The organism is Kitasatospora sp. NPDC001132 (assembly GCF_053598415.1).
The window spans coordinates 140,070-251,912 of record NZ_JBSFKF010000004.1 but is presented as its reverse complement, the minus strand read 5'-3'; the positions used below and the strand labels follow the sequence as shown (position 1 = coordinate 251,912).

The window sequence follows — 111,843 nt, the reverse complement described above, 5'->3', positions numbered from 1 at the left end:
GGGCCGGGACGACACCAGACGAGGAAGCGCTACCGCCATGTCATCGACCACCGCCGAGCGGACGGTGCTGACCACGTCCCGCGAGGCCGCCCGGCTCGCCGAGCGACAGATGTCGTGGAAGCCCCGGGTGACGCCGTTCTACGTCTCCTTCGCGATCATCTTCACGTTCTCGCTGTGGGCGTACGTGCCCAACCCCACCGCGCTGGGCTGGGCGATCACCATCCTGTGGGGCATGCCGGTCTTCGGTGTGCTGATCGGCTTCCAGGGCGTGCTGATGGTCCGCCGCCGGCTGCGCCAGGTCAGCCGGATGACCCCGGCCGCGCCCGTCGAGGACGACTTCCTGATCGTGCTGGTGCCGACCATCGGCCGCCACGACACCTACCCCGCGCTGGAGCGCTCGGTGCTCTCGTACGTGGAGCACCTCCCGCCGTACTTCCCGTGGATGCGGGTGGACATCCTCACCGAGGAGGGCTGCGCCGCCGCGGAGAAGATCGACGAGCTGGCCGAGCGCCACCCGCTGATCCGCGTGGTGACCGTGCCGAGGGCGTACGAGACGCCCAACGGCACCAAGTTCAAGGCCCGCGCCAACCACTACTCGCACGAGCTGCGGATCGAGGAGGGCGAGGCCGAGGACGACGTCTGGGTGCTGCACATGGACGACGACACCGGCGTCGGCCCGGACACCGCCGCCGCCGTCGCGCAGTTCGTCAACCGGCAGCGCCGGGCCGGGGACGACGCCAAGCACATGGCGCAGGGCATCCTGACGTACCCGCGCGAGAACGCCGTCTCCACCTTCACCTGGCTCGCCGACGCGATCCGCCCCGCCGACGACATCGCCCGCTTCCGCGCGATGACCGGCACCGGCACCCCGATCGCGGGCGTGCACGGCGAACTGCTGATCGTGCGCTCCTCGGTGGAGGCCACCATCGGCTGGGACTTCGGCCCGAAGACCATCGTCGAGGACGCCCAGATGGCGCTCAACTTCTGCCAGCGCTACCCCGGCCGCAGCGACTGGTTCAACGGCCGCTGCTACGGCGCCTCGCCGGCCGGCGTCAAGGACTTCCTCAAGCAGCGCGAGCGCTGGGCCTGGGGCCTGGTCGCGCTCTGCTTCAACAAGACCATCCCGCTGCGGTACCGGCTGTTCATCGGGATGGGCATGGTCAGCTGGGTGCTCGGCCCGCTGCAGCACGTCGGCCTGGTGCTGCTGGTGGCGTGGTTCACCGGCACCTGGAACACCTCGCCGGTCACCCAGTCCGTGGTGCTGGTCTGGTCGATCAACTTCGCGTACGTCATCTGGACGTACTGGGAGGGCCTGCGGCTCAACGTGGTGGCCTCGGCCAACCACCGGCGCAAGTGGTGGGAGCCGATCGTGGTGGTGGCGGCCATTCCGCTGTTCTCCTTCCTGGAGGGCTGGGGCGGGCTGCGGGGACTGATCAAGTTCCTGAAGCGCGAGGAGAACAAGTTCGTCGTCATCGCCAAGCCGGCCTGATCGGAGAGCACGACCGTGAAGCGCCCCGTCATCTTCATCCTCCCGACCGTGGTGGTCGCCCTCACCGTGGGCATCCCGGTGGTCTGGGGGGACCATCCGATCAAGTTCGACCACCGCCGCCCCACCACGGTGCACTGGGCCGGCGCCCCGACCGAGCAGGGCCGGGTCTGGGGCTTCGGCAAGGACACGCCGCAGGTGGAGGACGACGGCCCCAAGGTGGCCCGTCCGTGGACCAAGGGCAGCCCCGAGTGGGGCGTGCAGGTGTACTGGTTGGACGACCCGGCGGACCCGGAGAGCTTCGTCCAGGGCAAGGTCGACCGCATCGTCAAGTACGTGGTCGGGCTGAACGCCAACTCCCTGTCGGTGACCTTCCCGTACTACACGACGGGCCCCAAGTCGAACGCCGTCGCCGCCCGGGCGACCACCCCGAGCCCGGAGCGACTGGCCCTGCTGCTGGACTCCGCCCACCGGGCCGGCCTGCGCACCACGGTGCGGCCGATCATGGACGAGGAGGTGTTCGACTACTCCGCCACCGGCGTGTGGCGCGGCAACATCGCGCCCGCCGACAAGGACGCCTGGTTCGCCAGCTACACCGCCTTCCTGACGCCGTACCTGAAGACCGCCCAGGAGCACTCCGCGACCGAGTTCACCGTCGGCACCGAGTTCAACTCGCTGGAGAACGACCCGCACTGGGCCGGCCTGATCGAGCAGGCCAGGAAGACCTTCCGCGGCCAGATCGTCTACGACGCCAACTGGGACAACTGGTCCAAGGGGCCGCTCACGCTGCCGGCCGACGGGACCGGCGTGGACGCCTACTTCCCCGCCAAGTCGGCGGGCGACGACGCCCCGGTGGCCGACCTGGTGGCCAGCTGGAACGGCTGGCTCGACAAGCGGGGCGCGGGGCCGCAGCCCGCCACCAAGCTCACCGAGGTGGGCATCCCGGCGCAGAAGGGCGCCTACAAGACGCCCGGGGACTTCTACACCAAGCGGGAGCTGAACGAGCCCGTCCAGGCCGCCTGGTTCACCGCGGTCTGCCAGGTGGCGCAGGAGCGCAAGCTGGGCGGGGTGTACTTCTGGTCGCTCTACTTCGGCATCGACCCGACCCTGCCGACCAACCAGGACACCCCGCGGATGGACTTCGCCGGGCGCCCCGCGTCCGAGCAGGCGATCCGCACCTGCTTCGCGCAGACCTACGAACTGCCGCCCTCCTGAGGGATGTTGTCCGCCGGGCCTCCGGCGGGCAACGCCCTAGCCCTGGGGCGCGGTCGTCTTGGTGCTCGGGGTCCGGGTGGGCTTCGCCGAGGTGTGGCCGGCCGTCGGCTTGGTGGACGAGGTCGGGGTCGCCGTCGGCGCGGGGGTCGGGGCGGTCGAGGCCGTCGGCGTCGGGGTGGGGGTCGGGGTCGGCGCCGCGGCGGGCTGACCCGGTGCGGCGCCGGCCAGTGCGCCCGCGATCTCCTTCTCCAGCCACGGGGTGACGAACCGCATGCCGGCCCGGGTGAGGTGCACCCCGTCGTTGGCCGGGGAGACCAGGTGGCCCTCCTTGTCCTTCCAGGCGCAGGTCTCGTACGGGCAGTAGAAGGCGTTGAGGTCGAGCAGCCGGACGGCGCCGCCGGAGGCCTTCACGAAGTCGCCGATCTGCTGGTTGTAGCAGGTGCCCCAGGTCTTGTTGATGGCGCCGTTCTCGACCCGCTCGTTCATCAGCAGCACCTGGGCGCCCTGGGCGCGGCGGCGGATCTGGTCCACGGCCTGGGAGAGCCGGACGCCGTAGCGGGTCCGGTAGTCCTCGTCGCACGGGTTGAGCCAGCTGCCGTCGAGGTACTGCTCGGCGGCGTCCCAGCCGAGGTGGACCACCACGGCCTGCGGCCCGGCGCCGAGCTGCCGGTCCCAGGCGGCGTTCCGGTCGCGGCACTCCTGGCTGGTTTCGAACTCCTCCCGGGAGGTGGTGCGCACCTTCTCCGGGCCGAACACCCCGCACCCGCTGATCCCGCCGTCGACGACGCGGTAGCGGTCCCCCTGCCGGTACAGGCCGGTGGAGAGGTCCTGGGAGAAGGAGTCGCCGAGCAGCAGGACCATCGGCTTGCCGTCCGGCCCGGACTTCATGTCGTGCGTGACCCAGGCGGGCAGGTACCAGGCGCCGGTGGTGGCCACCGCGGCGGTGACGGCCACCAGCGGGACGGCCGGGAAGGCCCGCCAGCGCAGCACCCGCAGCTTCTCGGTGCCGGTGTGCAGCAGCCAGGCCAGGACCCAGGAGACGGGTGCGCCGATGGCCAGCAGCTTCTTCGGCGAGATGTCGTCGACGTAGTGCTGGAGCAGCCAGTACACCGGCAGGTGGAGCAGGTAGAGGCTGTAGGAGATGGTGCCGGTGAGCCGCAGCGGGGGCAGCGACATCAGCCACACCAGCGGTCCCCGCTCCTGGCACAGCGAGACGGTGAGGACGGCGGCGAGGGCCGCGACCACGGCCAGCCCGCCCTGGTAGAGCCACGGTTCGTGGTAGGTGCCGACGGCGAGGCTGGCCCACACCAGGCCGCCGAGCGCCGCGGTGCCGACCAGGGTGGGCAGCACGGGGCCGGCCGGCAGGCGCAGGCGGGGGCGCGGCCCGCCGGTGCCGTCGGGGGCCCCGGCGCGCACCTTGCGGCGCAGCCACAGGTACACCCCGAAGGCGGCGGTGGCGCCGGCCGCGAAGCCGACCGCGCGGGTCTCGGTGCCGAGGTAGAGGCGGTCGCTGTTGTGGCCGTTCCACAGCAGCGGGGCGACCAGCGCGGCGGCGACGAACAGTCCGGCGGTGGCGAAGCCGGCCGCGCGCACGGAGCGGCGGCAGATCCCGTAGACGGCGAGCAGCAGCAGCGGCCAGAGGGCGTAGAACTGCTCGGTGATGCTGAGCGACCACATGGCCGCGAGCGGGTCGATCGACTCGAAGTGCTGCCAGTAGGCGTCACCGCGCGACAGCTGGGCCCAGTTGGCGATCTGGGCGAGCGCGGCCAGGGCCTGCGGGCGGAGGTCCCTGACGTCCCGTAGCGGACTGACCAGGGCGGACAGCCCCACCACCAGGATGATGGTGGCGAACAGGCCGGGCAGCAGCCGCTTGGCCCGGCGGCGGTAGAAGACGCCGAGCCGGATGCCGTCGGTGCGGTCCAGCTCGCGGACCAGCACCAGGGTGACCAGGAAGCCGGAGAGGACGAAGAAGACGTCCACGCCGAACAGGCCGTTCTGGAACCAGTTGGTGTGGTACAGCAGCACCGAGGCGATGGCCAGGCCGCGCAGGCCGTCCACCGCCTTGAAGCGGACGGACGGCGGCAGCGGTCCGCGGGGCTCCGGGACCGGTGCGGGGATCGCGTAGCGGCTGGTGGCGGGGGCTTCGACGCCCCTGCTCCTGCGCATGTCCTGGAGCGTGGGCCCGCTCGCGGGCGCGCCGATGCCGGGCCCGTCGTCCATGTGGTCTGTTCCCCCGGGGTCGATCGACTGTCGCGACGTGTCCATGGGCACGTCTTGATCTGTGGTTTATATCAAAAGACGTCTGCTGATCGTCCGTCGGTCACCGGCCGGGAACACGGCCGGTGACCCCGGAAGGCGCCCCGGGGCCGGGTCAGAACGCCATGGTGTAGACCATCAGGTCCATTCCCGGGTACGGGGCCCAGTCCCGCTCGGGCGTGCGGCGGAAGCCCGTCCGCTCGTAGACGCGGTGGGCGGTGGTCATCTCCGGGCGGGTGGAGAAGGCCATGCCGGCCAGGCCGAGTTCGTGGCTGCGGGCGACGGCGGCGCGGACCAGGGCCTCGCCGACGCCGCGGCCGCGGGCGGCGGGGGCGGTGGCGAGCATCCGGATCTCGCCCTCCCGCGGGGTGGCGATGTCCGCCCACTCGGTGCCGCCGACGGCGAAGGTCACGCAGCCGAGGACCCCGGCTCCGGCCGCGTCGACGGCGACCAGCAGCTCGGCCTCCCGGGCCCGGCGCTCCGAGTCGCGCAGCAGCTCGACGTAGCTGCCCGTGGGGTTGGTGAAACCGTCGCCGACGAAGGCCTCGACGGTGATCCGGCCGGCGTCGGCGAGGTCCTCGGGGAGGGCCTGGCGGATGAGGAAGTCCATCGGGCCAGTGTGCCGGAGCCCGGTGCGGGGCGGCTCTGCGGGGTCGAACGGGCCCGGCGGGCGGCAGGGCGGGCGGCAGGGCGGACGGCCCGACGGCCCGCTGGACGGCCGGCCGGGAGGCCCGCCGGGGAGGGCGGCCGTCAGTCCTCCCCGAACGCCAGGTGCCCGACCCCGTTCCAGCCGTCCGGCCGCAGCCGCCCGTCCTGGGCCCGCCAGAGGCTGGTGGAGCAGTTGTGCACCGGCCCGAGCGCGGTGAGCTGGTCCTCGGTGAGCCGGTCCAGCGCGTAGCGGAGCATCAGCACCGTGCAGTCGTGGGCGACCAGCAGGACGGGCCGTCCGGCCTCCTCCTCGCAGAGGTCCCGCAGCAGGCTGCGCACCCGCAGCGCGACGTCGGCCCAGGACTCGCCGCCCGGCGGGCGGTAGTACAGCTCGCCCATCTTGCGCCGCCGGGCCGCCTCCTCCGGGTGCTTGGCCTCGATCGCGGCCTTGGGCAGCATCTCCAGGACGCCGAGCTCGCGGTCGCGCAGCCGCTCGTCGTAGCGGACGGCCAGGGTGACCGGGACGGCGCCGAGCCCGGCGGCCTGGGCGAGCGCGATCCGGGCGGTCTCGGCGGTGCGCACGTACGGCGAGCACCAGACGCTGCGCGGGCGGTCGGCGCTGGGCAGAGCGGCCCACCAGTGGCCGAGCGCCTGGGCCTGCCGCCGGCCGTTCAGCGACAGCGGGATGTCGGCGTCGCGGCAGCTGATCGGGACGCTGAGGGCGCCGACGGCCTCGGCGAGCTGGAACTCGACGTTGGCGGTGGACTCCCCGTGCCGGGTGGCGATCAGCACGGACGGCAGCCGGCCGGCCGTCGGCGGGCGGTGGGCGGCGGCGTGCTGCCCGTGAACGCCGGTGTGCTGGCCGTGGCCGGCGCCGTGCTGGCCCGGGGCGGTGCCGTGCTGGCCCTGCGTGGTGGCGTGGTGGTGCTGGCTCTGGGTGGACTGGTGCTGGCCGTTGAGGGTGGTGCCGAGTTCTGCCATGGCCGCGAGCTCCCCGTGGTCGATCAGGTCCCGGCCGGATGCCGGTCCGGTCTGGTGGTGCCCGGCGTGCACGCCTGTTCATACATATGATCGCGCCGCCTTCTCCAGTGTTCACGGAGAAGGCGGCGCGATCACAGGGCGCGTACCGCGCCAATCAGTGCGCCGCTACGGGCTCCGGCGCGTTCTTCAGCTCGTCGTCGCCGGCTTCGGCGCTGTAGTCGGACGGCTTGGTCTCGTCCGGGAGCTCCGGCGCCTTGGCCGCCCGCAGCACCAGGGTGAGCACCACGGAGACGATCAGGTTGAGCGCGAAGGCGGTCAGGCCGATGTAGCCGATCTCGCCGATGCCGGGGATCTCGGCCGAGTTGCCGCCGAAGTGCTTGGTGGCGGGGCTGGCGATCCCGTACGCCTTCCAGGTGCCGTACACCATGCCGGCCGCCCAGCCGGCGAACAGCGCCCAGTGGTGGAACCAGCGGGTGAACAGGCCGCCGACGATCGACACGAAGGTCTGCAGGATCCACAGGCCGCCCAGCAGCTGGAGGTTGATCGCGGCCTGCTTGTCCATGCCGAGCACGAAGACCAGCGCGCCGACCTTCACCAGCAGCGAGACCAGCTTGGCGACCCGGGTCTCGTCGGCGGGGGTGGCGGCGGGCTTGAGCCACTCCTTGTAGACGTTGCGGGTGAACAGGTTGGCCGCCGCGATGGACATGATGGCGGCCGGCACCAGCGCGCCGATGCCGATCGCGGCGAAGGCCACGCCGGTGAACCAGTCCGGGAACATGTTCGCGAACAGCTGGGGCACCGACAGCTGGGAGTTGTAGCCCTTGACGCCCTTGCCGACGCCCGCCGCGACCGCCATGAAGCCGAGCAGCGCCAGCAGGCCCAGCATCAGCGAGTAGGCGGGCATGATCGCCATGTTGCGGCGCACGGTGTTGCGGGACTTGGAGGCCAGCACGCCGGTCACCGAGTGCGGGTACATGAACAGCGCCATCGCCGAGCCGAGGGCGAGCGTGGCGTACGTCCACTGCTTGTTCTCGGGGATGGTCAGCGAGCCGGCCTTGGCCTCCTTGAAGTGCTGGGCGGTGGCTTCGAAGATGTGCCCGTAGCCGCCGAGCCGGATCGGGATGTAGATCACCGCGACGATGATCACGATGTAGACCAGGGCGTCCTTGACGAAGGCGATCAGCGCCGGGGCGCGCAGGCCGGAGGAGTAGGTGTAGGCGGCCAGCACGCCGAAGGCGATGAACAGCGGCAGGTCCTTGACGAACCAGTTGGCGTTCTCCCCACCGCCGACCCCCAGCACGTCCAACACGGCCTGGATGCCCACGAGTTGCAGGGCGATGTACGGCATGGTGGCCAGGATGCCGGTGAGCGCGACCACCAGCGACAGCGGCCGCGAGCCGTACCGGCCGCGCACGAAGTCGGCCGGGGTCACGTAGCCGTGCACCCGGGAGACCGACCAGAGCCGGGGCAGGAAGAGGAAGACCAGCGGGTAGGCGATGATCGTGTACGGCACCGCGAAGAAGCCGGCCGCGCCGGTCGCGTACACCGCCGCCGGGACGGCGACGAAGGTGTACGCGGTGTAGAGGTCGCCGCCGAGCAGGAACCAGGTCACCCAGGTGCCGAAGCTGCGCCCGCCCAGGCCCCACTCGTCCAGGTGCGCCGCGTTGTCCGCGCGGCGCCAGCGCGAGGCGAGGAAGCCCATCACCGTGACCAGGGCGAAGAACAGCACGAAGACCACGAGGGCCGGCACGTTGACGTCCTTCATCGCGCACCGCCCTTCCGGGCCGCCTTGCGGGCCTTCTCGTCCCGGTTGATCAGCAGGTAGGCGGCGACGGTGAACACGGCCGACACCGGCACCCAGAGCAGCTGGTACCAGTAGAAGAACGGCATGCCGGCCGCCGCCGGGTCGCTCTTGTCGTACGAGGACACCCAGAGCATCGCGACGATCGGCACGAGCAGGGCCAGGCCGGCCAGCACCCGTTCGGGCGTCACCGCCGGGACGGGCCTCCCGGCTGGCTCGGGCATGACATCTTCGACGGTGAGGGGATCAGACGGCATCTTCGGCTCCGCTCCGGAGGGTTCCCCGTCGGCGCCGCAGCCCGGTCGGCGCCGAGCGCCGTACGGGCCCGCCGAGCAGCACCATCGGTGATCGGCAGTCAGGTCTGTACGGCTGCGCAATCTAGAGCATGGGGTGATCCATGTCACCGGAATTGACGCAACTTCCCACCAGTCGGACGCGAGCGGCCGATGTCCGCCGTCGGGGCGGCGGAAATGCGGCGGAAATGCGGCGGAAGCGCGGCGGAGGCACGGCGGGAGCGCGGCGGAGGTACGGCGGAGAGGCGCAGCCGGCGCGGGACCCGGAGAGGCCGTCACGGAACGCGAAGGGCACCGGCGCGCGGGTCGCGCGCGCCGGTGCCCGAAGTGCGGTGGGGGGGGTGCGGCTACTCCGGACGCTTCAGCCGGGTGATGAACTTGTAGCGGTCCCCGCGGTAGATCGAGCGGACCCACTCGACCGGCTCGCCCTCGGCGTCGAAGGAGTGCCGGGAGAGCTGGAGCATCGGCAGGCCGAGGTCGGAGCCGAGCAGGCCGGCCTCGCGCGGGTTGGCCAGGGTGGTCTCGATGGTCTCCTCGGCCTCGGCCACGGTGACCCCGTACACCTCGCGCAGCGCCGCGTAGAGCGAGTTGTGCTTGGCCAGGTTGCGGCGCAGGGCCGGGAAGCGCTTGGCGGACAGGTGGGCGACCTCGATGGCCATCGGGTCGCCGTTGGCCAGCCGCAGGCGCTCGATCCGCAGCACCCGGCCGCCCGGCTTGATGTCGAGCAGCGGAGCGAGCCGGTCGTCGGCGGTGATGTAGCCGATCTCGATCAGCCGGGACGCGGGCTCCAGGCCCTGGGCGCGCATGTCCTCGGTGTAGGAGGTCAGCTGGAGGGCCTGGGCGACCTTGGGCTTGGCGACGAAGGTGCCCTTGCCCTGGATGCGCTCCAGACGGCCCTCGACGACCAGCTCCTGGAGGGCCTGGCGCACGGTGGTGCGCGAGGTGTCGAACTGGGCGGCCAGCGCCCGCTCGGGCGGCACCGGGGTGCCGGCGGGCTGGGTCTCGGTGAGCTGCAGCAGGTGCCGCTTCAGGCCGTAGTACTTGGGGACGCGCGCGGTCGGATCGGTTCCGGCCTGCGTCGGGAGGTTGTTCACCTCGGGGTCGTTGACCTGGGCGGTGGATCCCCCGTCGCTGCTCATCGGACCTGTTCTCCCGCTTCTCGCGAGGTCCTCGCTGACCCCGCCTCATCGTTAACGGCTCACATCGTTGCATGTATGGCTACGGAACGAATACCTCATCACGCGATGAACGATGTGCGGTGTCGGCTTGATAACGGGTGGTCGAGAACGGTCGAACAGCCGTTGACAGGCCCATTGGTCTAGGCCAAGCTCCAGGCAGCTGGTCTACACCACTAGGCCGGTAACTATGAATCCCCCACCCGTTCGAAGGGTCCGCGGCACCATTCCCCCCGCTTTGTGTGGGTCTGCCGCTGCCGCCCGACGGGGGCAACCCAGGCATCCCTCAGGAGGATGGCGTGAAGCGTCAGCTCATCGCGGCGGTCGGCGTCGCAGCAATGGTCGTCGGTGTGGCGGCTTGCGGCTCGGACGACAAGAAGGAGGGCGGTTCCTCCTCGGCGGCCAAGAACTACGACGGCAAGACCCTCACCGTGTGGCTGATGGACGGCTCGGCCCCCAAGGGCTGGGAGGACAGCGTCAAGGCGGACTTCGCCGCCGCCTACCCGGGTGCCAAGCTGGAGATCCAGACCCAGAAGTGGAACGGCATCGGCCAGAAGGTCACCGCCGCCCTCTCCGAGGGTTCGGTGGACGTCCTGGAGATCGGCAACACCCAGACCGCGGGTTACGCGGCCACCGGTGGTCTGCTCGACATCACCAAGGACAAGGCCGACCTGGGCGGCGCCGACTGGGCCGCCAACCTGAGCGAGTCCTCGATCATCGAGGGCAAGCAGTACGCCGCCCCGTGGTACTTCACCAACCGCGTGGTGACCTACAACAAGGACATCTGGACCAAGGCCGGCATCGCCGCCCCGCCGAAGACCCTGGACGAGCTGTACCAGGACCTGGACAAGGTCAAGGCCGTCCCCGGCGTCAACGACGCCCTCTACATGCCGGGCCAGGAGTGGTACGTCTACTTCGGCCTGCTGCAGAGCGAGGGCGGCAAGCTCGCCAAGAAGGACGGCGACAAGTGGGTCGGCGGCCTGTCGAGCCCCGAGGGCCAGAAGGCGTTCGAGACCTACAAGAAGCTGCAGAGCTACTCGGCCACCGCCCCGAAGGACAAGGACGAGGCCACCCCGCAGCAGAAGGACGTCTTCGCCAAGGGTGACATCGGCACCATCATCGGCCTCGGCTGGGAGGTCCCGAAGCCCGAGGAGCTGGCGGCCGACAAGATCGGTTACTTCGCCCTCCCCGGCAAGACCGCGGACAAGCCGTCCAGCGTCTTCCTCGGCGGCTCGAACCTGGCGATCGCCCAGCAGAGCAAGAACCCCGAGCTCGCCAAGGGCTTCCTGAAGATCGCCATGAGCGACAAGAACGAGGGCATGATCGCCTCGTCCGGCCTCATCCCGAACAAGGTCGCGCTCAACGACAAGGTCACCGGCGACTTCGCCAAGGCCGCCCTGCCGGCCTCCGCCAACGGTGCGACCACCCCGAACGTCCCGACCTGGACCAACGTCGAGAACGAGCCGAACCCGATCAAGGACTTCCTGACCTCGGCGCTGACCGGCGACTACGCCGCCGCGGCCAAGAAGGCCGACGACGAGATCGCGAAGCGTCTCAACCAGAAGCAGTAAGGCAGTCGAGCGGCGTCGCTCACCGGCTCCCGGCGGGGGGCCGGTGGGCGGCGCCTTCCGTCGTGGTCGGGTTTGCAAGGAAGAGAGAGCGATGGCTGCGCAGTCGGAACGGGTGCAGACACAGTCCCCGGAGCCAACGAAGTCCGTGGTGGCGTCCACGCCCACCACCCCCGGTGCCGAGCGCACCCCGAGCAGGGGCGGCAGACCGTCGGACGGGCCCGGCGTGGCGTCCAGGTTCGCCCCGTACCTGCTGCTGCTGCCGGCCATCGCGGTGACCCTCGTCCTGCTGCTCTGGCCGTTGGTCGAGACGGCCGTGGTGTCGTTCCAGAACCTCAACAAGCGGCAGTTCATCCAGCACCTGACCGAGTGGAACGGCTTCGGCAACTACACGGACCAGCTCTCCGGCTCGGAGTTCTGGACGATCACCCTGCGCACGGTGGTCTTCACGGCGGTCAACGTCGTGCTGATCATGGTGTTCGGCACGCTGATCGGCCTGCTGCTCAACACCCTCGGCAAGTGGATGCGGCTGGCGCTCTCGGTCGCCCTGCTGCTGGCCTGGGCGATGCCGGTGGTCGCCGCGACCACCGTCTACACCTGGCTCTTCGACCAGAACTTCGGCGTCGTCAACTGGTTCCTGGACAAGCTGGGCTGGCACTCCATGGCCCACTTCAACTGGACCGGCGGCCAGTACTCCACCTTCTTCGTGATCATCCTGCTGATCGTGTGGCAGTCGGTCCCGTTCGTGGCGTTCAACATGTACGCGGGCCTGACCACGATCCCCAAGGAGCTCTACGAGGCCGCCCGGATGGACGGCGCCGGCTCGGGCAAGATCTGGAGCGCGGTGATCTTCCCGATCATGAAGCCCTTCCTCCTGGCCACGACCTTCCTGGAGGTCATCTGGGTGTTCAAGGCCTTCACCCAGGTCTACCTGATCAACAAGGGCGGGCCGGACGGCCTGACCCGCACCCTGCCGGTGCACGCCTTCCTCGAGGGCATCGGCTCCCAGCGCTTCGGCGTCGGCTCCGCGATCGCGGTGCTCACCATCCTGATGCTGGCCGCGCTGATGGCCTACTACTTCCGCATCATTCTCAAGCAGGAGGACGAGCTGTGAGGCGCTCGCTCATCGGACGCACCTGGCCGAACCTGATCGCGGTCGTCCTCTTCGTCTTCTTCCTGTTCCCCGTCTACTGGATGTTCACGACGGCGTTCAAGCAGAACAAGGACATCGTCAGCCGGGACCCCGTCTTCCTGCCGCTGAACGGCACGTTCGAGCACTTCGACCGCGCCGTGCACGTCCCGCACTTCTGGACGTACGTCACCAACAGCCTGATCGTCACCGTCGGCGCGGTGCTCGGCTCGCTGGTGATCGCCACCCTGGCCGCCTTCGCGATCGCCCGGATGCGCTTCCGCGGCCGCAAGGGCTTCGTCCTGGTCGTGATGGCCGCCCAGATGGCGCCCTGGGAGGTCATGGTCATCGCGGCGTACCTGATCGTCCGCGACAACGACATGCTCAACAGCCTGGTGCCGCTGACCGCCTTCTACCTGATGATGGTGCTGCCCTTCACGATCTGGACGCTGCGCGGCTTCATCGCCGCCGTGCCGAAGGAACTGGAGGAGTCGGCCATGGTGGACGGCTGCACCCGCACCCAGGCCTTCGTGAAGGTGATCTTCCCGCTGCTCGCCCCCGGCCTGATGTCGACCTCGCTGTTCGGCTTCATCACCGCGTGGAACGAGTTCCCGCTGGTCAACATGCTGAACAAGAAGGAGGCGGCGCAGACCCTCCCGCTCTGGCTGTCCTCGTTCCAGACCGCGTTCGGCACCGACTGGGGCGCGACCATGGCCGCGTCGACCCTGTTCGCCGTACCGATCCTGATCCTGTTCATCTTCCTGCAGCGCAAGGCGGTCAACGGACTGACCGACGGCGCCGTGAAGGGCTGAGTCCACGTGAGCATCCTCGTTCCCACCGTGCCGGACAGCGACCAGCTGCACCGCGACGCCCTGACCGTCCTCCAGCCCGGCTTCGTCGGCACCGAGCCGCCGGAGTGGCTGCGCCGCCACCTCGCCGCGGGCCTCGGCTCGGTCGCGCTGTTCGACCGCAACGTGGTCGACCTCGGCCAGCTGTCCGCGCTCACCGGGGCGCTGCGCGCCGAGAACCCCGACCTGCTGATCGCCATCGACGAGGAGAGCGGTGACGTCACCCGGCTGGAGGCGGGCTCCGGCTCGTCCTGGCCCGGCAACCTCGCGCTCGGCGCGATCGACGACCCGGTGCTGACCCGGGACGTCGCCCGCGAGCTGGGCCGGGCGCTGGCCGCGGCCGGCGTCAACTACAACTGGGCGCCCACCGCGGACGTCAACTCCAACCCGCGCAACCCGGTCATCGGGGTCCGCTCCTTCGGCGCCGACCCCGAGCTGTGCGCCCGGCACACCGCCGCCTGGGTCGAGGGCCTGCAGTCGGCCGGCGTGGCCGCCTGCTCCAAGCACTTCCCGGGCCACGGCGACACCGCGGTGGACTCGCACCACGGTCTGCCGGTCATCGACGTCGACCTGGACGTGCTGCGGGCCCGCGACCTGATCCCCTTCCAGGCGGCGATCGCGGCCGGCACCAAGGCCGTGATGACCGCCCACATCATGATCCCGGCGCTGGACCCGAAGCTGCCCGCCACCCTGAGCCCGGCCGTGCTGCGCGACCTGCTGCGGGCGGCCCCGGCCGACGGCGGCCTGGGCTACCAGGGCCTGATCGTCAGCGACGCCATCGAGATGGGCGCCATCGCCGACACCTTCGGGATGGGCGAGGGCACCGTGCTGGCCCTGGCGGCCGGCGCGGACGCGATCTGCGTCGGCGGCGGGCTCGCCGACGAGGAGACCGTGCTGATGCTGCGCGACGCCATCGTGGCGGGCGTGCGCTCCGGCCGGCTGGCCGAGGAGCGACTGGCGGACGCCGCCGAGCGGGTCCGGGCGCTGGGCAGTTGGGGCCGGATCGCGGCCCAGGGCGAGCGGATCGAGCCGGACCTGGCGGTCGGCCTGCGGGCCGCGCGCCGGGCGCTCCGGGTGGTCCGGGCGCCGGGCCTGGCGGTGCCCCCGGTGAGCGAGCGCCCGTACGTGGCCTCGTTCTCGGACGAGCCGAACATCGCGGTCGGCGACGTCACCCCGTGGGGTGTGGCCGGCATGCTGGCCGACCGCTTCCCCGGCACCCGCACCCGCGAGGTGTCGGCGGCCGAGGCCGCGCCGGAGCTGCTGGACGCCCTGGTCGGCGAGCTGGTGGCCGGCGCCGAGGGCCGCCGCCTGGTGCTGGTGGTCCGGGACGCGCACCGGCACGCCTGGATGTCCGCCGCGCTGGGCCGCCTGGTGGCGGCCAGGCCGGACGCCGCCGTGGTCGAGATGGGCCTGCCCCAGTCCGAACCGGTCGGCGCCCTCCACATCGCCACCCACGGCGCCGCCCGGGTCTGCGGACTGGCGGCCGTGGAGGTCCTCACCGGACAGCCGGGAGCGGTCGGCTGAACCGACCGACGAGGCGTCACCGGCCGTGTCCGGTGGGCGTCGGCCCACGGGCCCGCCATGCGCATGTCGCATGGCGGGCCCGTTCCGTTTCCCCGGCGTCGACCTGCGGATCCTCCGGGTGACCGTGTTCCCTCAAGCAGGCCTTAAATCCACCTTAAGATTCACTTGGGGTGACGGAACGGCGACTGGCCGCCACGCGGTACAACAGCTCTGCAACGGCCGCCCCGAGTAGTGCTTTTGGTCGTTGACACCACCTATGGTCTAGGCCAGAGTCCAGTCATCCGGTTCGAGATTCAACCTCGCCGGATGTGGTATCGGCCCTCCCCGAAGCTCTTCGCCGCCCCCTGTCCGGACCCTCCGCCACGGGCGACGCCAATCACGCTGCCGGCGGGCAACACGGCTCTACAACCCTCGGAGGATGGCGTGAAGAAGCGTCAGCTCATCTCGACGCTCGGGACCATGGCACTGGCGGTCGGTCTGACGGCCTGTTCCTCGACCGCGAAGCCCGCGGGCGGCGGCGTTCCCGCCGGCTCCGCGGACGCGAAGGGCGCCGCCGGCACCGTCACCGTCTGGCTGATGGACGACGCCCAGAAGAACTGGCCGGACCTGGTCCAGCGGGTCAACGACGAGTTCGCGGCGAAGTACCCGAACATCAGCCTCAAGCTCGTCTACCAGGGTTGGGCCGACAAGGTCGGCAAGCTCGACAAGGCCATCGCCGACGGCAGCGCCCCCGACGTGGTCGAGCTGGGCAACACCGAGACCATGAAGTACGTGCTCTCCGGCGCGCTGGCCCCGGTGGACCGCGGCACCTTCGACAACTCCGACAGCTGGATCAAGGCGCTCGCCAACACCTGCACGTACCAGGACAAGCTCTGGTGCGTGCCCTACTACGCCGGCTCCCGGGTCGCCATCTACAACTCCACCGCCTTCCAGCAGGCCACCGGCAGCGCCGACTTCCCGAAGACGGAGACGGAGCTGCTGACCGCGCTGGACAAGATCGCGGAACGGAACAAGGCCGACAAGACCTTCTCCCCGCTGTACCTGCCCGGCCCGTACTGGTACGCCGCGATGAGCTACGTGGCCGCGTACGGCGGCGCCATCGCCAAGTTCGACGGCTCCGGCAACTGGCACGGCACCCTGCACGACCCCAAGTCCCAGCAGGGCATAGCCCACTTCGTCGACCTGGTGCGCAAGTACAACAAGGGCGACCTGACGGTCAACGAGCAGAACCAGTTCGAGTCGATGGCCCGCGGGCACGCCGCGTCCTTCTACGGCAACGGCTACGAGGCGGCCAGCGTCACCGCGCCGGTCACCGGCGACCCGAGCCTCAAGGACGCCGTCAAGGTGGCCACCATGCCCGGCCCGGACGGCAAGCCGCTGCCGACCTTCATCGGCGGCTCCGACCTCGCCCTCACCGCCAAGTCCCAGCAGGCGGCGGCGGCCACCGACTGGATCCGGATGTTCACCGGCACCAAGTCCCAGCAGGCGCTGGCCGACAAGGACATCCTGCCGAACAACCTGACCCAGCTGAACCCGTTGAAGAACAAGCCGACCACCGCCGCCGCGGCCAACGCCGTCCCGGACGCCTGGTTCACCCCGCTGGCACCCGGCTGGGGCGCGATCGAGAAGCAGAAGATCATCCCGGACATGCTGGCCTCGATCCTCAAGGGCAAGTCGGTGGACCAGGCCACCAAGGAGGCCGACGCCGCGATCGACCAGCTGATCAACAAGGCGTCCTGACCTTCCGTCGCGGCCCGTCGCGGTGTGCCCCTCCGGCCTCCGGAGGGGCACGTCCGTCCGGCCTCCGGAGGGGCGCGTCCGTCCGCGCGGGGTGCGCGGACGGAGTGCCCGGCGGCAGGTGCGACCGTAGGATTGCCGCACGAAGTACCGCAGCGAGTGTGCGGACTCGCCGCCGTGGAGGTCCCCGCCGGGCAGCCGCCCGGGCGGGGTCGAAGCGTCTCATCGGAGGCAGACCCAGATGTCCGACCCGCAGACTGTTCCCGTCCCCGGCCGGATCATGGCGGCGGAGATGGCCGAGCAGCCGGCCGTCCTCCAGCGCATCCTCGACGAGGGTGCCCCGAAGATCCGCGAGGTCGCCGCGCAGATCGCCGCCCGCAAGCCGCGGTTCGTCCTGCTCACCGCGCGCGGCACGTCCGACAACGCCGCGCTGTACGCCAAGTACCTGATCGAGATCCTGCTGGGCAAGCCGGCCGGACTGACCTCGATGTCCACCACCACCGCGTACGGGGCCAAGCCGGACCTCACCGACGTCCTGGTCGTCACCGTCAGCCAGTCCGGCGGCTCGCCCGACCTGGTGGCCTCCACCAAGGCCGCCCGCGAGGCCGGCGCCATCACCCTCGCGGTGACCAACAACGCCGCCTCGCCGCTGGCCGAGGTCTCCGAGTTCCACATCGACGTGCTGGCCGGCCCGGAGAAGGCGCTGCCGGCCACCAAGACCTACACCGCCGAGCTGCTGGCGCTCTACCTGCTGGTCGAGGGCCTCGCGGGGGCATGGGGGTACCCCCTGCCGAAGGCTGGGGGAGGCTCGGCCGCCGAGGGGCTGCCGGCGCTGGCCGCCGGGGTGCTGGCGCGCGGGGCCGAGGTGAAGGCGCTGGCGGAGCGCTACCGCTTCGCCCAGCGCCTGGTGATCACCTCGCGCGGCTACGGCTACCCGACCGCCCGCGAGGCGGCGCTCAAGCTGATGGAGACCACCTACATCCCGGCCACCCCGTTCTCCGGCGCGGACCTGCTGCACGGTCCGCTGGCCATGGTGGACAACGTCTCGCCGGTCATCGCGATCGTCCCGGACGGCAAGGGCGGCGAGGCCCTCCAGCCGGTGCTGGACCGCCTGCGCGGGCGCGGCGCGGACCTGGTGGTGGTCGGCCGGCAGGCGCAGGTGGACGCGGCCTCGGCGGGCTTCGCGCTGCCGACCGGCGTACCCGAGGAGGTGCAGCCGATCCTGGAGATCCTGCCGCTGCAGCTGCTGGCCTACGAGGTCACCATCGCCCGCGGCCAGGACCCGGACGCCCCGCGCGCCCTGGCCAAGGTCACCGAGACGCGGTAGGCCCGTCTCTTGGATTCCGTCGGCCCCGGAAAGGATCCGGGAGGCGGGCCCTGACCCCACCCCGGGCGAGGAGTCGGCCCCCGGTCCACAGGTCTGTGGACCGGGGGCCGACTTCCTGAGCGGCGGGCAGGTGGTTCCGGGGGTGGAAAGCACTACGGGCCACGGCGCCGACACGGGACCCTCAACCCGTGCGGCACCGCAGCCCGGAGCTGTCGTCGGGCGCCGGAGTCGATCGAGAACTGTGCGGGGTCCTCGATCTGCGGCGTCCGACCGAGGAGGGGTCGCGCGCGGTCAGGGCAGTTGCGCGGGGGCCTCTCCTTGGTGCTCTTTCATTGTGGACTAGACCAATCTCGGTTGTCCAGGCCTCTCGGAAAATTGGTCTAAACAACTCCGGGGGTGGCAGGGCCCGGCGCCGGGCCTCCCGCCGGACTCGCCCTGGCCCTCCCGCAGGCGTACCCGCAGGCCCGCTCACAGGTCCGCCGCGCCCCGCCGGGACCGGCGGCGATACGCTCGCCATGTGCCCTCGCTGAACGAACTCGTCCGCCGCCACACCACCCTCACCGGGGCCGACGTGGAATGGCTCCACCACCTGGTCTCGGAGTGGCAGCTGCTCTCCGACCTCTCCTTCGCCGACCTGGTGCTGTGGATCCCCACCTGGGACGGCATCCGCTACGTCTCGGTGGCGCAGATGCGGCCCAACACCGGGCCCACCTCCTACCAGGACGACATGGTCGGCCACCTCGTCCCGCGGGGCCGCCGCCCGCTGCTGGACGCCGCCTTCGACGAGGGCCGGATCGTGCGCGAGGGCGACCCGGAGTGGCGCGAGGAGGTCCCGGTCCGGGTCGAGTCGATCCCGGTCCGGCGCGAGGGCAAGGTGCTGGGCGTGATCGCCCGCAACACCAACCTGCTGACCGTCCGCACCCCGAGCCGGCTGGAGCTCACCTACCTCCAGAGCGCCTCCGACCTGGCCCAGATGATCGCGGCCGGCTCCTTCCCGTTCCCCGACGTCGAGCAGGCCGACATGGACGCCGCGCCCCGGGTCGGCGACGGCCTGATCCGGCTGGACGCGGACGGCATCGTCACCTACGCCAGCCCCAACGCCCTCTCCGCCTACCACCGGCTCGGCCTCACCACCGACCTGGTCGGCAGCCACCTCGGCCGGGCCACCGCCGACCTCGCCCCGCCGTCCCGCTCGGCCGTCCACGAGGCGCTGGTGAAGCTGGCGAGCGGCTGGGCGCCCCGGCAGACCGAGGTCGAGGCGCAGGGGGGAGTGGTGACCCTGCGGGCGATCCCGCTCAAGCCCAAGGGCACTCTGACGGGTTCGCTGGTGCTGTGCCGGGACGTCACCGAGCTGCGCCGCCGGGACCGCGAGCTGATGACCAAGGACGCCACCATCCGGGAGATCCACCACCGGGTGAAGAACAACCTCCAGACCGTCGCGGCCCTGCTGCGGCTGCAGTCCCGCCGGATGGACTCGGAGTCCGGCCGGGCCGCGCTGGACGAGGCGGTGCGCCGGGTCGGCTCGATCGCGATCGTGCACGAGACGCTCTCCCAGGCGCTGGACGAGCAGGTGGCCTTCGACGAGATCGCCGACCGGGTGCTGGCGATGGTGATGGAGCTGTCCCAGGACGGCCGGGTGGCGACCCGCCGCACCGGCAGCTTCGGCATCCTGTCCGCCGAGGTGGCGACCCCCCTGTCGATGGTGCTGACCGAACTGCTCCAGAACGCCCTGGAGCACGCGTTCGGCCCGACCGCCTCCGGGAACCTGGAGGTCAGCGCGCTGCGCGGCCGGGCCCCGGCGACCGGGAAGGGCTGGTCGGACAGCTGGAACGGCGGCGCCCGGCCGGAGGAGTACCTGCTGATCACGGTGCAGGACGACGGCCGCGGCATGCCTGAGGGGTTCGACCCGAAGACGGCGGGCAACCTCGGGCTGCAGATCGTCCGGACGCTGGCCACCGGTGAGCTCGGCGGCACCTTCGACATGGTGGCCGGCCCGAACGGCGGGACCAAGGTGGTCCTGGAGATCCCGGTCCGCTGAGGCCGCGCGAAGTGCGCGAAGGTGTGCGGCGTGCACGAAAGTGTGGGACGTGCGCGAAGGTGCGTGGCGGGGGCGTGTACGCGGCGGAAGCGCCGGGTGCACGCTCCACGCACCGGCGTGCGGAAGCAGGTGCGCAACTGGGTGCGCAACCGGGAGGCGGAAACAGAAACGAGGCCCTGTCGACCGGGGGGGTGGGTCGACAGGGCCTCTCAACCCGTTCCGGCCGTCGGGGGGAGTCGGCCGGAGCGGGGGCTCTGGGTGGTGCGACACCTCGCCGGTGCGTTGCACACGGTGAGCGCCACGGCTCCACGATATTGCTCTAAGTGAACAGTATCAAGTGCCTGGGCGGGTCCGGTGTCGCGGGACCTGGCTGGGCGAGGTCCTTTGTACGGAAGGCTTCACCAGGAGGTGCAGGGAAGCCTTTGATCATGTGTCGATCGGTACTGCGTTGCTGCTGGTGCTACGGCGTGTGATCGCGGGCGATCAGGCGGTGCGGGCGCGGTTGCGGGCGGCGCGGCGCTTCATCGCGCGACGCTCGTCCTCGCTCATGCCGCCCCAGACGCCGGCGTCCTGGCCGGTCTCGAGCGCCCACTGGAGGCACTGCTCCATCACCGGACAGCGGCGGCACACGGCCTTGGCTTCCTCGATCTGCAGCAGAGCAGGACCGGTGTTCCCGATCGGGAAGAACAGCTCCGGGTCCTCTTCGCGGCAGACAGCGCGGTGGCGCCAGTCCATGGTCGTCCAACTCCTCCTGCCGCGGGGGGTGGCCCGATCGGCATAATCGAATGGCTTGTGAATGTGAACGCTTTCACGAATCCCGCAACAGCAAAAGAGACCAAAGGCCCGCCGGGCCCGGGTGGTCTGTGCTGAGGGGATTCGGCGATTCGAGGGACGAACCGCGGTCGGCGCTCCTGTGGTTCCGGAGTTGCCGTCGCTGCGATGTGTCCCGATCGCCATGTAGAGGTTCGCAAACCTCGGGCTCGGATACAACCCCCTTCGGGGAGGAATTTTGGATTCTTCGGTGTCGCCTAGCTCACAGCCAGTACTTCTATGGAGTGAAGGGGGCTTGTGCGTTCGAGAAGAAGGAGGAACCCCCCTTCCAGTCACACAATCACACGCAGTGCCCGCCGTACGCCTGTGAAACTGACGCGACTCCTGTCTCCAAGATGGTCCCCGTCGACCTGGAACGGGGCCGCTTCCTCCGAAACCAAGGTGAAGTGTCTGACGTCGTGATAGGAGACGACGTGCTTCCCGGAGGGACCGGCCGGAGGGGCGCCGTCGCTCGAAGGCGCGTACGACCGCAGGATCTGACGGACCGTTCGAGCCGTGCCGAACGCCGTCATCCGGGTGATGCCGAAGACGTCCAGATCCGTGTCGAAGGAGGCGAGCGGTGAGGGGTAGACCGGACGGTTGCCGAGGAAGGTCCACGGCGAGGTGTTGCTGACTATCGACAGGACCAGACCCGAAACCCGCTCGCGGCCAGGCAGCTCAAGGGAGACCGGGCCGGAACGGCGCTGCTCACGCTGGGTGAAGTAGTGCCGCAGGGCCTGGCCGACGTACAGGGCGTGGGTGGACTTGCGCCCGGCCCGTCGCTGTGCCTCGACCCGGCCGACCACCCCGGCGTCGAAGCCGAGGCCGGCGGTGAAGGTGAACCAGCGGTCCGGCAGCCCCTCCGTCATCGCCTTGCCCAGCCCGATCGGCCGCTCCCGGCCGTGCTCCAGCGCGTCCAACAGGACACCGGTGGCCTCCACCGGGTCGTTGGGCAGGCCCAGCGCGCGGGCGAACACATTGGTCGAACCGCCCGGCACCACGGCCAGTCGCGGGACCTTCTCGCCCGGGCCGTGCGCCAGCAGCCCGTTCACCACCTCGTTGACGGTGCCGTCCCCGCCCAGCGCCACCACCAGGTCGACCGTGCCGTCCTCCGCCGCCTCGCGGGCCAGGTCGCGCGCGTGGCCCCGGTACTGGGTCTCGGCGACCTCCAGCTTGAGATCGCTGCGCAGGGCGTGGATCAGGACGTCCCTGGTCCGGCCACTGGTGGTGGTGGCCTTGTGGTTCACGACCAGGAGAGCGCGCATGGGGAAAGCCTACGGGTCGGTACGGACCAACCGGCGGCTACCCTGCTGGAGTGACCGCAGAAACCTCCGCCCCCGCACCCTCGGCCGGCTCCGGGCGCCCGGCCTCCCTGACGCTGGGCGCCGCCATCACCGCCCTGGAGGGCGTCGCGCTGGCCCTCGTCGGCGTCTCGGACATGGTGTCCGCGCTGTCCGGCCAGGCCAAGCAGCTCGCCCTGAACGAGTTCGGCGGAGCGGTCATCGTGCTGCTCGGCGTGCTGCCGGTGCTGGCCGCCCGCGCGCTGCTCAGGGAGCGCCGCTGGGGCCGCAGCCCGGCCGTGCTGACCAACTCGATCTGCCTGCCGGTCGCCTACTACATGGTCGAGAGCGGCGGCGCGATGATCGCGGTCGGCGCGCTGGTCGGCGTGCTCGGCCTGGTGGGCATCGGCTGCCTGCTGAACCCGAAGTCGACGGCGGCCCTGTACGCCCCGTCCGAGGACTAGGGCACACAGGGCCGGGGGCACGCGGGGCCGGGAGTCGTACGCGCGGCCGCCCGAGCTGAGCGGCCGTCAGTCCTACTCCTCCACCAGGAGCTTCTCCCGCAGCTGTGCCAAGGTCCGGGCGAGCAGCCGGGACACGTGCATCTGGGAGATCCCCACCTCGGCGGCGATCTGCGACTGGGTCATGTTCCGGAAGAACCGCAGCACCAGGATCTTCTGTTCCCGGGGCGGCAGTTGGGCCAGCAGCGGCTTGAGCGACTCGCGGTACTCGACGCCCTCCAGCGCCTCGTCGGTGGCGCCCAGGGTGTCCGCGACGGCCGGCGACTCGTCGTCGCTGTCCGGCACGTCCAGGGACAGCGTGGAGTACGCGTTGGCGGACTCCAGGCCCTCCAGGACGTCCTCCTCGGAGATCCCCAGGTGCTCGGCCAGCTCGTGCACCGTGGGGGAGCGGCCGTGCCGCTGGGAGAGCTCGCTGGTCGCCGTGGTGAGCGACAGCCGCAGCTCCTGGAGCCTGCGCGGGACGCGCACCGCCCAGCCCTTGTCGCGGAAGTGCCGCTTGATCTCCCCGACGATGGTCGGCGTCGCGTAGGTGGAGAACTCGACCCCGCGCTCGTGGTCGAAGCGGTCCACCGACTTGATCAGGCCGATGGTGGCGACCTGGGTCAGGTCGTCCAGCGGCTCGCCCCGGTTGCGGAAGCGCCGGGCCAGGTGCTCGACCAGCGGGATGTGCATCCGCACCAGCTGGTTGCGCAGCTCGACCCGCTCCGGGGAGCCCTCGGGCAGCGCGGACAGCCGGACGAACAGCGCGCGGGCGGCCTCCCGGTCCGGGGCGCCGGTGCGGTGCGAGCCCTGGGTGGGGACGGTGCCGTGCAGCTCGGCCTCGTCCGCCGGGTCCGTCCCGTCCGCCGGGTCCGGCGGGGGCACGGCGGCAGGCGTCGGCTCGGACGTCGGCTCGGTGGGGTGGCTCATCCGCTGGGCGTCCTTCGGGTGCGCTTCGTCGTTGGCGGCGAGGCCGGGAACGCTCGCCTGGGTCGGTACGGCAGGTCCCGCCGTCGCGAGGCCGGTACGGTCCAGATCACTCACGGCCATTCCCCCGTTCCGTTCCGGGAGCACCGGGGCCGGCGGCCCCGGAATCGTCTCGTTGGTCGTACCGCGTGGGCGGCGGTACCGGGAGCCGTCCGTCGGGCCCCGGGGCGGGGATCGGCGGACGGCCCTTGCGCGGGTGCTGCTCGGTCGTGCGGTTCGGCTCGGCGCCCGGCTAGTGGGCGGCGGAGCCGCCGCGCTTCTTGTGCAGGCTGATCGACACGGTGTTGTCCTCGCCGACCGAGGAGTCGACCTCGCCGGCCAGGGCGGAGAGCACCGTCCAGGCGAAGGTGTCCCGCTCGGGGGCCTTGCCGTCGGTGGTCGGGGCGGAGACGGTGACCTTCAGCGAGTCGCCGACCAGCCGGAACTCGCAGGACAGGACGGAGCCGGGCACCGCCTGCTGGAGCAGGATGGCGCAGGCCTCGTCGACCGCGATCCGCAGGTCCTCGATCTCGTCGAGCGTGAAGTCCAGCCGGGCCGCCAACCCGGCCGTCGCTGTTCGCAGGACGGAGAGGTAGGCCCCCGCTGCGGGCAGCCGGACCTCCACGAAGTCCTGAACACCGAGATCGCCGTCGATCTGGGACACCCTTGCCTCCTGGGCGACGCGCCGTGCCTTCTTTGGTACCCCGCTTGTTACCGCTTGCTACCCCCGAAGGGGGGCCGGCGCGGCGGATCCGCCATCGCTCTGCCTTCCGCAACCCCGGTTCGGGAGTTACTCATGGTAAGGCATTGCGACGCAGGGTGGCAGACCCTTTCCCCGGACTCCGGAGGGCCGTTCAGCGCCGTCCGGCGTCGGCCAGCGCCTCGTCGGTGAGCCGGTACACCGTCCACTCGTCCATCGGCACCGCGCCGATGGACTTGTAGAAGTCGATCGAGGGCTGGTTCCAGTCCAGGACCGACCACTCGACCCGGGAGTAGCCGCGCTCGACGGCGATCCGGGCCAGTTCCAGCAGCAGCGCCTTGCCGTGGCCGCCGCCGCGGGACTGCGGGCGGACGTACAGGTCCTCCAGGTAGATCCCGTGGGTGCCGCGCCAGGTCGAGAAGTTGCGGAACCAGACCGCGAAGCCGACCGGCTCACCGGTTGTGTCGTCCTCGGCGATCAGCCCGAACAGGGCCGGGTTCTCGCCGAACAGGGCCTGGTGCAGCTGCTCCTCGGTGGCCTTCGCCTCGTGCAGTGCCTGCTCGTAGTCCGCGAGTTCGCGGATCATGGCGTGGATGACGGGGACGTCGGTGGCGACAGCGGTGCGGATCATGCCAGTGAGCCTACTGCTCGGGACCGGTCTCGTCCCAGGCCTGGACGGAGGTCTGGTCGACGATCCGCCCGTCCCGCAGCCCGGCCATCGAGGACATCAGCACCCGGACGCCGTCCGGGTACCGGCAGGACTCCAGGAAGGCGACGTGGTCGCCCTGGACCACCACCTGTTCCAGCTTGTGGGTCATCTCGCGGCTGTAGATGTCGTCCAGCATGGCGCCGATCTCCTCCCGCCCGTGCATCACCAGGGGGTGGCTGGGCTGGGTCTTGCGATCGACCATGCGCAGTTCGGCGTCCTCCGCGTAGAGCGCGAGGAGGGTCTCGGCGTCGCGGCGCTCGATGCCCTGGCGCAGTGCGCGGGTGTCGAAGGCGGCGGGGGTCGCCGTGGTGGTCATGATCTCGCTCCTCCGGTCGGGTTCCGTCGGCTCGTACCTTGAGCGTACGCCCGGCCGCCCGGGGCCGGAGGAGCGGGAGCGGGACCGGTCAGCGGGCCGGGACGGTGCGCAGGTACCCGGCCAGCGCGCCGACCGCGGCCGGGTTGCGCGGGCTCTCCACCAGGTCGACGTAGTCCATGACGAAGATCCGGTCGTTCCTGATCGCGGCGACGTCGGCCAGCGGCGGGAAGGACTTGAGGAACTGCCGCTTCTCCTCGGCCCCGGGCGTCGCGTAGTCGTTGATCACGATCACCTCGGGGTCGCGCTCCACCACGCTCTCCCAGCCGGCCGTGACCCAGGTGTCGGCGAGGTCGCCCATGATGTTGGTCCCGCCGGCCTTGGCGATGATCTCGTTGGCGGCGGCGAACTTCCCGGCGGTGTACGGCTTGTCCTGCCCGCTGTCGTACAGGAAGACGGACGGGTGGCGCTCGGGCTGCGGGACGGCGGCGATCTGCGCCTTGAAGTCGGCGATCAGCTTGTCGGCGCGGTCCTTGACGTCGAAGATCTCGCCGAGGTTGGCCAGGTCGATGTAGAGCGCCTCCAGCGGGTCCATCACGCCGCGCACGGTGCCCCTGCCGGTGCGGCAGGACTCGCTGAGCACGTACGAGTCGACGCCGAGCGCCTTGAAGGCCTGCGGGGTGACGCCGCTGCCCTCGTCGAAGCCGTAGTGCCAGCCGGCGAAGACCAGGTCGGCCTTGGCGTCCAGGGCGATCTCCTTGGTGAGCACCTTCTTGGAGAGCCAGGTGGTCTGCTGGTAGCCGTCCTTCCAGGCGACCTTGTCGATCTGCCCCTTGTCGTCGGGCATCACGTAGCCGGCCATCCGGTCGGCGAGGCCCAGGGAGAGCATCAGCTCGGTGATGTTGACGTCGTTGGTCACCACCCGGGCGGGCTTCCGGTCGAAGGTGAGCTTCTCGCCGCAGTTGTCCACCGCCACCGGGTAATGGGCGGAGGCGGTGGCGGTCTCCTTGGGGGCGATCTCGGCGCCGCAGGCGGTGAGTCCGAGGGTGAGCAGGGCGGTGGCGGCAACGGCCTTGGTGCGCACGGTGGTTCCTCTGGGCAGGGGAGGGCGGATCAGACGGGGTGGTCGAGACGGTCGAACAGCAGCTGGAGGGCACCGCTCTCCGGGTGCCGCACCGGGGTGGCCCGGACGCCGAACACCTCGGCCAGCAGGGCGGGTCGGAGCACCTCCTCGGGCGTGCCGGAGGCGACGATCCGGCCGGCCCGCAGCACGTACAGCAGGTCGCAGTGACCCGCCGCCAGGTTGAGGTCGTGCAGCGCGGTGAGCACCGTCGGGCCGGCCTCGCGGGCGAGCGCCAGCACCTCCAACTGGTGGGCGATGTCGAGGTGGTTGGTGGGTTCGTCCAGCACCAGCAGGCGCGGCTCCTGGACCAGGGCGCGGGCGAACAGCACCCGCTGCTTCTCGCCCCCGGACAGGCTCAGGAAGCCGCGCTCGGCCAGGTGCCCGGCCCGGACCTTGCGCAGCGCCTCGGCGCAGCGCTCCGCGTCCCCGTCGGTGGGGGCGCCGAAGCCGCGGCGGTGCGGCAGCCGGCCCATCGCGACCACCTCGGCGACGGTGAAGTCGAACTCGGCGGAGTGCTCCTGGGTCAGTGCGGCCACTCGGCGGGCCGTCTCGCGGGCGGTGAGGGCGTGCAGGTCGTCGCCGGCCAGCCGGACCGCGCCGCCGGCCGGCTTCAGCACCCGGTAGACGCAGCGCAGCAGCGTCGACTTCCCGCTGCCGTTCGGGCCGATGAGCCCGACCACCTGTCCGGCGGCGGCCGCCAGGCTCACCTCGTGGACCAGTCGGGTGCCGGCCGGCTCTACCGAGACGGCGTCGACGGCGAGGTCCTGGGCGTGCGCGGCCACGGCGGCCGCCTCGGTCACGTCGGTCACCGGGTGCCTCCGAAGGACTGGCCGCGGCGGCGCATCATCAGCAGGAAGGCGGGCACGCCGAGCACTGCGGTGAACACCCCGACGGGCAGTTCGGCGGGCGCCAGCAGGGTGCGCGAGGCGATGTCCACCCAGACCAGCAGCAGGGCCCCGGCGAGCGGGGCGATCACCAGCACCCGGCGGTGCCCGGCGCCGACCAGCATCCGGGCCAGGTGCGGCATCAGCAGCCCGACGAAGCCGATCGCCCCGCTGACCGCGACCACGGTGCCGGTGACGGCGGCGGTCACCACGAACAGCTCGCGGCGCAGCCGGTCCGGGTCCACGCCGAGCGAGGCGGAGGTCTCGTCGCCCATCGCGAGCGCGTCCAGCCGTCCGGCGGCGCAGGCCAGGTGGGCGAGGCCGGCCAGGACGGTGACGGCGGCGATCGGCACCGAGCCCCAGGTGGCGCCGCCGAGGCTGCCGAGCAGCCACATCATGGCGTCCCGGGCGGCCTCGCCGCGGTCGGCGGCGAAGACCATCAGGGTGGTGGCGGCGGAGAACCCGTAGGACAGGGCCGTGCCGGTGAGCACCAGGCGCAGCGGGGTGAGCCCGAACGCGGTGCGGGCGGCGAGGTAGACCAGCGTCATGGCGGCCAGGGCGGAGCCGAAGGCGGAGGCGGAGATCGCCCACACGCCGAGCGAGGCGAAGGCGCCGAACAGCAGGACGGCGTTGGCGCCGACGGCCGCGCCGGAGGAGATGCCGAGGACGAAGGGGTCGGCCAGCGCGTTGCGCACCAGGGCCTGGACGGCGACGCCGCAGGCGGCCAGTCCGGCGCCGACCACGGCGGCCAGTACGGTGCGCGGCAGCCGGATCTCCCAGACGATCGCGTACGCGGCCGCCTCGTCCGCCTCCAGTCGACCGCCCGTCAGCCCGGCGCCCAGCAGCCGCAGCACCCGGGGCAGGCCGAGCCCGGAGGAGCCGAGGGCGACCCCGCAGACCAGCGAGAGCAGGAGGGCGGCGCCGAGGCCGGCGGCGAGCGGGACGACGGGTGTGCGACGAGTGGGCGGGCCGACTGCACGGTCTGCGGGTGCGCGGTTCACGGGTGCGCCTTGCCTCGGGCCGGGGGTGCGCCGGGGCGGGCGCGGGCCGGGGCGTGCCGGGGCGCCGTTCCCCTCGCAGTCCACGGCGAGTTCTCGGGAGTTCGGCGGCCGAGGGTGATCGGGCTGGCGCGGCCGTACGGGCTGGTACGGGCCGTGCTCACCGTTGCGGGTCAGCGCCGGATTCACACCGGACTTCCCCCTCGGACGCCCTGGCAGCATAACAGCCACTCAGGGCAGGCAACCCTTACCGTTCGAGGATCGGGCGTGAACGCACGACCGCCCCCGTCCGGTGGTCCGGACGGGGGCGGTCGGGTGGCGACGCGTCAGGCTCAGGCCTGCTTGGTCTCCCAGAAGATCTTGTCGACCTCGGCGATCAGGTCCAGCAGGGCCTGGCCGGTGGCCGGGTCGGTGGACGCCTTGGCGGCCGAGGCGGCCTTCAGGGTGTCGTTGATCAGCTGGTGCAGCTGCGGGTACTTCTCGAAGTGCGGGGCCTTGAAGTAGTCGCTCCACAGCACCGAGATGTGGTGCTTGACGGCCTCGGCGCGCTGCTCCTTGATGATGATGGCGCGGGCGCGGAAGTGCGGGTCCTCGTTGGCCTGGTACTTCTCCTGGGTGGCCTTGACGGACTCGGCCTCGAGCTTGGCCTGCGCGGGGTCGTACACGCCGCAGGGCAGATCGCAGTGGGCGTGGGCGGTGGCACGCGGTGCAAACAGACGAGAGAACATGGGAGTCCTTCCTTAGATCGTCTTCCCGCGCCCGAGATTACCCTTCCGCCCGCCCGGTTTCGCGATCGGGCGGCGGGCCTAGGGCGAAAGACGGACCCGGAACCGGGGTATTCCGGACATCGGAGCGCTGACGGCCCGTACGGCAGACTGGGGTACGGGCGGAGCGGGAGGAGGAGTCGTGGCGCGGAGCACGCGACCGGAGGACGTCGGAGCCGGGGACCGGGGCGGCGTGCTGCCGTTCGGGCTGGTCGACGTGGCGGGGCCGTCGATGGTCCCGACCCTGCGCGAGGGCGACCGGCTGCTGGTCCGGTACGGCGCGCCGATCCGGCCGGGCGCGGTGGTGGTCTTCCGGCACCCGTTCCAGCAGGACCTGCTGGTGGTGAAGCGGGCCGCCGAGCGCCGGCCCAAGGGCTGGTGGCTGCTGTCGGACAACCGCCCGGTGGACAGCGACAGCCGCAGTTACGGCGCCGTCCCGGACGAGCTGGTGCTCGGCCGGGTGCTGCTGCGGCTGAGCCCGAGCCCGGCCTGGCTGGCGCCGGGGCGCCGGCTGGAGCGGCTGCTGCTCACCCCGCGGCTGGCCCGGGTGCCGGGCCTGGCCCGCCGGCTCGGCGCCTGGGTGGAGGAGGTCTGAGGCCCTGGGGCCCGGACTCCCGGGGCCTCGACCTCCCGGGGCCTGGGTTCGCGAGGGCCTAGGCCCGGCCCGCGGCCTCCGCCTCCTGGCGCTTGCGGGCCCGGTAGGCGGCCACGTTGGCGCGGGTCGCGCAGCGGTCCGAGCAGTAGCGGCGGGAGCGGTTGGTCGAGGTGTCCAGGTAGGCGTTGCGGCAGGGCGCGGCCTGGCAGATGCCGAGCCGGTCGGCGCCCAGCTCGGTCAGGTGGACGGCCAGGCCCATGCAGGCGACCGCGGTGTAGTGCGCGGTGGCGGTGGGGGAGTTGTCGGCCAGGTGCAGGTGCCAGCGCGGCCGCCCGGCGTCGTCCGGGTAGTCGTGTCCGGAGACCAGCGGGCTGACGGGGTACTCCATCAGCAGGCTGTTCAGCAGGTCGACGCCGCGGACCTCGTCGCCCTCGGCGGCGGCCTCGAAGACGCCGCGCAGCCTGGTCCGCACCGCCCGCAGCCGGGGCAGGTCGGACTCGTCGGCGAGGGCGGCGGCCCGCGAGGAGTCGGAGAACAGGCCGCGCACCGCCTCCACGGAGGTCAGCGCGTCGGTGCCGCGCTCGGGCTCCTCGGTGTTCACCAGCCGAACGGCGAGATCGGCGTAGGCGGCGAGCTCCACAGGGGTCCTTCCAGATTCGGTAACGGGCTGACTGCTTCCAGCCTATTACTCGTACGGCGTTCCGGCCTCCTTTCCCCGGCGGGAAAGGAGGCGGCGCCCGGCAGGACGGGGTCTGCCGGGCGCCGACGGTACCGCCTAGAGCACCTTGGACAGGAAGGCCCTGGTGCGCTCGTGCTGCGGGTTGGTGAGCACCTCGCGGGGGTTGCCGGACTCGACCACCACACCGCCGTCCATGAACACCAGGGCGTCGCCGACCTCGCGGGCGAAGCCCATCTCGTGGGTGACGACCACCATGGTCATGCCCTCCTCGGCGAGGCCGCGCATGACGTCGAGGACGTCGCCGACCAGCTCCGGGTCGAGTGCGGAGGTGGGCTCGTCGAAGAGCATCAGCTTGGGCTTCATGGCCAGCGCGCGGGCGATCGCCACGCGCTGCTGCTGGCCGCCGGAGAGCTGCGAGGGGTAGTTCCCGGCCTTGTCGGCCAGGCCGACCCGCTCCAGCAGGGCCATGCCGCGCTCGCGGGCGTCGGCCCTGCTCTCGCCCTTGACCTGGACCGGCGCCTCCATGACGTTCTCGACGGCGGTCATGTGCGGGAACAGGTTGAAGCGCTGGAAGACCATGCCGATGTCGCGCCGCTTGAGGGCGACCTCGCGGTCCTTGAGCTCGTGCAGCCGGTCGCCCTTCTGCCGGTAGCCGACCAGCTCGCCGTCCACCCAGAGGCGGCCGCCGTTGATCTTCTCCAGGTGGTTGATGCACCGCAGGAAGGTCGACTTGCCGGAGCCGGAGGGGCCGATCAGGCAGAACACCTCGCCCTGCTTGACCTCCAGGTCGATGCCCTTGAGCACCTCGACCGGGCCGTAGGACTTGTGCACGTTCTCCGCGCGGACCATGGGCTCGGTGGACGCCGCGGCGTCGGCGGGGGTCTTGCTCAGGTCGGTCATACGTGACCACCTCCCTCGAGCCCCGGGACGACGTCGGCGGTCGTCCTGGGAGCGGGCTTCCCGGCGAACAGGCCCCGCAGCCGCTGCAGCGGGGTGGGCGGCAGGGTGCGGTTGGAGCCCCGGGCGTAGTGGCGTTCGATGTAGTACTGGCCGATGGTCAGTACCGAGGTGAAGAACAGGTACCAGAGGCTGACCACGATCAGCAGCGGGATGTTCTGGTAGTTGCGGGAGTAGATGACCTGGCCGGCCCGGAAGATCTCCTCGAGGGAGATCACGGAGACCAGCGAGGTGGTCTTGAGCATCGAGATGGTCTCGTTGCCGGTCGGCGGGATGATCACCCGCATGGCCTGCGGCAGGACGATCCGGCGCATGGTCTGGAACCGGCTCATGCCGAGCGCGTGCGCGGCCTCGGTCTGGCCCTCGTCGACCGACTGGATGCCGCCGCGGACGATCTCCGCCATGTAGGCGGCCTCGTTGAGGCCGAGACCCAGCAGGGCGGCGACGAAGGTCGGGATCAGCACGTTGGTCTGCTCGGACCAGAACTCCGGCCCCCACGGCACGCCGATCGACAGCTTGGCCCAGATCAGGCCGAGGAAGTTCCAGAACACCAGCTGCACCAGGACCGGGGTGCCGCGGAAGATCCAGATGTAGACCCAGGCGACGCCGGCCAGCAGCGGGTTCGGGGAAAGGCGCATCACCGCGAGGACGATGCCGCCGACCACGCCCATGAGCATGGCGAGAACGGTCAGTTCCAGCGTCACCAGCAGGCCGTGCATGATGCTGTCGTGGAACAGGTACTGACCGACGATGTCCCACTTGAAAGCGGGGTTGGTGAAGAGGGCGCTCACGAGCATCGCCGCGAGTACGGCGATGACGACGGCGCCGGCCCAGCGTCCGGGGTGACGGACGGGGACGGCCCTGATGGTCTCGGGCCGCCCCTTCTCCGCCGTCCCCTTGTCCAAAGAGTTCACGGTGTGGCCTCGGGGGATAAGTGAAGCGTACGAGGGTCAGGAGGCGCTGTTGACGACCGACTTTTCGATGGCGCCGGCCTCGACACCCCACTTGCTGAGGATCTGCTTGTAGGTGCCGTCGTCGATCAGCGACTGGACGGCGCCCTGGATGGCCGGGGTGAGCTTGGAGCCCTTGGCCAGGGCCACGCCGTAGGGGGCCACGCCGTAGGTCTCGCCGATCTTCTCCAGCTGGCCGCCGGACTGCTTGACCGCGTAGTCGACGACCTGGGAGTCGGCCATCAGCGCCTGGTCGCGGCCGGAGACCACGGCGTTGGTGACGTCCGTCTGGAGGTCGAACTTGTCGCCCCCGTTCTGGATGCCCGGCTTGCCGGCCTTGGCGCAGTCGGGGTCGCGGGTGTCCTTGATCTCGTCGGCCTGGGTGGTGCCGGTCTGGACGGCGACCTTCTTGCCGCAGAGGTCCTTCGGGTCGATCTTCTCCGGGTTGCCCTTCTTCACCGCGACGGCGCTGCCGGAGTTGAAGTAGGTGACCATGTCGACGATCTGCTCGCGCTCCTTGTTGTCCGTGAAGGACGACATGCCGAGCTGGAACTTGTTCGACTGGATGCCGGGGATGATCGCGGTGAAGCCGGAGTCCTGGACCTCGGCCTTCAGGCCGAGCTTGGCGGCGATGGCGTTGGCCAGGTCGACGTCCATGCCGATGACCTTGCCGCTGTCGTCCTTGAACTCGTCCGGCGCGTAGGAGGCGTCCGCGCCCACCACGAGCTTGCCGGCCGCCTTGACGTCATCCGGGACGAGCGAGGCCAGCTTGGGATCGGCCTTGACCTCGTTGACGGTCGCGGAGGCGTTGGGGGCGCCGCTGCCGTCGCTCTTGCTGCTGCTGCAGCCGGTCAGCACGAGGGAGACCGACGCGGCGACCACACCGGCTGCGAGGAGCCGGCTGCGCTGGGTACGGGTGGTCATGAGGGGGATCTCCATCCTGGGGGAGAGAGGTCGGGCGGAGCGCGCCGCGGGAGCGGCGCACCGGAACGGCGAGCCGCGCGGCTCGGTACGGGTGCGTGTCGCCGTACGTCGTCGTACGTGCAGGCCGGGTCGTGCAGTTGCCCGGGCGCGGGGGGTGCCGCCCGGGGGTGTACGAGGTACTGCTTCCGCCACCCTCCGCCGAGGTGGACGTTGACCGGTCGGCCTCGACCAGTGGCCGGCTCGATCCGAGATGGGGGGAATCCTGCCATCTGATGACAGTCAGGTGGCCCTCATCCAGATCAAAATCGGATAACGAGGGGTCGCACTGTCCGCTATTCGGACTTATCCCGGGCCCCTGTCACTCTGCGCATAAGTATGCAGACCCGTCCGTGCCGTACCCGGCGGCCCGCCGCCCGCCGGTCAGATGCCCCCGTTGACCACCGCGTTCTGCGCCGCGCCGGCGCTCACGTTCCACTTGGCCAGGATCTTGTCGTACTCACCGCTGCGGATCAGCTGGTCGATCGCCTTGGCCAGCACGTCGCGCAACTGCCCGTCGTCCTTGCGCAGCGCGATCCCGTACGGGTTGGAGGTGGACTGCCCGCCGGTCAGCTCGAAGCGGGCGCCGCCGTCGGTGGTCTTCGCCGCGTAGGCGGCCACCGGGAAGTCGTTCAGGCCGGCCGCGGCCGCGCCGGAGGCGACCTCGGCCAGCGCCTTGGTGTCGGTGTCCAGCTTGTGGGGGACCAGCGCGGGACGGCCGGCCCGGGCGCAGACGGACACCTGGCGGGTGACGATCTCGTCCTGGGTGGTGCCCTGCTGGAACGCCACGGTCTTGCCGCACAGGTCGTCCAGGCTCTTGACCGCCTTGGGGTTGCCCTTCGGGACGACGATCGAGCTGCCGGCGATGAAGTAGTCCACGAAGTCCACGCCGGGGCCGGCCTGCTTGCCGTTCTCGTCCAGGGCGTCACGGCGCTTGCGGGTGTCGCTGAGCGCCGACATCGCCACGTCGTACTGCTTGGCCTGGAGGTTCGGCACCAGCTTGTCGAAGGGGGTGTCGACGAACTCGACCCGCACGTCGAGGATCCGGCCCAGGGCGGCGGCGAGCTCCGGGTCGAGGCCGGTCGGGGTGCCGTCCGGGCCGCGGAACTCCACCGGGGGGTAGTTGACGTCCATTCCGACCCGCAGCACCCCGGCCGACCGCAGGGCCTTCGGCAGCTTGCCGCGCAGGTCCTTGACCGGATCCTCCGCGGCGGCCTGCCCGCCGCCGCCGCAGCCGGTCAGCAGCAGGGCTCCGGCGGTCGCCAGGGCGGCGGCGGCCGGGATCGGACGGCGGGCGAGTCGGGCGTGACGCATGAGGGCGGCTCCTGAGGGAGAGACGGGCGCCGCCACGGTGTCGCGCGGGTGTACGCGAAATGGCGGACAAGCGATCCTGCCATCCCGGCCTGCCGGGCCCGGCAGCGGGTGTGTCAGAATTCGGTACCGGGTGACCCCCGAACGCTCGAACCAGACCGACGAGCCCCGACAGGCTCGCGGTGCTCGGGAACGGAAGTCCTCACGTGGCTCCGTATCCGGGGTGCCGACTCCCTTCGGACCTGCGTTCACTCCTGCGGGTGCGCGTGCGCTCATGCCGCTGCCGCCGTCGGTGCCTGCGCTGAGACGCCGGGCTCCCGTGACGACAGCTCGGCGATGAACCGTACGTGACGAGGACGAAAAGGCATAGGTGCGATGCCGTCGTCCGACCTACGCTCGGCCCGTAAGCACAACGCGGACAACAGAAGACCCAACAAAACCCTCATCCGAGGGCGCCGCCCGACGGCAGCGCCCCGACCCTGACCCCGGGTCCGCTTCGGCGTACCCGGTTTCCGGTTTCCGGCCGGGTCGTCCTCCCGTCGGCCGCGCGTCCTCGCCAGATCAATGACGAAGAGGTCATCGTGGCAGCGGAGATCATCAGCAGCACCCAGGACACCGACGATCCGGTCGACGCGGTTTTCGCGCTCCACCGCGGCGGCAAGATGGAGATCCGGGCGACCGTCCCGGTGCGCGACGCGGACGACCTGTCCCTCGCCTACACCCCCGGTGTCGCCCGGGTCTGCACGGCCATCGCCGAGCAGCCGGAACTGGTCAACGACTACACCTGGAAGTCCAACACCGTCGCGGTGGTCACCGACGGCACCGCGGTGCTGGGCCTCGGCGACATCGGCCCGCAGGCCTCGCTGCCCGTGATGGAGGGCAAGGCCATCCTGTTCAAGCAGTTCGGCGGCGTGGACGCGGTGCCGATCGCGCTCGCCTGCACCGAGGTCGACGAGATCGTCGAGACCGTGGTCCGGCTGGCGCCCTCCTTCGGCGGCGTCAACCTGGAGGACATCTCCGCGCCCCGCTGCTTCGAGATCGAGCGCCGGCTCCAGGAGGCCCTGGACATCCCGGTCTTCCACGACGACCAGCACGGCACCGCGATCGTCACCACCGCCGCCCTGTGGAACGCCGCCAAGGTGACCGGCCGTGAGATCGGCTCCCTGCGGGCCGTCATCTCCGGCGCCGGCGCGGCCGGCATCGCCATCGCCAAGATGCTGGTCGCGGCCGGCATCGGCGACGTGGCCGTCTGCGACCGCAAGGGCGTGGTGTACGAGGGCCGCGGCGACCTCACCGACGTCAAGGCCGAGATCGCCGCGCGGACCAACCGCACCGGCCTCAAGGGCTCGCTGGCCGACGCGATGGCCGGCGCCGACGTGTTCATCGGCGTCTCCGGCGGCACCGTGCCGGAGGAGGTCGTCGCGACCATGGCCGAGGGCGCGTTCGTCTTCGCGATGGCCAACCCCACCCCGGAGATCCACCCCGAGGTCGCGCACAAGTACGCCGCGGTGGTCGCCACCGGCCGCAGCGACTTCCCGAACCAGATCAACAACGTGCTGGCCTTCCCCGGCATCTTCGCGGGCGCCCTCCAGGTCCGCGCCTCCCGGATCACCGAGGGCATGAAGCTGGCCGCCGCCAAGGCGCTGGCCGGCGTCGTGGCCGACGAGCTGACGCCGCAGAAGGTCATCCCCTCCCCGTTCGACGAGCGGGTCGCGCCGGCGGTCACCAAGGCCGTCGCCGAGGCCGCCCGGGCGGAGGGCGTGGCGCGGATCTGACGACGCGCCGGGGGAGCGCGCCGGCCGCGGCGGCCGCTCCCCCGCACCCCCGCCGAGCCGAAGGGCGCGCCGCTGCCGGAAGCGAGCGGCGACAAGCGGGGTGCGAGCGCCGGAGCGCCGGGCGTCGGCAGTGGGTCAGAGCGCCCGGAGGCGAGCGGCGTAGTCGGAGCCGGGACAGCCGGGACACGCGTCACACGTTCGCGTGGTTCCCGGCCCCGGCCGTCGGAGCTATCGTCCGGGGCATGTTCGCTGCCTACGCCGCACGTATCGACGCCGCCGACCCGCTGAGCGGGCTGGAGCTGGGCGACCTCCCCGAGCCGCAGGCCCGTCCCGGGTGGAGCGTGGTCACGGTCCGGGCCGCCAGCCTCAACCACCACGACCTCTGGTCGCTGCGCGGGGTCGGCCTGCCCGCCGAGAAGCTGCCGATGATCCTCGGCTGCGACGCCGCCGGCGTCGACGAGCACGGCAACGAGGTGGTCGTGCACTCGGTGATCGGCCAGAGCGGCCACGGGGTCGGCCCGGACGAGCCGCGGTCCATCCTGACGGAGCGCTACCAGGGCACCTTCGCCCAGCGGGTGGCCGTCCCCACCTGGAACCTGCTGCCCAAGCCCGCCGAGCTGAGCTTCGAGCAGGCCGCCTGCCTGCCCACCGCCTGGCTGACGGCGTACCGGATGCTGTTCACCAACGCCGGGGTCAAGCCCGGGGACACCGTCCTGGTGCAGGGCGCGGGCGGCGGGGTGGCGACCGCGCTGGTCGTCCTCGGCAAGGCGGCCGGCCTGCGGGTCTGGGTCACCGGACGGGACGAGGCCAAGCGCGCCCGGGCGGTGGAGCTCGGCGCCGACGCGGCCTTCGAGAGCGGCGCCCGGCTGCCCGAGCGGGTGGACGCGGTCATGGAGACGGTCGGCGCCGCGACCTGGTCGCACTCGGTGAAGTCGCTGCGCCCGGGCGGCACCGTCGTCATCTCCGGGGCCACCTCCGGCCCCAGCCCGAGCTCCGCCGAGCTGAACCGGATCTTCTTCCTGGAGCTCAAGGTGGTCGGCTCGACCATGGGCACCAAGGAGGAGCTGGCCGGGCTGCTCTCCTTCTGCGCCAACACCGGCGTCCGGCCGGTGATCGACTCGGTGCTGCCGCTGGCCGAGGCCAGGGACGGCTTCGCCCGGCTCGCCAAGGGCGACGTCTTCGGGAAGGTCGTCCTCAACCCCTGACCCGGGGCCGTCCGAGGCTCCGCACAGGTGGCGGCCCGGCGCCTCCCGAAGGGGGCGCCGGGCCGCCGTTCCGGACCGTCGGCGTCAGCCGAGCAGTCGCTTCAACCGCTCGCCCGCGGTGCCCAGCACCGTACGGGCCTCGGCAAGCTCGTCCGCGCCCACCCCGCCGTCCCTGGCCGCGTCCCGCACCTGGTCGCGAAAGCGGTCGAGCAGCCGCTCCAGCTCACGGGCCGGATCCCCGGCCGGGTCGGTGCGGGCCCACGACGGCAGGTCGGCCGGGGTTCCGGGCGCGTTCTCGTCCTTGTCCAGGTCGATCCTGGTCACGGTGACCTTCTCGGTGGGCTCCGCGGCCGGCTCCTCCGGGCCGTGGCCCCAGCGGGCCGCGTCGGCCAGCCCGGCCAGGCCCTTGGTCAGCTCGGACAGGCCCTCGGCCAGCCCGGTCGGCCAGTCGCCCTTCGCGGCGTGCTCGCGCACCTGCTGCTCGACCCGGCGCTTGATCCGCAGCGCTTCCTGCTGCGCGGCGGTGCGCGAGGCCTTGGCCTGCTCGCGCAGCCGGCGGGCCTCCGCCTCGGCGGCCTTCGCCTTGGCCTTGGCGGCCTGCTCCTGCTCCCGGGCGCGCTTGGCCTGTTCCTTCGCCTGCTGCTTGAACTGGGCGAACTCCTCCTTGGCGCGCTGCCAGGACTCGTTGTCGCCCCAGGGCCCGGCCCACGGGTCGCCGCTCTCGGCGCGCTCCGGCCGGGGCGCCTGCTTGGCGGCGTTCCACAGCTCCTCGCGCAGATCCTTGGCGCTGTCCCGGACGTCCTCGCGGATCGCCCCGGCGAGCTGCGCCACGGAGTCGTGGATCTCCAGCTCCAGCTCGTCCAACTCGCCCTGCCGGGCTTCGAGTTCGACGCGTCCGGCGTCGGTCAGCCGGTACACCTTGCGGCCGCCCTCGGTGCTGTGGGTGACCAGGCCCTCCTGCTCCAGCTTGGCCAGCCGCGGGTAGACCGTCCCGGCCGAGGGGGCGTACAGGCCCTGGAAGCGCTCCCCCAGCAGCCGGATCACCTCGTAGCCGTGCCGCGGGGACTCGTCCAGCAGCTTCAGCAGGTACAGGCGGAGCCGACCGTGGCCGAACACAGGGGTCATCTCAGGCCTCCTTGGTGAGGTTCGGCGTACCGGGGCCGGCCGGGAGTTCCTTGACGACCACCGGGCCCTCCTCCTCCGCGTCGGGGCGGCGCAGCACGGTGACCGCGCCGGAGACGGTGGTGACGTTGAGGTTGCCGCGGCCCTCGCCGAGTCGGCCGGAGATCTTCTTGGCGCCCCAGGTGCTGCTCATCTGGAGCTGCTCGAAGGTGCTGGAGACGTCGCCGCTGGTGGAGCCGGCCTCGACGGTGGCGTCGGCCGCGGAGGGGATCCGGACCACGACCGCGCCGCTGACGGTGTTGACCTTGACGTCGGTCTCGCCGGCCACGTCGAGGTCCAGGGTGACGGCGCCGGTGACGGTGTTGGCCTGGATCCGGTCGGCGGTGCCGGCGATCACGGTGAGCTGCCCGGAGACGGTGTTGACCTTGAGGCGGCCGCCGACCGCCTGGGCGTCGACGTCGCCGGTGACGGTGCTCGCGTCGATCCGGCCGGTCACCCCGGCGAGCGTGGTGTCGCCGTTGGCGCTCTGCACCGAGACGCGCCCGTCGATGCCGCTGACGGTGGCGTGGGCGGACACGGTGCCGACCTTGACCTCGACGTCGGCGGGGACGGTCACGGTGACACCGGCGATCCGCTTGCGCTTGAAGGAGCCGAAGAAGTTCCGCACCGAGCCGACGGACTTGACCCAGTCGCCGAACTCGCCCCAGCTGTTGATGTCCTTGTAGGTCACGGTCAGGACGCCGTCCACCAGGGTCACGTGCAGCGGGTCGCCGACCAGCTCGGTGACCTCGAGACGGGCCGGGCCGTCGGCCGCCACCACGTTCACCGTGCCCTCGATGGTCCGCACGTGCAGCGCGCGCACCGACTCGTCGAAGGTGATCCTCTCGGTGCCCTCGACCGTCCACTGGCTCATCTCTGCCGCCTCCCGTTGGCGATCGCGATGTATCGCGTTCTCTTCTAAAGACGATATATCGCGTGCCGGCAGAGTCAAGCGCTCCGGCCCCCGTCCCGACCCCGATCCGTCCCCGATCCGTCCCCGAGGCCTCCCCTACGGGGACGGCGGAGCTCCGTGCCCGAACACGCGTGAGGCCCGGGAGGCGGTTGCCTCCCGGGCCTCACGACGGCCGTCACCGGGTCACTCGTCGTCCTCGTCGTCGAGCCGCGCCAGCCAGGTGGCCAGCCGTTCGACCGGGACCTCGAAGTCCGGGTTGAGGTCGACGAACGTGCGCAGCTGCTCGGCCAGCCACCCGAGGGTGACCTCCTCCTCGCCGCGCCGGTTCTCCAGCTCCTCGATGCCTCGGTCGGTGAAGTACACGGTTCGCTCCGGTCCGGTGGGGATTGACCTGGTCAGGATAGTGCTCAGCCGGCGCGCCAGGTGCTGACGGTGACCTTGGCGGCCCCGGAGGTCGGGTCGGCCTGCTCGATCGCCACGATGGCGATGTTGCGGGTGACCCGGTCCCGGACGCAGAGCAGCCGGCCGGGCGCCACCCGGTTGTACGAGAGGTCGGTGTCCGGCCGGGAGTCGATCGCGGCGGCGCACTGCTCGGCGGTGACGGACGGCTCGGTGATCACCGCGAAGTCCGACTTGTTGTCGCCGTAGCTGGCGAAGGCGTTGGCCTTGCTGCCACTGCTGTTGTTGGTGACCCCGAAGCCCCACTTGAGGTCGGTGGAGCGGGGCACCACGGTGCCCGAGTCCAGGTCGATCCGGTAGGCGTCGGAGGAGTAGTCGGCGCTGGGGATCGCCAGCGACTTCTTGTCCAGCATCGGGGAGTAGCCGGTGGGCCGGGCCGGGGCCGAGACGGTGCTCTGGCCGGGCTTGGGGGAGGAGGCCGTCACCGGGTCGGTGGAGGCGGAGGCGCTGGGGGAGGAGGCCGGCCTGGTCGGGTCAGGGCCCTGGGTGACGGTGACCGCCGGGGCCGGCTTGGCGTCCGACGCCTTGCCGTCGTCCAGCTTCTTCATCAGCACCACGCCGCCCGCGGTGCCGCCGACCGCCATCACCAGGGCGACGGTGAGCAGCACCTTCCAGGACACCCCGCCCTTGCGCCCCGGCCCGGGCTCCGGGGCCGCGGCGGGCGCCGGGTCGGCGGTCAGTGCCGGGCCGGGCGGCGGGGTGTCGTAGGACGGCGGCTCCGGCTGGAGCCGGACGGTCGGCGGGGTGGGCAGCACCGGCGCGGTCGGCGACTCGGTGGGCGGCTGCGGGGCGCCGTACGAGCCGACCGGCGGCGGCGTGAAGCCGTGCGGGGGCGTCGGCGGCTGCTGCGGCGGGTGCACCGCGGTGGCCGGGTGGGTCGGCGCGCCGGGCGGCGGCGGGGGAGTGGCCGGCATCGCGGGCGGCGGGGTCGGCGGGGTGGCGGGCGCGGCCGGCAGCGGGGTGGGCGGAGTCTTGGGCAGGTCCGAGCGGCGGGTGATCTCGGTGTTGACCTCGCGCGGCAGCCAGTCGTCGCCGAACCGCAGCTGGCCGCCGACCTCCGGGTGGTTGCGGGCGACCCGGATGATCTCGGCGGGCGTGGGGCGGTCCTCCGGGGACTTCGCCAGGCAGCGCTGGATCAGCTCGCGCAGGTCCGCCGGGACGGCGGTGAGGTCCGCGTCCTCGTGCACCACCCGGTAGAGCACCGCGGTGTCCGGGCCGTCGCCGAACGGCGCGGTGCCGCCGGCCACGTACGCGGCCAGGGCGCCGAGCGCGAAGACGTCGGTGGCCGGGGTGACCGGGCGGCCCTGGGCCTGCTCGGGGGACATGAAGGCGGGGGAGCCGATCCGGTAGCCGGTGCCGGTCAGCGCGGTGGCGTCGGCGGCGCGGGCGATGCCGAAGTCGATCACCCGCGGACCGTCCCCGGCGACCAGCACGTTGGCGGGCTTGAGGTCGCGGTGGACCACCTCGACGCTGTGGATCGCCTGGAGGGCCTCGGCGATGCCGCCCATCAGCAGCAGCACGGTGCGCACCGGGAGCGCGCCGTTCTCGCGCACCACCTGCTGGAGGGACGGGCCGGGGACGTACGCGGTGACCAGCCAGGGGGCGTCGCCGTCCAGGCCGCCGGAGTCGATCACCTGCGCGGTGTAGAGCCCGTGGATGCGCTGGGCGTTGCTGACCTCCTGGGCGAAGCGGCGGCGGAACTCGCCGTCCTCGGCGAACTCCGGGCGCACCACCTTGAGCGCCACCGGGCGCCCGCCCGGGGTGTACGACAGGTAGACCCGGCCCATGCCGCCGGCGCCCAGCCGGGCGAACAGCCGGTAGCCGCCGACCTCCCGCGGGTCGTCCGGGAGGAGCGGCTGGAAGACCGGTGGGAGCTTTCCGGCGTCCCGAGGCGTGTCGGCGGTCATGTGGTGGTCCCCCTGGGAGAGCGGTGAGGCGGTACGGCCGTGGCGGTCGGGCGCGTGGACGGGCACCGGGGCCGCCGGACGGCGAGGCATAACCTACCGACCCGTCAGGAGCTCGCGCACCGCGGTTCCGCTTTGGTTGCAGAGCTGGGACCAAAAGGTCAGCGCACACGGACCCCTGACGGGCGGGCGGGAGCGCCCGACCGGCGCGCGGGAACGCCCGCGGCCCCGCCCTCCGGTGGGAGGACGGGGCCGCGGGCGTGGAGAGTGCGGGCTTCAGCGCGTCAGAGCGCGAAGACCTCCTCGACCAGGGCCTGCTGCTCGGCGGCGTGCCGCTTGGCCGAGCCGACCGCCGGGGACGAGGCCGCGGTGCGGGCGACGCGGCGCAGACGGGCGTCGCCGCCGCTGCGGCCGATGACGACCTGCAGGTGGTCGACCAGGTTCATCGCGATGAACGGCCAGGCACCCTGGTTGGCCGGCTCCTCCTGCGCCCAGACGAACTGGACGTCGTCGCCGTAGCGGGCCAGCTCCTCCTGGAGCTCGGCCACCGGCAGCGGGTAGAGCCGCTCGACCCGGACGATCGCGGTGTCGGTGACGCCGCGCTCGGTGCGGGCCGCCTCCAGGTCGTAGTAGAACTTGCCGGCGGTGATGACCACCTTGCGGACCTGCGCCGGGTCGACGGTGTTGTCGCCGATGACCGGGCGGAACGAGCCGGACAGGAACTCCTCGGTCGCACTCGCCGCGGCCTTCAGGCGCAGCATCGACTTCGGGGTGAAGACGACCAGCGGCTTGTGGTGCGGGTTGTGCGCCTGCCAGCGCAGCAGGTGGAAGTAGTTCGACGGCAGGGTCGGCATGGCGACCGTCATGTTGTTCTGCGCGCACAGCTGGAGGAAGCGCTCCGGGCGGGCGGACGAGTGGTCCGGGCCCTGGCCCTCGTAGCCGTGCGGCAGCAGCAGGGTGACGCCGGAGTGCTGGCCCCACTTCTGCTCGGCGGAGGCGATGTACTCGTCCACCACGGTCTGCGCGCCGTTGACGAAGTCGCCGAACTGCGCCTCCCACATGACCAGCGCGTTCGGGCGGGTCAGCGAGTAGCCGTACTCGAAGCCCATGGCCGCGTACTCCGACAGCAGGCTGTCGTAGACGGTGTAGCGGGCCTGGTCCTCGGTGAGGTACTGCAGCGGGGTGTAGTCCTCGCCGGTCTTGCGGTCGATCAGGACGGCGTGCCGCTGGCCGAAGGTGCCGCGGCGGCTGTCCTGGCCGGCCAGGCGGACCGGGTGGCCCTCCATCAGCAGCGAGCCGATGGCGAGGGTCTCGCCCATCGCCCAGTCGATGGTGTTGTCCTCGACCGAGGCGGCGCGGCGCTGCAGCTGCGGCATCAGGCGCGGGTGGACGGTCAGCCAGTCCGGCAGGTTGACCTGCGAGGCGGCGATCCGCTTGACCATCTCCTGGGAGATGCCGGTCTGGATGGAGACCGGGAAGTCGGCGACCGGCTTGCCGGCGGTGGCGGCGGCCGGCGCCTGGGCCGCGTCGCGGACCTCGGCGAAGACCTTCTCCAGCTGGCCCTGGAAGTCCTGGAGCGCCTGCTCCGCCTCTTCCATGGTGATGTCGCCGCGACCGATCAGGCCCTCGGTGTACAGCTTGCGCACCGAGCGCTTCTTGTCGATCAGGTCGTACATCAGCGGCTGGGTGAACGACGGGTTGTCGGCCTCGTTGTGACCGCGGCGGCGGTAGCAGATGAGGTCGATCACGACGTCCTTGTGGAACGCCTGGCGGAACTCGAAGGCGAGCCGCGCGACGCGGACCACGGCCTCCGGGTCGTCGCCGTTCACGTGGAAGATCGGGGCCTCGATCATGCGCGCCACGTCGGTGGAGTACATCGAGGAGCGGCTGCTGGCCGGGGCGGCGGTGAAGCCGACCTGGTTGTTGACCACCATGTGCACGGTGCCGCCGGTGCGGTAGCCGCGCAGCTGCGACATGTTCAGGGTCTCCGCGACGACGCCCTGGCCGGCGAAGGCCGCGTCACCGTGGATCTGGATCGGCAGCACCGGGAAGGTGGTGCCGCCCTGGTCCAGGATGTCCTGCTTGGCGCGGGCGATGCCCTCGAGGACCGGGTCCACGGCCTCCAGGTGGGAGGGGTTCGCGGCGAGCGAGACCTTGATGGTCTCGCCGTCCAGGCCGGTGAAGGTGCCCTCGGAGCCGAGGTGGTACTTGACGTCGCCGGAGCCGTGCATCGACTTCGGGTCGAGGTTGCCCTCGAACTCGCCGAAGATCTTGCCGTACGGCTTGCCGACGATGTTGGCCAGCACGTTCAGGCGGCCGCGGTGGGCCATGCCGATGACGACCTCGTCGAGGCGGTGCTCGGCGGCGGCGTCGATCGTGGCGTCCAGCAGCGGGATGAGCGACTCGCCGCCCTCCAGCGAGAAGCGCTTCTGCCCGACGTACTTGGTCTGCAGGAAGGTCTCGAAGGCCTCGGCCGAGTTCAGGCGGCGGAGGATCCGCAGCTGCTCCTCGCGCTCCGGCTTGGTGTACGGCTTCTCCAGGCGCTCCTGCAGCCACTGGCGCTGCTTCGGGTCCTGGATGTGCATGTACTCGACGCCGACGGTGCGGCAGTACGTGTTGCGCAGCAGGCCGAGGATGTCGCGGAGCTTCATCATCTTCTGGCCGCCGAAGCCGCCGACCGCGAACTCGCGCTCCAAGTCCCACAGGGTGAGGCCGTGGGTGGTGACGTCCAGGTCGGGGTGCTTGCGCTGCTTGTACTCCAGCGGGTCGGTGTCGGCCATCAGGTGGCCGCGGACCCGGTAGGAGTGGATCAGCTCCATGACGCGGGCGGTCTTGTTGACCTCGTCGTCATGGGTGGTGGCGACGTCGGTGGCCCAGCGGACCGGCTCGTACGGGATCCGCAGCGACTCGAAGATCTCGTCGTAGAAGCCGTTCTCGCCGAGCAGCAGGCGGTGGATCTCGCGCAGGAACTCGCCCGACGCCGCGCCCTGGATGACGCGGTGGTCGTAGGTCGAGGTCAGCGTCATGATCTTGGAGACGCCCAGGCGGGCCAGGGTCTCCGGGGCGGAGCCCTGGAACTCGGCCGGGTACTCCATGGCGCCGACGCCGACGATGGTGCCCTGGTTCTGCATCAGGCGCGGCACGGAGTGCACGGTGCCGATGCCGCCGGGGTTGGTCAGCGAGACCGTGACGCCGGTGAAGTCGTCCATGGTCAGCTTGTTGGCGCGGGCCCGGCGGACGATGTCCTCGTAGGCCTGCCAGAAGCCGAAGAAGTCGAGCGTCTCGGCCTTCTTGATGGCCGCGACGACCAGCTGGCGGTCGCCGTTCGGCTTGACCAGGTCGATGGCCAGGCCGAGGTTGACGTGCTCCGGCTTGACCAGGAAGGCCTTGCCGTCCTCCACCTTGTAGCTGTGGTTCATGCCCGGGGCGGCCTTGATGGCCTGGACCAGGGCGTAACCGATCAGGTGGGTGAAGGAGACCTTGCCGCCGCGGGCGCGCTGCAGGTGGTTGTTGATGACGATGCGGTTGTCGATCAACAGCTTCGCCGGGACGGCGCGGACCGAGGTCGCGGTCGGCACCTCCAGCGAGGCGTCCATGTTGGTGGCGACGGCCTTCGCCGGGCCGCGCAGCTGGATCAGCTCGGGGCCGGTGGCGGCGGCGGGCGCGGCCGGCGCCGGGGCGGCGGCCTTGGGGGCCGGGGGCGCGGCGGGCGCGGCGGCGAGCGGAGCCGGGGCGGCCGGAGCAGCCGGGGCGGCGGGCGCGGCCGGAGCAGCAGCAGCGGCGGGCGCGGGGGCAGCGGCAGGGGTCGGCGCGGAGCCGGCCTGGGTCGCGGCCTGGGTCACTGGGGTCACCTCGGTACCGGGCTTGTAGTCGGCGAAAAAGTCCCACCAGGCTCGGTCGACCGAGTTCGGGTCCTGGAGGTACTGCTGGTAGATCTCGTCGACGAGCCACTCATTGGGGCCGAAGCCAGTGGAACTTGCCGAGCTGTTGGGGGTTTCAGGGGACTGTGGCGACACGGCGGCAACCGCCCTCTTCCGCTTCCTTTTGGGATGTTTGGACAGCGGGGATTAAGGCTACGCCCCTGACCAGTGATCGCGCAGTCCCCGAGGCCCAGGCGTCGCCCAGATCACAGTGTTGACCTGCACTTTGGCTGAAAAAGTGCGTTAGGAAGCCGCATCTGAGGGGAAGCGGTCGGCGCCGAACAGGGCCCATACCCGGACCAAACCGGACAAAAACTCGGTCGAATCCTTTAACGATCTTCGCATGCGTCTGTGTCGGATCTGTGACAAATGTCCCGACCGTCACCCTGGCGCTGCCCGGGCAGCCGGACCTCGATCCGGCAGCCGCGCGGGGACTCGGCCACCGCGATCCGCCCGCCGTGCAGGTCCACCGCCCAGCGGGCGATGGCCAGGCCCAGCCCGGTGCCGCCGTCCGCGCCCGGCCCGGCGGCGGTGGCGGTGCCGCTGCGGCCGAACCGCTCGAAGACCCGGGTGCGGTCGGCCGGCGGGATGCCGGGGCCCTCGTCCTCGACCTCCAGCAGCAGGCCGCCCGGCCCGCCCTCCGGTCTCGCCCGCACCGTCACGGTGCCGCCGGGCGGGGAGTGCTTGCAGGCGTTGTCGACCAGGTTGGCGACCACCTGGTGCAGCCGTTCGGGGTCCGCCACGCCGGTCAGGCCGGTCGGGCTGACCTCCAGGGCCAGCCGGACGTCCCCGCGCCGGGAGAAGGCGCCGCCGGCCGTCGCGCCGTCCACGGTGACCCCGCGCAGCACGCCGTCCAGGAACTCGCGCACCTCGAAGGGGCGGGCGTCCAGGTCGACCACGCCGTCGTCGATCTTCGAGAGGTCGAGCAGGTGGGTGACCAGCCGGCCGAGCCGCTCGGTCTGCTCCAGCGCCGCCTCCAGGGTGGCCGGATTGGGCTGGACGACGCCGTCCACCACGTTCTCCAGGACGGCGCGCAGCGCGGCGATCGGCGTGCGCAGTTCGTGCGAGACGTTGGCGACCAGCTCGCGGCGGTGCCGGTCGGCGGCTTGGAGGTCGGCGGCCATGGCGTTGAAGGCGGCCGCCAACTCGCCGATCTCGTCGCGTGAGCTCGCCTCGACCCGGCGGCTGTAGTCGCCGGAGGCCATCGCGCGGGCGGCGGCCGTCATCTCGCGCAGGGGGGCGGTCAGCCCGTGCGCGAGGAACTGCATGAAGAGCAGCGAGGCGATCATGGAGAAGACCACGATGATCCGGATCTGGGTCTCGGACCGGATCGCCACGACCACCATCCCGGTGGCCAGGAACACGGAGACGATCACGAGCAGGGCGAGTTTGCCCTTGATCGAGCGGACCGGGTCGAGCGGCCGGATGTCGGCCCAGACCCGGCGGGCGGCGCGGGCGGCCAGGTTCTGCTGCCGCGTGCCGTCGGATTCCCCGTTGCGTTGCTGTGGAAAGGTCATTGTCCCCTGTGGTCCCGCGTTGTCCCCCGCGTGGTGGCACGGCGTCGTCCGGACACGGGCCCCCCGGTGGCCCGTCGCCCGTGAGCGAACGCTAGGAGAGCGGGGCCTCCAGCGCGTAGCCGACGCCGTGGACGGTGCGGATCCAGCTGGCGCCGATCTTCCGGCGCAGCGCCTTGACGTGGCTGTCGACGGTGCGGGTGCCGGAGGCGTCGGTCCAGTCCCAGACCTCGGCCAGCAGCTGCTCGCGGGTGAGCACGGCGCGCGGCTGGGCGGCCAGGCAGGCGAGCAGGTCGAACTCGGTCGGCGTCAGGTGGACGTCGCCCGAGGCCAGCCGGACCCGGCGCTGCACGTGGTCGATCTCCAGCTCGCCGAACCGCAGGCTGCCCAGGGCGGGCGTGCGGGCGGCCTGCTGGGCGCGCTCCACGCGGCGCAGCAGGACGTTGACGCGGGCGGCCAGTTCGCGCATCGAGAACGGCTTGGTCATGTAGTCGTCCGCGCCCACGCCGAGGCCGACCAGCAGGTCCGTCTCGTCGTCGCGGGCGGTCAGCATCAGGACGGGCACCGGGCGCTGGGCCTGGATCCGGCGGCACACCTCCAGCCCGTCGAAGCCGGGCAGCATGATGTCGAGGACGACCAGGTCCGGCTGCCAGGTGTGGAAGCCGTCGACCGCGCCGGGGCCGTCGTGGGCCACGGCGACCTTGAAGCCCTCGGCGCCCAGCCGGGCGGCGATCGACTCGGCGATCGTGGGCTCGTCCTCCACCACCAGTACTCTGCGCTGGCTGCTCACAGTGCCACCGGTGTGCTGGTTGTCCTGCTGGATTTCTGTCACGGTCACGCCACCGCCCCCAGGGCTGCGGGCCGGCCACCCGTGGGGATGGCGGGGCTCCGCTCGTAGTCTTGTTCCGTCGTGGACTGTGCCGGGTCCGCCGTCCCGCCGCGCGATCGGGAGACGGGGACGGATGGTCGGCCGCCCACTTCTCCCGCGCACTTCGCAGCGTACGGACAGCGGATGCTTCCCGGCAGGTGGACCGGACGTTTCCGGCCCGTGGGCCGGCTCTCGGGCCGCCCTCGGACCCACTGCACGAGTGGGCACGGGCCGATACCTTACCCGGCGAATTTTCTCTGCGTAACGGTACGTATGCAGTCCAGTTGACGCCGAGGCGCCGGTCAGAGGCCCTGCGCCTCCATCGAGGGGGAGAAGGTCTGGACCAATATCGGGAATCCGGCGGTCCGCCGCGGCGACGGTCTTCACGGGCTTTTCCCAGGTGTCTCCCAGAACCTCGACGTACCGTGGCCACGACAAGGCCCGACCGGGCGGAATCCGCGGCGCGCGCCGGTACGTTGGGCACCTGACGAGGAGTCGGTGGCTGCGGCGTGGAGCGGAGGCGGCATGGCGGGACTCGGGCGGGGCGCCGAGGGGTTCGGGGCCGCGCGGGCGCCGTACGGAATGCTCCGCCTGGGGCTGCGCGCCGGCGTCGTGGAATGGCTGATGGAACGGGTGCCGACACCCCGGAGAACGCCCTTCACCATCGGATACCTCGCCGTCGTGGGAGCCACCACGACCTTCGCCGGGCTCGCCGATCCTGAACTCGTCCAGCGTCTGCAGGAAGCCTCCAGTTCGGACGGGCACAACCTGCTCCAGCACCCTTTGCGCGCTCTTGTGCTGAGCGGATTCTGGGTGGCCGGCGAGGTGTGGATGCCGTACCTGTGGGGATTCGCCCTCACCCTCGCGCCGCTGGAGCGCAGGGTCGGTCCGGCCCGGGCGGCGGCGGTGTTCGCGGCCGGGCACGTCGCCGCGACGCTGCTCTCCCAGGGCGTGGTGATCACCGCGGTGGAGACCGGGCGGATGGCGCCCGAGGCGATGGACCACCTGGACATCGGGGTCAGCTACGGCGTGCTCGCCTGCCTGGGCGCGGTGGCAGGGCTGCTCTCCTGGCGCGGGCGGCTGCTGGCGCTGGGCGGTGCCGGGCTGATGATCGCCGAGCAGATCGCCTCCGACCGGGACGTGGTCACCGGGGTGGGGCACCCGGCCGCGGTGCTGACCGGGGTCGCGCTGTGGCGCTGGCTGCGCCGGGTCGAGCGGCGCCCGTCCAGGCCGCGTCCGGTCGCCGCGACGGCCTCCGGCGGTGCGCCGGCCCGGGTGCGGGCAGTGCGTTGACGCCGTCGCCCGGTCGGGGTTCACCCGGGGTCGGGCGCTCGGCTGTCAGGGCTTCCCCAGGAGCCCTCGGCCTCCTTTTGACGCGGTCACGGGAAGGGCCTTCCGCACCGAATCCCGTTCGCTCGCGGCGAACAGGCCGTCGGGAACATCCGGCGACCGCCAGGCCTTAGTCAGGTCGACTCAAGTTCGCTGACTGGGGAGAGATCATGGCATCGACGTCCACACCGCTCACCCTGCCCGTGCTGCCGCTCGACGACGAGGTCGTCCTGCCGGGCATGGTGGTCCCGCTGGACCTGAAGGACACCGAGGTGCGCGCCGCGGTCGAGGCCGCCCGGGCCGCCGCCACCGGCAAGCCGCAGGTCCTGCTGGTCCCGCGGGTGGACGGCTCGTACGCGGCGGTCGGCACGCTGGCCACCGTGGAGCAGGTCGGCCGGCTGGCCGACGGCCCCAACACGTTGTTGCAGTCGGCCGCGCTGGTGCGCGCCGTGCGCCGGCTCCGGATCGGGGTCGGCACCACGGGCCCCGGCGCCGCCCTCTGGGTGGAGACCACGCCGTTCCGGGAGTCCTCGGTGGGCACCCCGGTGGCCGGCCGGACCGCCGAGCTGGTCAGGGAGTACAAGGCGCTGTCCACCCAGTGGCTGCGCAAGCGCGGCGCCTGGCAGATCGTCGACCGGGTCGACCGGATCGAGGGCGTCGGCGAGCTCGCCGACAACATCGGCTACGCGCCCTTCGCCACCGCCGAGCAGAAGCTCAAGGTGCTGCTGGAGGCCGACCAGGTCGCCCGTCTGGAGTACGCGCTCACCCTGCTGCGCGACCACCTCGCCGAGGAGGAGGTCAACGACACCATCCGCAAGGACGTCGAGGAGGGCGTGGCCAAGCAGCAGAAGGAGTTCCTGCTCCGCCGCCAGCTGGAGGCCGTCCGCAAGGAACTGGCCGAGCTGAACGGCGAGGCCGCCGACGAGGAGGGCGACTACCGCGCCCGGGTCGAGGCCGCCGACCTCCCCGAGAAGGTCCGCGAGGCCGCGCTCAAGGAGGTCGACAAGCTGGAGCGCGCCTCCGACCAGTCACCCGAGGGCTCCTGGATCCGCACCTGGCTGGACACCGTCCTGGAGCTGCCCTGGAACGAGCGCACCGAGGACGCGTACGACATCGCCGGCGCCCGCGCGGTGCTGGACGCCGACCACGCCGGCCTGGCCGACGTGAAGGACCGGATCGTCGAGTACCTGGCCGTCCGCAAGCGCCGGGCCGACCAGGGGCTCGGGCCGGTCGGCGGCATCAAGGACGTTCGGGGCGAAGCCGTTCCCAAGAAGGGCGGCGGTGGGCGGCGGGCGGGAGGAGGCGCGGTGCTGGCCCTGGTCGGCCCGCCCGGCGTCGGCAAAAGGTATCACAGTTGGGTGGACCCGCTCTGACCTGCGATTACGGGCTCAGCGTCACGTGCACGGGCCCTACCTCGGCCGTCCATGTCTCGCCCCTGCCGACAGCCGGACCGCCCTCGTTGATGATCCGTCCATGGAGGGGCGCAGCGACGTGCAGCATGATGTGAGTCCGGGTCATGGAGTCGTCATCGGCGAACACGTTCAACAGCACGTCGGTAAGTACCTCGGACGCTTCCTGTGCCGACCCGCATTCCTCGGCACCTTCCCACTCCGGCTCGATCTCCCACGCAATATGCATGCGGGCAGAGTACTGGCCGGGCCAGTACCGATCACCTTCGATCAACCCGGCGTGCGAAGCAGCGTGGGCGACCAGGATGGGCCCATGGCTAAGAAAACCACCCCCAGCGACACCAACCCCCGAGGCAACCCGGAAACGGCGCGCAGCGTCGCCAAGGAAACCGCCAAGGACGGCCGGGAGAGTCAGAGCAACGGCAGCCAGCGCAAGGGCATTGCCGGAGCGAACAACCTCAACACCGCCGCCGCCAAGCAAGAGAGGGCGAAGAACGGCTAGCCGCCGCCAACACAGAAGGGCCCTTCCAGCACTCCGCCGGAAGGGCCCTTCTCGCTGTTCTCAGGCATTCCAGCCCCGGGCGACAATGACAGCGACCGTGGCAACCCACACAAGCCACCCGAGGCCCAGAACGGCCCTACGCACGCTTCACCGCGTCCGGCCGCGCCGTCCACTCGATTCCGCCGCCCACGGGCCGCACAAAGGCCGTTGGACCCTCACGCCACCCAAGTCCGGGGACGTACTCCCGGATACGCCTGATGTCCATGAGATGCCCGGTCCGCTGACCATGCTTGACCAACTGCCCGATATCCCGCCGCGTGACGCTCACGACAGCGACCCCCGTCGCCCGGAGCAGTGCGCACCGTGCCACGGACACACGTCCGGACGTTCCTCCCGACGCTGGAACAGGAACGTATCGGTGGCCGGGTCATAGACCCCGCCAAACGCCTCCTGCCACGGCCCGTCATACGCCTCAGCGATGCGAGCGTAGGCGTCGGCAGTGCTGACCACCTCTGGCGTCTGAAAGTCGCTCAGAGGGCCGTCTGAGGCTTCCACGGGCCTACGCCTCCCGGGTGACCAGACGGGCAACGCGCGCCAGCTTCGGGGGTCTGTGCGGGTGGTTGTTGATCTCCAGCAACACGTCACGGTCGTAGTCCTGGAGCCACTCCGACCGCATGGCGGAGCAGACGTCACACCCCTTTACGGGCGTAGCCCGGATCACCGGGTCTCGGTACGACACGATCTCTTCGGGCGGCGCGGGCTGTGCGGCTCTCTTGCTCTTCGCCATGTCAGGCACCCTCTCTGACGCGCCGCAGGGTGCCTCTGTACGACTCGCGAAACGGGGGTCAACCCGCCCCAGCCGTACAGCGACATTCCCCGCGCTTACGCGGTCCGCTGCGGTCATGCTCTGCCCCTCTCGGGACACGTCCGATCGGCACGCCGGACGGTAAGCAAATGCTAGACCCACAAAGTGAGTTGGGTCACTCAGTTACACAAAAGTGGGTATGTCCGACCGTAATCGAATCGGCCCCGCTCACCAGGGCGTCAGCCGCCGCCGCACACGCTTCGCTGCGCGCCCCCTTCCCCAGGTGCGCCCACCCCTCGGCCAGCTCCCGCAGCTCGGCCACCAGCACGGCCCTTGTGCCTTCCTGAGTCATCATCATGTGGGCAGCGTCACGGGTCACGCGGCAGCCGTCAAGCGGGTACGGACCAGCGCCATAGACCATGCCCGCTTCGGCCCCGCGTGATCAACGATCAGCCACTCACCGCCGGTGGCCCGATACATGCCCGCCGCTGCATCCCACCGGCGCGGTACGACAGCGAGCACGGTCCCCGTGGTGGCCCCTTGGACGATCACCCGGAACCACGGCGAAAAGTCCGGACAGAGTGGCCCAGCGGCCTCACAGACAGCTACGTACGTCGCCAGGATGGCCCGGAGTTCCCGGCAGTCCCGCGCCCCCTCCTCGGCCCTTCCCATGTGGCTGCACGGCTTCCAGCTGACCCCATCCGTGCTGATCTCGACCGACAGGTGCACCACGATATCTACGCGAGTCGACTCGTCCACCCTGACCCCTTTGTTCCGAAATGATGCGAACAGACGTTCGAAACCCGTTGAGCGCTCAACGGTCTCAACTTTACCTCTCGTTAAGGCTCCCTTCATCTGGTTATTAGGTAAAGATCGGTCAACGAGTTGCTGAGAACTTACAGGGCGTCATCGCTCCGGGTGGTTCAAGATCCGACACGGAGAGTGATAGGGATCACATTGGTCTAGACCAGTCACCTAGGAACGTTCCTAGGTGGCACGCAAAAGGGCCCCGGATTTCTCCAGGGCCCTCGACTTGCTATCTAGTTCACGCGGACGTGGTGGGCGTGTTCACCGGCTGCGGAGCGCTACCGGTCGGGGCGGTCGGAACGCTGGCCGTCTCCGTAGCCGTGGGGGTCGGCGTAGCGGTCGGGGCGGTCGGCAGCGTGTTGGCCGTGACCGTTACCGTGGGGGCCGGAGCCTGAGGGGCCGGAGCGATCGTCACTGTAACCGTAACGGTCGGGATCGGGGCGACCGTAACCGTCTCCGTGGGGGCCGGAGCGACGGTAACGACCTGCGCCGGAACCGGGGTGACGGTCTCAACCTTGGCGGTCTCGGTCGCCGCGAACATCGACGGGTCGACGGTCGGGACGGCCGAAGGGCTCAGCGACGGGGACGGGGAAAGCGACGGCGCGGGGGTGACGGTCTCGGCCGCGTGCTCGCTGTTGTGGCCGCTCAGCAGGTAGCCGCCGCCGAACGCCAGCGCTACGCCCACGACACCAGCCACGATCTTGCCGGTGTTCTTGTTGTTCTCCATGGTCTCTCTCCTCGTTCCCGCCTCGGGCTTGTTCCCTTGGCGCTGAAAGAACAGTAGCACGGTGGAAGCGGGGCACACAACACAGCACCTAGGAACGTTCCTAGGTGGTCCAACGCAAAAACCCCCGGCAGGCCGAAGCCATACCGGGGGCACTGGGGGCGGTCAGCAGTCGGGGCAACCGAGGCAGTCAGCGTGAGCGGCGATCACGTGGCAGGTGCGGCAGTAGTCGGGGCAGTCGGAACCCTCGCTGCTGCGAATGGCGTGGTTGATGGCGTCCATGGTGAAGCCACCAGCGGTCATCATGCGCACGGTAACGCGGCGGTTCTCGGCCTTAGCGTCAATGGCGGCGAGCTCAGCAGCGGTGATCATTTCGGTTCCTTCCGTCTGGCCGGTGGGCGTGTTCCCTTCCGACGCGTCCGACTCTAGCAGAAAACCCCCGGTAGCCAAAGCCACCGGGGGTCATACTTAAGGATGAGGCGGTCAGGGGATGATGGCCTCGACAGCGGAGACAACGCGCACGTCAATGAGCTTAACGCCACGCTCGGCGGCCACGCGCTCAACCACCTCACGCACCTCGGGCAGCAGCGCGTCAAGGTGGTTGGTGGTCACCACGTTGGAGGTGCGGGAGCGTCCGAGCGGGTAAGCCTTACGGCGGAGGCGGGGAGTGCTGGCAACGTCGCCGGTGATGCGCACCTGGTTGCGGAAGCCGGATCGGCGGTCAGCGTTCATGGTGTTTCCTCTCGTCCCGCCGTCCGGCCTGTTCCGTTCGGCGTCGTGGTGAAACCGTAGCATGCGAGCAAGCTTGGCACCAACACCACCTAGGAACGTTCCTAGGTGGTCCTACTCAGGTATGAGAAAGGGCCCGGCGGCGCAATGCCTACCGGGCCCTAAGGCTCATGTTATGCCGACTTGCGCGCAGCCCAGCGAGCGGCCGACTCCTCGCACAGGTCCGCGTGAGCGGCAGCAGCATCGGCCGTGCCAAACGCGAACTGCGTGAGGCGACGGGGGCGGTTGCGGTCGGCGAGATCCACGACGTACCAGTTGTAGGCGACAACCTTGCCAGCGCGGTTCCGAATCTCCACCGGCTCAATCCCGTAGCGCATGATTCCTGCCTCTCTGCTGTCCTCGGGCCTGTTCCCTCGGTGCTGAAAGAACAGTAGCACACCGCGCCGGATACGCAAAAGGGCCCGGAGGCTAGTACCTCCGGGCCCAGTGCAGTTTTAGTACTCCGAGAACGGTCCCTGAACGGTGCCCCGAAGCCAGCGCATCCGGCGAAGCGCGTAGTCGTAGGACTCAACGCCATCATCCGAGAAGTCGTTGCCGTATCGCCGGTCAACCTCTGCGCGGTTCAGCTCCCACTCAAAGAAGCGGACGCCATTCTTGTCCTCAAGCATCGGCATTGAGTTGCCTTTCTCGCTGCCCTCGGGCCTGTTCCCTCGGTGCTGAAAGAACAGTACCACATGCGGACCACCTAGGAACGTTCCTAGGTGGTCAGTCCATGCGCGTGGCCGTAGCCGTGAACGGGTCAGCTGGAAGTCCAGCACTGCGGAGCGCAACCGCCGCTGTCACAAGTACGTCCGCCTGTTCCTGCGTGGCGGGCGCTTCAAGGTCGATGCGGACCTTCACGGCACCAACCGGGAAGTCCACGCGCCACCTGCGAATCGTTTCCACCCTGTTACCCCACCTCGTATCGGATCGAAATTTCAGGATGGCACAGACGGGTTTGCCATGTCAAACTCGGGGTCGACCACATAGGAACGTTCCGGGGTGACCACTCGGCGGATACCGGCGGCAAGGATGAGCGTTGCGCAGCGCGGGCAGGGCGTTCGCGTGACGTACAGCGTTGCCCCGGGAAGATCCTCCGGCCGCGCCCGCGTTACCGCGTTGTACTCGGCATGGTCGGCGGCGCAGTTGGCGTAGTCGGAATTACGCGCGCACTCGGCCGTACTCAGTTGCCCGCGTGGACAGTTGGCCGCCGTAGCGCATCCGGGAACGCCAGCCGGTAGGCCGTTGTAGCCGATGCTCACGCGGTGGTCTCGGGACACTAGAACGGCCCCTACCCGTGCCCTTGTACAGTCGGCACGAGTAGAGGCCCATTCCGCCCCAGCGAGATAGTAGCTATCCCAGTCGGGGCGGGTCACTAGTCGAGACCTCCGAGGAACGCCCGAACCTGCGCTGCGTTCATGCCTCCCCGGTGCTCCCGGACAACTTCCGCGAACTCGTCGTAGACGCGGATGGTCGGCACAGCGGTGATGCCAACCGACCGGTCGTCCCCGTACTCCACGTCCACGTAATCCAGCGCTAGGCCCAACTCGTCGCAGATGGCGACGACATGAGGCTTGGTCGACTTGCACGGGGCGCACCACTCAGCGCCGAACAGGACTACTCCGTAAGTCATTTCACAACCTTTGCGATGCAGCGTGCGGGCGTATCACCGGCACTGGCGAACTTCCACAGCCCGCAGGGGGCCGATGTCCAAACCATCGGCCCCACCACGAGAACTACCGCTAGGACAGCCATAGTTAGCGCTGTCGATAGTCGGCCTTTCACCTCTCTCGCCCGAGCGAGATTTCGAGGATGCGAAGCGCCTGATCCTCGGTGAACCCCGCGTTCAGTAGGGCGTCGAAGATCTCACGCACCAGCGACGCGTACCGCTTCGCCTCAGTGAACATGTCGTACATCAGTTGCTCCCCGACGTCTCGAAGACGCGGCCAACAACCCGGCCGTCTGCGTAGTGGACGTATGCCTCGGGCAAGTCACCCATCCACGTGCCGTACGGCCGGTGGTTCTCCAGCGGCGTGCCGTAGATGGACGGAACCTGGTCGCCCGACCAGGCTTCGGACCAGCGATCCCCGCAGCAGTCACAGTCGTTACCGTCTTCGACGCCATCGAAGTACAGGCCGATTTCCCGCGCCCGCGCGTCGGCACCTTCGGCGGAGTCAGCTTCAACGATCACGAACACGGAGATTCCGCGCTCGGCGTCGTAGTCGAAGCCACCACCGCTGTTGTTCTGGTTGTACGTGTAGAACATCACTCGTCTCCCTCGCCGTCAGCGAAAATGCACCGTCGACCACCGCAGTAGCGGCAATCGTCTTCGTCCTCAACCCACGTGATCAATCGTCGTCTTCCCCTATAAGGAACCGCGCGATGCGTTCGACAGCGGCGACCCTTTCGGCCAGCTTCACGCCGTCCTGGTAGCCACGCTGGCTAGTGGACAGCTTCTCAACGTGCAGAATCGCTATCTGCATAGCTTCGGCGCGGGTCACTTGGCGCTCCCGTAGGGCTCAGTCGGGATGTCCTGCGTGGAGTTGGGAGCGACAGCGCGCAGACGCTCAAGGACGAGACCGGCGAACTCCCGGATCTCAGCGTCAGCGGCCACGTGGTGTCGCTTACCGAGTACGTCACGCCACGCGCGCAGATTGCCGGTTACAACCATCTCCACCGGGGCCGCGTTCGGGAGCAGTGCGCGGGCAGCCTCTCGGGCTTCCTTGCGGGTGTGACCGCGCAGCAGTAGCAGGCGAACAGCAGCACCGTAGATCTTGAGCGATTCCGCATAGTCGGCACGGAAGGCGGCTTCGAGCTGAGTACCAGCGACGTTCGGCGGGATGACCGGTTCGGTGTTCGCGTAGTCCACGTAGCGCTGTGAGACCACGCTGAAGCTCAGGTGCCGATGGCGCGTCAACTCCGTAAGCAGCGCACGAGATGCGCCGCGAACCAGGAAGGACACCGAGGCGTGTTCCAGGACCGAAAAGTGCCCCTGCGCAAGGATGTTGGCCATGTATCCGGCGTTGCTGGCCGTGGCCGGGTTCGGCCGGTTGAACGACTTGTAGCAGATGCGGCCAGCGGCTTCCCCGAGAGCGTCAAGGTCACCGGTGAACCAACCGGAGTCAGCGGGGTGGTAGTCGTATGCGTCGCTGAGCGCTTCGTCGTCCATCTTGGTGTGCGCGAGGATGGAAACCTGCATTGTGGACCCTTCCGGCCTAACGTCGTGTCAGTCTGAGGTATGAGCACCTAGGAACGTTCCTAGGTGGTCGTGTCGTCCGGCCAGTCTTCGGCTTCGATTTCCTCGCTGTCCCACTCGTCCCAGACGGACAGCGTGGGGGATTCGCCGCTGTCGTAACCGTCAAGGTTGGGGACGTACTTACGGCCGTTCACGGAATCAGGTCCTCTCCGAGCGCCTGAAACAGGGCCCACGCTTCGCGCTCGGGCATGATCACGGTTGCGATGGTCTCGCCCTTGGCGTTCTTTACCTCAAGGTCGAAGCCGACCAGGGTTCGGGTCGGGGTGATGGTGCCGGAATCCGGCGTCATGATGGTTTGCATGGTCTCTCCTTAGGTGCACTTCCCGCAGACGGGAACCAGATTGGTCACGTCGTGGTCGCCACCGGCGTACAGCGGAACGCGGTGGACGATCTCTCGCCAGCCTCGGCCGCATCCTCGGTAGCAGGTGTTCGTAATCTCGGCTTCCGCCCAGTAAGCGACAAGCTCAAGGGCGTCTGTACTCCCATAGGGGCGTTCGTTAAGTTCGCCAAAAAGCTTGGCCACGGCGTCTGTCTCGATCAGATGCGCGGCTACCCGACGCCGGTAACGCCATATGCGGCCCTGAGTGGCTATCTGAGCGCGGTTCGCGTCCCGGTAGGCCCGAACCCTGTCCGCGTTCTGTTCGCGCCACTCGCGGGCCTGTAGGGCGTTTCTGACGCGCTTCTCGTCGGCACGGCGCTTCTCGTATCCCGGACGCTGGCATTCTTTGCATCGGTACTGCAAGCCGTCCGGGGACCGGTCCCGCCGCGAGAACATGTCTTGCGGGAGGGACCGGCGACAGTGGGAACACGTCTTCACAGCGAGACACCGTTGACTCGGCGCATGGCGTTGCACTTGTCGCAGACGCACGGGGTAAGGCCGGTCACCTTCGAGTAGCGCGCGGCAAAGCTCTTGTGAGCCTGGTTGCGCAGAACCCGGACCGTGCCCGGCTTCGTGTCCAGCGTTGCGGCAAGCTCTTCGTCTGCCTCAGCGCCGGTACCAAGGCAGGCAACGGGGTCGATGCCGTACGTGGCCTTGAGTATGTGGCCGCCCTTGGCCCCCATGCTGTCGATCACGGCGCGGACGATCTTTGCCTTGCGCTCCCGGTCGTCCCGTGCGCGGTCGGCAGCCTCGATCAGGTCCTCCGGCACGCCGTAGTCGGACACCAGCGTGTCAGCCAGCGTGGCGTCATCCTCGCCGGTCGGCATGTCCAGCGACACGGAGCCTTCCCAGGCAAGCCGGGCAGCGGCAGCGCGAACGGCCGACAGGCGACGACCAGCGGGCGGGAGCGTCTGGCACAGAGCCTCTGCAACGTCAATGTCACCGTTGGCAACCTTCATGCACGCGCTGAACGTCTTCATAGCCTTGCTGTCGGCCCCGCCCGCCCCGGCGATCCGCTCCGTCTGTGCGGCTTCCAGCACGGTTCCCTCAACGGTCTTGTACATGAACCCCCGGAAGTCGTCCACGGAGCCGCCGGAGAAGCGGCCTATGCCCTCCCACAGCGCGATACGACCGACCTGCGTGAACTCGTCTCGGTTGGCAGTGCCCCCGATCCGCCCGGCAATCTTGGCGAGCATCGGCTCCAGCTCGGCGATTACCTCAGACAGCGCGGTCATGTCGTTGGCCTGAGCGGCTGCGATGGTCTCAAGGGTGATCATGGCGTTTCCTCCGGTTTTCTTGGCTTCACAGGCCACTAAGGGCGTGTGTTAAGTCCCGGAGGGGTGCGCGCAGGTCGAATCTCAGTGAGCTACGTCACAGAGTGATTCGGGCAAGACGGAACCAATGCGGCATCCATCCGGGGGAGAACCGAACGGGCCGCGCGCTGGCCTGGTCGGTGTGCCTAGATCTTCAAAGAGGTTGAACAAAAGATCAACGACGTTCCGAAGGCTGCACTGTCAGTGCAAACATGTTTCGAAGGAACGGGGCACCCTGAACCTTCGAATCCAAAGGACACCAGGTGTCATGTTTAGGTTTCCATGATCGATGTCCCTTTTGGACAGACTTGTGCCCCGGTGGGAGAAATATTTTCTGATGCGGCATCAGACGTGTCGGACCACCTAGGAACGTTCCTAGGTGGTCCTACTCAAGTACGATCAGTAATCGGCACCGTACAGAGAGCCCCAAGAGCGCATGCCCTTGGTCTCAGCACTGGCAGTAATCGACACGCCACCGAGAGTCATGTTCATGCACCGCTCAATCTCGCGCCCAAGCTCGGCAGCATCGGCCCGGGGGACACTCGCTAGCACCTCATCGTGAATCGGGAGGCGGAGGTAGGGGAGCAACCCAGCAGCGTCCATGTCAATGAGCGACTGCCCCAGTACGTCACGCGCCGCGCTTTGCACCTGGTAGTTCACGACGGCGTAGGCTCGGTCACGGTCAAGGGGGAGCCGTCGACCGGTCAGGGTCACGGTTACCATGCCGTTCTCGCGGGCTAGCCGCTGGTGGCGGGAGCTGAAACGCTTGATCTCCGGATACACGCGGTCATATATCGAAATGGCCCGCTGTACGTCCGCGAGGGCCGCACCCGTCTGACGGCTAATTGTCGCCGCACCACCGCCATATACCTTTCCGAATCCGACGCCTTTACAAATCTTGCGGTGGTGTGGCGTGAATCCGTCGCCGTAGACCAGCGATGCTGTGAAGTCGTGTAGGTCGGCGCCGGAGGCAATGGCTTCCTTCATGCGCTTGACGTCGGCGAGAGCCGCGAGCACGCGCATTTCGACGGCATCGAAGTCACACGACAGCATCACGTGACCTTCGTCCGCCAGCAGCGCGCGCCGGATCATCCAATCGCCCGATGGCAACGTCTGTGCGGCCAAGTCGCCGGACACAGACATGCGGCCCGTGCGTGCGGCAAGCGTGTGGATCGACGGGTGAATGCGCCCCATCACGTCGGCATTGGTGAGGAACTTTTCCACATAGGCGGAGCGCCATTTGCCCGCACGCTTGGCCCGAACAACCGCATCTGCGAGGGGGTTTGGTTCACGGACACCGAGGCGAGTCCACTTGTGCAAGTCGAGATCGGCCAAGCCGAGCATGACCGACTTATCAACCTTGGTGGCACCGGACTTGGTGGTCTGCGCGAGGATCTGCGTTTCGCCCATCCACACGAGGGCTTCGGCTACCTGCTTCGTGCTATTGACGTTCTCAACACCGTAGCTTCGCGCAATGCGTTCGTACTTCTCGGCTTCCTCGGCCAGCCGGGCGTCAAGTTCCTTGCAATACGCCCTATCCAGGACAAGCCCCGTGCGCTGCATCGTCGCGCATATTCGGGATATCTGGTGTTCGTAGTCCACCAACATCCGGCGAATGTCCAGGCGCTCATGAATGCCAGCGAGGATGGGGTAGAGCCGCGCGGTCAGGATCACGTCGCCGCCCGCATACGAGTTGTAGACCGAGTGGTCCAGCGGGATGGCCGCGAAGCCGGTTGCCTTGGTCAGCCCCATGGACCGAAACACGGCCGTCAAGTCGCCTTGCGTGTCCGGCGCGTCGGGGTCAATGAGCTTGGCGCTAAGGGGTTTCAGACCACGGCCCATGCCTCCCTCGTGTTCGGCGCGCGGGTCGATTAGCGCCGCCATGACGGACGTGTCTCGCGTGAGCGGCGCGAGTTCTTCCAGCGGAATACCGGCGCACTGGTCAAGTACAAGCCAGTCGTACGACGCGTTGTGGATCAGCAGACGCGGGCGGAGTTTGCGGAGCACCCACCGAACAGCCTCAGCGAACCAGCCGCCGCGCTCGAAGTGGATAACCCACGCTTCCCGCGCCGTGCCGAACTGCACGGTACGCAACTTGAACGTTTCGCTGTAGATGTCCAAGCCGGTCGTCTCTGTGTCGACCGCGATAGGCCCAGACTTGGCCGCACGACGTGCCCAACGCTTGAACTCGTCTAGGTCGTCCGGGGTTTCAGGGACGTGCACCGGCAGTGCTTCGCCGTTCACCGGGAATGACAGCATGCGCATTGACGTGTCTCCTAAGGATGGGACCACCTAGGAACGTTCCTAGGTGGTCCCATGGGTGTTGGTTAGTTGGCGAAGATGCCCGGCCCCTCCGGCGGTGCAGCAGCGTCAAGGGTCACGCCGATGAGAGCCTGTCCGCGCGACGTGCGGGTGCGCTGTACGCCCCGTTCTTCCATGGCGCGGTAAAACAGCGTGCGGGACCAAATCTCCTTACTCTGGAGTCCTTCGGCTTCGCACCAATCGCGGTACGCGTTGTAGGCATCCGTGCCGTCCACCCGGGTCAGATCCTCGGTCGGGCGGAGGATGTCCGGGAAGAACCCGGCAAGGCGGTCGGAGGTCTCCCGGTACTCCCGCGTTGCGTTGCGGACCATGCCCGGGTCGTCAAGCCCCTTGCGGTACCACTCAATTGCCCCACGGACCGCCCACGCGATGATGCCGGGGGCTTCCGCCAGTAGCTTCCGGTCGAGGTCGTAGTCACGCTCATGCGGCGCAAAGAACCGCTTGAAAGGAATCAACTTGACTCGTCGCCACAGCCCTTCGTCCTGCGACCGGAAACCCGGCTTGTGGTTGGTGGCAAGCAGGATCAGGAACGTGGGCTGATAGGTGAAAAACTCGCGATTGAGGAACCGCGCGGTAACCCGGTCCTTGCCCGTCAGTCGCTTGATCACGGCTTCGGACATGTCCTTGCCGCTCTCACCCTCAGACGCCATGACCAAGCGTGCGCCGCGAAGTGCCGCGATGTCATTGGGGATTCCGCCCCCGCCGTTCTTGCTCTCGAACGTGGCGAAAGGCGTCGTGACCGTGATGTCCTTAAACACGCTGGTCAAGGTCTCGGCGAAGACTGATTTACCGTTCGCCCCCTTGCCCCACAGAACAGCGAAGCACTGTTCCGACGTGTGACCGGTGATCCCGTAGCCGGTAAGCCGCTGTAGGAAGCCGATCATGTCAGGCATGTTAGGCATGATCTCGGCCAAAAACGCTTCCCAGCGCGGGCACTGCGCAAGCGCGTCGTAGTCCCACGGGAGTGTGGTGGTCAGCATGTCGTCCGGGCTGTGGGGCCGCATGGTGCCCGTGCGAAGGTCGATCACACCGTTACGGAAGCTGAGGAGATCCGGGCGAGCGTCGAACGCGTCGGGCTCAACGTAGACGTTGGGGACGGAGCGCAGTTCCTTCACCAAGTTGTCGATGTTCGAAGTCATGGTGAACCCGCGTGCTTCCTTGAGCGCACCTGCCAACACCAGCGCGGCCCCCATGTGGTGTATGAGCTGCCGGACGAGGGTGTCAGACTGCACCCACACGCGGCCGTCCCACACGTAAAACCCAAGCCCCGGGGCGAACTTGATCCTTCCATTCGTCCACGCCACCAGCGCATGGGCGTTCATGGCATCGCTCGCCCCGTAGCGCGCGAGTAGGCCGGAGATGATCCGTGCCGCCTCGGTGCCTTCGTCCGCGCTGACGCTATCGACTCCGGTCCGGGTGGCTATCTCGCGCGACTCGTTGTCCTGCGCTGCTGCACGGGCCAACTTGGCTGTAGCCACGGCGTGATGGAACGCGGAAGGGAAGTCCTCCGGGTCACGCATGCGCCACGCGTTGAGGTCGTCGCCCGCTCGCGGTATCGACAGCGCGTAGACCTCGATGCCGTGTTCGGCCAGCCCCTTGGACAGCCGTTCCGTGAACGCGTTACCGGCAGCGTCGTTGTCTCCGGCCACGATCACCTGAGTACCGGCGAGACCGGATGCAAGCTCGGCGATCAGGCCAGGGCTAGCCGCCAGCGACGCACCCCGGACGAACACCACGTCGTAGCCCAGTGCAACGGCCGTAAGGGCGTCTGACGGGCCCTCCGTGACGATTGTGGCCCCATACCCGCCGGAGCCCCGGAAGACCCCGTAAAGGGCCCATCGGTAGCCGTCCGGGTTCTTGAGCCCAACCCATCGGCCGGGGCAGCGGCCGGAGAGGTCCCGGCCCTGTACGCCTCGGGCGACACCATCGAAGCCGCACAGCGGGACGACCATGCGCGGGTACTCGGCGAACGCGCGGGTTACCGGCATGAAACCGGACGGGTCGGCGTAGGGGTCAAACCCCTTAACCCCGAGGTCAGTTAGGGCCGACTCGTCAAGGCCGAACCGATCCCGTGCGTAGGCGATTGCGTCGGATCGCAGGATGAGCGCGTCAAGGAACGTCCGGAGACCAGCTATGGGCCCGGCACCGACAAGCGCGGGCGGGTCCTTGGGCACCGTGTTGCCTTCGCCGGTCGCGTTGAACAGGTCTGCCCACGACAGTCCAACTGCCTTGATCACGGCTTCCGTTGTGCAACCAGCGCGGCAGGTGAGCCGTACCTTATCGTCGTCACCTCGCCAGATTCGCAGCGAAGGGCGGGAATCATCGTGCGCCGGACACAGCGCGATGTACCCGCCGTCATCGTGGCTGGCCGTGCGGGCGAAGCTGTCGAGTATCTGCGTGAAGTTCACGTTTTTGCCTCCCTCACTGACCACAAGGGAGTGCGTTAAGAGGAACGCCCCACAGTGCCGATCTGTGGGGCGTGTCCTAGCTCACATTACTCTCCGTCGCAGCCGGCATATCGGAGAGTAATCAAAACGGGGGAGGGGGCAGCGGGGGAGCGGGACGCAGAGAACGGCCCCACTCCTCAAGGGTCTTGGCCCCCTTGGACAGGTTGCAGTCAGCGCACGCGGGCACCATGTTCTCTGCGGTGTCCGTACCGCCACGGCTCAACGGGACGACGTGATCTAGGTGTTGGGCCAACTCGCCGCAGTAGGCGCACCGATTCTTCCAGCGGATCAGAATCTCAAGGCGGCTGTACGGCGCATGCTCTACGCCGTACTCCTCGGCCCGTCGCCGCTGTGTCAGGGTATGACGCGTGTCGGTGTCCAGCTTGGCGTACCACTTCCGCCGATGCTGTGCGGCCAGCTTCTTACGGCACGCGGCGCAGGTAGATGACGGACGCTTAGCCTTGCCTGCCAGGAAGTCAGTTGCGGGCTTTTCCCGCCCGCATAGTCGACAGGACTTCACTCGTCATCACCGCCACCGAGTAGCGCCATGAAGCCAACGGCAACCCAGAGGCCAGCGAGAAGGCCGACCCAAAGGCCGAACGTGAATGCGGTCATGTAGAAATCCTCACTATGACCACCTAGGAACGTTCCTAGGTGGAACGCAAAAGGGCCCCAACCCACAGCGCGATGCCATGAATTGGGGCCCACGGGCGTTAGCCCTTAGTACGAGTAGGTACCGTAGAAGCTGTCAGACTCGTTGTCCTCCGGCTCGCTGGCCTGAGGGGCAATGGTGCTGTCCTCGACCGGAACCGGCGCGAAGTCGACCAGCGACGCGTGAACCACGCCGTTCTTAACGTCTCGACCGTCCTCAAGCTTGACGGCGGTCGCCCACTTCGGGTCGGAGAGCGGGGCCAGCTTCACAGCCTGTCGGACGCCGGACGCGCGCACCACGAAGGTGTCAGCCTCCCCGAACTCGTTGGTACGGCCATCGGTCACCAGGTAGAACGCCATGTCTTAACTCTCCTCAGTTCTGGGTGTGTTGGGTCAGTAGTCGGTGTCAGCGTCGTCAGCCACGGCCTTTGCCCACGGCTTGATCACGCGAAGCACCGGCTTCCGGTAAGACACGTCACGGCCCGTCTTGGTGGTGTACTGGACATGCTCAAGCGAGAGCTCTGCCAGCGCCTCACCATCGATCATGCCGAGGGCGTTCTCATACTGGTCAACCACCTCGGCCAGCTTCCAGCTGGTCGACTGGAACCTGAACGCGCCAAGGTCGTAGTCGTCAGCCAGACGGAACGTCAGGAAGGTGTACGGCTGCGGACCACGACCGGACTTGGCGAACGCCTTCCGATCCTCCATGAGGGCGGGGCAACCACACGGCTCGCCCTTGTCCTCATCCATGAGGGAGGCGACACCATCACAGTGGTGGATGAGGCCCTGTCGGCCGTACAGACGCATGTCAGCCTTGAGGTCCTTCGCGCTGAGCACGACAAGGACCTTGTCTCGCTCGGTGACAACCTCGTTGAAGTCCTCACCGCTGGTCTCCCACTCCTCCGGCGTGCCGCCGAACAGATGGGCAACCGCCGTCGCAACGCCGAAGTCGGCCGTAGTGATCCGGAAAGTCGCCAGACTCTCCGGCCGGTTGTTTACCTGCCGACCGGTCCGGAAGCGGCCCACGGTGTCATTCGCCGGGCGAACCTTCGGCTTGGCAGACGGGTCGGTCTCGAAAATGCGCAGTGCCAAGGCTTTTACCTCTCGTGTGAATGTCTGTGACGAGTGGCAGAAAGCGGCCCAACCGTGTCCACGGACCTAGGAACGTTCCTAGGGTCTCTGCCGATCGGACCGCTTTCCCTCTCTGAACTCCACTAGGGGCGTGTGTTAAGCGCGCCGCTGAGTGCCGGTAACGATGCGCTTGCGCCCGCCCTTGGCGAGAGGCTTACCGATGACGCCCTTGGACATCTCCCGGTCCCACTCGAACGTCTTCCGCAGCGTGACGAAATGCTCGAAAACTTCGTCATCGAAACGGACAGGCTTAAACGCCCACTGGTCCTCGGTCACGTGCAGAACAGCGGCAGCGTCGATGTGCGGCATGGGCTCCCGGTTACCGTCCGGGTCAATGAGCCAGTCAGCGAAGCCATAGGCGGCCATCTGTAGGGCAACCTCGGCGTAGGTGGACTTGGAGGTCTTCCAGTCCGCAATGATGACTACAGGGGTACTGTCGGGCCCGCGCGTCGGGTCGATGGTGACGGACCCGTCTTCGTTCTCGACCACCCACACGCGCAGCAGAGCGTCAAAGCTTCCGGCGTACTTGTGGGTGTCGGACCATGCAACGTCTTCGGCGCGGATTAGCTCGGGGTTCACCGAGCGCATGAACTCTTCGAAGTGCAGGAAGTACGGACGCATGGCGTCAGACAGCGCGGACGGGTCGATGTGCTCGCCTCGGATCATCCGCTCGAACATGTCGTGCGCGTCGCTGCCGATGCTGGCACGGTGCTTGGTGTACCGGCGATGGGCGTTTTTGAGAAAGTCGATCGCGCCGTCACGGTCGGATTCAGCGATAGCCTTTACGGCGGACAGGTTGTCCACTGCCGCTTCCGCCGTCGTCTTGGCCGCCCACGGGGTCAGGAACGGCTTGGGGAGCATACCGACAACGCTGGTGACCCCGGGCACCTTTTCCTGCGTCTCATGGTCGACGTAGAACCGGGAACCGCCGCGCTGTACGGTGCTGACCTTTGCGGACATGAAAATACCCCTTCGGGTCGGTGACTGCTGTCAACCGGCCCTAGGGGAGTGCGTTAAGAGTGCTGAGTGTCGACGGGGAACCTGTTTTCGGTCAGTCCCTAGGAAACCCTATGTACTCTCTTCTTTTGGTGTAGAAATCAACACTCAACACAAAACCCCCGGTCAGCTCTGCGCTGAAGCCGGGGGCCGTGTCGGTTCGGGGCTAGCGAATGACGCGCAGCAGGCTAAGCCGCTCGCTGTCGGCGAGGATCGGAACGGCATCCTCGGCTACCTCGGCTAGGTGGGGCGCACAGGCGTTGCCTACCGGGCGCATGCTGCTACTCGTCGTGCGGAACAGCGACCAATCGGCCGGTTCGCGGCACTTGTCGCAGAGGATCACGGCTGAGTCTCCTTCACCGAACGTGCAGCGCTCTCGATTTCGTCGGTGGCGTCTGCCATGGGGGCGTGAACCGCGCAGTACCGGTCACCCTCAACCGGAGACAGCAGGCACACGTCCTCGTCCGTCGCGTTCTCGCCGAGCACGTCAGCGAACCACATGCACTCGGTCTGCGGCTCGCTCACTCGCTTGCCCCTTCCCGGGCCTTGAGCGCCCCAAGGAACGCCTCTACGGCTTCCCCCGGGGGTTCGGTCGTGTCGCCCGTCAGCAGGACGTGTAGGGCCCACACAAGGGCTTTCCGGCGGGTAGCCGATTCGGTCCGGCGCGACTTGCCCATGGACTCGCTGTCCCGCTCGAATTCAGCGTCAAGTCGCAGGATCTCACGACCGATGGTGTCGACCTGTCCGGCGCTGTCCCACGCGGAGCCGAGTCGGTACATGGCCGTGCTGAGTGCCACGTACCCGGGGTGCTCGGTCGGGCGTTCCGCGTGCACGTAGGCGGCGGACCGCATGAGCTCCCGGAACTCCGCCACGGACAGCGTGAGCGTCAGTTCGCGGGTGTGATTGTCGGGGAGTTGGTAGTAGCTCATCGCGCGTCCGTCTCCGGGAGGACGAACAGGCGGTTGCGCATGTCCGGCCGCAGAGCCTCGGGGAGCGTCGCGTACGTCTCCACCAGTCGCCGGTACGTCTCTTCCTTCTGCTCGATCCCACCCATGATCGACTGCTTGAGCACGCCGGGAACGCTGGCCCACTCGTCGCTGTCGACCGCCTTACGGTCGTTGGTGATGTCCGTTACGAGTTGAGCAAGCGTGCTGCGGATCGCGTACGCGACAGCCCACTTCTGGTCCTCCGTGATCACCATCTGGTCGTCCATGGCCTTACCCTCCGTTGGCTTGGTGTGACTCTGTGTTCACCTAGGAACGTTCCTAGGTGATTGGGAAAAGGGGCCCACGATGGCAGTGCACCGAGGGCCCCTCAGGGACCGTGACTTACTTTCGCAGGTTGCGGGCGGCCAGCTTGGCGCTAGCGGAAAGGATCGCCTCACTCATCGCGGAGATTGCCGCACTCAGAGCCTCCGCCTCGGCGTCGGTCATGGTGTCGTAGTTGGCCTTGCTTACCGCCTTGGCTTCCTTGGCCATGTTCGCCGCCAGCTTCTCGGTCGGGGTCTTGGTCGGCTCCTCGGGCGCCTCCTCCTCCTCGCCCTCGCCGCTGTCGGCCCCCTCGCTGCCGCTCTCAAGCTCCGGAGTGGCCTTCGCCTTCTCGGCCTCAAGCGCCTTCTTCGCCCGGCGCTCCTTGGCAAGCTCCGCCTTGGACTTGCGGTTGATCTTGTACAGGTCAAACAGCATGTCGGACGGCTTGGTCTCGTCCTCGGGGTCCTCGGTCTGCTTCTCGGTGAGGAGCTGGTCCAGCGCGGGCCAGAGCTCGGCGAACCGCTCGCGGTCGGTGTCCATCGAGTAGAACAGGGCGGGAGCAACCGCCGTCATCTGGTACTGAACCTTGTCCTGAAGACTCTTGAGGAGTTCGTCCACGTCAACGATGTCGGAGCTGTAGTTCTCGGCAACCAGCTTCTCCGCCGCCGCCCGGTAGATGTTGCCGGACAGCTTCTTGGTCTCGTCGCGCTCGGCGCGGACATCCGGGTGACCCTGCTTGTTGTAGCAGCGCAGACGACCTTCCAGGATCGCCTCAGCGATGATCTTCGCGGTTTCCTGCGCGCCAACCTCGGCCCGGACACCGGCCGCAACCTTCGTGGCCGCATCCTCAACGATCTCGGCGTAACCCTCGATCTTGGTAACGTCGGTCGTAGGCTTGCGGATGACCAGCGCGGTGGACGGGCGGGTCTTGGCCTGGTTAACCGCGTGCTTGAGGCGCATGGAGCTGTCGGCCTTGCGCCCCACCGCCGTGATCTTGTCCTTCTCGGTCTCGCCCTGAGCCGCAAGCGCGTCGATCTTCTCGGCATCCGCCTTGGTGAGCTTGGCCAGCTCCTCGATGATCCTGTTAACGTCCGCAACCGCCTGCTGATCGGCTTCGGACAGCTCGGAGAACTTCGGGCCAGCGGGCTCGGGGATCGCCTGCTGGTCGGTCGGCTCCGCCGTCTCAGTGGTCTCGGTCACGTTCTCGGTCTCCTCGGTCAGGATCTTCGCCGCCTTGATGCATGCCACGCAAGCGATCGTTGCGGCCGGGTTGTTAACGATGGTCGCAACCGGCTTGCTGCACAGGGTCTTCTCACCGTCGGTGGAACCGTGAACCGTGCCAGCCTTGCCAACGGTAACGAACTTGATCTCGGTCATCTTCGCGGTCCCTCTCCCTTCGGCCGACCCTGTGTCGGCCTTACGAGTAGAACACTAGCATGTCCGTTAGGGAGCCTGTCAAGCCAGCCACCTAGGAACGTTCCTAGGTGGCCGCATTTGTCGTACACCCGTGCGAATCTCGAACAGAACCACCTAGGAACGTTCCTAGGTGGTCCAACGCAAAACGCCCCCTACAGTCCGTAGACCATAGGGGGCGTCACTTAGCGTGCGATGCTGTCAGCGTGGGCGTGTAGGTCGGCGAGTGTGCCGCTGTTCATGATGGTGATCGGCGAAACGATGTCCTCTAGCTCCGTTTCGCTGGCGTGCGTCATCTTCTCGACACCGGGCCGGATGATGCGTACCAGTCGAAACCCCATCCTCTCCAGCGCCTTGGCCTCGTTCATGTACCGAACATCAGTCACCACGACCGGTCCGGGTGCGCTGTCAAGGTCGGCGATCAGCCGGTCTATCCAGTAGTTCGGGGTGCGGTCTCGGATACTCTGCCCGACGTGCTGTAGAAAGCGGCGAACCTCGGGGAATGTCGTCTTTGCAACGTCCCATCCATGACGGCCGACCAGCGCAGAAAGCCGCATGGGTTCGCCCGCCGCGTGCGTGATGATCGGGTCAATTTCCAGTGCCATGCGCTTAAGCGGGTCAGCGAAGGCAAGGCGCATGTAGCCGTACCGGGAAACCAGCCGGGCCCCAACGGTGTCCTTACCGCTACGGGCCCGGCCGATAAGCGCGATGTCTCTCATGGTTCCCACTAGGGGAGTGAGTTAAGGCACGCGCCGGTGCTTCCCGCCGTTTGCCGTGGTCCGCTGTACCGCCTCACCGGCACCGAGAACGGCCGCAACCAGGGCTAGAATCAGCTCTGACGGGATGTCCGGCACATAGTGCGCAACCAGCGCTACCGCAGCCACAGCGACCGCATAGAACCGCGTGGCGTGCGTGCGTAGGAAATCCACGGGCATAGCCCTCCTTACGGTAGTCGTAGAACCTGGCCCGGGTTGATCACGTACGGGGAGCCAATGCCGTTCGCGCTGGCGATGCTCTGCCAGTTGATGCCGGTCTTGGCGCCGATCCCGGACAGCGTGTCGCCGGATACCACGGTGTAAGTCCCGCCCGCACCCGGGATGTTGAGCTTCTGGCCCACGTTGATCACGTACGGCGAGACGATGCCGTTAGCCGCAGCGAGCTTGGTCCAGTCGATGCCAAGCTTCGCACCGATCCCGGACAGCGTGTCACCCGAAACAACGGTGTAGGTGCCGGAGTTGGAACCGCCGCCGGTCGAGCCACCCACGTCCGCGACGCTGCCGGTGGACTTGGTCCGGTATCCGAACTTGGCCGCGTTCGGGTCAGCACTGACGCTGCCACCGTCGTAAGCCGGGTAGCCGTAGCCGTACAGGTAGCTGTCTCGGCGGGCACGCTTCCGGGCGTAGACGCCATTGCCCTCCGCCGAACCGTTGTTGTTGGTGTTCCCGCCGATGGTGTAGACGTAATCGGCGTCGTAAGACTCGACAACCTCAACGTGCGAACCGCCGCCGGAGCCAAAGAACACCTGAGCGCCAACGGCCGGATAGTCGCTGAAACGGCCGCGCGACTTGAACCAGTCAACAGCGGTGAGGCAAGAGGCAGTCACCGGCGCGAGACTGGCGATACCAGCCTGTCGGAAAATCCACGACTGGAAAGTCTGGCACCACGGCTGAAAGTTCGACCACTCTAGCCCCGGAACCTCCTTCGAATACTTCTGGTCGTTGTTCCAGTGGCCGCCGCTGAATCCCTCACGGTAGCCGATCTCACCCTTGGCAATGCTGATGAGGTTTCCGATAACCGACATTGAGTGATGTCCTTTCATAGAAGAGCCCCGTCCGGAATCGCCCGAACGGGGCTTGAGCACCTAGGAACGTTCCTAGGTGGTTAGTACTTGCCTAGCGCCATGATCGGGTGGTCGTGGTCAACCTTGGTGTCAGCGCCAGCGATGCTGGTCGGTAGGTCGTCCTGTCCGTCGATGTACTTTTCGCGCTCGAAGGCAGGGTTAATCCAGAAGAAGTTAGCGGGGTTTGACGGAGCCTCATTCTGGCAGTGCATGTAAGCGAAGTCGCTCGCGCCACCCTGCCGGATGAGGAACGCTAGGTGGTAACGGCCCGGCTGTAGCGTGATGTTGTCGACGCCGATTGGGACAGCTCCGACGTGGTTGGTTACAGCGGGCGCCGACGTTCCCGGAAGCTGACCGGCCGGACCGAGGTTCCACACGTCGCCGGAGTAGGCCACTCGCGCGCCAGCCTCGTTGTAGACACCAGCACGGAAGCGCGTACCGGGGATCAGAGCGGAACCGCCCCACCCGCGCGCCATGATGACTACGTGGGAGATCGGAGTTGCCTCGGTGATGTTCACGCCGGAGAGGTAAATGCGGTTCAGCTTGGCGTACTTGACCGTGGTCGGGTTGGCTACAGCGCCGGGGTCGACGTTCCACGCCTGAAATCCCATGGCCTGAGGGGTCCACGTGTTCTTCGCACCGCCGGACATCGGGGGCGGAAGCTGACCGGCCGGGACCTTGCCATCCGAGCCGAGCGAAGCAACGCCGTTGATGGCACCCTTCTGAGCGGCAGTCAGGTAGGTGCCGGATAGGTCCGGAAGTTGAGCGGCCGGAACCTTGGTCGTGGCATCCAGCGAAGCAACACCGTTTACCGCCCCGCGCTGAGTGACGGTGAGGTACGTAGCCGAGAGGCTAGGAATCTGCGCGGCCGGAATCTTACTGCCGGAGTCCAGCGAAGCGACACCGCTTGCAGCACCTACCGCGCTGGTGGCAACAGCGTTTATGTTCGCGGGAGTTAGCGTCACTAGGCCCGTACCGTCCGGCTGTACGCCGTTCACAGCGGTTACGGTGCCCGCGCCCTGTCCGTCCTTGCCCGGGTCGCCCTTGGGGCCCTGTGGCCCCGTATCGCCCTTCGGACCCTGGGGGCCGGTAGCTCCGGTGTCACCCTTCGGACCCTGCGGACCGGGAACAGTGGAGTCCGCACCCTTGGGGCCGGTTGCGCCGGTGTCGCCCTTGTCGCCCTTCGGCCCGATGATGTTGCCCATCACGGCGCCCCAACTACCGCCAGCCGTACGGCGATAGAGGTTTCCGGTGTCGCTGCGGAGCAGGATGTCACCGGTCTGTGCGCCGGTCGCCGGGGTGGAAGCGTTGGCAATGTAGAACTTGGTCGCGTGCACCTTGCCCGACTGGTTGACCCACGTGGCGTCAACCTTCGTCCACACGGACAGCATGGTGTCCGACACGCCCAGGTAATCCGGCGTGATCTCCCGCTGAATGTACATGTCCCCGTGATCGCCGAGGCCAGCGGGCGGGGCGTCGGTGCCGGTGAAAATCTGCGACCCGGTAACGCCAACGTAGTTGGGCGTAGTCACGTCGCTCGGGGCAGCCTTATCTAGCCGCTGTGACTTGACGGCCTGAGGTAGCTGAATCGCGTACGGCGCGCGGTTCGGCATGCCCTGGATTCGCTCAGTGATCCAATAGGCCCACTCCGCCGGATTCTGCCCAGCAACATCCGTGGCTGGTAGCGTGACAGAGAACCCGCCTTCGTTGTCCAGCGGAAGGACAAGCGGGCCAGTGATGAACGCGGCAGCGTCGGGGAAAGTCAGGGGAGTAGGAGCCAGGATCTCCACCCACCCACGGCGCGGACGGCCGTCCGGCTCAAGGTACTTGCCGTACAGGGTCACAGCCGGTACGGACGGCGGTAGGTTGAACATCGTGGCCATTTACTCTCCCTCCGGACCACCTAGGAACGTTCCTAGGTGGTCATCGCTCAGCAGCTTTCGTAGCTCTGCGTTTTCAGCGCGTAGGGCCCGAACCTCTATGGTCAGTGCCTCTACTTGCTCGGCTAGCCGGTCGCCGCGCTCCTTCTGTGCCTCGGCCTCTTCCCGCCACGTGTCGGTAAGGCCGCGCTTGAACTTCTGGAGTGCGAAAACAGCCCATACAAGGACGGGGATCGCTACCTCAAGTCCCGCCGATAGGTTGCCCATTACGCGGCCCCCTCGTAGGTCTCAGAGGTGAACTCGGCCTCTTCACCATCCGTGTTCCGGGCGAAGAACTGCACGTAGAACGAACCGCGCACGGGGGAGTCATACGGGCCGAGTTGCCACACGTCACCGTCAACCAGCGAAGCCGCGAAGCTGGTTGTACCGCCACCAACGTCGACAAGATTCGCGGCTACGAACTCGACCCCGACAGGATCCTTGATGGTGGCCGTAGCGGCGATTCGCTGCCCGGTCCGCGTCCGCACACAAGCCGCGTGCACGTCGCTTATAGTCGGCATTCTGGTTACTCCTTAGACACTGAAATACGGCTCATTGACGTTGGCAGCGCGGGCAATCTTTGCGTTGCCCGTGTACCAATGCCAGCCTTCGCGCGTTGCACCCGGTAGGCGCTCTTGTGAGAGCCCAACGCAGTAATGCATGTTCGAGATGTTGTAAGCGCCGTCCCAGGGGTCGGACACGCCAACCCATCCGGCATCACCCGGCCAGTTGTCAGGCGTTCCCTTCGCCTTGCGCTGGGCCAGGATTCGATAGTCCGCGCCGTTGTCGTTGGTAACGTTCATCGGCCGCCAGTCGCTAATACCGTCTGGCACGGGCTGATCGCTGTACTTGTAGAAGCCGTACACCTGCAACTGCGAATCGCCGCGCTGTAGGCAGTCATTCGGGTTCCGGTGCTGCATCTCAATCGTGTAGATGCCGGTGTCATCCGTGCCGTGATTCCAGCCGAACTGAATACCATGCTGCCAGCGCCACTTGCCAGCGTGCAGATAGGCCCAAGACTCGCCGGTGGGCGTATCGCCAACGAGACGAATTGTCTGGGAAGCGCTAATGCACTGCTTGTACTGTGAGTTGTAGTCGTGCCGGAAAGCAGCTAGTCGAATCTCCGCCTCGGACCGGCCCTTGTTGACCAGGTAGGTGATGTACTTAATTTCTACCCTGTCGTACTTGAGCCCCGTAACGTTGGCGACGCCGGTCGATGTCCACTCGTTGTTATTGACCTGACTTCGCGGGACCGCGCCCCATTCGATGGTGGGGTACTGGTCGTACATGGTCTGCGGAACCGGTCGCCGCTCGATCGCGTCAATCTGGTTCTGCATCCGGCGAAGCTCGCTGACTAGATCAGGCTCGGTAGTTCCCGGTCGGGCCATTAGTTCGCAGTCTCCTTAAATAGGTCGGCCTGAACCAACGACAGCGAAAGCCGGTCGGTACCGTCCGACGCAACGCTCACGCTGGTCTGAGTGATTACGTAGTCCTCCCCGAGAAGGTTTAGGAACCCGTCGTCCGTGGTCACGCCCGTGCGCATGCCCGGCTTGAGCGACAGCGGAGAGAAAAGCCCCGGATACGTGTTGGCCTGTGGAATGGTTGCCGGGATCGACCCGAAAGATAGCGCTGACTTGACCTTGTATTGGAGGGTCGTGCCCGTCTTCACGCTGCTTTCGTTAAGAATGGCATTGACCTGTGGGATGCGGGCGTTCAGCGCGGCATTGCTGTCCTGCGCGTAAGGCGTGATCGACGCAGTTCCATCCGTCGCACCAACGGCGAATGCGGAGGACACCAGCGTTGTGCCGTCAACAGAGATGCCGGTGAATTCGCAATTCACGCCCTGCTGTAGGGAAACGCCACTGTCGCCGGGGTGGCGGTTTGGTGTGTTGTAGGCGCGGTTCCCAATAGCCTTGCCCGCTGTCACCCAATACGGCTCGAAGTACAGGAAGTACCCGCCACCTTCTTTACCCGTCTTAGGGTCCTGCGACGTGATGTCGTCAGCAAGGTCCGTGAACAGCTCGGCGAGGGCTTTGAACTCGTATGGGTTCCACACGCGGGTGCGGACCATATTGGTTCCACGGAGCCCAGACGTCTCAGTCTTGATGCCGTTGGCCATGCCGTCGATGATTGCCTTGATCATCAGAGCTTGTTCCATGTCAGTGAACGTCACGCCGTTGACGGCTGTGTGTCGGCGCGCGTAGTAGGAGAGGTAACCGGCAGCGCTAATCTGGATAACGCGCTTGCTCAGGTCGGCCTTATACGCCCACAACAGCCCGCCCCACACCAGCGTCCCATCACGCTCAATGGCAACGCCCGTGCTCACCGGGTGTAGGTCGGCAGGCCGGAGCGCTGTGCCGTCCAACTTGGCTACCCCGATGGGGATTTCGACGCTGGCGGACCCTGCCTCATCCATGGTGTAGCTGTAGGACAGGCCGGAGAACGGTATCTCGGCGAACACGGCCTGAGTCAGCATGTTGTACAGGAAGACGCGGTACTTGGCCATTACACCCACTCGTCCCGGAACTTGGTCACGGCGCTATCCGCGTTCGCCAGTACGAGGTACCGGTTTCCGGACTCAAGGTCCGGACCGGGAACGGTGAACGTGCCGGAGCGATTCACGGAAAGAACCAGCGCGCCAGTCTCGGCGTCCATGAGCTTCGGATTGGTCGCGTTCGTGAACGTGATCAGGGTCTTGGCATCCTTCGAGCCGTCGACCGGAACAAGTGTCGGGACGTCCTTCCGCAGCGTAACGGCCGTCTCATCGACTGCGTACACAACCGGGTCGGTCGCGTATAGCTCGATCTCGAAGGCGCAGTAACGTGCGGCAAACGAGTAATCCAGCGGGTTGGATCGCTTGCGGGTTCGGGCATTCACGTACGCGGCGCGACCGTTGCACAGACCGGGAACCCGGAAACTGAAAGGAGTTTCGCCACCAACACCCGGCGAGAATGCGCGCATAATGGTGTTGATGGTCGAATTGAATTCATCGGTCGTGTCGGCAGCTACCTCGATAGACAGCGCCACCGTCCGGCCGTCTATGTAGTCGTCGCCCGCCCACAGTCCATCGCGCTGAATCAACGCAACGTCGTTGGTACGGATATCCGGCATCGACATCACGTCAAGGTCCCGGAGCGTCACAGCGGGGAGGATGTCCGGGTCACCGATGGTCACGGGCCCATAGGACAGGGTCCAATCAAGCAAGGCTGTACCTTTCGGGGGAGGGTGGCCGGGGAGGGGGCGCTAACCCCACAACCCCGACCACCTAGGAACGTTCCTAGGTGCTACCGACCAGCGGTCCGGAGTACCCACGCAAGCTCGCGCCCGATCTCGGCCGGGTTGGCGTTGGTCTGCGCGTTCACGGTGACCTGAGGAGCCGTTGCGGCCCCCTGATATACACGAGTGCGCGCCGGAGGATCGATGGTCGGCGGCGACATACGTAGGTCCGGAAGCTCACGCGCCATGTCCTTTACCGGCGCTGACCAGTCATCCGCGAATGACGCAATGCCTGGCATAGTCGGGACCGGAACCAGGTTCGCCATGACCTTCTGTAGCGCCGGGGCACCAAGCTTGACACCCTCGACAACACCAGCCGGAATGAACTTACCGATCTTGTCGCGCATGAGTCGCGAAGGGCTATGGATACCGAGTGCCTTGGCGATCGGGCCAGGAATCATGTTCTTCGCGAAGCCGATTAGGCTGTCACGCAGCCAGGCTCCCATGCTCTGGATGCCGTTCCAGATGCCCTTTACGACATTCATGCCGACGTTGTACATGGAGCTTCCCAGCGACGAGAAGCAATTGATGATCATCCCTGGAATCTGCGACACGTACGACACGAGACCCTGTGCAGCATTCACGACACCGGATTTGATCCGGTCCCAGTGACTAAGGACGACACCGACGAGAGTCCAGTTCACGAAGAAATTGACTATCGCGCCGGGGATTCCACGCACGAAATCGACTACGGCATTCCATGCGGAAGTGGTCGCGTTCTTGATGGTGTCCCAGTGCTTTATGATCAAACCCGGAAGGGTGAAGTTCATGAAAACGTCGACTAGAAACTGAGCCACAGCCTTGACCTTATTGGCCACCCAGTCCCAAGCTTCGCCGGTCCACTTTTTAACCGTGTCCCAGTTGGCAATGACTAGCGCGACCAGTGCCACGATGACGGCGGTAACCCAGCCAATCGGGCCCATTGCGATGATCCACTGAGCGGCCATAGTCGCAGCCCAGACGATAGCCTCTGCGGCCATGATGCCGAACTGGACAACCGTAGCGGCTACGGTCTGCACCATCGATACCAGGAACTTGGCCGTAGCCTCGGCAGCCTGAACAGTGAACGTCCACGCGACACGCGCCATGTTGGCCACGGCCTGAGCCGCCATGATGGCCATCTGGGCAACGAACTGCGCCGCTGTGACAGTGGCGTTGACCACCATCTGACCCATGGACACAGCAACGTTCACAGCCGCCGTACCGGCTGACGTAGCGAGATTTAGCGCGCCACGACCCATGGTCGCGAGCCCGGACCCAACTGCGTTGACACCCGTGCGAATTGCTCCGCCTACGGTGCCCATAGTGCCAGTGAAAGCCGATGCCGCAGCCTGCGAGTTGTTGAACCCGGCAGCAAGGTTCATGACCCCTCGCCAGGCTCCGCCGGTCACTGTAGCCACTCCGCTTACGGTCGTGGTCACGCCCTTGACGACGGTACTCACCGGGCCAGCAGCGAGGGCGAGCCCGCCGAACGCCACAGCGCCAGCCTGAACGGGCCCGGGAAGTCCTGCGAAAGCCTCACCAGCCTTGGTGAGGTAGGGGATGAGCTCCGTTGCCTTACCGGTTAGGAACGTCTCGATCTTCCGCTTGAATTGCTCAATCTGAACCTGTGGGTTATCCCGAAGATTATCGCCCATCTTGTCGGCAGCGCCGGTGATTTCGCCGAGCGTGGCAACGGCCTTTGAGGGGTCAAGGGCGTACAACGAATTGCCCATGTCCTCGGCCTTAGTGCCAAAAAGTTCGACGGCAATAGCGCCCCGCTTGATCGGGTCCTCGACGCCGCGCAGCTTATCTAGGGTCAGCGTGAACGCGTCTTGCGCGTCCTTGCCGCCCTTGCCGATGGCCTTGAACATCTTGTCGCTGTTTAGGCCGAGATCCTTCCAGCCCTTCGCAACCTTGTCGCTTCCCTGCGTCGCCTCAATGGTGAATTCCTTGAGAGCGTCAATCACGACATCGGTGTTTCGCGCGCCCGCCTGTAGACCCTGGTTGATAAGGCCCATGGCGACCGGGCCGCCGATGCCTAGTCGCTGAAACTGAACGTTGTATTCGCCCAAGGTGTCCAGAACATCGTCACCGTTCTTTCCAAACTTCTGAAAGGCAACGGTGATTACATCTAGGGCTTCCTTGCCGTCTTTGGCCATACCGGTTTTGATCATCTGCCCGGCGGCATTTGCGGACTCGGCTACGTCGACATCAAACGCCTTGCTAAGGTTTAGCGTCGTCTTGGTGAGATTCTCGATCTCTGCCTTTGGCGCGTTGAGCGAGGTTACACCGGACTGCATAAGGGACTTGATTGCGTCGTTGACGTTCCCCAGCGAGTCACCATACGCCTTCGCGTACAGCCCACCGGCGATCCCACCGAGGCGCTTCGAGTCCTCCTCAGTCAGCGCTAGCTGAGCCTTTAGCTTGCTGGTCGCGTTGAGGTTTTCAAGCGCCCCGGAGAACGCTGCCATACCGGCGACACCGGCCGCTGCAAGGCCGATCTTGGCGACCTTGGCGAATGACTCAGAGAACTTTTTCGCCGACGATTCCGCGTGCGTGCGTACGTCGTTGGCGAGTTGCGATGCTCGGGCCTGTAGCTCGATATAGGCAGCGCCAGCGCGCATTGCATTCGCAGGCATGTACGTACCTCCTTACTTCGGAACGGGTTGGCCCATCTTCTTTGCGAGAGACATGAGCCCCCGGTTCCCGGAAGGTACGGGCTTCTCGACTGATACGCCGGGTCTTGCAATTGGCTTGGGCTGTGAGATCGGGTTTTGCTTTGCGCCCCCGAGCGAAACGAGTAGGCCGCCGATCAGGTAGGAGACGACGCCTAGGCTGTCGATTGCGCCCGCTAGTAGGTGGCGCTCCGGGGTCCACATAGCGGCTTCGTCTCCGGCCAGCGAGCGACCGAGCGATGAGCCCTCCGGCATCCGCTGAATTAGACTCCCGAGCCGACGCCATGTCAGCCGGGGAGTTCCCAAGTCGGCGAGGATATCCAGACCCCAGAAGCGCAACAGGTCGGATTCCAGATCCTCCCCGTACTCCGCCACGAACTCAGCGAGCGCGACTATTCCCCCACGGAAACACCCTGCGCCTCGGCGTACGCGCCAACCACCAGCATCACGTCATCCGCGCGACCACCGGCCGCTACGAAGTCGGCGTAGGCGTCGTGGCCCATCATCGCGGCGGAAGCGGCAACGTCGTCGCCCGCCTTGAGTGCCGTCTTTACCGCATCCGGCCAGAAACCCGGGGCCGCAACGCTGTAGGTAACGCCATCGTGCTCGAACTCGATAGTGTCGCCGCCGGAACGCTCGGCATGAGCGGCGCGTAGCTCAGATAGGCGGAACCGGGACTTGTTGGGCTTGCTCATGTCTGCACTCTCCTGCGAAGAAAATGGGAATGTGGGTTGACCACCTAGGAACGTTCCTAGGTGGTCATGCCCTTACTTGCCTAGATCGACCGGCGAAGCGTCGGCGAAGAAATCCGGGTCAGTGATCTGCCACTGTGCGAGATTGTCACCAGCGCCTAGGGCCCGGAGGGTCATGCCCCACATGACAGCGTCGCCACCGGAGAACTTCGGAGACTCAACCTGGGAAACCTGGCCGCTCGGGATGTGCAGTCGCCATGTCTTGTCGTCGCCGTCCTTGAACTCGAAGAGAAATGCGTTCTTCGGTCGGGCAACGTTCGGCTTGATGTCGACCGTAACGGACTTGCTTACGGAGTCGATGACCGGCTTGGCGCCGTAGAACGCCTCAAGAACAGCGGGCGAAGACTCAAGCGCGGAAAGCTTGAGAGTCAGGGTTCGACCCTTGACAATCACGCGAACGGTGCCGCGCTGCCAGGAAGTCACCTCCTGAGTGTCTTCCTCGAAACCGTGCTCTACGCCGTCATCGGAAAAGGTGCCTAGCGGAGTGAACTCCGGGCCAACCGGCTTGCCAGCGGCAGGAATCGCAGTACCAGCCTTAGCCTGGTAAATGGTGCCGGTAACTGCCACCCGGACTAGGTCAGTGTCGAAACCCTCAGCGTCACGCGCCATTTAGGGACTTCCTTTCAGGTCGGGTCGATATTTGAAAAGTCATGACCCACCGATGTAGCTCGGTAAGGTCGTCCACCATGTAGACCAACCCGGCGATTACGTTGACCCGGACGAACGGTCCGCCGGTCACTCGGGTTGCCATAAGGGCCCCGGTAACGATCTGCGCTAGGTCGTGCGATTCCTCGCGGGAAGCCGACCAGACTTCAACGTCCATCGTGGTGAAATCCAGGGCGGGCCAGCGCATGAATCCGCCGATGCGGCGGGCGATCACGAGAGGGTGTGATCCGTCGTAATCGCCCTGCACGAAGGTGCCGAATTCAGTGTTCTCGGGTAGGTGGTCCCGCAGGAAACGAAGCGCCAGTGCCTCAACGTCGGGGAATACCGGATACGCCACGGCTAGCCCCCTCGTAGCTTGGAAAGGGCCGCGTTCATGCCCCGGCCTAGGTACCGGCCACGCGGGCGCGGACCCTTACGCTTCGGGGCTCCGAACTCGATCAGGTTGGCGCGAGGGGAGTTGTTCCACACGCGCACCCAAACGAACTCTTCCCCGCCTCGGCGGCGGACGCCCTTGCGGATCGAGAAAGAAGAGCTGAACCCGGCTTCGGACGGAGCGCCGGAGCGAGCGGCATTGAGACCAGCGCGGGCAGCGTCTTCGAGGATCGCTGTTACTTCTTCACCCTGCGCCAGGCGCCGAATCACGGCTTCGTCAATGTCGATCTCTACATTCGCCACTAGGTCACCGCCTTTAGATTCACCGTGATGTGGTGGACGCGTCGCGCTGTCCGGCGAATGGTCGGGAAGCCGTCGACTTCGTAGCGGGAACCGTCGCTGAACTCGACACGACAGAACGCGTCAATGTCAGCGTCCGGCGGAAGGATCAACGACCGGGCGTCCTCGACGGCAACCCGAATGACGTTGTGAGACTCACTAGTTGCGATGGAACGGGACACCAGACGGCCGTAAGTCGCCTTCCTGGTCGTCTTCGTCCAATCCGCGATTTCGTTGCCGTATCGGTCCTTCGAACGCCCGGGGCGAACGATGGTGAGCCGGTCCGGCATGAGTGCAGAGATCACGGCTCACCACCACGTCACGTCTTCGTACTCCGCCCAACCAACGGGCGTGAACCGGCGGACGGTATCCCCGCTGAATCCGGAGCCCATTGGCGCGGACGCCATGAACGGAATCCCGAGACAGCGGTAAAGGGACTCGCGCTCGGATGGCATTAGTGCCATTCCGTTGATAGCTACGCGGGAAAGGCTGTAGCTGTAATCGCCGATATTCTCGGTCGTAATGCCCTTGGGATTGAAGAGAACCCGAGAGGCTAGATCCATCACAAGCTGACGGACCGTGAAAGGGGTGGGGTCCGGAATCTCTACCGGCCCCACCTCCTCACGTACCAAATCCGACGCGTCCTGTAGCAGTAGCTCAGCGCGCGTCCGCTCATCGGCGGTCAGGGATTCGGGTAGCCTGGCCTCGAAGTCCGCGAAAGAAACCAGAGGCTCGGTCATGGTTACGCCGCCGGGGGAGTGACCGGCTTGAGCTTGAACGAGACGGCGCGGAGCTGCTTAGCGTTCGCCGCCTCGGTACCCGGGACGGTGCCCTCGGGAGCGTCGGTCACCTCGCCGATACCCAGGTAGGTCGAAAGGAAGGACCGGTCCGAAGCAGTCTTCGAGTTGTAGTCACGCATCAGGCGCAGAGACAGGTTGTCGTACGACCGGGTTGCACCCTGCGCGCTGGTCGGGACAACCGGGGCGCGGTTCACCAGGATGTAGGCGGTCGGGTGCAGCGCAATCGCGGTGTCCGGGGCGATGTCGTTGCTGGTCACGATGGTGAAGCCAGCAAGGCGACCGATGGTGGCCTCACGGAGAACGGAGTCCGAGCCCGAGGTGTCCACGCGGACTAGGGTCGGGTCGTTCAGCAGGGCGGACTCAACGTCAGCGCCCACGACCAGGTACCGGCCGGAAACCGGAACGTCGTTGCGGTTCAGCTGGTTTCGAGCCTTAACGACCATCTTGCGAACGGAACCGGCCACCATCTCATCGCCGGTGTTCTTGTTCACGTCGACGGTGCCGAGAGCGGGAGCGGTCGCAAGCCGCGCGGCTAGCTTCTTCTCGATGCGCCGGACAATGCTCTTAACCTGAGGGTCGAGAACCTGAGCCCCGAAGTCCTCAACGTCTAGGGTGAGTTCAGCGTCGGAGAGGTCAACGGCGCTGTACGCGTGGGTGTCAAGCTTTACGTTGATCTTCCACTCATGCAGAGCCTCGGACTGGATCTCTCGCGTGGTCGATCGAGTTAGAGCCTCCTCGTTGCCGGTCAGCACGCTCGGACGCTTGATGTTCACCACGTCACCAGCCGCACCGGTGAACGCAGCGCCACCGTCACGGGTGACTAGGCCACCTAGAATCGCCTGTCGCTCAAGTAGGCCGAGCGCAGCCGCAGCCAGCTTCTCCGCCTTGACAAACACATGGTCAGCCATGTTTGGAACCTTTCGTCTTAGAAGCGGACGCGCTTGGCGATAGCCGCCGCGAGCTTCATGGGGTCGATGTCATCGGAATCCGTAGACTTGGCATCGGTGCCGCCGCCTACGGTCGGGTTGGGTCGGGCCGGAGCACCGGGGCGAGCCTTTGCCTGATCTGCAACCGTCTTGGCCGCAGCCAGTAGCTCATCCTTGGAAGCGCCGTGAAGCAGCGCGACGACGTTGGAAGCAAGGCCGGTTTCCTCGGCCACTTCCCGGAGCATTAGCCCCCGCTGTGCCTCATCGCGCTCACGCTGTGCCGCCTCTAGCTCCTCGCGTAGCTTCTCCTCGGCGGACTTCCGCGCAGCCTCAGCGTCAGCGTGCGCCTGTAGGATCGGGGCAGCCTCGGCTAGCTTCGCCTCAAGCGCCGCAATCTTGGCCGCAGCCTCGGAAGCGTCGGGGGTCTCGGCCGGGGTCTCGGGAGTCTCCTCCGTGGTGCCCTCGGGGGTCTCTTCGCTCATTCACTCTCTCCAGAGCACATAGGAACGTTCCTAGGTGGTCCGTCCTTCGACCAACCGCCGGAACTCTTTCGGATCACCGCCGGACTTCTTCCAAAGCGCTTCCATGCGCTGGACAGCTTCAGTCGGGCGGGAGTTGTGGGAGTAGACAGGCTCTAGGGAGCACTGACAGGAACGGTGTACGTCCACCTTCTTGGCGCCCTTCGCGGCCCCGTTGCCGGTGAAGCTGTTCGACTTGTAGACAGCGCCACGGGTGGCGAGCATCGCGCAGAACGAACAGGCTCCGCCGGAGCAACAGCGCCGGTAGCCAAGGCACTTGCGGTCACGGTCGATGCCGCTTGCGATGACCTGTCGACCCGATCCGAGGATCAAGCCGACCACGTCACCGAACTGTCCGGACAGCGCTAGCCGCTTCGCTTCCTCAAGGGGCTTGCCACCGGCGACCAGGCGGCGCACGTAGGAAGGCCCGAAGGCCCCTAGAGCGGCCTCAACCTGCCCTCCGAGTACAAGACCCGGGCGGGCAACTGATAGGCCGTCCACGACCGCCCCTAGGGCCTTGAGCTCGGCACGCCGGAACTTGTCCAGGTACCGGAATGCGACATCAGCCGATGCGGTCTGCGCGGAGCTGCACAACTCCTCGGCGCGGGCAAGATAGCGGAGCCACGATTCATGGTCCTCCGGGTCTACCTCGTCCCACGCCTCGGTTAGTTGCTTCAACGCGTTCCCGGTCAATGCTCGCTGCGCTCGCTGGTGGGCAGCGGTAAGGGCTTCGCCCTCGCTACTGAGCGCCAACGGAACCATCCTGCGGCGGGACTACGTCAGACGTGTGCTGGCCCATTAGAAGCTGCGCGGCAAGGTTCGCCGTGTCGTTCTGGGACTGGGCCTTACGCCATGCCTGTACGTCAAAACTGGTTACGCCCGGAACGCGCTCCCACAGCGCTTCCTGAGGAACGCCTAGCATCTGCGACAGCTTGCCCAGTGCGTCAACGGTGGCGGACAGCGAGCGAGCCTCGGCGTCGTGCCAGATGATGCGGGCGGTGGTGTCGGCGGCTAGGTCCGCCAGTCCAGCAACCTCGGACGCAAGCCGTAGAACCTGCTCCCATGCTTCGCCGAACATCAGCTGTCGCTCATGCACGCGGCGGCTTAGGCCGGACTCGGCGGCGGTGAGCGCGTCAGCGCTGATGTTGACCATCCCACCGAGTAGGTAATGCGGTGGGACCTGCGCGATTGCGGACATGGACTTGATAGCGGCTTCGCGGGAAGCGAGGTAGCCGCTTAGGTCGGTCTGGTCGAACTCGCCGAAGCGGACATCCTTGTTCTCAACCATCCATAGGCGGTCGACAGCGGCGCGGAAAGTCTCGACCGGCTCACCAGTCTTTGGGTCGCGGGGGATCGAAATGCCCGACGCCCAACGCTGCCGGAACGCCGAGTAGGACTCAGCAATCTTCATATTCAGGGTCGTCTCATTCAACCGATCCTGAATAGGGATGAGGGGCGCGACTTCACCCAGCTCATGGGGGAGTGTGTCCGGCGCGTCTGCCCAGCGGTTGCGGAATACCACGACCGGGCAGCGAGACATGCCGTGCGGTTCGGAGGATATAACCGACCAGAGTTCACGACGGCTGTGCTCGCCCTCCGGGACAAGAACCTCAGATACGGCAACGTCGTCCCAAACCTGCCAGCGCTCAAGGGTCTTGGAATCCCGCTTGAGGAACCCAAGGAACCGGATCGCTCCGTCTAGCCACTCGGCGTCGGGGTCGGCGGCTATGCCGGTAACTGACAGCGGGGACATCGGCCGAATAGCCGGGCCACTGTCGCCGGGGGTCACAGCCACGTAGGACCGGCCGAAGGTTAGCGCGGACCGGTGGACGGCATTCTGTCGAGAGTCGAGCTGATTGGCAGCCCAGAAATCCCACGGCGCTAGGTCGTCCGGGTTGTCGGTGCTGCGGTAGCCCTCGACCCGGAGACTCTGAGCGATCACCCCGACGATTAGGGGCAGCCAGTTCTCTACCGACCGCGCGACCAGACGCCGAAACTCCGCCTCCGCCCGCTTGGGCAGGTACGGGGCATCCTGTACGCCTCGCATGTACTTGTCGACCTTGACAAGCTCCGGCATTTCCTTCTTGCGCTGGGCTAGGCCGGTTGCTAGTAGCGACTTCGGGTCCATAGGGTGACTCCTCAGGTTGAGCACCTAGGAACGTTCCTAGGTGGTGAGTCGTCAGAACCCGTATACGGTCGCGTCGCCCGGCTTTACGCGCTTCTCGAACACGCCGTACTCGATCGCCTTACGGCGGGCCTCTCGGGCCAGCACAAGCGCGGCGGCGGCGTCCACCTTCCGGTCAGACTCGCGGGATTCCTTGCCGAAGCTCACGCCATACGCGTTCGGACGACGGCGGGCGTTTTTAAGGTGGGTAAGTAGTCGCGGATCATCGGCGACAGTGAGCGACCGGTCTTCGAAAGCGGCTACGGTCGATTCAGCGGCGGCCGTAAAGTCCTTGACTCGGCGGCGCATGTCGAACGCCACGCTGTGACCGGGGGATGCCTTGGTGAACAGGGTTTCCCTGTAGTCCTCGGCCCATCGGTCCACATAGCCTTCAAAGAATGCCAAGTCCGCGAAGAACGCCACCACGTCCCAGCGCTCGAAAGCGGATCGGACAGCGGCGTCTACGGCTTCGCGGTCCACCTCCCACCCGAGACCCTGCGGACCGTCCGGCTTCTGCCAGATACCTAGGGGCCACGTGTAACCCGTGGTGAGGTCGCAGGCGATCAACGCTGTTGCGTCGTGCCCGCGCGAACCGTCGAAACCTAGGGTGATCATCGCGCCGTCTTCCGGGGGATCACTCTTGACTGCGGCAGCGTCAACGTCCAACGGGTCAAGCCACGCATGGGCGGACGCCACAACCTGATTGAGGTAAAACCGCCGCTTCTCTTGCGCGTCCGCCGTGGGGTCATAAATCTCGGCCAACAGCCGGTCCAGATCAACCCACGTGGAATCGCCGTACGCCTCCCTGAGACCAGCACGGATGGTGTCGGGCTCGGAGGGCACCCAAAGCTCTGCCGGAGCCTCTACGCAGTCGTACAGGACGTCATCGGCCCCACCATCGGCCTTGCGGGCTAGATGGGCTTCGTACTCGGCTCGGCCTACGGTCTCCTCGCTCGGGTCGTGGGCATTGGTGGTGAACACCGCGCGCCCGTTGACCTTGGCAAGGTTTCGCTTGATGACCTGAGCCATCTTGAGGCCACCTTGCGAGTACAGCCAATGGTGGATCTCATCGCCGACCACGAAATTCGGTCGGGCACCTTCCAGCGAAGCCGAGCTAGCCGTTACCGGCTCGATCTTGCCGATCCCGTGCTGTAGCTGAATCAGGGTCTTGCCCGGGTCAATGCCGTAGTCGGCGACAATCGGGCCTTCCGCAATGGCGCCGCGAACGGGCTCCAACGTGTTCATAACCTGCTGATAGCTCACCGCCGCCATCTGAACCCACGAGGCATTCCGGCGCTTACCCATGGGGTGAATACGGCCGTCCGGCGCCTTGATGCTGTATCCGCTCCCGGGAACAACCGGGCCGACGAATTCAGCGAGGGCGAGAACGCCAAGTAGGGGAGACTTGCCCCAACCCTTGGACCGACGAAGAACAGCCATGCGGTAGATGAACTTGTCGTGTTCGTCTACCGCATAGAACCACAGCAGGAACCGGGCCTGTTCGTCGGTGTACCGAAAAGGCTCACCGGCATTCGGGCCGTCTGGCTGGCGGATGTACTTCCGCGACCAAGCGAGGATGCCCCATCCTAGGGTGCGCTCCGGTAGGCCGGGCGGGAGATTGCCGGTTTGCATTCCCGCCCCTTTCTGGTCTAGGCGTCCTTGACCAGCGAGCTATATGCGCTTAGGTCGTACAGTTCGGCGGACGGTCCGTCGTTCTTCGTGGTCTGCGCAGTGCTGGTCATCCGGCCGCGAAGCCGGTCGACGTGCAGCGCGCCTAGGCCCGACTCGTTCTGCCGGATTTCCTTCATGATCTCCAGGGCGGCGCGCATCTTGCGCGTGTCCTCGGCATTGGCCGAAGAGGTAAGTCGGTGGTAGCTGTCGACCAGCGGGAGCAGCGCGAGAAGCCGTTGCCAGTCCGTAGCAGTGAAGTGGGCGGACTGGCCGGACGCTGCCCACGTCTCCCACCAGTCACGCGTGACCTTGAGCCAACGCTTGGGGGTCGGAAGCGGGGGAGCGGTAGCGGCATCGATCGGCGCGGCTTCGGGCTCAGCAGCGAAGGTGTCCGCGTTCCTGCGGCGACGATTCTCCTTCGGGGGCGGGCCAAAACCAGCCATGGCGGACCCTCCTAAGGGACTGTGAACTCAGCGCGGGACCAAGTACGGATAGCGTGGCAATTGGCGCACACGACTTCGCACTTGGCGATTTCCTCCCGCGCTGCCTTCCATGAGCGCCAAGGGAGATCCGATGGGGTGTGCAGCTTCTCGGTACCCGGAAGGTGGTCGAACTGCATTACGTAGTACGGGTATTGGACGCCACAGTCAGCGCACGGGCGGGCCTTCTCGGAGCGGAGCCATGCCCGGATGTTGTTCACCGTCGTACGGCCATGCTTCGGCGCCAACATCCCTCCCGTGTGCGCGCGTACGTCCCCACTGGTCGATCGTTGCGGCCCGGACAATCGCGAGGATCGCGTCCGGGTTGTCACGGAACTCCAGCAAGTCACGCCAAATCTGGTCGGCTTCGCTGTAGCGTCGGCCCTCAAGTCTCCGGGCATCTCCCACGGCGGTACCTTCCAGACCCGTACACGAATTGGACTGCTATTGGCCCCCGGGCAGCGAGGGGGCAAAAGAGGGGTACCCCGCCACCCTCCGTAGCGCGAAGTCACCCAGGGTCAACTTGACAACCTTCGTCAGCTCACTCTGCGTCAGCCTGACAGCGCAGCATCGCAGCACGCATCGAGCCGTTCTCTTCGCGCTTGCGTTCGCGCTTTGGCATGCGTTCGTTGCGTGCTCGTGCGCCTTCGCTCGCGCTCTTGCGTGCGTGATGGTAGCGGCAGAGTGACTGCAAGTTAGCTGGGCTGTGGTCGTCGCCGGGGGATATGTGGTCCACGTCCGTAGCCTCACGTCCGCACAGCGTGCCCGTATCCACCCGCACCCACTGACACAGCCACCCATCCCGGGCCAGGATCACCGCGCGACGCGATGACCAATCCCAAGGCAGACGCTTACGCCTGTCCGACCCCGCCCATGGAACACGGCCCCCTGTCATAAGGCACCCCCGCATGTGAGCACCGGGGCGGGTCGCTGTAACCACCCCCACCTAGGAACGTTCCTAGGTGACCCGGCTAGGTAAATGACCCCCGGTCGTGCTACGGTTTCACCACCGCAACGGAACAGGCCGAAGCGGGGAACCAGGGAGCAGCGAAATGAACCGCATCACCGTAGACATGACCGAGGCTTACACCGCCCGCGCCCGTTACACCCACGAACTCATGGGCGTTCCGGCGCAGCGTATGGCCCGCATTGTGGCGCAGGCTTACGACTTCGGCCTTACGGTCGAGATCAAGGACAGCACCAGGGCGGACACTCAGTACATTCAGATTTCGGACGGCAAGGGGTCGTCCTACGGGCAGTATTTCATTGGCGCTGACTTCCGGGACCGCTACATGATGTAACGGGCGCAGCGGGAAGGGCCTCGGGGAAATCCTCGGGGCCCTTTCGCTTGCTCTCAAAAAGAGTGGTAAATACAACTATATTGGCAAAAAGAAAGTGTGCCCGCAGAGGGATTCGAACCCCCACGCACAGAGGCACCGCGTTCTAAGCGCGGCGTGTCTACCAGTTTCACCATGCGGGCAAGCACCTAGGAACGTTCCTAGGTGCTGTTCGGGCGGACGGGATTTGAACCCGCATTCCTCCGCGAGCCGCAGAGTGTCTTAGGCCGATTAGACCACCGCCGTAGGCTCTCGGGCTGGACTCGAACCAGCGCGCTACGGGGAATGAGCCCGCCGCTCTACCAACTGAGCTACCGAGAGAAGTGATTGACCTTGCCTACCCGCAAGCGAGCGCACTCACGTCGTGCCGGGGCGGAACCGGCTCCCATACGACAGTCAATCTGGTGAGTCCCTAGCGTCGGCCCGGAGGGACTTGAACCCCCAACAACCGGCATGTAAGGCCGGTGCTCTACCCATTGAGCTACGCGCCGTTTAGGACTACTCGCCGCCCGCTTACCCGGTGACTAGCCAGGCAGGGAGGGCGGGTTTCACCCAAGGTGGCAGACCACTAAGCCAGTCACGGCCCGTCGCCTGCTGCCCGTACCCCTGAGGGGAATCGAACCCCTACCGGCAGGATGAGAACCTACCGTGCTGCCACTACACCACAGGGACAGTGCCTACGTGGCTCATACCGGAGGAGAGGGCCGGGAGTCGACACGTAGGCCGTGGGGAGTGCGCTCGGTCCACCTTGCGACTGTGCGGCAGCTACGTCCCTCACACTTGCTACTAGGGGTGTACGTTAAGAGCCCACGACAGCGGCCCGGGTGTCGAGTGTCGATGCGAAACCCATTTCTGGCCAGGCCCTAGGAAACCCTATGTACTCTTCTCTTTTCATGTCAGAATCAACATTCACAACATAGTGCCTGGTCAGAGGGGGTGTGGAGTGGTGTTGATCCCTCCCCGCTGTGTAGGCGCCAACGCGCCATAAAGAGCCGAAATGCAAAATGGCCACAAACCCGGTTAGGTCTGCGGCCATTCTGTGTGGTGAGCGTCACATCTACGCGGCCTGTGTGGCTTCCTCTTCGTCATCCTCGACCGGCGGCTGTGCCCACGTGATTTCCAAGCGAGGGCCGATAATGGCCACCTTCCCGGGGGCCGAGCCGACTACGGTCGATTTCTTGACCACGATTCGGTCAATGAAAAGCTTGACCATTTCACGCCGGTCGGCGATGTCCGCCTTGGCCCACCATGAGCCCTTGCCAATCGGATCGTACTCTTCGTCGTCGGCGTCGAGGTCATGTGCCAGCCACTCGTCAAGCGGGAGAACGGGCGTAGCGCTGTCGTCAAGCTCGGCCAACCGTTCCTCGGCGGCTTCCATCTGTAGGGTCGCCTCGGCCTCTGCGGTGAGGAACGCGCGCTGTCCGATCTTCCCCCTGTACCCGCCCGCCTTTCGGTCCGCGTACAGGTCCTCAAGCGCCATCACGGCGTCTGCCCGCTGTGCGAGTAGTTCGGCGCGCTCTCCGGCCTTTTCCGGCGCCTCGTGGAGCAGCCCCCAGCGTCGGGCTACCTCGGCGAGGAGTTCGCCCGTCTCCGGGTCATCCTCGGCCGTCTGGAGGCGTGCCACGATGGCGCGGGCCACGTGGTCATCCAGCCCATCCATGTTGATCGTGACGGAACCCGCGTGCTGGCCCGGCTTGACCTTGTTCCCGCGCTTGCAGTTGTAGGCCGACTTTGCCGGGTTGGCTGTCTTTCGGTGCCCGGCCATGACGTTCTCGCATTCGCAGTACAGGCGGTCCATGGCAGAGAGTAGCGTTGGAGTTGCACCCTGTGACTGCCCCTTGCCTCGGCCGGTGGCCTCTAGGCCCGGCTGAATGGCCCACCACAGCGCGGGATCAACGATGGGGCCGCACGCGGTCAGGATCGGCCGCATGGTCAGCGGGTCGCGCCGGATGCGGTATCCCTGCACCCTGCCGACCGGCTTTCCGGCTTCGTCAAGGTCGTAGATCGGGTCACGCTCGAATCCGGCAATGAGCGGGTCACGGAGCATGCGCTTAAGGCTGGCCGGGTCCCATTCGCTGTCCGCCGTCTTGCGCCCGACCGTTTGTCCCCGTGTCGGCACGCCCTGTTCCCGGAATCCCACGCAAATGCCCGTCAGAGACCCCGGAGACGACTCGCCGCGCCGTGGGGTGAACTTCCGCTTCATGTGGTCGTGGAACAGCCTTGCAGCGGCTCGAAGGACGTCCCCTTGGGTGCCGTAGGGGCCGGAGGTAAGCGGGTCGCTAGCGTGGCGCAGTCGCTGAATAACGACCACCTTGCGCGGGTCGTGGGGGTTGGGCAGCTCCACCGGCTCAAGCTCGAAGCCGTAGGGGGCCTTGCCCATAAACCCGCCAAGGCTTCGGGCGAGATCGTGAGCACCTTGGACGGCGCGACTCTTGTTCTTGCTCTCGTTGTGGGCGGCGTCAAGCCGGAAGATGATGTGGATCAAGTCCATAAGGTTGCCCTTACGGAAAGTGCCCTCGGCCAGGGAAACGATCACTACGCCGATGTTCAAAAGCTCAGTGACAATCGGAATCGCGTCCATGATCTCAAGGCGAGAGAACCGGCTGACGTAGTCCACGAGGATCATGTTCAACGTGCCCTTGCGGCAGTCGTTGAGCATGCGTTCGAATTCGGGCCGTTCCTTGTCGGAGCGGAATGCCGACGTACCCAGCTTCTCGGCGTAGGTCCCGACGTACTTGATATCGTCGCCCGCCGTCTGCCGGAATTCGACATGGCCCAGGATGTTGCCCAGCTGAACCGCAGGGCTCGCGCTGGACTTGTTGGCGCGTTCCTGAGACTGTCGGGTGTAGCCGCCCGCGAAGTAGGTCATGCCGGTCACTCGCTCCATGGTCATGGTGGGGAATCTAGTCCCCCCAACTGGGTTTAGGCAAGACCTCGCTCGGCGAGTCGGTGGCCCGCGCCATGGGCCGCTCCTTCGTCCGGGTCGCGCTCGGCGGCGTCCGGGACGAGGCGGAGATCCGCGGCCACCGGCGCACCTACGTCGGCGCGCAGGCCGGCCGACTGGTGCGGGCGATCAAGGAGGCCGGCTCGATGAACCCGGTCGTCCTGCTGGACGAGATCGACAAGGTCGGCTCCGACCACCGGGGAGACCCGGCGGCCGCCCTGCTGGAGGTGCTGGACCCGGCACAGAACCACACCTTCAGGGACCACTACCTGGAGGTCGAGCTCGACCTCTCCGACGTCGTCTTCCTCGCCACCGCCAACGTGCTGGAGGCCATCCCCGAGCCGCTGCTCGACCGGATGGAGCTGGTCCGGCTGGACGGCTACACCGAGGACGAGAAGATCGTCATCGCCCGGGACCACCTGCTCCCGCGCCAGCTGGAGCGGGCCGGTCTGAACGGCGAGCAGGTCACCGTGGACGAGTCGGCGCTGCGCGGGCTCGCCGGGGAGTACACCAGGGAGGCAGGCGTCCGGAACCTGGAGCGCTCGATCGCCCGGGTGCTGCGCAAGATCGCCGCGCAGGCCGAGCTGGGCGAGCGCGAGCTGCCCGCCTCCGTCGGCGCGCAGGACCTGCGCGCCCTGATCGGCCGGCCGCACCACGTGCCGGAGTCCGCCCAGGAGCCGGCCGAGCGCCGCACCGCCGTCCCCGGCGTGGCCACCGGCCTCGCGGTGACGGGCGCCGGCGGCGACGTCCTCTACATCGAGGCCTCGCTGGCCGACGCCGAGACCGGCGGCACCGGGCTGACCCTCACCGGGCAGCTGGGCGACGTGATGAAGGAGTCCGCGCACATCGCGCTTTCCTACCTGCGCTCGCGAGGCGCCGAGCTGGAGCTGCCGGTCACCTCGCTGCGCGACCGCGGCGTGCACCTGCACATCCCGGCCGGGGCCATTCCCAAGGACGGGCCGAGCGCCGGCATCACCATGACCACGGCGCTGGCCTCGCTGCTCTCCGGCCGCAAGGTGCGCACCGACGTGGCGATGACCGGCGAGGTGTCGCTGACCGGGCGGGTGCTGCCGATCGGCGGGCTGAAGCAGAAGCTGCTGGCCGCCGACCGGGCCGGGATCACCACGGTGATCATCCCCAGGCGCAACGAGGCCGACCTGGACGACGTCCCGGCCGAGGTGCTGGAGCGGCTCGCCGTCCACCCGGTGGCGGACGTGAGGGAGGTGCTGGAGCTGGCGCTGGAGCCGGCCGGGGCCGCGGTGCTGGTGGCCGCCTGACCGGGAGCCCGGGCCGCCGCGGTGGCGGCCCGGGCATCCGGCGCGGGCCCGGGCGGACGGCGGCGATCTGACGGGCCGACGGCATCCCCGCGTGCGAGACTGCGGAGATGCCGTCACCCACGCAGCGCGCCCTGGCCCGGGTGCCCGACCGGCTGCGCCCCTTCGTGGTGCGGCACCGCCGGCTGGTGAAGTTCCTGCTGGTCGGGAGCGGCTGCTTCCTGCTCACCACGGTGATCAACCTGGAGCTCAAGCTCACCGTGCTGCAGCACAAGCCGGTGGTCGCGCTGACCGTCGCGACCGTGATCGGCACCGTCGTCTCGTACGTGCTGAACCGCCGCTGGGCCTTCCGGGCCGCCGGCAGCCGGCGCGAGGCGCTGATGTTCGTCCTGGTCAGCGCGGTGGCGATCGTCGTCAACGACGTACCGCTGGCGATCTCCCGGTACCTCCTGGACCTGCGCGAGCCGTACGTCGACCCGGTCGGGCAGGAGGCCGCGGACTTCCTCAGCGGAATCGTCGTCGGCACCTTCGTGGCGATGGTGTTCCGCTACTGGGCGATGCGGCGGTGGGTCTTCGCCCCGTCCGCCCGGACGACCCCGGGCCGGCCCGTCCCGGCACCGACGACGGCGCCCCCGGAACCCGGTTACGCTGCACCCGAGATGCCACGGGACGTGCCGTAGAGGGGCGAGGTGAGCCTTGTGCAGGAGCCGGACCCCGTTCGGACCGGGCCCGCCAGCCAGCAGGGGATGCGCCGGGCCAACCTGGCCCTGGTGCTCGGCACGATCGCGAGCGGACCGCGCTCGCGCGCCGAGGTGGCCGCCGGGACGGGGCTGACCAGGGCCGCCGTCTCCTCCCTCGCCGAACAGCTGATCGCCGCCGGCCTGGTGGTCGAGGAGGGCCCCGCCGCGCCCAGCGGCAAGGTCGGCCGCCCCGGCACCGCGCTCGGCCTCAACCCGGCCGGGCCCGGCGGCCTCGGGGCCGAGATCGGGGTGCGGCACCTGGGCGCCTGCGTGGTCGACCTGCGCGGGGAGGTCCGCGCCTGGCGGCGCCGGGAGGTCTCCAACCACGGCCGCGAGCCCGCCGCCGTGATGGCCGAGCTCGCCCACCTGCTGCACGAGGCCGTCGCCGCGTCGGGGCTGCGCCCGGCCGGACTCACCCTGGCCGTGCCCGGGCTGGTCGGCGGCTCCGGCGGGGTGCTCCGGCGGGCCGCCAACCTCGGCTGGCGGGACGTCCCGCTGGCCGCCGCGCTGCGCCCGGCGCTGCGGGGGGCCGGGCCGGGCCCGGTCGGTGACGGCCTGGCCGAGCTGCCGATCGAGGCGGACAACGAGGCCAACCTCGGCGGACTGGCCGAGCGCTGGCTGGGCGAGGGCCCGGAGGACTTCCTGTACGTCTCCGCCGAGGCCGGGGTCGGTGCGGCGATCGTGGTCGGCGGCCGGCTGCTGCGCGGGGCCGGCGGCTACGCCGGCGAGTTCGGCCACGTTCCGGTCCACCCGGACGGACCCCCCTGTGCCTGCGGGGCGCGCGGCTGCCTGGAGCAGTACGCGGGCGAGGCGGCGGTGCTGCGGGCCGCCGGCCTGACCGGAGCCCGGGGCGACTGGGTGACGCTGCTCGCCGACCGCGCCGGGGCCGGGGACACGGCCGCCCTCGCGGCGCTGGCCGGGGCCGGTGCGGCGCTCGGCACCGCGGCCGCCGGCGCGGTCAACCTGCTGGATCCGGCCGAGGTGGTGCTGGGCGGCGGCTACGCCCGGCTGGCGCCCTGGCTGCTGCCCGCGATGCGGGCCGAACTGACCGCCCGGGTGGCGGTGCGGCCCTGGTCCGGGGACCGGCTGACGGTCTCCCGGCTGGGCCGGCGGGGCCCGCTGCTGGGCGCGGCGGCGCGGGTCGTCCGGGCCGTCCTGGCCGACCCGGGAACGCTCGGGGCGGGCACGGGGGCCTGAACCGCAAGGGCCGGGAACGCGGGGCCCGGAAGACGGGGGCCGGAAGACGGGGGCCGGAACGCGTGCGAGCCCCCGGCCGTGGCGGCCGGGGGCTCGGTGACGATCAGTGGCGGGAGGCTCAGGCCTTGGCCGCGGCCTCGGTCCCGCTCTCGGTCCCGGTCTCCTCGGAGACCAGCTCGCGGCCGCCGGAGCGCGGGCCGCGCAGCACGGCCAGCAGGGCGACGCCGATGCCGATCAGCGCCCAGACCACCATGACCAGGATCGGCATCCCCAGGTTGGTGGAGTCGAAGTAGGCGATCGACTTGGTGGCGGTGGTGCCGGCGCCGTTCGGGAGCCAGGAGCCGATCGCCCGCCAGAACGGCGGCGTCATCGGAGCCGGGTAGACCCCGCCCGCGCTGGGGTTGCCGAGCACCACGAAGATCAGCACCGCGACGCCGATGCCGAGGATGTCGAACAGGCACTGCAGGGCCATGGTGAACGCGCCGACCGTGAACACCACCAGGGCGCCGATGGCGCTGAGGGCGAGGACCGAGCCCGGCAGGGCGTCCAGCACCGGCCCGGCGATCATCGTGCCGAGGGCGCCGGCCCCGATCGAGTACACCGCGAGGACGCCGAGGCGGATCAGCAGGCGGTGGACGTTGGCCGGCTTGGAGCCCGCGCTGATGCCGAGGATCGAGGCGACCAGGTAGCCGCCGACGCACCAGCCGATCACCAGGTAGAAGGAGGAGAGGCCGTTGTTGTCGCCCTTGGCGAGCGGCACCACGTCCTGGACCTTGACCGTACGGCCCTGGCTCTGGTCGATCGCGGTGGTGATGCTCTCGGCGGCCTTGGCGGCGGCGGTGCCGCGGGCGTTGGCCACCAGCAGGGTGTCCTGGGTGGAGGTCGGGTCCACGACCAGCGCGGCGTAGAGCTTCTGGTCCTTGATCTGCTGGATCGCCGTCTCGGCGTCCGGCGCGGTGACGGCCCGGACGGCGTCGTTCGGCACCGACTCCAGGGCGCCGACCAGCTTCGGGGCGACCTGCGGCGGGGCGACCACCGCGATGGAGAGGTTCTGCGGGGTCGGCTTGTGCAGCGCCCCGATGTAGGAGGTGATGAAGCCGAGCTGGAGCAGCAGCACGCCGATCACGAGCAGTGCCGCGCGCGGGGTGACCGCACTCTTCAGTTCGGCGACGAAACCCTGCCCCGGGGCTGCCATCCACATCTCCTTGCGTAACGGGGGAAAACGGTCCTTCCAGAACCGATACTTCATACCATGAAGTAGTTGGCTTGTCGCACCGGCCGCGCCGGACCGTGGCCGGTGCCACTGCGCGATACTGGCGCGGTGAGCGACGAGGAAGCCCTGGTGGCGGTGGAGCGCGAGGTCGCGCTGATGTTCCGGCGGGGCCGGGCCAGAGTGGCGGAACTCTCACGGCGGGTGCACCCCGGACTGGAGGGGATGGCGTACAGCCTGCTCGGCTACATCGAGCAGGCCGGGCCGGTGCGGGTGACCGACGTCGGCGTGCACTTCTCGATCGGCAAGGCGACGGTGAGCCGGCAGATCCGGACGCTGGAGGAGCTGGGCCTGGTGGCCCGGGAGACGGACCCGCTGGACCGCCGGTCCGCGCTGGTCTCGCTCACCGGGGACGGGCGGCGGCGCTACCTGGCCGCGCACGACGCCCGGATGCGGCGGGTGCGCGAGGTGATGGGCGGCTGGTCGCCGGAGGACGTGAGCCGCTTCGCGGGGCTGCTGCACCGCTTCAACGACGTGCTGGAGGAGCCGACGGCCGAGTGACCGGGCGGTCGTCGGCGGCGTGAGCGGGGTCCGCGCCCGCGGGCTTTACTTCCCCTTGAAGAAAGTTGCCTAACTCAACCATCTCGTCTTATGGTTGCTTACGGCAACGAAATTTCATGATCCGCGTATCCCGCGCGCCTCGCCGAAGGATCCAGATGACCGTGACCACCGAGGCCGCGAGCGGAACCGCCGCCGCGGCCGACAGTCAACAGATGACGCACCGGCAGGTGATGGAGGCCCTCTCCGGCCTGCTGCTCGGCCTCTTCGTGGCCGTGCTCTCCTCGACCGTCGTCTCCAACGCCCTGCCGCACATCCTGGCCGACCTGCACGGCGGCCAGTCCGCCTACACCTGGGTGATCACCGCGGCCCTGCTCAGCCTCACCGCCTCCACCCCGATCTGGGGCAAGCTCTCCGACCTCGTCAGCAAGAAGCTGCTGCTGCAGATCGCGCTGCTGATCTACGTCGGCACCTCGGCGCTGGCCGGCCTCTCGCAGAACACCGGCGAACTGATCGCCTGCCGCGCGCTCCAGGGCATCGGCGCCGGCGGTGTCGTGGCGCTCGGCCAGATCTGCCTGGCCGCGATGGTCCCGGCGCGCGAGCGCGGCCGCTACAGCGGCTACTTCGGCGCGGTCTTCGCGCTCGCCACCATCGGCGGGCCGCTGATCGGCGGCGTCATCGTGGACACCTCCTGGCTGGGCTGGCGCTGGTGCTTCTACGTCGGCATCCCGTTCGCGCTGGTCGCGATCCTGGTGGTGCAGCGCACCCTCAAGCTGCCGGTGGTCAAGCGCCAGGCGAAGATCGACTACCTGGGCGCGCTGGTCATCACCGCCTCGGTCAGCCTGCTGATGATCTGGATCACCCTGGCCGGCAAGAACTACGCCTGGCTGTCCTGGCAGACCGCGGCCATGGTCGGCGGCGGCGTCCTGCTGGGCGCCCTGGCCATCGTGATCGAGCGCCGCGCCGCCGAGCCGATCATCCCGCCGAGCCTCTTCAGGTACCGGACCGTCACCCTGGCCGCGGTCGCCAGCGTGCTGGTCGGCGTCGGGATGTACGGCGCGACCACCTTCCTCAGCCAGTACTTCCAGCTGGCCCGCGCCAAGTCCCCGACCATGGCAGGCCTGATGACCCTGCCGATGATCCTCGGCCTGGCGGTCTCCTCGGCGGTGGCCGGCCGACTGATCACCAAGTACGGCAAGTGGAAGGCCTACCTGGTCTCCGGCACCGCGCTGCTCGCCCTCGGCTTCGGCCTGCTCGGCACCGCCCGGGCCGACACCGACTACGTGCTGCTCTCCGTCTACATGGCGATCACCGGCGTCGGCCTCGGCCTGACCAGCCAGAACCTTGTGCTCGCGGTGCAGAACACGGTGCCCCGGCACGAGCTCGGCGCGGCCAGCTCCGTGGTCACCTTCTTCCGCACCATGGGCGGCGCGATGGGCGTCTCCGCGCTCGGCGCGCTGATGTCCGACAAGGTCGGCCACTACCTGGCCGAGAACCTGGCCGCGGCGCACGTCCCGGCGTCGCCCGCGGCCTCCGGCGGCGGCATCCCGGACCTGGCCAAGCTGCCGGCCCCGATCGTGCCGCTGGTGACGGACGCGTTCGGCCACGGCGTCGGCACCGTCTTCCTGTGGGCCGCCCCGTTCGCGGCGCTGGCCTTCGTCACCGTGCTGTTCATCCGGGAGACCGCGCTGAAGACCACCACCCAGGAGGGCTGACCGGCCGGCGGGACCGACCGGCCGTCGGGATACGCGAACGGGCCGGGGAGTGTGGAGACACTCCCCGGCCCGTTCTGCCGCGTCCGGCTGTGCGGTCAGTGGCCGGCGATCAGCGACAGCCCGTAGAGGACGGCCCCGCCGCAGAGCGCGAAGCAGACGTACGCGCCGGTCAGGGCGAGCTTGCCGCCGCCCGCTGCCCCCGCGGCGCCCCCGCTCTCACGGGCGGCGCTCACCGCGGCCTCGCGGCGGGACAGCGCCAGGATGCCGAGCGCGAAGACGGTGACCACGGCGACGGTGATGCCGAAGCTGACCCCGGCGGTCTGGGCCAGGGCGTTCCACTTGATGTGCATGTGAGTGCTCCCTGCGCTCAGGCCGCGACGGTGGTCGAGGCGGGGGTGGGGACGTTCGCGGTACCGGCCGGTGCGACCTCGACCGGGGTGACGTCGACGTCGTTGACGTTGTCCGCGCCGACCGGCTGGCGGCGGGAGATCAGCCACATCGCGCCGGCGCCGGCCACCAGCACGGCGCCGACCAGGGCGACGCCCCAGCTGCCCTGCTCGGCCAGCAGGGCCGCGCCACCGGAGACCAGCGCGGCGGCCGGCAGGGTCAGGCCCCAGGTGTAGACCATGCGGCGGACCAGGCTCCAGCGCAGCTCGCCCTTCGGGCCGCCGAGGCCGGCGCCCATGATGCCGCCGGAGCAGACCTGGGTGGTGGAGAGGCCGAAGCCCATGTGCGAGGAGGTCAGGATGACGGTCGCGGCGGCCGACTCGGAGGCGAAGCCCTGCGGCGGGCGGATGTCCGCCAGGCCCTTGCCCATCGAGCGGATGATGCGCCAGCCGCCCATGTAGGTGCCGAGCGCGATCGCGGCGCCCGCGGAGACGATCACCCAGGTGGGGGGCAGCGCGCCGTGCGGCAGGGCGCCGACCGAGACCAGGGTCAGGGTGATGATGCCCATCGTCTTCTGGGCGTCGTTGGTGCCGTGCGCGAGCGAGATCAGGGAGGAGGAGAAGACCTGGCCGGTCTTGAAGCCCTTCTCGGTGGCCGCGGTGTTGCCCTTGCGGGTGATCAGGTACGCCATCTTGGTGGCGCCCCAGGAGGCCAGGCCGGCGACGAACGGCGAGGCGACGGCCGGGATGAGGATCTTGGTGATCACGGTGTCGAAGTTGACGCCGTTCATGCCGACCCCGACGATCGTGGCGCCGATCAGGCCGCCGTACAGGGCGTGCGAGGAGCTGGACGGCAGGCCGCGCAGCCAGGTCAGCAGGTTCCAGAGGATCGCGCCGGCCAGTGCGGCGAAGATGATCTCGGGGTGGACTCCGGCCTTCTCGTTGACGATGCCGCCGGAGATGGTGGTGGCGACCTTCACGGACAGGAACGCGCCCGCGAAGTTGAGCAGGGCCGCGATGGTGACCGCGACCTTCGGACGAAGGGCCCCGGTCGCGATCGCGGTGGCGGCCGCGTTGGCGGTGTCGTGGAACCCGTTGGTGAAGTCGAAGGCGAGCGCCGTGATGATCACAACGGCCACCAGGAACGAGATGTGTTCCATACCCAAACAATCGTCTTAGTTGTCGCACGGACGTTGATGACCTCGCGACCGTAGGTCTGCTTGGTAAACGGAAGGTGAACTGGACCGGGAATCAGGGTTCCGATGGTTGACTCGCGGTGACCATTGGCTTTCTTCGGAGTGACTTCGGTCGCGCTGAGCTGGACTTTAGCGAAGAACGCACCGGTTCGACCCGGTTTGCTGAGAGCTGTCTCACAGATCAATCGAGAATTAACCTCCCGGTCCGCCCGCGCCCTGTTTCCGACGAGTAACCCGTGGGAGGATCTGCGGGATCCGGATACCCGGGACAGGGGCAGTGCGCGGCGGGGAGGGCCAGGCCATGGGCGGGGCGGGACAGAGAGCGGAAACGGCAGGCGTACGGCCCTGGGTGCGGGCGGCGCTGCGCTGCGGAGCCGTCCTCGCGGCCGCGGCGCTCGCACTGCCGGTGGGCGCCCAGGCCGCCTGGGCCGCACCCGACCCGGGCACCGGCCAGGTGGCCGCCGACGCGGACCCGCTCGCCGCCGCCAAGGCCACCCTCGGCCCGCTGCTCGACCAGCTGCACGCGCTCTACCAGGGCGCCGAGGCCGCCACCGAGCAGTACAACGGCGCCGTCGCCAAGGTGGCGGAGCAGCAGACCTCGCTCACCGACCTCCAGGGCCGGCTGGAGCGCCAGCAGAAGCAGGTCGACGCCGGCACCGACATCGCCTCGCAGCTCGCCGCCGCGCAGTACCGCAACGGGGCCGCCTCGGCCTACGCCGAGCTGCTGCTCTCCAAGGACCCGTACGAGGCGGTCGTCATCGCCGAGCTGCTGGCCTCGGCCAGCCGCTCCCAGTCGGAGTTCCTGGACAAGCTGAAGAGCGACCGGGACGAGCTGGACGGGCTGAAGAAGCAGAACGAGGAGGCGCTGAAGACCTCCCAGGCGCTGGTCGCCCAGCAGGACGCGGCCAAGGCCAAGGCGGCCGCCGACCTCGCCTCGGTCGAGCAGCTGGTCTCCTCGCTGACCGGCGCCCAGCGGGCCGAGCTGGAGCAGCTGGAGAAGGCCAAGGCGGACGAGGCGCAGCTCGCGTTCCTCGCCTCCGGGGCGCTCGGCAAGGGGGAGCGCACGCCCTCGCTGCAGGGGCGCGGGGCCGTGGCCTTCGCGCTGGCGCAGCTGGGCAAGCCGTACCTGTGGGGCGGCACCGGCCCGGGCGCCTACGACTGCTCCGGCCTCACCTCGCAGGCCTGGCTGCACGCCGGCAAGCCGATCCCGCGCACCAGCCAGGAGCAGTGGGCGCAGCTGCCGCACGTGGCGCTCAACCAGCTGCGGCCCGGCGACCTGGTGATCTACTTCCAGGACGCCTCGCACGTCGGGATGTACATCGGCGGCGGGCTGATCGTGCAGGCGCCGCGGCCCGGGGCGTTCATCAAGATCTCGCCGATCGGCTCGATGCCGATCCTCGGGGCCGTCCGGCCCGACCCGTCCGGCACGGCGGACGACGCCGGCGGCGCGTGGAAGGTGCCGGACCTCCCGGCGGGCTGGGACTCCGTCACGCCGATCGCGCCGAGCCCGGCCAACCAGGTGCCGGCCCCGCCGGCCCCGGGCGGAGCGGTGACGCCGCCGGTCGTGCCGGGCACGCCGACCGGCCCGGCCACTCCGGGCGGGGCGGGTACGCCGACCGGCCCGGCCACGCCGACCGCGCCCTCGACCGGCACGCCGACCGAGCCGGGCACCCCGACGCCGACCCCGACCGGGACGCCTGGCACCCCGAGCGGGACCGGCACGCCCACCCCGACCGGGACGGGCACCCCGACGGAGGGCCCGAGCGGCACCGGCTCGGCGACCGCCTCGGCCCCGGGCAGCGCGACCGCCACGCTGCGGCTGGGCACCCCGACGCACTGACGGCCGCCAGGCCGGTACGAAGGCCGCCCCGCGTCACCGGACGCGGGGCGGCCTTCGCGTTCGTCCGGAGCCGGCGGACGCCTCAGGCGCCGCTGTCGGGGGCGAAGCGGATCACGACGGCCTTGGAGGTGGGGGTGTTGCTGACGTCGGCGGTGGAGTCGAGCGGCACCAGGACGTTGGTCTCGGGGTAGTAGGCCGCCGCGCCGCCGCGGGCGACGGGGTAGTGGACGACCCGGAAGTGCGGGGCGCGGCGCTCCACGCCGTCGCTCCACTCGCCGACCAGGTCGACGTACAGGCCGTCGGCGAGCCCGAGTTCGGCGGCGTCCGCGGGGTTGACCAGGACCACCCGGCGGCCGCCCTTGATGCCGCGGTAGCGGTCGTCGAGGCCGTAGACCGTGGTGTTGTACTGGTCGTGCGAGCGCAGGGTCTGGAGCAGCAGCCGGCCCGGCGGGACCTCGGGGGCGGTCAGCGGGTTGACGGAGAAGTTGGCCTTCCCGGTCGCGGTCGGGAAGGTGCGGGAGTCGCGGGGGCCGTGCGGCAGGGTGAAGCCGCCGGGGCGGCGGACCTTCTCGTTGTAGTCCTCGAAGCCGGGGACGACGCGGGCGATCCGCTCCCGCAGGGTGTCGTAGTCCTCGGCGAAGTCCTCCCACGGCACGGTGTCCTGCGGCCCGAGCACGCCGCGGGCGAGCCGGCAGACGATCGCGGTCTCGGAGAGCAGGCCGGGTGCGGGCGGGCGCAGGCCGCCGCGCGACGCGTGCACCTGGCCCATCGAGTCCTCGACGCTGACGAACTGGGCGCCGCGCGAGGTGACGTCCTTGTCGGTGCGGCCCAGGGTGGGCAGGATCAGGGCGCGGGCGCCGGTGACCACGTGCGAGCGGTTGAGCTTGGTGGAGACGTGGACGGTCAGCCGGCAGCGGCGCATCGCGGCCTCGGTGACCTCGGTGTCCGGGGTGGCCGCGACGAAGTTGCCGCCCATCGCGAAGAAGACCTTGACCTTGCCGTCGCGCATCGCGCGGATGGTGTCCACCGAGTCGAGGCCGTGCTCGCGCGGCGGCTCGAAGCCGAACTCCCCGCCCAGCGCGTCCAGGAAGGCGGTGGTGGGGCGCTCGAAGATGCCCATCGTCCGGTCGCCCTGGACGTTGCTGTGCCCGCGCACCGGGCAGACCCCGGCGCCGGGGCGGCCGACGTTGCCGCGCAGCAGCAGGAAGTTGACCACCTCGCGGATGGTCGGCACGGCGTGCTTGTGCTGGGTGAGGCCCATCGCCCAGCAGACGATGATCTTCTCTGACTTCAGGACCAGCCGGCCGAGCTCCTCGATCTGCTCCCAGGGCAGGCCGGTCGCGGCGAGCACCTCGGCGCGGTCGGTCGTCCGGGCCTGGGCCTCGAACTCCTCGAAGCCGTGGCAGTGTTCGGCGACGAACCCGCGGTCGACGCCGTCCTGTTCCAGGACGATCCGGTTCAGCGCGCGGAACAGCGCGAGGTCGCCGCCGAGGCGGATCTGCAGGAAGAGGTCGGTCAGTTTGGTGCCGTGGCCGACCAGGCCGCGCGCCTGCTGCGGGTTCTTGAACCGCTCCAGGCCGGCCTCCGGCAGCGGGTTGACGCTGACGATGGTGGCGCCGGCCCGTTTGGCGCGCTCCAGCGCGGAGAGCATCCGGGGGTGGTTGGTGCCCGGGTTCTGGCCCGCCACGATGATCAGGTCGGCCTGGTAGAGGTCCTTCAGGCTGACGCTGCCCTTGCCGACGCCGAGCGTCTCGGTGAGCGCCGAGCCGGAGGACTCGTGGCACATGTTGGAGCAGTCCGGCAGGTTGTTGGTGCCGAGCCGGCGGGCGAACAGCTGGTACGCGAACGCGGCCTCGTTGCTGGTCCGGCCGGAGGTGTAGAAGGCGGCGCCGTCCGGGGTGTCCAGGGCCTTCAGTTCCTCGGCCACCAGCGCGAAGGCCTCGTCCCAGGAGACCGGCCGGTAGTGGGTGGCGCCCTCGTCCAGCAGCATCGGCTGGGTGAGCCGGCCCTGCTGGCCGAGCCAGTAGCCGGAGCGCTCGGCCAGGTCGGCGACCGGGTGGGCGGCGAAGAACTCGGCGCGGACGCGGCGCTCGGTGGCCTCCTCGGCGACGGCCTTGGCGCCGTTCTCGCAGAACTCGGCGGTGTGGGTCCTGTCGGGCTCCGGCCAGGCGCAGCCGGGGCAGTCGAAGCCGTTCGGCTGGTTGACCTTGAGCAGGGTGGCCAGGGTGCGGCGGGCGCCCATCTGCTCGGCGGCCATCCGCAGGCTGTGGCCGACGGCGGGCAGCCCGGCGGCCGCGTGCTGGGGCGCGGACACCTCGGGGGCGTCCTGGGCCGGGTCGCTCTGCGGGGCCTGCTTGGCCATGGCCGCTCTCCTCGGGCTGCTGGTCCGGGCCGCCGCACCGTCGCGGGGCTCACCCGTGCATCCTTCCACCTGCTGCTCGAGAGGGGGAGGGCCGACTGCACGGCGGGGGAGGGCCGTCCCCGTCGCGGGGGGCGCGCCGTCGGTAGAGTCTGGGCGTCATGGCGGGAGGGGAGAGGGCGCGTGCGAGTCGGGGACGTCCTGGACGGCCGGTACGAGCTGGTGGAGAAGCTCGGGCAGGGCGGGTTCGGGGTGGTGTGGCGGGCGCGGGACACCCGGATGGGGCGGCCGGTGGCGGTCAAGGTCATCGGGCACCACGGCGGTGACCGGGCGAAGGCCGCGCTGCGGTTCGTCCGGGAGGCCGGCGCGGCCGGCAACCTCTCGCATCCGCACATCGTCACGGTGCACGACCTCGGGCAGTGCGAGCTCGGCGGCGAGGAGGTCACCTATCTGGTGATGGAGCTGCTCGCCGGCCGCACCCTCACCGAGGTGCTGCGGGCGGGGGTGCCCGGGCCGGCGCTCAGCCTGCGCTGGGGGCGGCAGATCAGCGGCGCTCTGGCGGCGGCGCACGACGCGGGCATGGTGCACCGGGACATCAAGCCGGACAACGTGATGATCACCGACGCCGGGCACCTGAAAGTGCTGGACTTCGGCATCGCCCAGCTGGACACCGGCGCGGGCGGGCTGACCACCACCGGGACGATCGTCGGCAGCCCGGCGTACATGGCACCCGAGCGCTGGACCGGCGGCCGGGTGGACGGGCGGGCCGACCTCTACGCGCTGGGCTGCGTCCTGGTCGAACTCTTCACCGGGGCGCGGCCGTTCGGCGGGGACTCGACGCCGGTGCTGATGTACCAGCACCTCAACGAGGTGCCGCCGCCGCTGGACCCGGCGCAGTTCGGGCTGCCGCCGCAGGTGGCCGGGCTGGTCGCGGAGCTGCTGGCGAAGGACCCGGCGGACCGGCCGGCCGACGCCCGTACGGTCGAGCGGCGGCTCGCCGAGCTGGCCGGGTGGCAGGGCGGCCACGCGGCGGCGCCGCCGCCACCGCCCGTGCCGACGGTGGTGGAGCGCCCGGCGCCGCCCGTGCCGCCACCGCCGAGCGCCCCGCCGGTCGTGCCCGCGGTGCCGCCCGCCGTGCCCGCGGTGCCGCCCGCGGTGCCGCCCGCCGTGCCCGTGCCGGTCGTGCCGCCGGTCGTCCCGTCGGTGCCGCCCCCGGTCTCCTCGGTGCTGCCGCCGCTGACCACGCCGCCGGTGACGGCCGCGCCGCCGGCCGAGTCGGTACGGGCCGCGCTGAGCGAGCGCCGCTCGGCCGCGTACCGGGCGGCGACCGCCGGCGAGTCGGCGATGCTGCTGCAGGCCGTCGCCCAGGACTGCGTGACCGCGCTCGGCCCGAGCGACCGGGACACCCTGTGCACCTGGCGGGACTTCGCCTGGTACCTCAGCCGCACCGGTGACCTGGACGGCGCGATCCGGCTGCTGACCGCTCTCGTGGCCGACATGCGCGCGGCCCTCGGCCCGATCGACCCGGACACCCTCGGCGCCCGCTACCACCTGGTCTGGTGCGTCGGCGAGAGCGGTGCGCCCGTCACCACGGTCCGGCTGATGAACGAGCTGCTGCCCGACCTGCACGCCGCCTGGGGCCCGTACGACTCGCGGGTCCTGAAGGCCCGGCACGACCTCGCGCTGCACCACGCCAACCGGGGTGACCTCCAGGGTGCGGTGATCCAGCTGCACGGGCTGCTGCCGGACCTCGCCCGGGTGCTGGGCGAGCACCACCCGAGCACCGTGCAGGCCTGGCAGGACCTGGCCGGCTACCAGCAGCAGCTGGCCCAGGCCGGCCGCAAGGGGCCGGGGCCGCGCCGCCGGACCCCGCGGATGAGCCCGATGGAGGCGCTGGTGCTGGTGCGGCGGCTGCGGGTGTGGGACTTCGCCACCGACGCGGAGGCCCGGGCCTGCATGGACGCCCTGGACCGGGGGATCGGCCTGAAGGGTGTCGCGGACGTGGTGTTCGAGGCCCCCGACCACGTCTCGGACGAGGACCTGGTGGAGGAGATCTTCGGCGCCTGAGTGCTCCTCGACGCCGGGGTGCCGACGCCGCAGCCCTCATGGCTCTCATGCCGCCAGGGCCCGGGCCGTCGGCACGGCGGCCAGGGCGTGGAGCAGGGCGCGGGCGGCGGCGTCGTTCTGGCGGAAGGCCGGGGCGTCGGTGCGGGGGCGGGCGAAGGCGGCGGCCGCGCGCAGGCTGGTGTGCGGGCCGAGGGCGGTGCGGCGCGGGTGCGGGGCGCCGCCGAGGGCCGGGTCGAGCAGCCGGCTGTCGGCGGGGGCGATGGTGACCAGGCCAGAGCGGTGGGTGTGGTCCGGGTCGGTGACCACCTCCTCGACGACGCGTCCGGTGCGGTGCAGCTCGCCCAGCAGCGGGTCCAGGGTGCGGGCCAGCGCGTGCTTGGGCAGGTACGCCTCGACCAGCGCCGTCGCGGTGACGTGGTGGCCGGGCACGGTGGCGCCGGAGGCCCGCCAGGTGCCGCTCTCCTCGTCCCGCTCGATCCGGACGTCCGCGCCGAGGAAGCGCACCACCCCGGCCTCGGAGAGGGCGAGCAGCTGGCGCAGCCGGAAGCCGGGCGGGCCGGAGGCGAGGAAGCCGAAGTAGCCGAAGAACCACTCGTCCACCTCCTCGGCGATCGAGCGGGCGGTGAGCCGGCCGCTGGCCGTCACCCGGGGGAGCTGGCCGAACAGCGACAGCAGGGCGAGGAAGGCGCCGAGGTCGGCGCTGTGGGCGGGGTCGGCGCGGCGGTCGGCGTCCGCGCCGATGTACCCGCGCAGGTACTCCTGGAGTTCCTCGTCGCTGCCGAGTTCGAGCCCGGCCAGCGGGTGGTCGAGCCGCTCGAAGTCGATCCGGTCGGCGGGGTCGGGGACGGCCTCGGCGACCAGGGCGGCGCGTTCGGGGGTGTACCAGCCGTGCCGGTCGTAGCGGGCGAGGAACTCCGGCCAGGGCAGGGTGGTGCGCTCGGGGTGGGCGTGGAACAGCTCGTGGTAGTGCCCGAAGGCGATCTCCTTGGCCATCAACGGCCAGAAGTCGCGCCGCAGTTCGAGCTGTCCGCCGGTGGCGAGCACGGTGTCCACGGCCGCCGCGTCGAAGTACCGGGGGAGCGGGGCGGGCGGCCCCTGGAGGCGGTAGCCGGTCTTGGAGTGGTACGGGACGCCGCGCCGGGAGCCGAGGTGCAGCACCGGCTCCCGGCCGGACGGCAGGTAGCGCAGCGCGGGCCCGGCCCCGGTGGGTTCGAAGCGGCCGCCGCGGCCCTCGGTGAGCAGGGCGACCAGGTCCACCGAGGCGAGGCCGAGACCGCGCAGCACCACCGGCTCGCCGGGGGCGAGGGCGGCCAACTCGGCGGTCACGTCGGCGGAGTAGGCGGGCGGGAGGTGGAAGCGGCCGTGCCGGGCGGCGAACTCGGCGTCGGCCGCGTAGCGCGGGTGGGGGGCGGAGTCGAGGTGGCCGAGGGTGAGCACCACGTGGTCGGCGGTGAGGGTCCGGTCGCCGAGGTGGACGGTCTGCGGGCCGTCGGTCGGGCCCTCGATCCGCCGGACGGTGTCGCGGTGGACGGTGACCGTGATGTGCGCCGGCAGGTCGGCGACAGCGCGGCGGAACACCCAGTCCAGGTAGGCGCTCTGGGCCCGCCGGGTGGGGAAGTCGGTGGGCGCGAGGGTGCGCAGCTCGGCCCGGACGGCCGGGTCGGCGACCTCCCGGTAGGGCGTGAACTCCCGCTGCCTGCGGGCCCATTCGGCGAGTGAGGGGCCGGGGCGAACCGGTCCTTCGAGGGTGGAGCGCTCGTCGGTGAACATGGTGACGTCCTCGGCCATCGAGTTCATCCGTAGCAGCGGGGACTGGTCGTGGCGCCAGATCCGGCCCGCGCCGGGCGGGTACGGGTCGACCAGGTGGATCGCCAACGGCCGGTCGGCGGGCAGCAGTTCGGCGGCGTTGGCGGCGATCCGCTCCAGCAGTCCGGTGCCGCGCGGGCCGGCGCCGACGATGACGAGCGACGACGTCATGCCCGCACCGCCCTGGCGAGGGCCGCGCGGGCCCGTTGCAGCGGGGTGGGTGGCAGGCCGTCGCGGGTCGCGCCCCGGGCGAAGCGCCGCTCCACGTAGTACTGGCCGACGGACAGCAGGGTGGTGACCACCAGGTACCAGAGGGTGGCGACCATCAGCATCGGGATGACCTGGTACGACTGGAGGTAGACCAGCTGTACCGAGTAGAGCAGGTCGGAGACGGCCAGCACGCTGACGATGCTGGTGCCCTTGAGCGCGCCGATCAGCATGTTCCCGGCGCTCGGCACGATCGCCCGCATCGCCTGCGGCACCACGATCCGGCGCAGCACCCGCCAGCGGCCGAGTCCGAGCGCGGCCGCCGCCTCCAGCTGGCCGCGGTCCACGGAGAGGATGCCGCCGCGGATCACCTCGGCGGCGTACGCGGTCTCCAGCAGGGTGAGGCCGATGACGGCGGTCAGGGTGGGGCCCATCAGGTTGACGGTCCTGACCGTGACGAACTCGGGGCCGAACGGGAGGCCCAGGCCGAGGGTCGGGTAGAGCGCGCCGATGTTGAAGAAGAACAGCAGCTGCACCAGCGGCGGGGTGGAGCGGAACACCCAGACGTAGCCCCAGCTCAGCGTGCGCAGCACCGGGTTGGCGGACAGCCGCATGGTGGCGAGGAGGGTGCCGAGCACGAAGCCGAGGGCGAGGGTGGCGGCGGTCAGCCACAGGGTGAGGGCGAGCCCGTTGAGCACGGACCGGGCGGTGAACCAGTCGGCGACCACGCCCCACTGGAAGGCCTCGTTGCGGATCACCGAGTTGACCGCCATCGCGGCCAGCAGCAGGGCGACGCCGGCGGCGGCCCACTGGCCGGGCCTGCGCCGGGCGACGATCCGGGCCTCGGGGTCGGGCGGTGCGGCGGGGCGGTCGAGCGGGGAGGGGGCGGGCAGGACGTCCTGCGGGGTGGCCATGGCGGCGGCTCCTGGGCGGAGTGCGGGCGGGAAGGTACGGCGGTGGTCACGTACGCGGGCGCGGCCCGTGTCCCTCAACACGGCCGGCGCGTGGCACTGCACTCCGCGCCGATCGTACGCATGCGCGATCGACGGCTGTCAAGGGTGATCGGGGCGCCGGGAGGGCCGGTCCGGGGCGTGTCGGAGAAGTGACAGGAGATCGCAACAGTGCGGCAATGATGGACGGTTGACGGACCGATCGGCCGACTGCTCAACTTGAGGCCATGTACGTCGAGCAGCCCCTGGTCAGCCGCGACCACATCGACTTCGGTCGGGTGTGGTCCGCGGCGTGTCGCGGCTGACCTGGCAGCGGGCCGTCCGTCCGGCCTGAACTCCCGGTGGGGTGCCCTCCCTCGGCTCGCCCCGTCGTGGCCCGGATCCGTCGTCGGTGGCCGACGACGCGTCACGTCCTCGCTGTCGCCGACGACTTCGCACTGCGCTCCGGCTCTCCCGCACTCCGGCAGTCCCTCCCGTACGCCCTCGCGTCACCCGTCACCCGTCCGACGGTCGCCCCGCCGCGGCCGCCTCCGGTCAGTCCACCCGCAGCCCGCTTGCGGCCCGCCCGCAACCCGCCCGCGGCCCGACGGGCTTGCGCCCACCCGAAAGGTTCCGCCATGCCCGTCGAATTCCTCGGCATCGCCGCCACCGGCGACGGTTCGGAGACCACCGCCCGCACCACCGCCGCCTTCGACCGCGACTACACCCTGCGGCTGGCCCGGGCGCACGAGGACCACGGCTGGGACCGGGTGCTCTTCGCGTACGGGGCCGGCACCCCGGAGCCGGCGGCCGCGGCGGCCTACCTCGCCTCGCACCTGGAGCGCCTGCAGATCCTGCTCGCGCACCGGCCGAACGTCTCCTACCCGACCTTCGCGGCCAAGACCTTCGCGACCCTCGACCGGATCAGCGACGGCCGGCTGACCGTGCACTTCATCACCGGCGGCAACGACCACGAGCAGCAGCGCGAGGGCGACTTCCTGGCCAAGGACCAGCGCTACGAGCGCACCCGCGAGTACATCGGCATCGTCAAGAAGGCCTGGACCAGCCGGGAGCCCTTCGACCACGAGGGCCCGTACTACCGCTTCAACGACTTCGTCTCGGACGTCTTCCCCGTCCAGCAGCCGCGCCCGGCCGTCTCCTTCGGCGGCTCCTCGGACGCGGCCTACGCGGCCGGCGGAGCCGAGGCGGACATCTACTGCCTCTGGGGCGAGCCGCTGGCCCGCACCGCCGAGCAGATCGAGCGGGTGAAGGAGGCGGCGCGGGCCGCCGGGCGCACCGACGTGCCGCGGATCCAGGTGGCGTTCCGGCCGATCATCGCGCCGACCGAGGAGCTGGCCTGGGAGAAGGCGCACCGGACGGTGGCCGCGATCAGGGCCCGCCGGGGCTCCGGCCGGCCGGGGGCTCCGGGCACCGCGGCGCCCGATGCCGGGACGCCCGGGGCCGCGGCACCCGAGAACGCCGGCTCCCGGCGGCTGCTGGAGATCGCCGAGGCCGGCGAGCGCTACGACCGCGCGCTGTGGACCCCGACGGCCGCCGCCACCGGCGGGGCGGGCAACTCCAACGCCCTGGTCGGCACCCCGGAGACGGTCGCCCAGGCACTGCTCGACTACTACGACCTCGGCGTGGACATCCTCTCCGCGCGCGGCTACGACCTGCTGGACGACGCGATCGACTTCGGCCGGTACGTCATCCCGATCGTCCGCGAGGAGGTCGCCAAGCGGGACGCCGCCGCGGCCGAGCGCGCCGAGCGCGACCGCCACCAGCTGATCGCGGCGCAGGCGTGAGCGCGGCCGCCCGGTCCGGCTTCCGCCGGGCCGCGATCGACGACCCGCTGGTCGAGCCGCTGCTGCGCGAGCTCACCCACGAGTACGTCACCCGGTACGGCCCCGAGGGCCGCGAGGAGATGACCCGCTACCCGGCCGAGGCCTTCGC

The 111,843-nt window shown here is 68.8% G+C and carries 105 protein-coding genes, 4 tRNA genes, 2 pseudogenes and 1 riboswitch (1 of these 112 cut by a window edge); of the genes and pseudogenes, 26 read left to right on the top strand and 85 right to left on the bottom strand.

Going from position 1 to position 111,843, the window contains the following annotated elements; translation table 11 throughout:
• Positions 1–37: 37 nt before the first annotated feature.
• Together ACWDBE_RS08045 and ACWDBE_RS08040 are read left to right on the top strand one after the other, a co-directional pair.
• Entirely contained in the window at positions 38–1,489 is a 1,452-nt protein-coding gene (locus ACWDBE_RS08045; RefSeq protein ID WP_449790012.1) for a glycosyltransferase family 2 protein, read from the top strand.
• A 15-nt stretch (positions 1,490–1,504) separates the two neighbouring features.
• Positions 1,505–2,701, top strand: coding sequence for a glycoside hydrolase family 113 (locus tag ACWDBE_RS08040; RefSeq protein ID WP_449790011.1), 1,197 nt, complete (start codon positions 1,505–1,507; stop codon positions 2,699–2,701).
• A 36-nt stretch (positions 2,702–2,737) separates the two neighbouring features.
• On the opposite strand, the gene ACWDBE_RS08035 is transcribed toward ACWDBE_RS08040, so the two are convergent.
• From ACWDBE_RS08035 to ACWDBE_RS08010, 6 genes are all read right to left on the bottom strand, one after another.
• Positions 2,738–4,966 carry an acyltransferase family protein gene (locus tag ACWDBE_RS08035; RefSeq protein WP_449807518.1) on the bottom strand — a complete coding sequence of 743 codons (2,229 nt, stop codon included), beginning with the start codon at positions 4,964–4,966 and terminating at the stop codon, positions 2,738–2,740.
• 106 nt (positions 4,967–5,072) lie between these two features.
• Positions 5,073–5,567 carry a GNAT family N-acetyltransferase gene (locus ACWDBE_RS08030; RefSeq protein ID WP_449790009.1) on the bottom strand — a complete coding sequence of 165 codons (495 nt, stop codon included), beginning with the start codon at positions 5,565–5,567 and terminating at the stop codon, positions 5,073–5,075.
• 140 nt (positions 5,568–5,707) lie between these two features.
• Complete coding sequence (locus ACWDBE_RS08025) at positions 5,708–6,586, bottom strand: histidine phosphatase family protein (RefSeq protein WP_449807517.1); 879 nt, start codon at positions 6,584–6,586, stop codon at positions 5,708–5,710.
• 154 nt (positions 6,587–6,740) lie between these two features.
• Entirely contained in the window at positions 6,741–8,351 is a 1,611-nt protein-coding gene (mctP, locus tag ACWDBE_RS08020) for a monocarboxylate uptake permease MctP (RefSeq protein ID WP_449790007.1), read from the bottom strand.
• Entirely contained in the window at positions 8,348–8,611 is a 264-nt protein-coding gene (locus ACWDBE_RS08015; protein WP_392873290.1) for a DUF3311 domain-containing protein, read from the bottom strand. Before ACWDBE_RS08015 ends, mctP begins: the two co-directional genes overlap by 4 nt.
• Before the next feature lie 416 nt (positions 8,612–9,027).
• A complete protein-coding gene (locus ACWDBE_RS08010) occupies positions 9,028–9,819 on the bottom strand; it encodes a GntR family transcriptional regulator (RefSeq protein ID WP_449790006.1) in 792 nt (263 codons plus the stop codon).
• A 335-nt stretch (positions 9,820–10,154) separates the two neighbouring features.
• Between ACWDBE_RS08010 and ACWDBE_RS08005 the strand changes: the two genes are divergently transcribed.
• The 7 genes from ACWDBE_RS08005 to ACWDBE_RS07975 all read left to right on the top strand — a co-directional run bounded on the left by ACWDBE_RS08005 (position 10,155) and on the right by ACWDBE_RS07975 (position 20,026).
• Complete coding sequence (locus ACWDBE_RS08005; protein ID WP_449790005.1) at positions 10,155–11,426, top strand: extracellular solute-binding protein; 1,272 nt, start codon at positions 10,155–10,157, stop codon at positions 11,424–11,426.
• A gap of 91 nt (positions 11,427–11,517) precedes the next feature.
• Positions 11,518–12,537, top strand: a complete 1,020-nt coding sequence (locus tag ACWDBE_RS08000; RefSeq protein ID WP_449790004.1) for a carbohydrate ABC transporter permease — start codon at positions 11,518–11,520, stop codon at positions 12,535–12,537.
• Positions 12,534–13,364, top strand: a complete 831-nt coding sequence (locus tag ACWDBE_RS07995; protein WP_392873278.1) for a carbohydrate ABC transporter permease — start codon at positions 12,534–12,536, stop codon at positions 13,362–13,364. The genes ACWDBE_RS08000 and ACWDBE_RS07995 overlap by 4 nt, the downstream gene beginning before the upstream one ends.
• Before the next feature lie 6 nt (positions 13,365–13,370).
• Positions 13,371–14,924 (top strand): glycoside hydrolase family 3 protein, encoded by a 1,554-nt coding sequence (locus ACWDBE_RS07990; protein ID WP_449790003.1) that lies wholly within the window; start codon positions 13,371–13,373, stop codon positions 14,922–14,924.
• A gap of 459 nt (positions 14,925–15,383) precedes the next feature.
• Complete coding sequence (locus ACWDBE_RS07985; RefSeq protein ID WP_449790092.1) at positions 15,384–16,664, top strand: extracellular solute-binding protein; 1,281 nt, start codon at positions 15,384–15,386, stop codon at positions 16,662–16,664.
• A 238-nt stretch (positions 16,665–16,902) separates the two neighbouring features.
• Positions 16,903–17,988: an SIS domain-containing protein gene (locus tag ACWDBE_RS07980; RefSeq protein WP_449807516.1), complete on the top strand. Its 1,086-nt coding sequence runs from the start codon at positions 16,903–16,905 to the stop codon at positions 17,986–17,988.
• A gap of 517 nt (positions 17,989–18,505) precedes the next feature.
• Positions 18,506–20,026 carry a sensor histidine kinase gene (locus ACWDBE_RS07975; protein WP_449790001.1) on the top strand — a complete coding sequence of 507 codons (1,521 nt, stop codon included), beginning with the start codon at positions 18,506–18,508 and terminating at the stop codon, positions 20,024–20,026.
• Positions 20,027–20,509: 483 nt separating this feature from the next.
• On the opposite strand, the gene ACWDBE_RS07970 is transcribed toward ACWDBE_RS07975, so the two are convergent.
• On the bottom strand, positions 20,510–20,761 hold the full coding sequence (locus tag ACWDBE_RS07970; RefSeq protein ID WP_014138019.1) for a WhiB family transcriptional regulator: 252 nt from the start codon (positions 20,759–20,761) through the stop codon (positions 20,510–20,512).
• Between the two features lie 368 nt (positions 20,762–21,129).
• Positions 21,130–22,101, bottom strand: a complete 972-nt coding sequence (locus ACWDBE_RS07965; RefSeq protein WP_449790000.1) for a diacylglycerol/lipid kinase family protein — start codon at positions 22,099–22,101, stop codon at positions 21,130–21,132.
• 50 nt (positions 22,102–22,151) lie between these two features.
• Here ACWDBE_RS07965 and ACWDBE_RS07960 point away from each other — a divergent pair, with 50 nt between their 5' ends.
• A complete protein-coding gene (locus ACWDBE_RS07960; RefSeq protein ID WP_449807515.1) occupies positions 22,152–22,580 on the top strand; it encodes a hypothetical protein in 429 nt (142 codons plus the stop codon).
• A 72-nt stretch (positions 22,581–22,652) separates the two neighbouring features.
• Here ACWDBE_RS07960 and ACWDBE_RS07955 read toward each other — a convergent pair whose 3' ends face one another.
• The 8 genes from ACWDBE_RS07955 to sodN form a co-directional block, all read right to left on the bottom strand.
• Entirely contained in the window at positions 22,653–23,666 is a 1,014-nt protein-coding gene (locus ACWDBE_RS07955) for an RNA polymerase sigma factor SigF (protein ID WP_449789998.1), read from the bottom strand.
• A gap of 169 nt (positions 23,667–23,835) precedes the next feature.
• Positions 23,836–24,246 (bottom strand): anti-sigma regulatory factor, encoded by a 411-nt coding sequence (locus ACWDBE_RS07950; protein WP_449789997.1) that lies wholly within the window; start codon positions 24,244–24,246, stop codon positions 23,836–23,838.
• 190 nt (positions 24,247–24,436) lie between these two features.
• Positions 24,437–24,913: a GNAT family N-acetyltransferase gene (locus ACWDBE_RS07945; protein ID WP_392873255.1), complete on the bottom strand. Its 477-nt coding sequence runs from the start codon at positions 24,911–24,913 to the stop codon at positions 24,437–24,439.
• Between the two features lie 10 nt (positions 24,914–24,923).
• Complete coding sequence (locus ACWDBE_RS07940) at positions 24,924–25,307, bottom strand: nuclear transport factor 2 family protein (RefSeq protein ID WP_449789996.1); 384 nt, start codon at positions 25,305–25,307, stop codon at positions 24,924–24,926.
• Between the two features lie 88 nt (positions 25,308–25,395).
• Positions 25,396–26,388 (bottom strand): ABC transporter substrate-binding protein, encoded by a 993-nt coding sequence (locus ACWDBE_RS07935; RefSeq protein WP_449807514.1) that lies wholly within the window; start codon positions 26,386–26,388, stop codon positions 25,396–25,398.
• A gap of 29 nt (positions 26,389–26,417) precedes the next feature.
• Entirely contained in the window at positions 26,418–27,227 is an 810-nt protein-coding gene (locus ACWDBE_RS07930) for an ABC transporter ATP-binding protein (RefSeq protein ID WP_449790091.1), read from the bottom strand.
• Between the two features lie 5 nt (positions 27,228–27,232).
• On the bottom strand, positions 27,233–28,312 hold the full coding sequence (locus ACWDBE_RS07925) for a FecCD family ABC transporter permease (RefSeq protein ID WP_449789994.1): 1,080 nt from the start codon (positions 28,310–28,312) through the stop codon (positions 27,233–27,235).
• Between the two features lie 92 nt (positions 28,313–28,404).
• A riboswitch (cobalamin riboswitch) is annotated at positions 28,405–28,553 on the bottom strand.
• A gap of 88 nt (positions 28,554–28,641) precedes the next feature.
• Positions 28,642–29,037 carry a superoxide dismutase, Ni gene (gene sodN, locus ACWDBE_RS07920; protein WP_045699892.1) on the bottom strand — a complete coding sequence of 132 codons (396 nt, stop codon included), beginning with the start codon at positions 29,035–29,037 and terminating at the stop codon, positions 28,642–28,644.
• Between the two features lie 268 nt (positions 29,038–29,305).
• Between sodN and sodX the strand changes: the two genes are divergently transcribed.
• Positions 29,306–29,668, top strand: a complete 363-nt coding sequence (gene sodX, locus ACWDBE_RS07915; protein ID WP_392874222.1) for a nickel-type superoxide dismutase maturation protease — start codon at positions 29,306–29,308, stop codon at positions 29,666–29,668.
• A gap of 58 nt (positions 29,669–29,726) precedes the next feature.
• Here sodX and ACWDBE_RS07910 read toward each other — a convergent pair whose 3' ends face one another.
• The 5 genes from ACWDBE_RS07910 to ACWDBE_RS07890 all read right to left on the bottom strand — a co-directional run bounded on the left by ACWDBE_RS07910 (position 29,727) and on the right by ACWDBE_RS07890 (position 34,528).
• The gene (locus tag ACWDBE_RS07910) at positions 29,727–30,308 is read right to left on the bottom strand and encodes a CGNR zinc finger domain-containing protein (protein WP_449789993.1); all 582 of its coding nucleotides are present in this window, start codon (positions 30,306–30,308) and stop codon (positions 29,727–29,729) included.
• A 135-nt stretch (positions 30,309–30,443) separates the two neighbouring features.
• Positions 30,444–31,196 carry an amino acid ABC transporter ATP-binding protein gene (locus tag ACWDBE_RS07905; protein ID WP_449793571.1) on the bottom strand — a complete coding sequence of 251 codons (753 nt, stop codon included), beginning with the start codon at positions 31,194–31,196 and terminating at the stop codon, positions 30,444–30,446.
• 47 nt (positions 31,197–31,243) lie between these two features.
• Positions 31,244–32,218 (bottom strand): amino acid ABC transporter permease, encoded by a 975-nt coding sequence (locus ACWDBE_RS07900; RefSeq protein WP_449793570.1) that lies wholly within the window; start codon positions 32,216–32,218, stop codon positions 31,244–31,246.
• Between the two features lie 36 nt (positions 32,219–32,254).
• A complete protein-coding gene (locus ACWDBE_RS07895) occupies positions 32,255–33,178 on the bottom strand; it encodes an ABC transporter substrate-binding protein (RefSeq protein WP_449793569.1) in 924 nt (307 codons plus the stop codon).
• Positions 33,179–33,598: 420 nt separating this feature from the next.
• Positions 33,599–34,528, bottom strand: coding sequence for an ABC transporter substrate-binding protein (locus ACWDBE_RS07890; RefSeq protein ID WP_449793568.1), 930 nt, complete (start codon positions 34,526–34,528; stop codon positions 33,599–33,601).
• Between the two features lie 578 nt (positions 34,529–35,106).
• Here ACWDBE_RS07890 and ACWDBE_RS07885 point away from each other — a divergent pair.
• Together ACWDBE_RS07885 and ACWDBE_RS07880 are read left to right on the top strand one after the other, a co-directional pair.
• Positions 35,107–36,300, top strand: a complete 1,194-nt coding sequence (locus ACWDBE_RS07885; protein ID WP_392873231.1) for an NAD(P)-dependent malic enzyme — start codon at positions 35,107–35,109, stop codon at positions 36,298–36,300.
• Between the two features lie 242 nt (positions 36,301–36,542).
• A complete protein-coding gene (locus ACWDBE_RS07880) occupies positions 36,543–37,505 on the top strand; it encodes a zinc-binding dehydrogenase (RefSeq protein WP_449793567.1) in 963 nt (320 codons plus the stop codon).
• Between the two features lie 84 nt (positions 37,506–37,589).
• Here ACWDBE_RS07880 and ACWDBE_RS07875 read toward each other — a convergent pair whose 3' ends face one another.
• The 7 genes from ACWDBE_RS07875 to ACWDBE_RS07845 form a co-directional block, all read right to left on the bottom strand.
• A complete protein-coding gene (locus ACWDBE_RS07875; protein ID WP_449807513.1) occupies positions 37,590–38,630 on the bottom strand; it encodes a PadR family transcriptional regulator in 1,041 nt (346 codons plus the stop codon).
• A 1-nt stretch (position 38,631) separates the two neighbouring features.
• Complete coding sequence (locus ACWDBE_RS07870) at positions 38,632–39,540, bottom strand: DUF4097 family beta strand repeat-containing protein (protein WP_449793565.1); 909 nt, start codon at positions 39,538–39,540, stop codon at positions 38,632–38,634.
• 222 nt (positions 39,541–39,762) lie between these two features.
• Entirely contained in the window at positions 39,763–39,942 is a 180-nt protein-coding gene (locus tag ACWDBE_RS07865) for a DUF6104 family protein (protein WP_049649445.1), read from the bottom strand.
• Positions 39,943–39,986: 44 nt separating this feature from the next.
• A complete protein-coding gene (locus ACWDBE_RS07860; protein ID WP_449807512.1) occupies positions 39,987–41,945 on the bottom strand; it encodes a protein kinase domain-containing protein in 1,959 nt (652 codons plus the stop codon).
• Positions 41,946–42,226: 281 nt separating this feature from the next.
• Complete coding sequence (locus tag ACWDBE_RS07855) at positions 42,227–45,958, bottom strand: multifunctional oxoglutarate decarboxylase/oxoglutarate dehydrogenase thiamine pyrophosphate-binding subunit/dihydrolipoyllysine-residue succinyltransferase subunit (RefSeq protein WP_449791550.1); 3,732 nt, start codon at positions 45,956–45,958, stop codon at positions 42,227–42,229.
• Between the two features lie 233 nt (positions 45,959–46,191).
• Positions 46,192–47,379: a sensor histidine kinase gene (locus ACWDBE_RS07850; protein WP_449791551.1), complete on the bottom strand. Its 1,188-nt coding sequence runs from the start codon at positions 47,377–47,379 to the stop codon at positions 46,192–46,194.
• 91 nt (positions 47,380–47,470) lie between these two features.
• Positions 47,471–48,208: a response regulator transcription factor gene (locus ACWDBE_RS07845; protein ID WP_392874216.1), complete on the bottom strand. Its 738-nt coding sequence runs from the start codon at positions 48,206–48,208 to the stop codon at positions 47,471–47,473.
• 561 nt (positions 48,209–48,769) lie between these two features.
• Between ACWDBE_RS07845 and ACWDBE_RS07840 the strand changes: the two genes are divergently transcribed.
• The 3 genes and pseudogenes from ACWDBE_RS07840 (at position 48,770) to ACWDBE_RS07830 (ending at position 51,484) form a co-directional block, all read left to right on the top strand.
• Positions 48,770–49,537 (top strand): rhomboid-like protein, encoded by a 768-nt coding sequence (locus tag ACWDBE_RS07840; RefSeq protein ID WP_449791552.1) that lies wholly within the window; start codon positions 48,770–48,772, stop codon positions 49,535–49,537.
• Between the two features lie 206 nt (positions 49,538–49,743).
• Positions 49,744–50,916: pseudogene (locus ACWDBE_RS07835) on the top strand (LON peptidase substrate-binding domain-containing protein); the annotation flags it as partial.
• Between the two features lie 130 nt (positions 50,917–51,046).
• Positions 51,047–51,484 carry a hypothetical protein gene (locus ACWDBE_RS07830; RefSeq protein ID WP_449807511.1) on the top strand — a complete coding sequence of 146 codons (438 nt, stop codon included), beginning with the start codon at positions 51,047–51,049 and terminating at the stop codon, positions 51,482–51,484.
• A 559-nt stretch (positions 51,485–52,043) separates the two neighbouring features.
• On the opposite strand, the gene ACWDBE_RS07825 is transcribed toward ACWDBE_RS07830, so the two are convergent.
• The 46 genes from ACWDBE_RS07825 to ACWDBE_RS07600 all read right to left on the bottom strand — a co-directional run bounded on the left by ACWDBE_RS07825 (position 52,044) and on the right by ACWDBE_RS07600 (position 88,089).
• The gene (locus tag ACWDBE_RS07825; RefSeq protein WP_449807510.1) at positions 52,044–52,271 is read right to left on the bottom strand and encodes a hypothetical protein; all 228 of its coding nucleotides are present in this window, start codon (positions 52,269–52,271) and stop codon (positions 52,044–52,046) included.
• Between the two features lie 1,063 nt (positions 52,272–53,334).
• A complete protein-coding gene (locus ACWDBE_RS07820) occupies positions 53,335–53,823 on the bottom strand; it encodes a hypothetical protein (RefSeq protein WP_449807509.1) in 489 nt (162 codons plus the stop codon).
• Positions 53,824–53,985: 162 nt separating this feature from the next.
• Positions 53,986–54,192 (bottom strand): hypothetical protein, encoded by a 207-nt coding sequence (locus ACWDBE_RS07815; RefSeq protein WP_449807508.1) that lies wholly within the window; start codon positions 54,190–54,192, stop codon positions 53,986–53,988.
• A gap of 111 nt (positions 54,193–54,303) precedes the next feature.
• Entirely contained in the window at positions 54,304–54,552 is a 249-nt protein-coding gene (locus tag ACWDBE_RS07810; RefSeq protein ID WP_449807507.1) for a hypothetical protein, read from the bottom strand.
• A gap of 170 nt (positions 54,553–54,722) precedes the next feature.
• Positions 54,723–54,926: a hypothetical protein gene (locus tag ACWDBE_RS07805; protein WP_449807506.1), complete on the bottom strand. Its 204-nt coding sequence runs from the start codon at positions 54,924–54,926 to the stop codon at positions 54,723–54,725.
• A gap of 117 nt (positions 54,927–55,043) precedes the next feature.
• Positions 55,044–55,223, bottom strand: a complete 180-nt coding sequence (locus ACWDBE_RS07800; protein WP_449807505.1) for a hypothetical protein — start codon at positions 55,221–55,223, stop codon at positions 55,044–55,046.
• Positions 55,224–55,526: 303 nt separating this feature from the next.
• Entirely contained in the window at positions 55,527–55,964 is a 438-nt protein-coding gene (locus tag ACWDBE_RS07795) for a deoxycytidylate deaminase (protein ID WP_449807504.1), read from the bottom strand.
• A complete protein-coding gene (locus tag ACWDBE_RS07790) occupies positions 55,964–56,221 on the bottom strand; it encodes a thioredoxin family protein (protein WP_449807503.1) in 258 nt (85 codons plus the stop codon). Before ACWDBE_RS07790 ends, ACWDBE_RS07795 begins: the two co-directional genes overlap by 1 nt.
• 148 nt (positions 56,222–56,369) lie before the next feature.
• A complete protein-coding gene (locus tag ACWDBE_RS07785; protein ID WP_449807502.1) occupies positions 56,370–56,504 on the bottom strand; it encodes a hypothetical protein in 135 nt (44 codons plus the stop codon).
• Positions 56,504–56,854, bottom strand: a complete 351-nt coding sequence (locus tag ACWDBE_RS07780) for a DUF7296 family protein (protein ID WP_449807501.1) — start codon at positions 56,852–56,854, stop codon at positions 56,504–56,506. Before ACWDBE_RS07780 ends, ACWDBE_RS07785 begins: the two co-directional genes overlap by 1 nt.
• Positions 56,855–56,936: 82 nt before the next feature.
• On the bottom strand, positions 56,937–57,089 hold the full coding sequence (locus ACWDBE_RS07775; protein WP_449807500.1) for a hypothetical protein: 153 nt from the start codon (positions 57,087–57,089) through the stop codon (positions 56,937–56,939).
• Positions 57,086–57,787 carry an FAD-dependent thymidylate synthase gene (gene thyX / locus ACWDBE_RS07770; RefSeq protein ID WP_449807499.1) on the bottom strand — a complete coding sequence of 234 codons (702 nt, stop codon included), beginning with the start codon at positions 57,785–57,787 and terminating at the stop codon, positions 57,086–57,088. Before thyX ends, ACWDBE_RS07775 begins: the two co-directional genes overlap by 4 nt.
• A 59-nt stretch (positions 57,788–57,846) precedes the next feature.
• Positions 57,847–57,978, bottom strand: coding sequence for a hypothetical protein (locus ACWDBE_RS07765; RefSeq protein WP_449807498.1), 132 nt, complete (start codon positions 57,976–57,978; stop codon positions 57,847–57,849).
• The gene (locus tag ACWDBE_RS07760) at positions 57,975–58,145 is read right to left on the bottom strand and encodes a hypothetical protein (protein ID WP_449807497.1); all 171 of its coding nucleotides are present in this window, start codon (positions 58,143–58,145) and stop codon (positions 57,975–57,977) included. Before ACWDBE_RS07760 ends, ACWDBE_RS07765 begins: the two co-directional genes overlap by 4 nt.
• Before the next feature lie 512 nt (positions 58,146–58,657).
• Positions 58,658–59,500: a sigma factor gene (locus ACWDBE_RS07755; protein ID WP_449807496.1), complete on the bottom strand. Its 843-nt coding sequence runs from the start codon at positions 59,498–59,500 to the stop codon at positions 58,658–58,660.
• A gap of 435 nt (positions 59,501–59,935) precedes the next feature.
• Positions 59,936–61,801 carry a DNA polymerase gene (locus tag ACWDBE_RS07750; protein ID WP_449807495.1) on the bottom strand — a complete coding sequence of 622 codons (1,866 nt, stop codon included), beginning with the start codon at positions 61,799–61,801 and terminating at the stop codon, positions 59,936–59,938.
• Positions 61,802–61,863: 62 nt separating this feature from the next.
• Entirely contained in the window at positions 61,864–64,266 is a 2,403-nt protein-coding gene (locus ACWDBE_RS07745) for a phage/plasmid primase, P4 family (RefSeq protein WP_449807494.1), read from the bottom strand.
• Positions 64,267–64,387: 121 nt separating this feature from the next.
• Positions 64,388–64,825, bottom strand: a complete 438-nt coding sequence (locus tag ACWDBE_RS07740) for an HNH endonuclease (RefSeq protein WP_449807493.1) — start codon at positions 64,823–64,825, stop codon at positions 64,388–64,390.
• A 200-nt stretch (positions 64,826–65,025) separates the two neighbouring features.
• Positions 65,026–65,316: a hypothetical protein gene (locus ACWDBE_RS07735; RefSeq protein WP_449807492.1), complete on the bottom strand. Its 291-nt coding sequence runs from the start codon at positions 65,314–65,316 to the stop codon at positions 65,026–65,028.
• Between the two features lie 33 nt (positions 65,317–65,349).
• On the bottom strand, positions 65,350–66,048 hold the full coding sequence (locus tag ACWDBE_RS07730) for a recombination directionality factor (RefSeq protein ID WP_449807491.1): 699 nt from the start codon (positions 66,046–66,048) through the stop codon (positions 65,350–65,352).
• Positions 66,049–66,183: 135 nt separating this feature from the next.
• On the bottom strand, positions 66,184–67,047 hold the full coding sequence (locus ACWDBE_RS07725; protein WP_449807490.1) for a hypothetical protein: 864 nt from the start codon (positions 67,045–67,047) through the stop codon (positions 66,184–66,186).
• Between the two features lie 202 nt (positions 67,048–67,249).
• Positions 67,250–67,426 carry a hypothetical protein gene (locus ACWDBE_RS07720; protein ID WP_449807489.1) on the bottom strand — a complete coding sequence of 59 codons (177 nt, stop codon included), beginning with the start codon at positions 67,424–67,426 and terminating at the stop codon, positions 67,250–67,252.
• The gene (locus tag ACWDBE_RS07715; RefSeq protein ID WP_449807488.1) at positions 67,423–67,608 is read right to left on the bottom strand and encodes a hypothetical protein; all 186 of its coding nucleotides are present in this window, start codon (positions 67,606–67,608) and stop codon (positions 67,423–67,425) included. Before ACWDBE_RS07715 ends, ACWDBE_RS07720 begins: the two co-directional genes overlap by 4 nt.
• Positions 67,605–68,012 carry a hypothetical protein gene (locus ACWDBE_RS07710; protein ID WP_449807487.1) on the bottom strand — a complete coding sequence of 136 codons (408 nt, stop codon included), beginning with the start codon at positions 68,010–68,012 and terminating at the stop codon, positions 67,605–67,607. The genes ACWDBE_RS07715 and ACWDBE_RS07710 overlap by 4 nt, the downstream gene beginning before the upstream one ends.
• Positions 68,009–68,296, bottom strand: a complete 288-nt coding sequence (locus ACWDBE_RS07705) for a hypothetical protein (protein ID WP_449807486.1) — start codon at positions 68,294–68,296, stop codon at positions 68,009–68,011. Before ACWDBE_RS07705 ends, ACWDBE_RS07710 begins: the two co-directional genes overlap by 4 nt.
• Positions 68,297–68,411: 115 nt before the next feature.
• The gene (locus ACWDBE_RS07700; RefSeq protein ID WP_449807485.1) at positions 68,412–69,710 is read right to left on the bottom strand and encodes a hypothetical protein; all 1,299 of its coding nucleotides are present in this window, start codon (positions 69,708–69,710) and stop codon (positions 68,412–68,414) included.
• 221 nt (positions 69,711–69,931) lie between these two features.
• Entirely contained in the window at positions 69,932–70,465 is a 534-nt protein-coding gene (locus ACWDBE_RS07695; RefSeq protein WP_449807484.1) for a deoxynucleotide monophosphate kinase family protein, read from the bottom strand.
• Positions 70,466–70,689: 224 nt separating this feature from the next.
• Complete coding sequence (locus ACWDBE_RS07690; RefSeq protein WP_449807483.1) at positions 70,690–71,547, bottom strand: LysM peptidoglycan-binding domain-containing protein; 858 nt, start codon at positions 71,545–71,547, stop codon at positions 70,690–70,692.
• Positions 71,548–71,627: 80 nt separating this feature from the next.
• The gene (locus ACWDBE_RS07685; protein WP_449807482.1) at positions 71,628–73,469 is read right to left on the bottom strand and encodes a hypothetical protein; all 1,842 of its coding nucleotides are present in this window, start codon (positions 73,467–73,469) and stop codon (positions 71,628–71,630) included.
• On the bottom strand, positions 73,470–73,733 hold the full coding sequence (locus ACWDBE_RS07680; protein ID WP_449807481.1) for a hypothetical protein: 264 nt from the start codon (positions 73,731–73,733) through the stop codon (positions 73,470–73,472). It abuts the gene before it with no gap.
• Positions 73,733–74,026, bottom strand: a complete 294-nt coding sequence (locus tag ACWDBE_RS07675) for a hypothetical protein (RefSeq protein ID WP_449807480.1) — start codon at positions 74,024–74,026, stop codon at positions 73,733–73,735. Before ACWDBE_RS07675 ends, ACWDBE_RS07680 begins: the two co-directional genes overlap by 1 nt.
• Positions 74,027–74,038: 12 nt before the next feature.
• Positions 74,039–74,842, bottom strand: a complete 804-nt coding sequence (locus tag ACWDBE_RS07670) for a hypothetical protein (RefSeq protein WP_449807479.1) — start codon at positions 74,840–74,842, stop codon at positions 74,039–74,041.
• A gap of 50 nt (positions 74,843–74,892) precedes the next feature.
• Positions 74,893–76,011: a hypothetical protein gene (locus tag ACWDBE_RS07665; RefSeq protein ID WP_449807478.1), complete on the bottom strand. Its 1,119-nt coding sequence runs from the start codon at positions 76,009–76,011 to the stop codon at positions 74,893–74,895.
• Positions 76,011–76,679 (bottom strand): hypothetical protein, encoded by a 669-nt coding sequence (locus tag ACWDBE_RS07660; RefSeq protein ID WP_449807477.1) that lies wholly within the window; start codon positions 76,677–76,679, stop codon positions 76,011–76,013. Before ACWDBE_RS07660 ends, ACWDBE_RS07665 begins: the two co-directional genes overlap by 1 nt.
• Before the next feature lie 110 nt (positions 76,680–76,789).
• Entirely contained in the window at positions 76,790–79,402 is a 2,613-nt protein-coding gene (locus ACWDBE_RS07655; RefSeq protein WP_449807476.1) for a phage tail tape measure protein, read from the bottom strand.
• Positions 79,403–79,830: 428 nt separating this feature from the next.
• A complete protein-coding gene (locus ACWDBE_RS07650; RefSeq protein WP_449807475.1) occupies positions 79,831–80,133 on the bottom strand; it encodes a hypothetical protein in 303 nt (100 codons plus the stop codon).
• Between the two features lie 72 nt (positions 80,134–80,205).
• Positions 80,206–80,799: a phage tail tube protein gene (locus ACWDBE_RS07645; RefSeq protein ID WP_449807474.1), complete on the bottom strand. Its 594-nt coding sequence runs from the start codon at positions 80,797–80,799 to the stop codon at positions 80,206–80,208.
• Positions 80,789–81,193: a hypothetical protein gene (locus tag ACWDBE_RS07640; RefSeq protein WP_449807473.1), complete on the bottom strand. Its 405-nt coding sequence runs from the start codon at positions 81,191–81,193 to the stop codon at positions 80,789–80,791. Before ACWDBE_RS07640 ends, ACWDBE_RS07645 begins: the two co-directional genes overlap by 11 nt.
• Positions 81,194–81,530: 337 nt before the next feature.
• The gene (locus ACWDBE_RS07635) at positions 81,531–81,872 is read right to left on the bottom strand and encodes a hypothetical protein (protein ID WP_449807472.1); all 342 of its coding nucleotides are present in this window, start codon (positions 81,870–81,872) and stop codon (positions 81,531–81,533) included.
• Positions 81,873–81,875: 3 nt separating this feature from the next.
• The gene (locus tag ACWDBE_RS07630) at positions 81,876–82,307 is read right to left on the bottom strand and encodes a hypothetical protein (protein ID WP_449807471.1); all 432 of its coding nucleotides are present in this window, start codon (positions 82,305–82,307) and stop codon (positions 81,876–81,878) included.
• 2 nt (positions 82,308–82,309) lie between these two features.
• Positions 82,310–83,275: a P22 phage major capsid protein family protein gene (locus tag ACWDBE_RS07625; RefSeq protein ID WP_449807470.1), complete on the bottom strand. Its 966-nt coding sequence runs from the start codon at positions 83,273–83,275 to the stop codon at positions 82,310–82,312.
• A 17-nt stretch (positions 83,276–83,292) separates the two neighbouring features.
• Positions 83,293–83,775, bottom strand: a complete 483-nt coding sequence (locus ACWDBE_RS07620; protein ID WP_449807469.1) for a hypothetical protein — start codon at positions 83,773–83,775, stop codon at positions 83,293–83,295.
• 30 nt (positions 83,776–83,805) lie between these two features.
• Positions 83,806–84,564 carry a VG15 protein gene (locus tag ACWDBE_RS07615; RefSeq protein ID WP_449807468.1) on the bottom strand — a complete coding sequence of 253 codons (759 nt, stop codon included), beginning with the start codon at positions 84,562–84,564 and terminating at the stop codon, positions 83,806–83,808.
• Positions 84,551–85,939, bottom strand: a complete 1,389-nt coding sequence (locus ACWDBE_RS07610) for a phage portal protein (RefSeq protein WP_449807467.1) — start codon at positions 85,937–85,939, stop codon at positions 84,551–84,553. The genes ACWDBE_RS07615 and ACWDBE_RS07610 overlap by 14 nt, the downstream gene beginning before the upstream one ends.
• A gap of 51 nt (positions 85,940–85,990) precedes the next feature.
• Positions 85,991–87,607: a terminase gene (locus ACWDBE_RS07605; RefSeq protein ID WP_449807466.1), complete on the bottom strand. Its 1,617-nt coding sequence runs from the start codon at positions 87,605–87,607 to the stop codon at positions 85,991–85,993.
• Positions 87,608–87,624: 17 nt separating this feature from the next.
• On the bottom strand, positions 87,625–88,089 hold the full coding sequence (locus ACWDBE_RS07600; RefSeq protein WP_449807465.1) for a phage terminase small subunit: 465 nt from the start codon (positions 88,087–88,089) through the stop codon (positions 87,625–87,627).
• A 1,088-nt stretch (positions 88,090–89,177) separates the two neighbouring features.
• Here ACWDBE_RS07600 and ACWDBE_RS07595 point away from each other — a divergent pair.
• A complete protein-coding gene (locus ACWDBE_RS07595) occupies positions 89,178–89,426 on the top strand; it encodes a hypothetical protein (protein ID WP_449807464.1) in 249 nt (82 codons plus the stop codon).
• Between the two features lie 97 nt (positions 89,427–89,523).
• Here ACWDBE_RS07595 and ACWDBE_RS07590 read toward each other — a convergent pair.
• The 5 genes from ACWDBE_RS07590 to ACWDBE_RS07570 all read right to left on the bottom strand — a co-directional run bounded on the left by ACWDBE_RS07590 (position 89,524) and on the right by ACWDBE_RS07570 (position 92,355).
• Positions 89,524–89,605 (bottom strand) — tRNA-Leu (locus ACWDBE_RS07590).
• A gap of 105 nt (positions 89,606–89,710) precedes the next feature.
• A tRNA-Met gene (locus ACWDBE_RS07585) sits at positions 89,711–89,783 on the bottom strand.
• Between the two features lie 97 nt (positions 89,784–89,880).
• Positions 89,881–89,953: transfer RNA gene (locus ACWDBE_RS07580), tRNA-Val, on the bottom strand.
• 110 nt (positions 89,954–90,063) lie between these two features.
• Positions 90,064–90,134: transfer RNA gene (locus tag ACWDBE_RS07575), tRNA-Glu, on the bottom strand.
• A gap of 385 nt (positions 90,135–90,519) precedes the next feature.
• Positions 90,520–92,355 carry a recombinase family protein gene (locus ACWDBE_RS07570; RefSeq protein ID WP_449807463.1) on the bottom strand — a complete coding sequence of 612 codons (1,836 nt, stop codon included), beginning with the start codon at positions 92,353–92,355 and terminating at the stop codon, positions 90,520–90,522.
• Positions 92,356–92,381: 26 nt separating this feature from the next.
• Here ACWDBE_RS07570 and ACWDBE_RS07565 point away from each other — a divergent pair.
• The 3 genes and pseudogenes from ACWDBE_RS07565 to ACWDBE_RS07555 form a co-directional block, all read left to right on the top strand.
• Positions 92,382–93,683 (top strand): annotated as a pseudogene (locus ACWDBE_RS07565) (S16 family serine protease); the annotation flags it as partial.
• A gap of 107 nt (positions 93,684–93,790) precedes the next feature.
• The gene (locus tag ACWDBE_RS07560; protein WP_449791554.1) at positions 93,791–94,360 is read left to right on the top strand and encodes a GtrA family protein; all 570 of its coding nucleotides are present in this window, start codon (positions 93,791–93,793) and stop codon (positions 94,358–94,360) included.
• Between the two features lie 66 nt (positions 94,361–94,426).
• The gene (locus ACWDBE_RS07555) at positions 94,427–95,617 is read left to right on the top strand and encodes an ROK family transcriptional regulator (protein ID WP_449791603.1); all 1,191 of its coding nucleotides are present in this window, start codon (positions 94,427–94,429) and stop codon (positions 95,615–95,617) included.
• Between the two features lie 118 nt (positions 95,618–95,735).
• Here the strand turns inward: ACWDBE_RS07555 and ACWDBE_RS07550 are convergent, their stop codons facing one another.
• The gene (locus tag ACWDBE_RS07550) at positions 95,736–96,812 is read right to left on the bottom strand and encodes an ABC transporter permease (RefSeq protein ID WP_449807462.1); all 1,077 of its coding nucleotides are present in this window, start codon (positions 96,810–96,812) and stop codon (positions 95,736–95,738) included.
• 126 nt (positions 96,813–96,938) lie between these two features.
• On the opposite strand from ACWDBE_RS07550, the gene ACWDBE_RS07545 reads away from it, so the two are divergent.
• Together ACWDBE_RS07545 and ACWDBE_RS07540 are read left to right on the top strand one after the other, a co-directional pair.
• Entirely contained in the window at positions 96,939–97,388 is a 450-nt protein-coding gene (locus ACWDBE_RS07545; protein WP_449791556.1) for a MarR family winged helix-turn-helix transcriptional regulator, read from the top strand.
• Between the two features lie 155 nt (positions 97,389–97,543).
• Positions 97,544–99,100: an MDR family MFS transporter gene (locus ACWDBE_RS07540; RefSeq protein WP_449791557.1), complete on the top strand. Its 1,557-nt coding sequence runs from the start codon at positions 97,544–97,546 to the stop codon at positions 99,098–99,100.
• A gap of 95 nt (positions 99,101–99,195) precedes the next feature.
• Here the strand turns inward: ACWDBE_RS07540 and ACWDBE_RS07535 are convergent, their stop codons facing one another.
• Both ACWDBE_RS07535 and ACWDBE_RS07530 read right to left on the bottom strand, forming a co-directional pair.
• Positions 99,196–99,450, bottom strand: a complete 255-nt coding sequence (locus ACWDBE_RS07535; protein ID WP_449807461.1) for a hypothetical protein — start codon at positions 99,448–99,450, stop codon at positions 99,196–99,198.
• Between the two features lie 17 nt (positions 99,451–99,467).
• Entirely contained in the window at positions 99,468–100,646 is a 1,179-nt protein-coding gene (locus ACWDBE_RS07530; protein WP_449791559.1) for an anion permease, read from the bottom strand.
• A 337-nt stretch (positions 100,647–100,983) separates the two neighbouring features.
• Between ACWDBE_RS07530 and ACWDBE_RS07525 the strand changes: the two genes are divergently transcribed.
• Positions 100,984–102,522 carry an NlpC/P60 family protein gene (locus ACWDBE_RS07525; protein ID WP_449807460.1) on the top strand — a complete coding sequence of 513 codons (1,539 nt, stop codon included), beginning with the start codon at positions 100,984–100,986 and terminating at the stop codon, positions 102,520–102,522.
• Positions 102,523–102,604: 82 nt separating this feature from the next.
• Here ACWDBE_RS07525 and ACWDBE_RS07520 read toward each other — a convergent pair whose 3' ends face one another.
• Positions 102,605–104,884 (bottom strand): FdhF/YdeP family oxidoreductase, encoded by a 2,280-nt coding sequence (locus ACWDBE_RS07520; protein WP_449807459.1) that lies wholly within the window; start codon positions 104,882–104,884, stop codon positions 102,605–102,607.
• Positions 104,885–105,064: 180 nt separating this feature from the next.
• On the opposite strand from ACWDBE_RS07520, the gene ACWDBE_RS07515 reads away from it, so the two are divergent.
• Positions 105,065–106,948, top strand: a complete 1,884-nt coding sequence (locus tag ACWDBE_RS07515) for a protein kinase domain-containing protein (RefSeq protein ID WP_449807458.1) — start codon at positions 105,065–105,067, stop codon at positions 106,946–106,948.
• A 45-nt stretch (positions 106,949–106,993) separates the two neighbouring features.
• Here the strand turns inward: ACWDBE_RS07515 and ACWDBE_RS07510 are convergent, their stop codons facing one another.
• Both ACWDBE_RS07510 and ACWDBE_RS07505 read right to left on the bottom strand, forming a co-directional pair.
• A complete protein-coding gene (locus tag ACWDBE_RS07510) occupies positions 106,994–108,925 on the bottom strand; it encodes an FAD/NAD(P)-binding protein (RefSeq protein WP_449807457.1) in 1,932 nt (643 codons plus the stop codon).
• Positions 108,922–109,875: an amino acid ABC transporter permease gene (locus ACWDBE_RS07505; RefSeq protein WP_449791564.1), complete on the bottom strand. Its 954-nt coding sequence runs from the start codon at positions 109,873–109,875 to the stop codon at positions 108,922–108,924. The genes ACWDBE_RS07510 and ACWDBE_RS07505 overlap by 4 nt, the downstream gene beginning before the upstream one ends.
• Positions 109,876–110,528: 653 nt before the next feature.
• On the opposite strand from ACWDBE_RS07505, the gene ACWDBE_RS07500 reads away from it, so the two are divergent.
• Positions 110,529–111,695 (top strand): LLM class flavin-dependent oxidoreductase, encoded by a 1,167-nt coding sequence (locus ACWDBE_RS07500; protein ID WP_449791565.1) that lies wholly within the window; start codon positions 110,529–110,531, stop codon positions 111,693–111,695.
• Positions 111,692–111,843, top strand: the beginning of a protein-coding gene (locus ACWDBE_RS07495; protein WP_449807456.1) for a GNAT family N-acetyltransferase. Its footprint extends 367 nt past the window's final position; only the first 152 of its 519 coding nucleotides appear in the window; its start codon is at positions 111,692–111,694; the stop codon falls past the right edge of the window. The genes ACWDBE_RS07500 and ACWDBE_RS07495 overlap by 4 nt, the downstream gene beginning before the upstream one ends.

Excerpts from the sequence above, each read along its gene's own strand:
- ACWDBE_RS07945 (WP_392873255.1), bottom strand. The coding sequence starts at position 24,913 with ATGATCCGCACCGCTGTCGCCACCGACGTCCCCGTCATCCACGCCATG.
- ACWDBE_RS07605 (WP_449807466.1), bottom strand. The coding sequence starts at position 87,607 with ATGCAAACCGGCAATCTCCCGCCCGGCCTACCGGAGCGCACCCTAGGA.
- ACWDBE_RS07645 (WP_449807474.1), bottom strand. The coding sequence starts at position 80,799 with ATGGCGCGTGACGCTGAGGGTTTCGACACTGACCTAGTCCGGGTGGCA.
- ACWDBE_RS07805 (WP_449807506.1), bottom strand. The coding sequence starts at position 54,926 with ATGCGCTACGGGATTGAGCCGGTGGAGATTCGGAACCGCGCTGGCAAG.
- ACWDBE_RS07850 (WP_449791551.1), bottom strand. The coding sequence starts at position 47,379 with ATGACCTTTCCACAGCAACGCAACGGGGAATCCGACGGCACGCGGCAG.
- ACWDBE_RS07825 (WP_449807510.1), bottom strand. The coding sequence starts at position 52,271 with ATGGCGAAGAGCAAGAGAGCCGCACAGCCCGCGCCGCCCGAAGAGATC.
- ACWDBE_RS07860 (WP_449807512.1), bottom strand. The coding sequence starts at position 41,945 with ATGACCGCCGACACGCCTCGGGACGCCGGAAAGCTCCCACCGGTCTTC.
- ACWDBE_RS07555 (WP_449791603.1), top strand. The coding sequence starts at position 94,427 with ATGCGCCGGGCCAACCTGGCCCTGGTGCTCGGCACGATCGCGAGCGGA.
- ACWDBE_RS07675 (WP_449807480.1), bottom strand. The coding sequence starts at position 74,026 with ATGCCGACTATAAGCGACGTGCACGCGGCTTGTGTGCGGACGCGGACC.
- ACWDBE_RS07665 (WP_449807478.1), bottom strand. The coding sequence starts at position 76,011 with ATGGCCAAGTACCGCGTCTTCCTGTACAACATGCTGACTCAGGCCGTG.
- ACWDBE_RS07700 (WP_449807485.1), bottom strand. The coding sequence starts at position 69,710 with ATGACCGAGATCAAGTTCGTTACCGTTGGCAAGGCTGGCACGGTTCAC.
- ACWDBE_RS07570 (WP_449807463.1), bottom strand. The coding sequence starts at position 92,355 with ATGACCATGGAGCGAGTGACCGGCATGACCTACTTCGCGGGCGGCTAC.
- thyX (WP_449807499.1), bottom strand. The coding sequence starts at position 57,787 with ATGCAGGTTTCCATCCTCGCGCACACCAAGATGGACGACGAAGCGCTC.
- ACWDBE_RS07500 (WP_449791565.1), top strand. The coding sequence starts at position 110,529 with ATGCCCGTCGAATTCCTCGGCATCGCCGCCACCGGCGACGGTTCGGAG.
- ACWDBE_RS08025 (WP_449807517.1), bottom strand. The coding sequence starts at position 6,586 with ATGGCAGAACTCGGCACCACCCTCAACGGCCAGCACCAGTCCACCCAG.
- ACWDBE_RS07980 (WP_449807516.1), top strand. The coding sequence starts at position 16,903 with ATGTCCGACCCGCAGACTGTTCCCGTCCCCGGCCGGATCATGGCGGCG.
- ACWDBE_RS07595 (WP_449807464.1), top strand. The coding sequence starts at position 89,178 with ATGAACCGCATCACCGTAGACATGACCGAGGCTTACACCGCCCGCGCC.
- ACWDBE_RS07815 (WP_449807508.1), bottom strand. The coding sequence starts at position 54,192 with ATGATCACCGCTGCTGAGCTCGCCGCCATTGACGCTAAGGCCGAGAAC.
- ACWDBE_RS07875 (WP_449807513.1), bottom strand. The coding sequence starts at position 38,630 with ATGACCCCTGTGTTCGGCCACGGTCGGCTCCGCCTGTACCTGCTGAAG.
- ACWDBE_RS07670 (WP_449807479.1), bottom strand. The coding sequence starts at position 74,842 with ATGCAGAACCAGATTGACGCGATCGAGCGGCGACCGGTTCCGCAGACC.
- ACWDBE_RS07785 (WP_449807502.1), bottom strand. The coding sequence starts at position 56,504 with ATGTACGACATGTTCACTGAGGCGAAGCGGTACGCGTCGCTGGTGCGT.
- ACWDBE_RS07620 (WP_449807469.1), bottom strand. The coding sequence starts at position 83,775 with ATGAGCGAAGAGACCCCCGAGGGCACCACGGAGGAGACTCCCGAGACC.
- mctP (WP_449790007.1), bottom strand. The coding sequence starts at position 8,351 with ATGAAGGACGTCAACGTGCCGGCCCTCGTGGTCTTCGTGCTGTTCTTC.
- ACWDBE_RS07625 (WP_449807470.1), bottom strand. The coding sequence starts at position 83,275 with ATGGCTGACCATGTGTTTGTCAAGGCGGAGAAGCTGGCTGCGGCTGCG.
- ACWDBE_RS07820 (WP_449807509.1), bottom strand. The coding sequence starts at position 53,823 with ATGGAGAACAACAAGAACACCGGCAAGATCGTGGCTGGTGTCGTGGGC.
- ACWDBE_RS07965 (WP_449790000.1), bottom strand. The coding sequence starts at position 22,101 with ATGCGCGCTCTCCTGGTCGTGAACCACAAGGCCACCACCACCAGTGGC.
- ACWDBE_RS07535 (WP_449807461.1), bottom strand. The coding sequence starts at position 99,450 with ATGCACATCAAGTGGAACGCCCTGGCCCAGACCGCCGGGGTCAGCTTC.
- ACWDBE_RS07940 (WP_449789996.1), bottom strand. The coding sequence starts at position 25,307 with ATGACCACCACGGCGACCCCCGCCGCCTTCGACACCCGCGCACTGCGC.
- ACWDBE_RS07680 (WP_449807481.1), bottom strand. The coding sequence starts at position 73,733 with ATGGGCAACCTATCGGCGGGACTTGAGGTAGCGATCCCCGTCCTTGTA.
- ACWDBE_RS08015 (WP_392873290.1), bottom strand. The coding sequence starts at position 8,611 with ATGCCCGAGCCAGCCGGGAGGCCCGTCCCGGCGGTGACGCCCGAACGG.
- ACWDBE_RS07970 (WP_014138019.1), bottom strand. The coding sequence starts at position 20,761 with ATGGACTGGCGCCACCGCGCTGTCTGCCGCGAAGAGGACCCGGAGCTG.
- ACWDBE_RS07780 (WP_449807501.1), bottom strand. The coding sequence starts at position 56,854 with ATGTTCTACACGTACAACCAGAACAACAGCGGTGGTGGCTTCGACTAC.
- ACWDBE_RS07520 (WP_449807459.1), bottom strand. The coding sequence starts at position 104,884 with ATGGCCAAGCAGGCCCCGCAGAGCGACCCGGCCCAGGACGCCCCCGAG.
- ACWDBE_RS07505 (WP_449791564.1), bottom strand. The coding sequence starts at position 109,875 with ATGGCCACCCCGCAGGACGTCCTGCCCGCCCCCTCCCCGCTCGACCGC.
- ACWDBE_RS07725 (WP_449807490.1), bottom strand. The coding sequence starts at position 67,047 with ATGTCCGCAAAGGTCAGCACCGTACAGCGCGGCGGTTCCCGGTTCTAC.
- ACWDBE_RS07895 (WP_449793569.1), bottom strand. The coding sequence starts at position 33,178 with ATGACCACCCGTACCCAGCGCAGCCGGCTCCTCGCAGCCGGTGTGGTC.
- ACWDBE_RS07985 (WP_449790092.1), top strand. The coding sequence starts at position 15,384 with ATGGCACTGGCGGTCGGTCTGACGGCCTGTTCCTCGACCGCGAAGCCC.
- sodX (WP_392874222.1), top strand. The coding sequence starts at position 29,306 with ATGGTCCCGACCCTGCGCGAGGGCGACCGGCTGCTGGTCCGGTACGGC.
- ACWDBE_RS07880 (WP_449793567.1), top strand. The coding sequence starts at position 36,543 with ATGTTCGCTGCCTACGCCGCACGTATCGACGCCGCCGACCCGCTGAGC.
- ACWDBE_RS07760 (WP_449807497.1), bottom strand. The coding sequence starts at position 58,145 with ATGCAAACCATCATGACGCCGGATTCCGGCACCATCACCCCGACCCGA.
- ACWDBE_RS07690 (WP_449807483.1), bottom strand. The coding sequence starts at position 71,547 with ATGTCGGTTATCGGAAACCTCATCAGCATTGCCAAGGGTGAGATCGGC.
- ACWDBE_RS07655 (WP_449807476.1), bottom strand. The coding sequence starts at position 79,402 with ATGCCTGCGAATGCAATGCGCGCTGGCGCTGCCTATATCGAGCTACAG.
- ACWDBE_RS07525 (WP_449807460.1), top strand. The coding sequence starts at position 100,984 with ATGGGCGGGGCGGGACAGAGAGCGGAAACGGCAGGCGTACGGCCCTGG.
- ACWDBE_RS07510 (WP_449807457.1), bottom strand. The coding sequence starts at position 108,925 with ATGACGTCGTCGCTCGTCATCGTCGGCGCCGGCCCGCGCGGCACCGGA.
- ACWDBE_RS07540 (WP_449791557.1), top strand. The coding sequence starts at position 97,544 with ATGACCGTGACCACCGAGGCCGCGAGCGGAACCGCCGCCGCGGCCGAC.
- ACWDBE_RS07750 (WP_449807495.1), bottom strand. The coding sequence starts at position 61,801 with ATGCGCATGCTGTCATTCCCGGTGAACGGCGAAGCACTGCCGGTGCAC.
- ACWDBE_RS07710 (WP_449807487.1), bottom strand. The coding sequence starts at position 68,012 with ATGAGCTACTACCAACTCCCCGACAATCACACCCGCGAACTGACGCTC.
- ACWDBE_RS08030 (WP_449790009.1), bottom strand. The coding sequence starts at position 5,567 with ATGGACTTCCTCATCCGCCAGGCCCTCCCCGAGGACCTCGCCGACGCC.
- ACWDBE_RS07755 (WP_449807496.1), bottom strand. The coding sequence starts at position 59,500 with ATGATCACCCTTGAGACCATCGCAGCCGCTCAGGCCAACGACATGACC.
- sodN (WP_045699892.1), bottom strand. The coding sequence starts at position 29,037 with ATGTTCTCTCGTCTGTTTGCACCGCGTGCCACCGCCCACGCCCACTGC.
- ACWDBE_RS07890 (WP_449793568.1), bottom strand. The coding sequence starts at position 34,528 with ATGCGTCACGCCCGACTCGCCCGCCGTCCGATCCCGGCCGCCGCCGCC.
- ACWDBE_RS07800 (WP_449807505.1), bottom strand. The coding sequence starts at position 55,223 with ATGCCGATGCTTGAGGACAAGAATGGCGTCCGCTTCTTTGAGTGGGAG.
- ACWDBE_RS07790 (WP_449807503.1), bottom strand. The coding sequence starts at position 56,221 with ATGACTTACGGAGTAGTCCTGTTCGGCGCTGAGTGGTGCGCCCCGTGC.
- ACWDBE_RS07560 (WP_449791554.1), top strand. The coding sequence starts at position 93,791 with ATGCCGTCACCCACGCAGCGCGCCCTGGCCCGGGTGCCCGACCGGCTG.
- ACWDBE_RS07600 (WP_449807465.1), bottom strand. The coding sequence starts at position 88,089 with ATGGCTGGTTTTGGCCCGCCCCCGAAGGAGAATCGTCGCCGCAGGAAC.
- ACWDBE_RS07830 (WP_449807511.1), top strand. The coding sequence starts at position 51,047 with ATGGAGGGGCGCAGCGACGTGCAGCATGATGTGAGTCCGGGTCATGGA.
- ACWDBE_RS07550 (WP_449807462.1), bottom strand. The coding sequence starts at position 96,812 with ATGGCAGCCCCGGGGCAGGGTTTCGTCGCCGAACTGAAGAGTGCGGTC.
- ACWDBE_RS07630 (WP_449807471.1), bottom strand. The coding sequence starts at position 82,307 with ATGACCGAGCCTCTGGTTTCTTTCGCGGACTTCGAGGCCAGGCTACCC.
- ACWDBE_RS07735 (WP_449807492.1), bottom strand. The coding sequence starts at position 65,316 with ATGGCGTTCTACCTGGTGACCGATGGCCGTACCAACGAGTTCGGGGAG.
- ACWDBE_RS08000 (WP_449790004.1), top strand. The coding sequence starts at position 11,518 with ATGGCTGCGCAGTCGGAACGGGTGCAGACACAGTCCCCGGAGCCAACG.
- ACWDBE_RS07905 (WP_449793571.1), bottom strand. The coding sequence starts at position 31,196 with ATGGTCCGCGCGGAGAACGTGCACAAGTCCTACGGCCCGGTCGAGGTG.
- ACWDBE_RS07810 (WP_449807507.1), bottom strand. The coding sequence starts at position 54,552 with ATGAACGCTGACCGCCGATCCGGCTTCCGCAACCAGGTGCGCATCACC.
- ACWDBE_RS07870 (WP_449793565.1), bottom strand. The coding sequence starts at position 39,540 with ATGAGCCAGTGGACGGTCGAGGGCACCGAGAGGATCACCTTCGACGAG.
- ACWDBE_RS07840 (WP_449791552.1), top strand. The coding sequence starts at position 48,770 with ATGGCGGGACTCGGGCGGGGCGCCGAGGGGTTCGGGGCCGCGCGGGCG.
- ACWDBE_RS07610 (WP_449807467.1), bottom strand. The coding sequence starts at position 85,939 with ATGGACCCGAAGTCGCTACTAGCAACCGGCCTAGCCCAGCGCAAGAAG.
- ACWDBE_RS07955 (WP_449789998.1), bottom strand. The coding sequence starts at position 23,666 with ATGGCCGTGAGTGATCTGGACCGTACCGGCCTCGCGACGGCGGGACCT.
- ACWDBE_RS08010 (WP_449790006.1), bottom strand. The coding sequence starts at position 9,819 with ATGAGCAGCGACGGGGGATCCACCGCCCAGGTCAACGACCCCGAGGTG.
- ACWDBE_RS08035 (WP_449807518.1), bottom strand. The coding sequence starts at position 4,966 with ATGGACACGTCGCGACAGTCGATCGACCCCGGGGGAACAGACCACATG.
- ACWDBE_RS07705 (WP_449807486.1), bottom strand. The coding sequence starts at position 68,296 with ATGGACGACCAGATGGTGATCACGGAGGACCAGAAGTGGGCTGTCGCG.
- ACWDBE_RS07685 (WP_449807482.1), bottom strand. The coding sequence starts at position 73,469 with ATGGCCACGATGTTCAACCTACCGCCGTCCGTACCGGCTGTGACCCTG.
- ACWDBE_RS07695 (WP_449807484.1), bottom strand. The coding sequence starts at position 70,465 with ATGAGAGACATCGCGCTTATCGGCCGGGCCCGTAGCGGTAAGGACACC.
- ACWDBE_RS07530 (WP_449791559.1), bottom strand. The coding sequence starts at position 100,646 with ATGGAACACATCTCGTTCCTGGTGGCCGTTGTGATCATCACGGCGCTC.
- ACWDBE_RS07650 (WP_449807475.1), bottom strand. The coding sequence starts at position 80,133 with ATGAGCAAGCCCAACAAGTCCCGGTTCCGCCTATCTGAGCTACGCGCC.
- ACWDBE_RS08045 (WP_449790012.1), top strand. The coding sequence starts at position 38 with ATGTCATCGACCACCGCCGAGCGGACGGTGCTGACCACGTCCCGCGAG.